At 32.2% G+C, this 115,343-nt stretch carries 117 protein-coding genes, 1 other RNA gene, 1 pseudogene and 2 riboswitches (2 of these 121 only partly in view); of the genes and pseudogenes, 104 read left to right on the forward strand and 15 right to left on the reverse strand.

Translation table 11 applies throughout. From position 1 onward, the window contains the following. The 27 genes from rpoD to gcvPB form a co-directional block, all read left to right on the forward strand. A protein-coding gene (gene rpoD / locus BTM19_RS01435) for an RNA polymerase sigma factor RpoD (RefSeq protein ID WP_017724596.1) crosses the window boundary here: on the forward strand, window positions 1-1,027 show its 3' portion. Its footprint begins 80 nt before the window's first position; only the last 1,027 of its 1,107 coding nucleotides appear in the window; the start codon falls outside the window, past its left edge; it ends in the stop codon at window positions 1,025-1,027. A gap of 201 nt (window positions 1,028-1,228) precedes the next feature. Then, complete coding sequence (locus BTM19_RS01440) at window positions 1,229-1,906, forward strand: tRNA (adenine(22)-N(1))-methyltransferase (protein WP_029377176.1); 678 nt, start codon at window positions 1,229-1,231, stop codon at window positions 1,904-1,906. After that, the gene (locus BTM19_RS01445; RefSeq protein WP_029377177.1) at window positions 1,907-3,010 is read left to right on the forward strand and encodes a Nif3-like dinuclear metal center hexameric protein; all 1,104 of its coding nucleotides are present in this window, start codon (window positions 1,907-1,909) and stop codon (window positions 3,008-3,010) included. Between the two features lie 276 nt (window positions 3,011-3,286). Beyond that, window positions 3,287-4,627, forward strand: coding sequence for a DEAD/DEAH box helicase (locus BTM19_RS01450; protein WP_099265708.1), 1,341 nt, complete (start codon window positions 3,287-3,289; stop codon window positions 4,625-4,627). Between the two features lie 9 nt (window positions 4,628-4,636). Next, window positions 4,637-5,527 carry a deoxyribonuclease IV gene (locus BTM19_RS01455; protein WP_029377179.1) on the forward strand — a complete coding sequence of 297 codons (891 nt, stop codon included), beginning with the start codon at window positions 4,637-4,639 and terminating at the stop codon, window positions 5,525-5,527. A gap of 220 nt (window positions 5,528-5,747) precedes the next feature. Next, the gene (locus BTM19_RS01460) at window positions 5,748-6,521 is read left to right on the forward strand and encodes a metal ABC transporter ATP-binding protein (protein WP_029377180.1); all 774 of its coding nucleotides are present in this window, start codon (window positions 5,748-5,750) and stop codon (window positions 6,519-6,521) included. Next, entirely contained in the window at window positions 6,518-7,378 is an 861-nt protein-coding gene (locus BTM19_RS01465; RefSeq protein ID WP_099265709.1) for a metal ABC transporter permease, read from the forward strand. The genes BTM19_RS01460 and BTM19_RS01465 overlap by 4 nt, the downstream gene beginning before the upstream one ends. Then, on the forward strand, window positions 7,368-7,787 hold the full coding sequence (locus tag BTM19_RS01470; protein ID WP_029377182.1) for a Fur family transcriptional regulator: 420 nt from the start codon (window positions 7,368-7,370) through the stop codon (window positions 7,785-7,787). The genes BTM19_RS01465 and BTM19_RS01470 overlap by 11 nt, the downstream gene beginning before the upstream one ends. 252 nt (window positions 7,788-8,039) lie before the next feature. Further along, window positions 8,040-8,639 carry a superoxide dismutase gene (locus BTM19_RS01475; protein WP_017724588.1) on the forward strand — a complete coding sequence of 200 codons (600 nt, stop codon included), beginning with the start codon at window positions 8,040-8,042 and terminating at the stop codon, window positions 8,637-8,639. A gap of 122 nt (window positions 8,640-8,761) precedes the next feature. Continuing rightward, a complete protein-coding gene (locus BTM19_RS01480; RefSeq protein ID WP_029377183.1) occupies window positions 8,762-10,813 on the forward strand; it encodes a peptidoglycan D,D-transpeptidase FtsI family protein in 2,052 nt (683 codons plus the stop codon). A gap of 122 nt (window positions 10,814-10,935) precedes the next feature. After that, complete coding sequence (rpmG, locus tag BTM19_RS01485) at window positions 10,936-11,085, forward strand: 50S ribosomal protein L33 (protein ID WP_002483181.1); 150 nt, start codon at window positions 10,936-10,938, stop codon at window positions 11,083-11,085. A gap of 130 nt (window positions 11,086-11,215) precedes the next feature. Further along, window positions 11,216-11,758 carry a 5-formyltetrahydrofolate cyclo-ligase gene (locus tag BTM19_RS01490; RefSeq protein WP_029377184.1) on the forward strand — a complete coding sequence of 181 codons (543 nt, stop codon included), beginning with the start codon at window positions 11,216-11,218 and terminating at the stop codon, window positions 11,756-11,758. An 11-nt stretch (window positions 11,759-11,769) separates the two neighbouring features. Continuing rightward, entirely contained in the window at window positions 11,770-13,227 is a 1,458-nt protein-coding gene (locus tag BTM19_RS01495) for a rhomboid family intramembrane serine protease (protein WP_029377185.1), read from the forward strand. Beyond that, entirely contained in the window at window positions 13,211-13,408 is a 198-nt protein-coding gene (locus BTM19_RS01500; protein WP_029377186.1) for a YqgQ family protein, read from the forward strand. The genes BTM19_RS01495 and BTM19_RS01500 overlap by 17 nt, the downstream gene beginning before the upstream one ends. A gap of 381 nt (window positions 13,409-13,789) precedes the next feature. After that, window positions 13,790-14,776 carry a glucokinase gene (locus tag BTM19_RS01505; protein WP_029377187.1) on the forward strand — a complete coding sequence of 329 codons (987 nt, stop codon included), beginning with the start codon at window positions 13,790-13,792 and terminating at the stop codon, window positions 14,774-14,776. Continuing rightward, window positions 14,776-15,099: an MTH1187 family thiamine-binding protein gene (locus BTM19_RS01510; protein ID WP_029377188.1), complete on the forward strand. Its 324-nt coding sequence runs from the start codon at window positions 14,776-14,778 to the stop codon at window positions 15,097-15,099. Before BTM19_RS01505 ends, BTM19_RS01510 begins: the two co-directional genes overlap by 1 nt. A 1-nt stretch (window position 15,100) precedes the next feature. Then, the gene (locus BTM19_RS01515; RefSeq protein ID WP_029377189.1) at window positions 15,101-15,724 is read left to right on the forward strand and encodes an MBL fold metallo-hydrolase; all 624 of its coding nucleotides are present in this window, start codon (window positions 15,101-15,103) and stop codon (window positions 15,722-15,724) included. Between the two features lie 98 nt (window positions 15,725-15,822). Next, complete coding sequence (gene comGA, locus BTM19_RS01520; RefSeq protein ID WP_038678556.1) at window positions 15,823-16,797, forward strand: competence type IV pilus ATPase ComGA; 975 nt, start codon at window positions 15,823-15,825, stop codon at window positions 16,795-16,797. Next, complete coding sequence (comGB, locus tag BTM19_RS01525) at window positions 16,769-17,836, forward strand: competence type IV pilus assembly protein ComGB (RefSeq protein WP_051664335.1); 1,068 nt, start codon at window positions 16,769-16,771, stop codon at window positions 17,834-17,836. Before comGA ends, comGB begins: the two co-directional genes overlap by 29 nt. 19 nt (window positions 17,837-17,855) lie before the next feature. Continuing rightward, window positions 17,856-18,173, forward strand: a complete 318-nt coding sequence (gene comGC, locus BTM19_RS01530) for a competence type IV pilus major pilin ComGC (RefSeq protein ID WP_029377192.1) — start codon at window positions 17,856-17,858, stop codon at window positions 18,171-18,173. Further along, entirely contained in the window at window positions 18,154-18,597 is a 444-nt protein-coding gene (gene comGD, locus BTM19_RS01535; protein WP_231495828.1) for a competence type IV pilus minor pilin ComGD, read from the forward strand. Before comGC ends, comGD begins: the two co-directional genes overlap by 20 nt. Continuing rightward, on the forward strand, window positions 18,584-18,883 hold the full coding sequence (locus tag BTM19_RS01540; RefSeq protein WP_029377194.1) for a hypothetical protein: 300 nt from the start codon (window positions 18,584-18,586) through the stop codon (window positions 18,881-18,883). The genes comGD and BTM19_RS01540 overlap by 14 nt, the downstream gene beginning before the upstream one ends. Next, window positions 18,855-19,298 carry a competence type IV pilus minor pilin ComGF gene (comGF, locus tag BTM19_RS01545; protein WP_038678554.1) on the forward strand — a complete coding sequence of 148 codons (444 nt, stop codon included), beginning with the start codon at window positions 18,855-18,857 and terminating at the stop codon, window positions 19,296-19,298. Before BTM19_RS01540 ends, comGF begins: the two co-directional genes overlap by 29 nt. Before the next feature lie 179 nt (window positions 19,299-19,477). After that, the gene (locus BTM19_RS01555) at window positions 19,478-19,978 is read left to right on the forward strand and encodes a shikimate kinase (RefSeq protein WP_037557022.1); all 501 of its coding nucleotides are present in this window, start codon (window positions 19,478-19,480) and stop codon (window positions 19,976-19,978) included. Then, window positions 19,975-20,081, forward strand: a riboswitch (glycine riboswitch). It overlaps the preceding gene by 4 nt. An 84-nt stretch (window positions 20,082-20,165) precedes the next feature. Beyond that, entirely contained in the window at window positions 20,166-21,257 is a 1,092-nt protein-coding gene (gene gcvT, locus BTM19_RS01560; RefSeq protein ID WP_058625684.1) for a glycine cleavage system aminomethyltransferase GcvT, read from the forward strand. Between the two features lie 17 nt (window positions 21,258-21,274). Then, window positions 21,275-22,627 carry an aminomethyl-transferring glycine dehydrogenase subunit GcvPA gene (gene gcvPA, locus BTM19_RS01565; protein WP_058625683.1) on the forward strand — a complete coding sequence of 451 codons (1,353 nt, stop codon included), beginning with the start codon at window positions 21,275-21,277 and terminating at the stop codon, window positions 22,625-22,627. Next, on the forward strand, window positions 22,614-24,092 hold the full coding sequence (gene gcvPB, locus BTM19_RS01570) for an aminomethyl-transferring glycine dehydrogenase subunit GcvPB (RefSeq protein WP_029377200.1): 1,479 nt from the start codon (window positions 22,614-22,616) through the stop codon (window positions 24,090-24,092). The genes gcvPA and gcvPB overlap by 14 nt, the downstream gene beginning before the upstream one ends. A 172-nt stretch (window positions 24,093-24,264) precedes the next feature. On the opposite strand, the gene BTM19_RS01575 is transcribed toward gcvPB, so the two are convergent. Continuing rightward, window positions 24,265-24,651 (reverse strand): rhodanese-like domain-containing protein, encoded by a 387-nt coding sequence (locus BTM19_RS01575; RefSeq protein WP_029377201.1) that lies wholly within the window; start codon window positions 24,649-24,651, stop codon window positions 24,265-24,267. Window positions 24,652-24,823: 172 nt separating this feature from the next. Here BTM19_RS01575 and BTM19_RS01580 point away from each other — a divergent pair, with 172 nt between their 5' ends. Continuing rightward, complete coding sequence (locus tag BTM19_RS01580) at window positions 24,824-25,654, forward strand: lipoate--protein ligase family protein (protein WP_038678546.1); 831 nt, start codon at window positions 24,824-24,826, stop codon at window positions 25,652-25,654. Window positions 25,655-25,799: 145 nt separating this feature from the next. On the opposite strand, the gene BTM19_RS01585 is transcribed toward BTM19_RS01580, so the two are convergent. Together BTM19_RS01585 and BTM19_RS01590 are read right to left on the reverse strand one after the other, a co-directional pair. After that, on the reverse strand, window positions 25,800-26,021 hold the full coding sequence (locus BTM19_RS01585; protein WP_058625682.1) for an SA1362 family protein: 222 nt from the start codon (window positions 26,019-26,021) through the stop codon (window positions 25,800-25,802). Window positions 26,022-26,043: 22 nt separating this feature from the next. Then, window positions 26,044-26,631: a hypothetical protein gene (locus tag BTM19_RS01590; RefSeq protein ID WP_029377204.1), complete on the reverse strand. Its 588-nt coding sequence runs from the start codon at window positions 26,629-26,631 to the stop codon at window positions 26,044-26,046. 103 nt (window positions 26,632-26,734) lie between these two features. Here BTM19_RS01590 and BTM19_RS01595 point away from each other — a divergent pair, with 103 nt between their 5' ends. The 19 genes from BTM19_RS01595 (at window position 26,735) to BTM19_RS01685 (ending at window position 45,392) form a co-directional block, all read left to right on the forward strand. Next, window positions 26,735-27,793, forward strand: a complete 1,059-nt coding sequence (locus tag BTM19_RS01595) for a M24 family metallopeptidase (RefSeq protein ID WP_029377205.1) — start codon at window positions 26,735-26,737, stop codon at window positions 27,791-27,793. A gap of 28 nt (window positions 27,794-27,821) precedes the next feature. Continuing rightward, window positions 27,822-28,379 carry an elongation factor P gene (gene efp / locus BTM19_RS01600; protein ID WP_029377206.1) on the forward strand — a complete coding sequence of 186 codons (558 nt, stop codon included), beginning with the start codon at window positions 27,822-27,824 and terminating at the stop codon, window positions 28,377-28,379. A 495-nt stretch (window positions 28,380-28,874) separates the two neighbouring features. Continuing rightward, the gene (gene accB, locus BTM19_RS01605) at window positions 28,875-29,354 is read left to right on the forward strand and encodes an acetyl-CoA carboxylase biotin carboxyl carrier protein (protein WP_029377207.1); all 480 of its coding nucleotides are present in this window, start codon (window positions 28,875-28,877) and stop codon (window positions 29,352-29,354) included. After that, complete coding sequence (gene accC, locus BTM19_RS01610) at window positions 29,354-30,712, forward strand: acetyl-CoA carboxylase biotin carboxylase subunit (protein WP_029377208.1); 1,359 nt, start codon at window positions 29,354-29,356, stop codon at window positions 30,710-30,712. Before accB ends, accC begins: the two co-directional genes overlap by 1 nt. A 12-nt stretch (window positions 30,713-30,724) precedes the next feature. Beyond that, the gene (locus BTM19_RS01615) at window positions 30,725-31,087 is read left to right on the forward strand and encodes an Asp23/Gls24 family envelope stress response protein (protein WP_029377209.1); all 363 of its coding nucleotides are present in this window, start codon (window positions 30,725-30,727) and stop codon (window positions 31,085-31,087) included. Window positions 31,088-31,217: 130 nt separating this feature from the next. Beyond that, window positions 31,218-31,604, forward strand: a complete 387-nt coding sequence (gene nusB / locus BTM19_RS01620) for a transcription antitermination factor NusB (protein ID WP_017724560.1) — start codon at window positions 31,218-31,220, stop codon at window positions 31,602-31,604. 14 nt (window positions 31,605-31,618) lie between these two features. Next, window positions 31,619-32,956 (forward strand): exodeoxyribonuclease VII large subunit, encoded by a 1,338-nt coding sequence (gene xseA, locus BTM19_RS01625; RefSeq protein ID WP_058625681.1) that lies wholly within the window; start codon window positions 31,619-31,621, stop codon window positions 32,954-32,956. Next, window positions 32,949-33,194, forward strand: a complete 246-nt coding sequence (locus BTM19_RS01630; protein WP_058625685.1) for an exodeoxyribonuclease VII small subunit — start codon at window positions 32,949-32,951, stop codon at window positions 33,192-33,194. Before xseA ends, BTM19_RS01630 begins: the two co-directional genes overlap by 8 nt. Next, entirely contained in the window at window positions 33,187-34,071 is an 885-nt protein-coding gene (locus BTM19_RS01635; protein WP_058625680.1) for a polyprenyl synthetase family protein, read from the forward strand. Before BTM19_RS01630 ends, BTM19_RS01635 begins: the two co-directional genes overlap by 8 nt. Window positions 34,072-34,435: 364 nt before the next feature. Continuing rightward, window positions 34,436-34,888: a transcriptional regulator AhrC/ArgR gene (gene ahrC, locus BTM19_RS01640; RefSeq protein ID WP_017724556.1), complete on the forward strand. Its 453-nt coding sequence runs from the start codon at window positions 34,436-34,438 to the stop codon at window positions 34,886-34,888. 22 nt (window positions 34,889-34,910) lie between these two features. Continuing rightward, the gene (recN, locus tag BTM19_RS01645; RefSeq protein WP_029377213.1) at window positions 34,911-36,587 is read left to right on the forward strand and encodes a DNA repair protein RecN; all 1,677 of its coding nucleotides are present in this window, start codon (window positions 34,911-34,913) and stop codon (window positions 36,585-36,587) included. Window positions 36,588-36,666: 79 nt separating this feature from the next. Beyond that, complete coding sequence (locus BTM19_RS01650; RefSeq protein WP_029377214.1) at window positions 36,667-37,563, forward strand: phosphate acyltransferase; 897 nt, start codon at window positions 36,667-36,669, stop codon at window positions 37,561-37,563. Between the two features lie 236 nt (window positions 37,564-37,799). Continuing rightward, window positions 37,800-38,861, forward strand: a complete 1,062-nt coding sequence (gene buk / locus BTM19_RS01655) for a butyrate kinase (RefSeq protein ID WP_029377215.1) — start codon at window positions 37,800-37,802, stop codon at window positions 38,859-38,861. Between the two features lie 10 nt (window positions 38,862-38,871). Then, window positions 38,872-40,293, forward strand: a complete 1,422-nt coding sequence (gene lpdA / locus BTM19_RS01660; protein WP_029377216.1) for a dihydrolipoyl dehydrogenase — start codon at window positions 38,872-38,874, stop codon at window positions 40,291-40,293. A gap of 16 nt (window positions 40,294-40,309) precedes the next feature. After that, complete coding sequence (locus BTM19_RS01665) at window positions 40,310-41,308, forward strand: thiamine pyrophosphate-dependent dehydrogenase E1 component subunit alpha (protein ID WP_029377217.1); 999 nt, start codon at window positions 40,310-40,312, stop codon at window positions 41,306-41,308. Next, window positions 41,301-42,284, forward strand: a complete 984-nt coding sequence (locus tag BTM19_RS01670) for an alpha-ketoacid dehydrogenase subunit beta (protein WP_029377218.1) — start codon at window positions 41,301-41,303, stop codon at window positions 42,282-42,284. Before BTM19_RS01665 ends, BTM19_RS01670 begins: the two co-directional genes overlap by 8 nt. A 12-nt stretch (window positions 42,285-42,296) precedes the next feature. Continuing rightward, complete coding sequence (locus BTM19_RS01675) at window positions 42,297-43,580, forward strand: dihydrolipoamide acetyltransferase family protein (protein WP_029377219.1); 1,284 nt, start codon at window positions 42,297-42,299, stop codon at window positions 43,578-43,580. A 369-nt stretch (window positions 43,581-43,949) separates the two neighbouring features. Next, window positions 43,950-44,387, forward strand: coding sequence for a bacilliredoxin BrxB (gene brxB / locus BTM19_RS01680; protein ID WP_058625677.1), 438 nt, complete (start codon window positions 43,950-43,952; stop codon window positions 44,385-44,387). A 12-nt stretch (window positions 44,388-44,399) separates the two neighbouring features. Then, a complete protein-coding gene (locus BTM19_RS01685) occupies window positions 44,400-45,392 on the forward strand; it encodes an aromatic acid exporter family protein (protein WP_029377221.1) in 993 nt (330 codons plus the stop codon). Window positions 45,393-45,513: 121 nt separating this feature from the next. Here the strand turns inward: BTM19_RS01685 and prli42 are convergent, their stop codons facing one another. Beyond that, the gene (prli42, locus tag BTM19_RS13025) at window positions 45,514-45,612 is read right to left on the reverse strand and encodes a stressosome-associated protein Prli42 (protein WP_017724546.1); all 99 of its coding nucleotides are present in this window, start codon (window positions 45,610-45,612) and stop codon (window positions 45,514-45,516) included. 207 nt (window positions 45,613-45,819) lie between these two features. Between prli42 and BTM19_RS01690 the strand changes: the two genes are divergently transcribed. The 4 genes from BTM19_RS01690 (at window position 45,820) to BTM19_RS01705 (ending at window position 51,321) form a co-directional block, all read left to right on the forward strand. Then, complete coding sequence (locus tag BTM19_RS01690; RefSeq protein ID WP_058625676.1) at window positions 45,820-46,956, forward strand: M20/M25/M40 family metallo-hydrolase; 1,137 nt, start codon at window positions 45,820-45,822, stop codon at window positions 46,954-46,956. A 68-nt stretch (window positions 46,957-47,024) separates the two neighbouring features. Then, window positions 47,025-48,434 carry an NADP-dependent phosphogluconate dehydrogenase gene (gene gndA / locus BTM19_RS01695; protein ID WP_029377223.1) on the forward strand — a complete coding sequence of 470 codons (1,410 nt, stop codon included), beginning with the start codon at window positions 47,025-47,027 and terminating at the stop codon, window positions 48,432-48,434. A 222-nt stretch (window positions 48,435-48,656) separates the two neighbouring features. After that, complete coding sequence (locus tag BTM19_RS01700; protein ID WP_029377224.1) at window positions 48,657-49,670, forward strand: LacI family DNA-binding transcriptional regulator; 1,014 nt, start codon at window positions 48,657-48,659, stop codon at window positions 49,668-49,670. A 1-nt stretch (window position 49,671) separates the two neighbouring features. Beyond that, window positions 49,672-51,321: a glycoside hydrolase family 13 protein gene (locus tag BTM19_RS01705; protein ID WP_029377225.1), complete on the forward strand. Its 1,650-nt coding sequence runs from the start codon at window positions 49,672-49,674 to the stop codon at window positions 51,319-51,321. A gap of 263 nt (window positions 51,322-51,584) precedes the next feature. Here the strand turns inward: BTM19_RS01705 and BTM19_RS01710 are convergent, their stop codons facing one another. Together BTM19_RS01710 and zwf are read right to left on the reverse strand one after the other, a co-directional pair. Beyond that, window positions 51,585-52,457: an AraC family transcriptional regulator gene (locus BTM19_RS01710; RefSeq protein WP_029377226.1), complete on the reverse strand. Its 873-nt coding sequence runs from the start codon at window positions 52,455-52,457 to the stop codon at window positions 51,585-51,587. A 414-nt stretch (window positions 52,458-52,871) separates the two neighbouring features. Beyond that, window positions 52,872-54,356 (reverse strand): glucose-6-phosphate dehydrogenase, encoded by a 1,485-nt coding sequence (gene zwf, locus BTM19_RS01715; protein WP_029377227.1) that lies wholly within the window; start codon window positions 54,354-54,356, stop codon window positions 52,872-52,874. A gap of 150 nt (window positions 54,357-54,506) precedes the next feature. Here zwf and rnz point away from each other — a divergent pair, with 150 nt between their 5' ends. After that, on the forward strand, window positions 54,507-55,427 hold the full coding sequence (gene rnz, locus BTM19_RS01720) for a ribonuclease Z (protein WP_029377228.1): 921 nt from the start codon (window positions 54,507-54,509) through the stop codon (window positions 55,425-55,427). 100 nt (window positions 55,428-55,527) lie between these two features. Here the strand turns inward: rnz and proC are convergent, their stop codons facing one another. Beyond that, window positions 55,528-56,343 (reverse strand): pyrroline-5-carboxylate reductase, encoded by an 816-nt coding sequence (proC, locus tag BTM19_RS01725; RefSeq protein WP_058625674.1) that lies wholly within the window; start codon window positions 56,341-56,343, stop codon window positions 55,528-55,530. A gap of 136 nt (window positions 56,344-56,479) precedes the next feature. On the opposite strand from proC, the gene BTM19_RS01730 reads away from it, so the two are divergent. Beyond that, a complete protein-coding gene (locus tag BTM19_RS01730; RefSeq protein WP_029377230.1) occupies window positions 56,480-57,229 on the forward strand; it encodes an SDR family NAD(P)-dependent oxidoreductase in 750 nt (249 codons plus the stop codon). 219 nt (window positions 57,230-57,448) lie between these two features. On the opposite strand, the gene BTM19_RS01735 is transcribed toward BTM19_RS01730, so the two are convergent. Next, complete coding sequence (locus BTM19_RS01735; RefSeq protein ID WP_058625673.1) at window positions 57,449-58,363, reverse strand: aldo/keto reductase; 915 nt, start codon at window positions 58,361-58,363, stop codon at window positions 57,449-57,451. A 159-nt stretch (window positions 58,364-58,522) separates the two neighbouring features. Here BTM19_RS01735 and BTM19_RS01740 point away from each other — a divergent pair, with 159 nt between their 5' ends. From BTM19_RS01740 to xerD, 3 genes are all read left to right on the forward strand, one after another. After that, the gene (locus tag BTM19_RS01740) at window positions 58,523-59,065 is read left to right on the forward strand and encodes an NUDIX hydrolase (protein ID WP_029377232.1); all 543 of its coding nucleotides are present in this window, start codon (window positions 58,523-58,525) and stop codon (window positions 59,063-59,065) included. Window positions 59,066-59,168: 103 nt separating this feature from the next. Continuing rightward, a complete protein-coding gene (fur, locus tag BTM19_RS01745) occupies window positions 59,169-59,615 on the forward strand; it encodes a ferric iron uptake transcriptional regulator (protein ID WP_029377233.1) in 447 nt (148 codons plus the stop codon). A 42-nt stretch (window positions 59,616-59,657) separates the two neighbouring features. Further along, a complete protein-coding gene (gene xerD / locus BTM19_RS01750; RefSeq protein ID WP_029377234.1) occupies window positions 59,658-60,545 on the forward strand; it encodes a site-specific tyrosine recombinase XerD in 888 nt (295 codons plus the stop codon). Between the two features lie 75 nt (window positions 60,546-60,620). On the opposite strand, the gene BTM19_RS01755 is transcribed toward xerD, so the two are convergent. Further along, window positions 60,621-61,127 (reverse strand): DUF309 domain-containing protein, encoded by a 507-nt coding sequence (locus BTM19_RS01755; RefSeq protein ID WP_058625672.1) that lies wholly within the window; start codon window positions 61,125-61,127, stop codon window positions 60,621-60,623. 92 nt (window positions 61,128-61,219) lie between these two features. Here BTM19_RS01755 and BTM19_RS01760 point away from each other — a divergent pair, with 92 nt between their 5' ends. The 6 genes from BTM19_RS01760 to BTM19_RS01785 all read left to right on the forward strand — a co-directional run bounded on the left by BTM19_RS01760 (window position 61,220) and on the right by BTM19_RS01785 (window position 66,842). Further along, the gene (locus BTM19_RS01760; RefSeq protein ID WP_029377236.1) at window positions 61,220-61,954 is read left to right on the forward strand and encodes a segregation and condensation protein A; all 735 of its coding nucleotides are present in this window, start codon (window positions 61,220-61,222) and stop codon (window positions 61,952-61,954) included. Next, on the forward strand, window positions 61,944-62,486 hold the full coding sequence (gene scpB / locus BTM19_RS01765) for an SMC-Scp complex subunit ScpB (RefSeq protein WP_029377237.1): 543 nt from the start codon (window positions 61,944-61,946) through the stop codon (window positions 62,484-62,486). The genes BTM19_RS01760 and scpB overlap by 11 nt, the downstream gene beginning before the upstream one ends. Next, on the forward strand, window positions 62,479-63,216 hold the full coding sequence (locus BTM19_RS01770) for a pseudouridine synthase (protein ID WP_029377238.1): 738 nt from the start codon (window positions 62,479-62,481) through the stop codon (window positions 63,214-63,216). Before scpB ends, BTM19_RS01770 begins: the two co-directional genes overlap by 8 nt. A gap of 129 nt (window positions 63,217-63,345) precedes the next feature. Continuing rightward, complete coding sequence (locus BTM19_RS01775) at window positions 63,346-64,068, forward strand: response regulator (protein ID WP_029377239.1); 723 nt, start codon at window positions 63,346-63,348, stop codon at window positions 64,066-64,068. Beyond that, the gene (locus tag BTM19_RS01780; protein ID WP_172606470.1) at window positions 64,055-65,830 is read left to right on the forward strand and encodes an ATP-binding protein; all 1,776 of its coding nucleotides are present in this window, start codon (window positions 64,055-64,057) and stop codon (window positions 65,828-65,830) included. The genes BTM19_RS01775 and BTM19_RS01780 overlap by 14 nt, the downstream gene beginning before the upstream one ends. A gap of 263 nt (window positions 65,831-66,093) precedes the next feature. Further along, window positions 66,094-66,230, forward strand: a riboswitch (FMN riboswitch). Window positions 66,231-66,296: 66 nt separating this feature from the next. Beyond that, a complete protein-coding gene (locus BTM19_RS01785) occupies window positions 66,297-66,842 on the forward strand; it encodes an ECF transporter S component (protein ID WP_029377241.1) in 546 nt (181 codons plus the stop codon). 273 nt (window positions 66,843-67,115) lie between these two features. Here the strand turns inward: BTM19_RS01785 and BTM19_RS01790 are convergent, their stop codons facing one another. Then, entirely contained in the window at window positions 67,116-67,364 is a 249-nt protein-coding gene (locus BTM19_RS01790) for a ferredoxin (RefSeq protein WP_026113585.1), read from the reverse strand. 110 nt (window positions 67,365-67,474) lie between these two features. Between BTM19_RS01790 and BTM19_RS01795 the strand changes: the two genes are divergently transcribed. The 4 genes from BTM19_RS01795 to ypdA all read left to right on the forward strand — a co-directional run bounded on the left by BTM19_RS01795 (window position 67,475) and on the right by ypdA (window position 72,798). Beyond that, on the forward strand, window positions 67,475-68,440 hold the full coding sequence (locus BTM19_RS01795) for a helix-turn-helix domain-containing protein (RefSeq protein WP_058625670.1): 966 nt from the start codon (window positions 67,475-67,477) through the stop codon (window positions 68,438-68,440). Further along, on the forward strand, window positions 68,427-69,809 hold the full coding sequence (locus BTM19_RS01800) for a RecQ family ATP-dependent DNA helicase (protein ID WP_029377243.1): 1,383 nt from the start codon (window positions 68,427-68,429) through the stop codon (window positions 69,807-69,809). Before BTM19_RS01795 ends, BTM19_RS01800 begins: the two co-directional genes overlap by 14 nt. Window positions 69,810-69,950: 141 nt before the next feature. Further along, the gene (gene ebpS, locus BTM19_RS01805) at window positions 69,951-71,588 is read left to right on the forward strand and encodes an elastin-binding protein EbpS (RefSeq protein ID WP_058625668.1); all 1,638 of its coding nucleotides are present in this window, start codon (window positions 69,951-69,953) and stop codon (window positions 71,586-71,588) included. Between the two features lie 223 nt (window positions 71,589-71,811). Beyond that, entirely contained in the window at window positions 71,812-72,798 is a 987-nt protein-coding gene (gene ypdA, locus BTM19_RS01810) for a bacillithiol disulfide reductase YpdA (RefSeq protein ID WP_029377245.1), read from the forward strand. Window positions 72,799-72,913: 115 nt separating this feature from the next. Here the strand turns inward: ypdA and BTM19_RS01815 are convergent, their stop codons facing one another. Then, the gene (locus BTM19_RS01815; RefSeq protein WP_029377246.1) at window positions 72,914-73,888 is read right to left on the reverse strand and encodes an asparaginase; all 975 of its coding nucleotides are present in this window, start codon (window positions 73,886-73,888) and stop codon (window positions 72,914-72,916) included. Between the two features lie 78 nt (window positions 73,889-73,966). Here BTM19_RS01815 and cmk point away from each other — a divergent pair, with 78 nt between their 5' ends. From cmk to BTM19_RS01940, 25 genes and pseudogenes are all read left to right on the forward strand, one after another. Next, window positions 73,967-74,626, forward strand: coding sequence for a (d)CMP kinase (cmk, locus tag BTM19_RS01820; protein ID WP_029377247.1), 660 nt, complete (start codon window positions 73,967-73,969; stop codon window positions 74,624-74,626). 292 nt (window positions 74,627-74,918) lie between these two features. Further along, on the forward strand, window positions 74,919-76,100 hold the full coding sequence (gene rpsA, locus BTM19_RS01825; RefSeq protein WP_029377248.1) for a 30S ribosomal protein S1: 1,182 nt from the start codon (window positions 74,919-74,921) through the stop codon (window positions 76,098-76,100). A 180-nt stretch (window positions 76,101-76,280) separates the two neighbouring features. Beyond that, entirely contained in the window at window positions 76,281-77,591 is a 1,311-nt protein-coding gene (gene der, locus BTM19_RS01830) for a ribosome biogenesis GTPase Der (protein WP_029377249.1), read from the forward strand. Between the two features lie 16 nt (window positions 77,592-77,607). Next, window positions 77,608-78,606 (forward strand): NAD(P)H-dependent glycerol-3-phosphate dehydrogenase, encoded by a 999-nt coding sequence (locus tag BTM19_RS01835; RefSeq protein WP_029377250.1) that lies wholly within the window; start codon window positions 77,608-77,610, stop codon window positions 78,604-78,606. Between the two features lie 169 nt (window positions 78,607-78,775). Continuing rightward, complete coding sequence (locus tag BTM19_RS01840; protein ID WP_002483248.1) at window positions 78,776-79,048, forward strand: HU family DNA-binding protein; 273 nt, start codon at window positions 78,776-78,778, stop codon at window positions 79,046-79,048. 322 nt (window positions 79,049-79,370) lie between these two features. Continuing rightward, entirely contained in the window at window positions 79,371-79,943 is a 573-nt protein-coding gene (locus tag BTM19_RS01845; RefSeq protein ID WP_029377251.1) for a heptaprenyl pyrophosphate synthase subunit A, read from the forward strand. Window position 79,944: 1 nt separating this feature from the next. Further along, window positions 79,945-80,646 (forward strand): demethylmenaquinone methyltransferase, encoded by a 702-nt coding sequence (locus tag BTM19_RS01850; RefSeq protein WP_029377252.1) that lies wholly within the window; start codon window positions 79,945-79,947, stop codon window positions 80,644-80,646. Window positions 80,647-80,671: 25 nt separating this feature from the next. Further along, window positions 80,672-81,625 (forward strand): polyprenyl synthetase family protein, encoded by a 954-nt coding sequence (locus tag BTM19_RS01855; protein ID WP_172606477.1) that lies wholly within the window; start codon window positions 80,672-80,674, stop codon window positions 81,623-81,625. 149 nt (window positions 81,626-81,774) lie between these two features. Beyond that, window positions 81,775-82,224, forward strand: coding sequence for a nucleoside-diphosphate kinase (gene ndk / locus BTM19_RS01860; RefSeq protein WP_029377254.1), 450 nt, complete (start codon window positions 81,775-81,777; stop codon window positions 82,222-82,224). A 323-nt stretch (window positions 82,225-82,547) separates the two neighbouring features. Beyond that, window positions 82,548-83,714 carry a chorismate synthase gene (aroC, locus tag BTM19_RS01865; RefSeq protein WP_029377255.1) on the forward strand — a complete coding sequence of 389 codons (1,167 nt, stop codon included), beginning with the start codon at window positions 82,548-82,550 and terminating at the stop codon, window positions 83,712-83,714. 38 nt (window positions 83,715-83,752) lie between these two features. After that, window positions 83,753-84,820, forward strand: a complete 1,068-nt coding sequence (gene aroB / locus BTM19_RS01870) for a 3-dehydroquinate synthase (protein ID WP_029377256.1) — start codon at window positions 83,753-83,755, stop codon at window positions 84,818-84,820. Window positions 84,821-84,829: 9 nt separating this feature from the next. Beyond that, entirely contained in the window at window positions 84,830-86,128 is a 1,299-nt protein-coding gene (gene aroA / locus BTM19_RS01875) for a 3-phosphoshikimate 1-carboxyvinyltransferase (protein ID WP_099265710.1), read from the forward strand. Between the two features lie 4 nt (window positions 86,129-86,132). Further along, on the forward strand, window positions 86,133-87,380 hold the full coding sequence (locus BTM19_RS01880) for a tetratricopeptide repeat protein (RefSeq protein WP_038678513.1): 1,248 nt from the start codon (window positions 86,133-86,135) through the stop codon (window positions 87,378-87,380). An 18-nt stretch (window positions 87,381-87,398) separates the two neighbouring features. Next, window positions 87,399-87,958, forward strand: a pseudogene (locus BTM19_RS01885) (YpiB family protein). 4 nt (window positions 87,959-87,962) lie between these two features. Beyond that, window positions 87,963-88,565 carry a DUF1405 domain-containing protein gene (locus BTM19_RS01890; protein ID WP_029377260.1) on the forward strand — a complete coding sequence of 201 codons (603 nt, stop codon included), beginning with the start codon at window positions 87,963-87,965 and terminating at the stop codon, window positions 88,563-88,565. A gap of 36 nt (window positions 88,566-88,601) precedes the next feature. Continuing rightward, window positions 88,602-89,297 carry a zinc metallopeptidase gene (locus BTM19_RS01895; RefSeq protein WP_029377261.1) on the forward strand — a complete coding sequence of 232 codons (696 nt, stop codon included), beginning with the start codon at window positions 88,602-88,604 and terminating at the stop codon, window positions 89,295-89,297. A gap of 300 nt (window positions 89,298-89,597) precedes the next feature. Further along, on the forward strand, window positions 89,598-89,915 hold the full coding sequence (locus tag BTM19_RS01900; protein WP_017724504.1) for a nucleotide pyrophosphohydrolase: 318 nt from the start codon (window positions 89,598-89,600) through the stop codon (window positions 89,913-89,915). Between the two features lie 31 nt (window positions 89,916-89,946). Further along, complete coding sequence (bshA, locus tag BTM19_RS01905) at window positions 89,947-91,095, forward strand: N-acetyl-alpha-D-glucosaminyl L-malate synthase BshA (RefSeq protein ID WP_029377262.1); 1,149 nt, start codon at window positions 89,947-89,949, stop codon at window positions 91,093-91,095. Further along, window positions 91,088-92,287 (forward strand): CCA tRNA nucleotidyltransferase, encoded by a 1,200-nt coding sequence (locus BTM19_RS01910; RefSeq protein ID WP_029377263.1) that lies wholly within the window; start codon window positions 91,088-91,090, stop codon window positions 92,285-92,287. Before bshA ends, BTM19_RS01910 begins: the two co-directional genes overlap by 8 nt. Then, window positions 92,280-93,251: a biotin--[acetyl-CoA-carboxylase] ligase gene (locus tag BTM19_RS01915; RefSeq protein ID WP_038678511.1), complete on the forward strand. Its 972-nt coding sequence runs from the start codon at window positions 92,280-92,282 to the stop codon at window positions 93,249-93,251. Before BTM19_RS01910 ends, BTM19_RS01915 begins: the two co-directional genes overlap by 8 nt. Window positions 93,252-93,280: 29 nt before the next feature. Continuing rightward, on the forward strand, window positions 93,281-95,980 hold the full coding sequence (locus BTM19_RS01920) for a helicase C-terminal domain-containing protein (protein WP_038678509.1): 2,700 nt from the start codon (window positions 93,281-93,283) through the stop codon (window positions 95,978-95,980). 92 nt (window positions 95,981-96,072) lie between these two features. After that, on the forward strand, window positions 96,073-97,365 hold the full coding sequence (gene asnS / locus BTM19_RS01925; RefSeq protein WP_029377266.1) for an asparagine--tRNA ligase: 1,293 nt from the start codon (window positions 96,073-96,075) through the stop codon (window positions 97,363-97,365). Window positions 97,366-97,450: 85 nt separating this feature from the next. Continuing rightward, window positions 97,451-98,137 carry a DnaD domain-containing protein gene (locus tag BTM19_RS01930; protein WP_029377267.1) on the forward strand — a complete coding sequence of 229 codons (687 nt, stop codon included), beginning with the start codon at window positions 97,451-97,453 and terminating at the stop codon, window positions 98,135-98,137. Continuing rightward, window positions 98,127-98,786, forward strand: a complete 660-nt coding sequence (gene nth / locus BTM19_RS01935) for an endonuclease III (protein WP_029377268.1) — start codon at window positions 98,127-98,129, stop codon at window positions 98,784-98,786. The genes BTM19_RS01930 and nth overlap by 11 nt, the downstream gene beginning before the upstream one ends. A 5-nt stretch (window positions 98,787-98,791) precedes the next feature. Next, a complete protein-coding gene (locus BTM19_RS01940; protein WP_029377269.1) occupies window positions 98,792-99,121 on the forward strand; it encodes a YpoC family protein in 330 nt (109 codons plus the stop codon). A gap of 222 nt (window positions 99,122-99,343) precedes the next feature. Here BTM19_RS01940 and BTM19_RS01945 read toward each other — a convergent pair whose 3' ends face one another. Further along, entirely contained in the window at window positions 99,344-101,521 is a 2,178-nt protein-coding gene (locus BTM19_RS01945) for a transglycosylase domain-containing protein (RefSeq protein ID WP_029377270.1), read from the reverse strand. After that, on the reverse strand, window positions 101,518-102,144 hold the full coding sequence (recU, locus tag BTM19_RS01950) for a Holliday junction resolvase RecU (protein WP_029377271.1): 627 nt from the start codon (window positions 102,142-102,144) through the stop codon (window positions 101,518-101,520). Before recU ends, BTM19_RS01945 begins: the two co-directional genes overlap by 4 nt. A 251-nt stretch (window positions 102,145-102,395) precedes the next feature. Here recU and BTM19_RS01955 point away from each other — a divergent pair, with 251 nt between their 5' ends. The 9 genes from BTM19_RS01955 (at window position 102,396) to BTM19_RS01995 (ending at window position 112,034) form a co-directional block, all read left to right on the forward strand. Beyond that, on the forward strand, window positions 102,396-102,734 hold the full coding sequence (locus tag BTM19_RS01955) for a DUF1798 family protein (protein WP_029377272.1): 339 nt from the start codon (window positions 102,396-102,398) through the stop codon (window positions 102,732-102,734). Next, window positions 102,731-103,297 carry an SLOG family protein gene (locus BTM19_RS01960; protein WP_029377273.1) on the forward strand — a complete coding sequence of 189 codons (567 nt, stop codon included), beginning with the start codon at window positions 102,731-102,733 and terminating at the stop codon, window positions 103,295-103,297. The genes BTM19_RS01955 and BTM19_RS01960 overlap by 4 nt, the downstream gene beginning before the upstream one ends. Window positions 103,298-103,307: 10 nt before the next feature. Then, complete coding sequence (gene gpsB, locus BTM19_RS01965; protein WP_029377274.1) at window positions 103,308-103,667, forward strand: cell division regulator GpsB; 360 nt, start codon at window positions 103,308-103,310, stop codon at window positions 103,665-103,667. 139 nt (window positions 103,668-103,806) lie between these two features. Beyond that, window positions 103,807-104,181: RNase P RNA component class B (gene rnpB, locus BTM19_RS01970), an RNA gene on the forward strand. Window positions 104,182-104,348: 167 nt separating this feature from the next. Continuing rightward, window positions 104,349-105,482, forward strand: a complete 1,134-nt coding sequence (locus tag BTM19_RS01975; RefSeq protein WP_029377275.1) for a THUMP domain-containing class I SAM-dependent RNA methyltransferase — start codon at window positions 104,349-104,351, stop codon at window positions 105,480-105,482. A gap of 40 nt (window positions 105,483-105,522) precedes the next feature. Continuing rightward, entirely contained in the window at window positions 105,523-106,428 is a 906-nt protein-coding gene (gene rarD, locus BTM19_RS01980; RefSeq protein WP_029377276.1) for an EamA family transporter RarD, read from the forward strand. A 280-nt stretch (window positions 106,429-106,708) separates the two neighbouring features. After that, on the forward strand, window positions 106,709-107,344 hold the full coding sequence (locus BTM19_RS01985) for an SDR family oxidoreductase (RefSeq protein ID WP_029377277.1): 636 nt from the start codon (window positions 106,709-106,711) through the stop codon (window positions 107,342-107,344). Window positions 107,345-107,691: 347 nt separating this feature from the next. Beyond that, window positions 107,692-111,132: a dynamin family protein gene (locus tag BTM19_RS01990; protein WP_029377278.1), complete on the forward strand. Its 3,441-nt coding sequence runs from the start codon at window positions 107,692-107,694 to the stop codon at window positions 111,130-111,132. Between the two features lie 20 nt (window positions 111,133-111,152). Next, window positions 111,153-112,034: a 5'-3' exonuclease gene (locus BTM19_RS01995; protein WP_029377279.1), complete on the forward strand. Its 882-nt coding sequence runs from the start codon at window positions 111,153-111,155 to the stop codon at window positions 112,032-112,034. A gap of 120 nt (window positions 112,035-112,154) precedes the next feature. Here the strand turns inward: BTM19_RS01995 and BTM19_RS02000 are convergent, their stop codons facing one another. Further along, a complete protein-coding gene (locus tag BTM19_RS02000) occupies window positions 112,155-112,559 on the reverse strand; it encodes a ribonuclease HI family protein (RefSeq protein ID WP_029377280.1) in 405 nt (134 codons plus the stop codon). Between the two features lie 166 nt (window positions 112,560-112,725). Between BTM19_RS02000 and BTM19_RS02005 the strand changes: the two genes are divergently transcribed. Beyond that, a complete protein-coding gene (locus BTM19_RS02005) occupies window positions 112,726-113,298 on the forward strand; it encodes an RBBP9/YdeN family alpha/beta hydrolase (protein WP_306810317.1) in 573 nt (190 codons plus the stop codon). A 16-nt stretch (window positions 113,299-113,314) separates the two neighbouring features. On the opposite strand, the gene BTM19_RS02010 is transcribed toward BTM19_RS02005, so the two are convergent. Beyond that, window positions 113,315-114,019 carry a queuosine precursor transporter gene (locus BTM19_RS02010; RefSeq protein ID WP_029377282.1) on the reverse strand — a complete coding sequence of 235 codons (705 nt, stop codon included), beginning with the start codon at window positions 114,017-114,019 and terminating at the stop codon, window positions 113,315-113,317. 251 nt (window positions 114,020-114,270) lie between these two features. On the opposite strand from BTM19_RS02010, the gene BTM19_RS02015 reads away from it, so the two are divergent. The 3 genes in view from BTM19_RS02015 to BTM19_RS02025 are tightly spaced (at most 16 nt apart) and all read left to right on the forward strand, a layout consistent with a single transcriptional unit that may run on beyond the window. After that, the gene (locus BTM19_RS02015; protein WP_029377283.1) at window positions 114,271-114,465 is read left to right on the forward strand and encodes a zinc-finger domain-containing protein; all 195 of its coding nucleotides are present in this window, start codon (window positions 114,271-114,273) and stop codon (window positions 114,463-114,465) included. A 16-nt stretch (window positions 114,466-114,481) separates the two neighbouring features. Beyond that, on the forward strand, window positions 114,482-114,739 hold the full coding sequence (locus BTM19_RS02020) for a NifU N-terminal domain-containing protein (protein WP_029377284.1): 258 nt from the start codon (window positions 114,482-114,484) through the stop codon (window positions 114,737-114,739). A 16-nt stretch (window positions 114,740-114,755) separates the two neighbouring features. Then, window positions 114,756-115,343: the 5' portion of a conserved virulence factor C family protein gene (locus tag BTM19_RS02025; RefSeq protein ID WP_029377285.1), read on the forward strand. Its footprint extends 531 nt past the window's final position; 588 of the gene's 1,119 nt are visible here — the first part of the coding sequence; the start codon lies at window positions 114,756-114,758; its stop codon lies off the right edge, out of view.

A 115,343-nucleotide genomic window follows, 5' to 3' on the forward strand; every position in this document is an offset into this window, starting at 1 on the left:
TGAAAAAGGTAAAAAAGAAGGGCACCTAAGTCATGAAGAAGTTGCTGAAAAATTACAAAACTTCGAAATGGATTCTGACCAAATGGATGAACTATTTGATCAGTTAACAGATAACGACATTAGTTTAGTTAATGAAAAAGATAGTTCTGATAAAGATTCTAAATTGAATTTAAATGATTTAAGTGCACCTCCAGGCGTAAAAATAAATGATCCAGTTCGTATGTACTTAAAAGAAATTGGACGAGTAGATTTATTAAACGCTCAAGAAGAAATTGAATTGGCTAAAAAAATTGAGCAAGGCGACGAAGTTGCAAAATCTCGTTTAGCCGAAGCCAACTTACGTCTCGTTGTTAGTATTGCGAAGAGATACGTAGGACGCGGCATGCTATTCTTAGACCTTATTCAAGAAGGTAATATGGGATTAATAAAAGCTGTTGAAAAATTCGATTTTAATAAAGGATTTAAATTTTCAACATATGCAACGTGGTGGATTCGTCAAGCGATTACACGTGCCATTGCAGACCAAGCCCGTACAATTCGTATCCCTGTTCATATGGTTGAAACAATCAACAAGTTAATCCGTGTTCAGAGACAATTATTACAAGACTTAGGCCGTGATCCTGCTCCTGAAGAAATCGGAGAAGAAATGGACTTACCTCCTGAGAAAGTAAGAGAAATACTGAAGATCGCTCAGGAACCTGTGTCATTAGAAACGCCAATTGGTGAGGAAGATGATAGTCATTTAGGTGATTTCATTGAAGACCAAGAAGCGCAAAGTCCTTCTGATCATGCAGCTTATGAACTGTTAAAAGAACAATTAGAAGATGTATTAGACACATTAACTGATCGTGAAGAAAATGTATTACGCTTACGTTTTGGATTAGATGATGGTAGAACACGTACACTAGAAGAAGTAGGTAAAGTATTTGGTGTTACGAGAGAACGTATTCGTCAAATAGAAGCAAAAGCACTCAGAAAATTAAGACATCCAAGTAGAAGTAAACGTCTAAAAGATTTTATGGACTAATTTTTAGTGCTTGAGACACCAAATATCCCTTAAATAAGCGGTGATGTGTCTCTATGTACAATTGCTGACGAAAGTGTACGATATGCTATTTAATAGCTTTAAAAACAAGTGAGTGATACAGGGAGCGGGAATGCGAGATCAAATTGAAAATTTTGATTTCTCTTCCGCTCTTTTTTTACATATTGAAAGAGGAGCACTTTTATGATTCCATTAAATCAAAGATTAAAGAGAGTAAGTAATTATATTAAAGGAGATTATTTAGCAGATATTGGTTCAGATCATGCTTATCTGCCTATTTTTGCTATAGAAAACAAATTAACAAAAAAAGCAATTGCAGGCGAGGTCATTAAAGGACCTTTTGATGCTTCTAAACGAAATGTGAGTGAACATCAACTCAGTCAGCATATCGATGTACGACTAGGCGATGGGTTAACTGTTATACAAGATGGAGATGCTATAACATCAATTACAGTATGTGGTATGGGGGGACCTCTCATAGCTAAAATTATTAGTGATGGTGCCAATAAATTGTTTAATAAACCAAGATTGGTGTTACAAAGTAATATACAGTCAAGTGCCATTAGAATTAAGCTTACAGAATTAAATTATTGCATAATAGCTGAAGAAATCATGGAAGAAAAGGGACATATCTATGAAATTATTGTTGCTGAGTACTGCGAAAAAAAATCATCCATGTCTCAAATAGAATTGAAATTTGGCCCTGAATTAGTTAAAGATAAAAATGATTTATTTAACAAGAAATGGCAACGCGAAAAAGAAGCATTATTAAAGATAAAAAATAATTTAAACCCTAAAACACATGCTAAACGTTTAGATGAAATTAATCATGAGTTGGATCTAATTAACGAGGTGTTATAAATGACTATAGATGAACTATTAAAAACTATTAATACACACGTACCTTTCAATACAGCGGAATCATGGGATAACGTAGGTTTATTAATTGGTGATAAAGCTAACAAAGTAACAGGAATATTGACAGCACTCGATTGTACTGAAGAGGTCGTTGATGAAGCATTAAATAAAGGCTATAATACAATTATTTGTCATCATCCTCTCATTTTTAAAGGGATAAAAAATATTACTCAACAAGAAGGATACGGGCTAATCATACGTAAACTAATCAAGCATGATGTTAACCTTATTGCATTACACACTAATTTGGATGTATATCCAAAAGGTGTGAACTCGATGCTGTCCGATAAACTAGGTTTAGAGAAGCAACAGATTTTAAACCCTGAAATTATACCTTATTACAAAGTGCAAGTATTTATTCCAGAAGAAAACTTAAACGATTTTAAAGATGTATTAAGCGAAGCAGGCGTTGCTCAAGAGGGAGATTATCGATACTGCTTTTTCGAAAGCCCAGGCATAGGCCAATTTAAACCGGTAGATAATGCAGATCCACATATTGGTGAAAAAGGTCAAATTTCTCACGTGCAAGAATATAAATTAGAATTTATGATCGACCATACGCAAAAAACTTTAACGCAAGACTTAATAATACAACATCATCCATACGAAACACCGGTTTATGATTTTATAGAATTAACAAAACAAGCAAATTATGGTTTAGGCATGATAGGCAAACTTAATGAAGTTATGACAGTGGAAAAATTTGTGAGCCATGTTAAAGAACGATTAAAAATGCCAAGCGTACGTTTCTCTGGCGATTTCAATGCAAACATTGAAACAGTAGCTATTGTCGGTGGGTCAGGTATTGGATTTGAGTATACAGCTAGTCACAAAGGTGCCGACATCTTTGTGACTGGGGATATTAAACACCATGACGCATTAGACGCTAAAATCGCAGGTGTTAATTTATTAGATATTAACCACTACAGTGAATATGTAATGAGAGAAGGATTGTGCCAACTTTTAGAAGATTGGCTGAATGAAGATGACAAAATATTTAATATTGAAGCATCTGAGATAAACACAGACCCATTTGAATACTTGTAACAACATTTTGTGGCTGAGGCATAAACAATGCTTCAGCCGTTAATATGAAATATTGCATAACAATTAAGATACAATTAACCTTTGACAATCAGAATATATTATAGTTAACATTCTCAGAGTGAGTCATTAAAATACTGCTATAAGTTTATATTGACACTGTTAAGCACAAATATTTTATAGCAATAATTACCTATTTAACTTGATATAATAATTTAGTTCAAAATTGTACAGTAATGCTTTATAATAGATAAGATGAAGATTTAAGGAGGCCAAGACATGGCAAATCACCCATTTGAGAAATTTAATTTAGAACCAAGTCTGATTGATGCTGTGAAAGATTTGAATTTTGATCAACCGACTGAAATTCAAAGCCGAGTAATACCAAAAATAATAAAACAAGTAAACTTAATCGGCCAATCACAAACAGGGACAGGTAAATCCCACGCATTTTTATTACCGTTAATCAATTCAATAGATACAGAGTATAAAGAACCACAAGCAATTGTTGTAGCTCCTACAAGAGAACTAGCACAACAACTTTTTGATGTTGCTAGCCATATAACAAAATTTAAAGAAGACGTGTCAGTCAAATTATTCATAGGTGGCACAGATATTGAAAAAGATCGTAGTCGTGCAAAGAATCAACCACAACTTGTCATAGGTACACCTACACGTATTAATGATTTAGCTAAACACGGGGATTTACATGTACACTTAGCATCCTATTTAGTCATTGATGAAGCAGACTTAATGATAGATTTAGGACTAATGGATGAAGTAGATTACATTGCTACAAGATTAGATGAGAAAGCGCATATTGCAGTGTTCAGTGCTACAATACCTAAATCTTTACATCCATTTTTAAATAAATATCTTGAAAACCCTGATTTTGTAGAAATTGAAAATACAGAAAAGAACAAAAAGAATATTGAATTCTATTTAATTCCAACAAAAGGCGAAGCTAAAATAGAAAAGACCTTAAAATTAATGGATATACTAAACCCTTATTTATGTATCATTTTCTGTAATAGCAGAGACAGTGCTGATGAATTAGCTAACCAACTTAATGCTGCTGGTTTGAAAGTAGGCATGATACATGGTGGTCTTTCACCTAGAGAACGTAAGCAACAAATGAAACGTATTAGAAATTTAGAATTTCAATACGTAATAGCTAGTGATTTAGCATCACGTGGTATCGATATCGATGGCGTAAGTCATGTGATTAACTTTGATGTACCAAATGATATTGATTTCTTTACACACCGCGTAGGACGTACTGGTAGAGGACAATATAAAGGCGTTGCAATAACTTTATATAGCCCTGATGAAGAAAATAATGTTGCATTAATTGAACAACGTGGCTATCATTTTGAAAACGTAGATATTAAAGACGATGAGTTAAAGGCCATTAAAGCTCATAATTTACGTCAATCACGTAAAAATAAAGATGATCATTTAACAAATCAACTAAAATATAAAGTTAAAAGCAATAAGAAAAAAGTCAAACCTGGTTATAAGAAAAAATTCAAACGTGATTTGGATGATTTAAAACGTAAAGAGCGTAAACAATTCAGCAAACAACAGAGTAGACAGGAAAGAAAAAATAGAAAAGGATAGGTGAATTTTATGTTATTAGGGTCTCATGTATCGATGAATGGTAAAAAAATGTTAGAAGGCTCAGCTGAAGAAGCACAAAAATTTGGTGAGTCTACATTTATGATTTATACAGGTGCACCACAAAACACTAGAAGAAAGCCTATCGAAGAATTAAATATTGAAAAAGGTCATGAAGTAATGAAAGCTCATGGTCTTTCAAATATTGTCGTACATGCACCATACATTATAAATATTGCTAATACTGTTAAACCACATGTCTTTGAGTTGGGTGTGGAGTTCTTACAAAGTGAAATAGAACGTACACAAGCACTAGGCGCAAAAGATATAGTTTTACACCCAGGTGCTCATGTTGGCGAAGGTACAGATGCAGGTATTAAAAAGATAATTGAAGGTCTTAACGAAGTTTTAACGAATGATAACGATGTTAGGATAGCATTAGAAACAATGGCTGGTAAAGGTTCTGAAATTGGCAGAAACTTTGAAGAAATAGCTAGAATTATTGATGGCGTAGAAAATAATGAAAGATTATCAGTCTGTTTTGATACATGTCATACACATGATGCTGGTTATAACGTAAAAGAAGATTTCGATGGTGTTTTAAATGAATTTGATAAAATTATAGGTGTCGATAGAATTAAAGTCGTACATGTAAATGACAGTAAAAATGATATTGGTGCACATAAAGATAGACATGAAAATATCGGATTTGGTTATATTGGATTTGATGCGCTTAACTATATTGTGCATCACGATACTTTTAAAGAAATTCCCAAAATTTTAGAAACACCTTATGTTGGTGAAGATAAAAAGAACAAAAAACCTCCATATAAATTAGAAATTGAAATGTTAAAACAACAACAATTTGATCCTGATTTGAAGAATAAAATTTTAAATCAATAATAATGTTTCTGAATAAACGATTATTTCTAAAGGGAGTTATTAATCCTTTTAAACAATATAAAAAATTGTTAGGAGTTTATTCGGTAGGAACGGTAAAGAGTAATATGTGAATTCTAATGATCTACTTAGAATTTGCACGTTGCTCTTTTTTTGTTAATTCGTAAACATTACTATTTACATAATTAATATCTCATTGTATAGTATAGAACGAGGTGAAAACATGTCTACGCCAGTATTCGAATTAAAAAATATAGATTATTATTTTGACAACAAACAAGTACTTGAAAATATAAACATTAAAATTAATCGAGGAGAATTTGTTGCAATTGTAGGACCAAATGGTGCCGGGAAGTCAACTTTACTAAAAATCATACTGGGCTTATTACCAATTCAAAAAGGCCAAATTTATGTTGATGGCAAAGACTATAATGGAAATCAGTCTTTACTAAAAATTAGTTATGTTTCCCAAAAAGCACAAGCGTTCAAAGCAGGGTTTCCTGCTAGCGTCAAAGAAGTCGTTATCAGCGGGCTTACTAAGCGGAAGAAACTATTTCAATGGTTTAATAGAAATGATGAAGAAAGTGTGAAAACTGTTTTGTCACGACTTAACATTGAACATTTAATCGACAAAAACATAGCCGAATTATCCGGTGGACAACAACAACGAGTGTTAATTGCACGTGCGTTAATCAGTGAACCGTCTGTACTCATTCTTGATGAACCAACTAGTGGTATTGATGCAAAGCATGTGAGTGAGTTTTATGAGACTTTGGAGACACTAAAGCAAGAAGGTGTTACCATCATACTTGTTACACATGATATTGGGGTCGTTGCAGATACGGCAACTGAAGTTGCGTGCTTGAACAAGCATTTACATTTTCATGGTACAACTGAAGATTTTAAATCATTAGACGAAGTTGAAATATCAAAAATTTATGGACATCCTATCCAATTTGTTGATCATCAACATAGTAGGGAGTGTTGTTCATCATGATTGAAGCCTTGCTAAATTTTGATTTTATGAGATATTCACTTGCAAGTGGCCTGCTCATCGGTTTAATCGCACCATTAATCGGTGCTTTTATTGTTGTTAGGAGACTATCATTGATTGCAGATGCGTTAAGCCATGTCACACTTGGGGGAATTTCTTTTGGAATGTTTGTTGTGACGGTAATACCTACATTGGCATTTATTAATCCAATGTGGTTTGGTATTTTATATGCTGTAATCGGTGCATTGCTTATTGAAAAGTTAAGAACTTCTTACAGTAATTATCAAGAAATTGCTATTCCAATTATTATGAGTGCTGGTATTGCGTTAAGTGCAATATTTATTTCTTTGGCAGATGGCTTCAACCAAGAAATTGTAGGGTTATTGTTCGGTTCTATCAGTGCAGTAACTTTCAGCGACCTAATTACAATTATTGTAATTGTCATCATTGTTCTTGTATTTATACTTTTTTTTTACAAAGAATTATTTATATTATCTTTTGATGAAGAATATAGTAAAGTAATAGGAATACCTAAATGGATTCAATTTATATTTATTATTATTGTAGCAATGGTTATATCTGCATCTATGCGTGTAGTAGGTATCTTATTAGTGAGTGCATTAATCACGTTACCTGTTGCGATTTCAATGCGACTCACAAAAGGTTTTAAACAGTTAATCATTTTAAGTGTTGTTATTGGAGAAATTTCAGTTATTGGAGGACTCGTATTAGCGTTTTATATGAATATATCACCTGGTGGTGTAATTGTAGTATTACTTGTACTCATACTCGCTATTGCGATGATGTATCAGAAATTTAAAATACGAACAATAAAAGGAGATGCTAACGATGAAAACTGAAGAGGCTATTAGTATCATTAAAGATCACGGTCATAAATATACAAATAAAAGACGTGAAATGCTTGATATATTTGTCTCTGAAGATAAATATATCAATGCTAAATTAATCCAACAGGAGATGGATAAAAATTTCCCTGGTATATCGTTCGATACAATTTATCGTAATTTGCATTTATTTAAAGATTTAGGTATTGTTGAAGGTACAGAATTAGATGGAGAAATGAAATTTAGAATTGCTTGCACAGATCATCATCATCATCATTTTATATGCGAATCATGTGGCGATACAAAAGTAATCGATTTTTGTCCTATTGAACAAATTAAAGCGTTCCTTCCTAAAGTTGATATTCATAAACATAAATTAGAGGTTTATGGTGTGTGTGAAACTTGTCAGCAAGCTAGAATGTAATATGTACAAAAAATATTCAAAATACAATTTATTTGCCATAAATCATAGGTCATTCGTATGATTTAAATTGAATTTTTAAAATTGTTGCTTAAACATGTTTAAATAAGCTCAATTTGAGATATACTAGTAGAGTAACTAAAGATGACAAATATTATTCAATAACTTTTCAATTAAACTTTAAGCAGATTAATTGTTGTTATAATAATTAATTGTTATGCTTTATTTAAAGATTAATTAGGAGGATGATTATTTATGGCTTTTGAATTACCAAACTTACCTTATGGTTTTGATGCATTGGAACCACACATTGATCAACAAACAATGGAAATTCACCATGGCAAACACCATAACACTTATGTAACTAAATTAAACGCAGCAGTAGAAGGAACTGATTTAGAATCTAAATCAATTGAAGAAATTGTTGCAAATCTAGACAGTGTTCCAGAAAATATTCAAACAGCTGTTCGCAATAATGGCGGTGGACATTTAAACCACTCATTATTCTGGGAATTATTAACTCCAAACTCAGAAGAAAAAGGTACTGTTGTTGATAAAATTAAAGAACAATGGGGTTCTTTAGATGCATTTAAAGAAGAATTTGCAGACAAAGCAGCAGCACGTTTCGGTTCAGGTTGGGCCTGGTTAGTAGTTAATAACGGTAACTTAGAAATCGTTACTACACCTAACCAAGACAATCCAATTACTGAAGGTAAAACACCTATCTTAGGATTAGATGTTTGGGAACACGCTTATTATCTTAAATACCAAAACAAACGTCCAGACTATATTAGTGCATTCTGGAACGTAGTAAATTGGGAAAAAGTTGACGAATTATATAACGCTGCTAAATAATTGAGCTAGCGAATATGACGGCCTTTTACTAGGTCGTCATTTTTTTTAACTAAAATAATAGAAATATTCGCTAATTTCATATATCATTTATAGTGAGAACTTTTGAATTGAGGTATGCTGTTTTGTTAAAAAGATTAAAAGAAAAGTCAAATGATGAAAAAATTAGAAATACAATGAATAAAAGAATTAGTTTTATATTTGGTGTGATTGTATTTATTTTTGCAGTAGTTGTCTTAAGGTTAGGTTATTTACAAATTGCACAAGGTTCTCATTATAAACAACTGATAAAAAATAGCGAAAATTTAACAGTTAATGAAGCCGTACCGAGAGGGCGTATATTAGATAGAAATGGCAAAGTTCTTGTTGATAACGCTTCTAAAAAAGCGATTACATATGCGCGTGGTAGAAAAACTTCGCAAACAGAAGTTTTAAAGATTGCAAAAGATCTATCTGAATTAATTAAAATGGATACTGATAAAATAACAGATCGAGATAAACAAGACTATTGGCTTCAATTACATCCTAATAAAGCGAGAACATTAATGCAAAGTGAACAAGCATTGCTAGATGACGGAAGTATTTCACAAGATGACTATGACGAAGCTCTATATAAAAAAATCGGCAAAAAGCAAATAAACACATTAAGTGATAAAGATTTGCAAGTGTTAGCGATTTATAGAGAAATGATGTCTGGTTCAGCGCTTGATCCACAAATGATTAAAAATGAAGATGTGACTGACGAAGAATACGCTGCGGTATCACAAAAATTATCTGATCTGCCAGGTGTAAATACGACAATGGATTGGGATAGAAAATATCCTAATGGTGATACATTAAGAGGTATCTTTGGAGATGTATCTACGACTGAAGAAGGTATTCCTAAAGAACTAACTGAGCAATACTTGGCTAAAGGATATTCTCGTAATGATCGTGTCGGAAAATCATATCTGGAATATCAATATGATGACATTTTAAAAGGTAAAAAGAAAGAAATGAAATATACTACTGATAAATCAGGTGAAGTCATTGATTCCAAAGTGGTTAATCCAGGTTCTCGCGGAGACGATTTAGTATTAAGCATTGACATCGATTTACAGAAGAAAACCGAAGAATACTTAGAGAAACAAATATCTAAACTGCGTAGTGAAGGCGCTAAAGATATGGATAATGCATTAATTGTTGTTCAAAATCCAAATAACGGCGATATTTTAGCTATGGCTGGTAAGCAAATAGACAAGAACGGTGATTTAACAGATTATGATATAGGTACATTTACATCACAATTTGCTGTTGGCTCATCTGTAAAAGGCGGTACTTTATTAGCGGGGTATCAAAATAATGCAATTAATGTTGGTGATCAAATGGTCGATGAACCACTAAAATTTGCTGGCGGTCTAACAAAACGCTCTTACTTTAACCAAGATGGTAGAAAAACGATAAACGATAAAGAAGCACTCATGCACTCATCTAACGTTTATATGTTCAAGACAGCCTTGAAGATGGCTGGATCTCCATATTCAGCAAATATGACATTACCAAATGATATTTCAGAGGCAGGTCAAAAGTTACGTAAAGGATTGAATCAAGTAGGACTTGGCGTTAAAACAGGTATCGATTTACCAAATGAAACAAATGGACAAATTGAACCATTAACTGATAATCCAGGTAATTTCCTTGATTTAGCAATCGGGCAATATGATACGTATACGCCTCTACAATTGTCACAATACGTTTCTACGATTGGTAATAATGGTTATAGAGTTCAACCACATATTGGCTTAGAAATTAGACAGGCAACAAATAAAGATACTTTAGGTCCTGTCAAAGAGAAGGTTAAGGGTAAAGTGCTTAACAGAGTGAATAACTCAGGAGAGCAAATTAAACAAATTCAAGATGGGTTTAAGATGGCATTTAATGAAAAACCTGGTACAGGCTATCAAAGTTTTAATGATACCGAAGTTCCATCAGCAGGTAAAACAGGTACGGCCGAGGTTTTCCAAAACGGTGAATCAAGAGTAAATTCAACATATGTTGGATATGCACCAATTAAGGATCCTAAACTTGCATTCTCAATAGTGTATACAAATCAACCAGTTCCAGAACCGTGGTTAAATGGTGGAGATTTAGGTAGAGATGTTATAAACTATTACTTTAAAGAACGAGCTGAAAAATAAAAGAAGCGATTTTGTTATAAATACTGATATAGTCGTCTTTATTGAAAAATAATACTTTTCAATTTTATAACTAAATGGTATGATTAATAGGTCGTATTTTGAAAAGGTAAGGAGGAATTAGCATGCGCGTAAACGTAACTCTAGCTTGTACAGAATGTGGAGAAAGAAACTACATTACTACAAAAAATAAACGTACTAATCCTGAACGTATAGAAATGAAAAAACACTGTGCTCGTGACAACAAACACACTATGCACCGTGAAACAAAATAATTAATATTTTAAACCAGATTCTTGTCTAGAATCTGGTTATTTTTTCGCATATTTTAAAAAGCAGTTGAATGACATTATAAATTTTAAACGTTATAATAATAAAAGTATGTATTACGGGAAGGTGTTCATAATGTCAAAAAGAACTTTGCGTCAAAAAACTATTAATTTAATGAAACAATTTATGAAACAAAAGAATAAGCAAGAGGCAGATCAATATCTAAGTGATCACTTTTTCAATACAGATGAATACAGACAATCACAACGGATTGGTATAGTGTTATCTATGCCACATGAAGTAAATACATATCCCATCATTCAACAAATGATAGAAGACGGAAAAACTGTTTTTGTTCCAGAAACTAATTATCAAACGAAGGAAATGACATTTAAACATGTAGATGATTTAACTCACATTGCTCCAGATGACAAAGGCATTAACCACGTAAATACAGAAACTGAAATTACCAACAATTTAGATTTAGTTGTAGTCCCTGGTGTCGTATTTAATAATATTGGTTATCGTATTGGTTATGGTGGAGGGTATTTCGATAAATTTTTAAGTAATAATAAACAAACAACTATTAGTCTGCTTTATGACTTCCAAATGAATTCGTTTGAACCAGAAACACATGATGAACCCGTCGAAAAAATAATCATAGCAACAACTAAATAATGGAGGCAAATATGATCATTGAGAAACATTATTGGAAGTGCATATATACTTGGATTAAATATCTGAATTATCATGTTGTTCATACTAATAAAGATTATGATGAAATTTGGTTAGCAAATAAAAAATCAGAAAGTATTGTGATATTTAAACATGGTGCTAATTCAACTCAAGATGTTAGATTTGATAAAACTCGAATCCAAGAAAACCAAGATAATATTATTGCATTTTTAGGGTTCAAACCCAAGAATTATGAATTATATATTTTTACAGACAAAATGTTTACAGATGAGAACTTAAATGAAACTAAGCCAGTTAAATTTAAAGTTAAAATCATTAGAGAAGCAGGGCATGTAGAAAGGATTATGCCAAACTTCTTTGTGAAAAAAGTGTATAATCGTAAAACTAAGCACACAAAATCATACTATAAACAACGTGCACTTAATAATAATCCTATTGAAAAACATATGCTTAAATTCGCTCCTGTTACATACACGTTAATAGCAATTAATATTATAATTTGGTTAGCTATGACGTTGTTTTTAAATCGTTTTTCAGATTTAAAATTATTAGATATAGGTGGACTGGTTCATTTTAATGTTGTACATGGTGAATGGTATAGATTGATAACCTCTATCTTTTTACATTATAATTTTGAGCATATTTTAATGAATATGTTAAGCCTATTTATATTTGGGAAAATTGTAGAAGCCATCGTTGGCCATTGGAGAATGGCTGTAATATATATTGTTGCTGGTTTATTCGGTAATTTTGCATCGCTGTCATTTAATACAGATACCGTCTCCGTGGGTGCAAGTGGTGCTATATTTGGGTTAATAGGAGCCATTTTTACATTTATGTATGTAGATAAACAATTTAATCGTAAATTAATTGGACAATTATTAATTGTACTTTTAATTATGATTGGACTATCACTGTTTATGCAAAACGTGAATATTGTAGCGCATATAGGCGGCTTCATTGGTGGTTTATTAATCACATTAATAGGATTTTATTTTAAAACAAATAAGAATCGTTTCTGGTTTCTAATAATATTAATACTAATCTTATTCATAGCTGCTCAAATCAGAATTTTTACAATTAAAGAAGATAATATATATAACACGATTATTAGAAATGAAATGAAACAAGGGAATTATGATGATGCAAAAGATATGGTAAAACATACTATTAATAAGAATTACGCCGATGATGAAACTTATTATTTAAATGGTCTTATTAAAGCAACGTTAGATTCGAAAGCAGAAGGCATCGCAATATGGGAAAGAGGATTAAGAGAACACCCTAACTCAGGGCTCTTAAACTATCAATTAGCCATTGCAAACAGATCCCTTGATAATAAAGATAAAGCCAAGAAGTACATAAAAGCTGCGTTAAAATCCGATCCTAGTAACAATGATTATATTAATTTAAATAAAGAATTGAGCGATGATAGTGATTCAGAAAATTAATACATTTTATGACGTGCAGCAACTCCTTAAGAAATTTGGATTTATCGTTTATTTTAAAGATAAGGCAGACATGTATGAAATGATGGAACAAGAAATAAAATCGCTATACAATATTGGTCTTATTTCAAAGGACGATTATTTAAATTGCCGATTAATTATTAATCAAAGAAAAAGTAAATAAAGTTGTAAAAGAGGTCGAGACAAAATAATGTCTCGACCTAAAATATTATATTATGACTATTTATCTTAATTTTATCTAAGCACTATGATAATAGCTTAAACTCAATGTTTTGTAACATGCAATTGCTATAAATTACAAGTATCTTGCACTGTTAGATAAGTTGTTTCATAATTATTGCAATTGAGAATTGATTAAGATTAAAATGTAAATAAGGGAATATAAATCTATATTAAGTGGTTTATAAAGTTAATATTCAAAAAGTCTTAATATCTGGAATACTTATTGGTGTAAAATCTCCAAATGCCTTGATATATAAGATTTTTTGAACTACAGTTAAAGGAAGTGCACCCTTTTAATAAATCAGAGAAGGATGAAAATTAAATGAATAAAATTATATTAGCAGCAGATATTGGTGGAACAACATGTAAACTAGGAATTTTTGATGAAAATCTTAACCGTTTATCAAAATGGTCAATCGATACAGATACTTCAGATACTACTGGATATTTATTATTAAAAAATATATATGATTCTTTTATACAGCACATAGATAAATCAGACAACACTTTTTCAGATGTTTTAGGTATTGGAATTGGTGTGCCTGGACCTGTGAATTTTGAAACGGGAGAAGTAAACGGAGCGGTTAACTTATACTGGAAAGGCACAGTAAATGTAAGGGATATTTTCAAACAATTTGTAGATTGTCCAGTTTATGTTGATAATGATGCAAACGTGGCCGCTTTAGGTGAAAAACACAAAGGCGCAGGAAATGGTGCAGACGATGTAGTCGCTATTACACTTGGTACTGGCTTAGGCGGTGGCATTATTTCAAATGGTGAAATCGTGCACGGTCATAATGGTTCTGGAGCTGAGATTGGGCACTTCAGAGTAGATCATGATCAACGCTTCAAATGCAACTGCGGAAAATCCGGTTGTATAGAAACTGTGGCATCTGCTACGGGTGTCGTAAACTTGGTTAATTTTTATTATCCTAAATTAACATTTAAATCTTCAATTTTACAATTAATCAAAGATAATAAAGTAAGTGCAAAAGCAGTTTTTGATGCTGCAAAAGCTGGTGACCAATTCTGTATTTTTATAACAGAACGAGTTGCTAATTATATCGCTTATTTATGCAGTATTGTCAGCGTTACAAGTAATCCAAAATATATTGTCTTAGGCGGCGGTATGTCTACTGCAGGGCTGATACTAATTGAAAATATTAAAACAGAATATCACAATTTAACATTTACACCTGCTCAACAAAACACTGAAATTGTTCAAGCTCAACTAGGGAACGATGCAGGTATTACGGGTGCTGCAGGGTTAATTTATACTTATATTATTGAAAAGGATGGTGTTAAATAATGGCTATCGTAGATGTAGTTGTTATACCAGTCGGGACAGAAGGACCGAGTGTGAGTAAATATATTGCTGAAATTCAAACTAAATTAAAAGAATATAAAGCACAGGGCAAAATTGATTATCAATTAACGCCAATGAATACATTAATTGAAGGTGATTTAAAGGATTTATTTGAAGTTGTGCAAGCAATTCATGAATTACCGTTTGATAAAGGGCTAAGTCGAGTATGTACTAATATTAGAATTGATGATCGCCGAGATAAGTCGCGTAATATGAACGAGAAAGTGAAGGCTGTAGAAAAATATTTAAACGACGGAGGCAACTAGAATGAAAATTTCAAGTCTATCTTTAGGTTTAGTCGAAACAAATGTCTATTTTATAGAGAATGATACAAGCGTTATTTTAGTTGATCCTGCTAATGATAGTGATTTGATTATTAAGAAGTTAAATCAAATTAATAAAAAATTAGTAGCCGTATTACTTACTCATGGTCATTTTGACCACATTGGCGCTTTAGACGACATTATTGAGAAATACGATGTGCCAGTGTTTATGCATAAATCGGAATTTGATTTCTTAACAAATGTAAATAAAAACGGTTCAGAAAAGTTCAAACAGTATGGATTACCTAATGTTATTAGCAATGCTAAACCACAGCCATTAGAAGAAGGCGATGCAAATGTTGCAGGTTTTCATTTCAATGTATTACATACTCCTGGCCATTCGCCTGGAAGTTTAACGTTTGTCTTTAATGAATTTGCTGTTGTTGGTGACACATTATTTAAACAAGGTATAGGTCGAACAGATTTATATAAAGGTGATCATGAAACATTAGTTAATTCAATATTAGATAAATTGTTCGAATTAGATGATGATCTACCTTTATTCCCAGGTCATGGACCATATACTACAGTGGAAGATGAACAAATGAATCCTTATTTATATGGGTAAATTTATTGTAAATAAAGTTCTATATCGATATTTACTATACAAATATAAAAGTAATTTTCACACCTCTTACGTGTACATATGTAGGAGGTGTTTTTTTATTGAATCTATTGTTTAATAGTATGATTGAAAAGGCAATTAGTAATGATGCATCAGATATTCATTTTATCCCCGCTGATAAAGAAGTAATGATTAAATTTAGAATACGTGATGATTTGAAGTCTATAGAAACATTGCAATTAAATACGTATTTAAAATTATTAACCTATATGAAATACCAAGCTGGATTAGATGTCTCTAAACATAATGCTGCACAGAGTGGTAGATATATTTATAAATTAAAACAAATTTACTTCCTTAGAATATCAACGCTTCCTTTATCACTAGGAAATGAAAGCTGTGTTATTAGGATTATTCCGCAATATTTTCAAAAGCATAAAAATAATCAGAACATAACGCATTTATATAATCTAATGAATAAAAAACAAGGATTAATTTTATTAAGTGGACCTACTGGCTCTGGAAAAAGTACGTTAATGTATCACATGTTATCTTATGCTAAAGAGAACTTAAATTTAAATATAATTACAATTGAAGAACCCGTTGAACAATTAATAAATGGCATAACTCAAATATCTTTAAATGAAAAGGCAGGGATAAATTATGAAACTTCTTTTAAAGCTATTTTACGCTGCGATCCAGATATTATCTTGATCGGAGAAATAAGAGATGCAAACGTAGCTAAACATGTCATACAAGCCAGTTTAAGTGGTCATTTAGTACTTTCGACAATTCATGCTAGTAATTGCAAAGGAGTTATTTTAAGACTGCTAGAAATGGGGATAACGGTTCAACAACTCATACAATCAATCACTAGCATATTAAATCAAAGGCTTATTACTAACGTAAAAGGTGAAAGAGAGCTTGTATATGAACAGATAACTAAAGAAGATGTTTATCACTTCTTTAAAAATAGCTATACATTACCCAAAGAATTTCATAACTTATCTTATAAACTAAATAAAATGTCAAAAGAGGGGATGATATGTGAAACATCAATGGAACGTTATCTCTAAATTTTATTCTTATGCAGTATTAAGCGAAAAGGACAAAATTAGGTTACTATCAAAGCTAAAAGACTTACTAGAACATGGTTTTACTTTAAGTGATTCATTTGATTTCTTACTTCAGCATACTAAGATTAGGTCGCTAGAAACCAAATTATTGATTAAAGCAGAATTACAACATGGTGCATATTGTTCTCAAATTCTTAAATTACTAAAGTATCCAAAATCAATTATTATGTTAATATATTTTGCCGAGATGTTTGGTGATTTAACAGACACTTTACCTCATGCTCAAGAATATTTATTACGTAATTATAAGATTAAGAAGCGTTTATTTAAAACAATACAATATCCTTTACTTTTACTTTCTATATTTATCATTATGCTAATTATTATTAATCATACTATCATCCCAGAGTTTCAAAATTTATATCATAATATGGGAGTAGAAATATCCTCAGTCCAGCGAGACTTATCTTTTATAATATTAAATCTGCCTTCTTTCATATGGTATTTGCTTCTTGTTATTCTATTAACCTTAGTACTATTCTGGTTATTGTATATAAAGCTCCCGATACATTATAAACTTAAGTTAATGTTATCAATGCCTATTGTGTCAAAGTTCTTTAAGCTTTATAAAACTTTTCGCTTATCTTCTGAGTTCTCGTTATTTTATAAAAATGGCATTAGCCTTCAAAAAATAGTCGACATTTATTCTGAGCAAAAAGATGACAGTTATTTAAATTATTTAGCAAATGCACTCTCAAGTGGTACACAAAAAGGTTTGAAATTGAGTGAAATTTTAACAAAATTATCATGTTTTGAAAGGGAATTAGTTATTTTTATAGAAGAAGGTGAGAAAAAAGGACGGCTTGAAGTTGAATTAAAATTATATAGTGAAATTATTATTGATAAAATTCAACAATCAATGCAATTCATTATCAAATTTATACAGCCATGTATATTTTTAGTAATAGCTATTATGATTGTGTCACTATATTTAGTTATCATGTTACCAATGTTTGATTTAATGCAAACAATAAAATGAAATGAGGGTTTAATAATATATGAATAATTTTAAAAATAAGTTTAACAAAAAGGCATTTACACTCATTGAAATGCTATTGGTTTTATTAATAATAAGTTTGTTATTAATACTAATAATACCTAATATAGCTAAACAATCCTCACACATACAAACAACTAGTTGTGAAGCGCAACTCAAAATGGTAGATAGTCAAATTGAAGCTTATAGTTTGAAGTTCAATAAGAAGCCAACTACTATGGACGAACTCGTCAACGAAGGTTATATCAAAGAGAACCAAAAACAATGTAAGTCAGGCGCCTTAATATCGATAAATGATGGTGAAGCAGTTGCAAATTAGTAAAGCATTTACTTATGTTGAAATGCTATTTGTATTGAGTATAATAAGTTCGCTTATTTTTTTACAAATGCAAAGATTTTCTTATATCAAAAATGACTTAACGTCACCACATTCAAAGATAAGTAACTTAATAATGCAATTTAATTACTTAAAATCAAAAGCAATCAAAGACCAACAATCTATTACATTAATATTCAATGATTATTCTAAACAGGTCCATGTTAAAGAACAATATATGCAGAATTCTACTTTTGATTTACCACAAAACACCTATATACATCCTCGCACAAATTTAAACTATATAAATTTCAATAAAAATGGTGATGTAAACAAATTTGGTTCGTTATATCTAAGTGTTGATCAAACTTTATATAGAATAATATTTCATATAGAAAAAGGACGCTTAAGATATGAGAAAGTATAATTTGTACGGCTCATTATTTTTAGATGCACTTTTATCTTTTTCAACAATAACTTCAATATGTATTATATTTATCCCTCTGATGTTACAACTTTCAAAAGAAATAGAAAATAAAACAATCGAAATAGAGATGAAAAGGGTTATATTAAACTCATTATGCCATTATGATAAACCAGCTCTGAAAAACGGATTAGATTTAGATATTTATCATTTGCAACTAAGCAATCAAAAACTTTGCATAAAAAGAAAAGGAACTAAATATGAAAAATGCTATGGTAAAAAGATTTAAAGCATTTACGTATATCGAAGTATTATTTGCACTATTTATTACTATATTAATCTTTACAATATTGCCTGCATTATTTAAAACAACCCACTTTATCGAAACGCGTTTAGCAACTCAATCCAATCTAGACCTAGAATTTTTTGCTGTTGATTTAACACGTGATTTATTAGAAAAAAATTCTCGAATTATAGAAAATGGCATACGCAAGAATAAAATAGTAATAAAAAATAATGATAAAGATATTGTTTATGAATACAAAAACAACAAGATAATCAAAAGTGTTAACGGTAATGGAAATATAACTATATTAAATAATGTGAAGTCTGTAGAATTTAATATTATAAATTATGAAACGTTGAAAGTTAATTTAAACATAATTGAAAAAGGGAACTACTATGAAAGACAATTATATATTTAACAGAAAAGCATACATCTATCCTTTTGTGTTGGTGGTATTTATGCTATATTTATCTATAATTACAATTTATGTAATTCAAATTGGTATACAATTAAAAACTTTAGATAACATAGAGAAATATTATGAAAATCAAATTAATTTATTTTTAAAAAAGGAAGATATTTTTGAATAACATTAAAATGGAGCCATTGATATTAATCGGATTTATGGGAACTGGTAAGACAACATTAGGTAAATATCTTTCAAAGCATAATCAGCTATCATACGTTGACTTAGATGCGTACATTGTTGAACAAGAAAATCAATCTATCCCAGATATATTTGAACAAATAGGTGAAACGGGCTTTAGAGAATTAGAATATAAGTATCTAAAAGAATGTATAAACTATTATCATATTATTTCGACCGGTGGAGGTATCATTGAAAGCGATCAAACGTTAGACTTTTTAAAACTACAAAGGAGAGTCATATGGTTAGATTGCGACTTAAATATTGTTTACAATAGAATTAAAAATGATAGCAATAGACCTAATGCAAACAATAAATCTCTTTTTGAATTAAAAAGCTTGTATTCCTCAAGGGTTTCAAGATATAATGAAATCGCATTCATAAAATTAAATAGCAGTAAATCTCTTCACTCATTACAAAGTGAGATTATGGAAGAGATTGTTTGCGAATGATCAGTATTGGAGAGAATGGTTGGTTATATTATATATAACTTTAGTCCATCGCCGAAGGTGCAAGTTTAACGAAACTCTCAGGCAAAAGGATAATACTGTGACGCATTCCTGGAGAATTTAAACAGGGTAGCTTAGTCTACTCTGTTTTTTTTAATATATTTTTACTTAAATAATAGGAGGTTTATTCATGTCCAATGAACTGAAAAAAACACCGCTTTATCAAACTTTTGTAGATAGTGGTGCTAAAATCGTAGAATTTGGTGGATGGGCTATGCCAGTCCAATTTTCAAGTATTAAAGAAGAACATAATGCTGTTAGAACAGAAATCGGTTTGTTTGATGTAAGCCATATGGGTGAAATTCTGATAAAAGGTAGTGAAGCTGCACAGCTAGTACAATATCTACTTTCTAACGATACTGAAAATTTGACTACAAATAAAGCTCAATATACTGCACTGTGTAATGAAAATGGCGGTATTATTGATGATTTAATCACATATAAATTAGATGAAAATCAATATTTATTAGTAGTAAATGCTGGCAATACAGATAAAGACTTTGCTTGGATGAAAGAAAAAGCCGAAAACTTCGATGCAGAAGTAATTAATGTTTCGAATGATTATGGTCAATTAGCAATTCAAGGGCCAAATGCGCGTAACCTAGTTCAACAACATGTTGATGTAGATGTATCTTCAATGAAACCTTTCGAATTTAAGCAAAATGTAGCGTTTTTTGGGAAAAACGTAATTTTATCACAATCAGGATATACTGGTGAAGATGGCTTTGAAATATACTGCGACGCGGATGATGCTCCTTATTTATGGAAGAAAATACTAGAGTATAACGTTGTTCCATGTGGCTTAGGAGCAAGAGATACATTGAGATTGGAAGCTGGTTTACCTCTACATGGTCAAGATTTAAGCGAAGAAATTACACCATATGAAGCTGGTATCGCATTTGCAGTCAAGCCATTAATCGAAGCCGATTTCATTGGCAAAAGTGTTCTTAAAGAACAAAAAGAACATGGTTCAAAACGTAGAACAGTTGGTTTAGAAATGATTGATAAAGGTATTCCTAGAACTGGTTATGAAGTATTGGATTTAGATGGTAATCAAATTGGAGAGATTACTTCGGGTACTCAATCACCATTAACTGGTAAATCAATTGGTTTAGCTCTAATAAATCGGGAAGCTTTTGAAATGGGCAAAGAAGTGTTAGTACAAGTAAGGAAGAGACAAGTTAAAGCAAAAATTGTTAAGAAAAATCAAATAAGCAAATAATACAAAGGGGTGTTACTGTGAGTCATCGTTATATTCCATTAACAGAGCAAGATAAGCAGGAAATGTTAGATACTATTGGTGCAGATTCAATTGCAGAATTATTTGGGGATGTACCCAATGACATATTATTAAATAGAGAGTTAGCTATTCCAGACGCAGAAGCTGAAACTACATTAACAAAGCGCTTAAGTAGAGTTGCTAGTAAAAATATCACTAAAGAAACGCACACTTCATTTTTAGGTGCAGGCGTATACGACCATTACGCACCAGCTGTAGTAGATGCAATGATTTCACGTTCAGAATTCTATACTGCATACACACCTTATCAACCAGAAATTTCACAAGGTGAACTACAAGCAATTTTTGAATTCCAAACGTTAATTTGTGAATTAACTGACATGGATATTGCAAATTCATCTATGTATGATGGTATTACAAGTTTTGCTGAAGCATGTATTTTAGCTTTTAATCAAACGCGAAAAAATAAAATTGTAGTTTCTAAAGGATTACATTATCAAGCATTACAAGTTCTCAACACATATGTAAAAACACGTGAAGAATTTGAAGTCGTAGAAGTTGATTTAGATGGTACTATTACAGATTTAGAAAAATTAGAAGCAGCTGTAGATGACGATACAGCTGCGGTAGCCGTGCAATATCCTAACTTCTATGGTTCAATTGAAGACTTAGAGAAAATCCAATCATTTATTGAAGGTAAGAAGGCTTTATTTATTGTTTATACAAATCCACTTGCATTAGGTTTACTAACACCTCCAGGTAGTTTTGGTGCGGATATTGTAGTTGGAGATACACAACCATTTGGCATACCTGCACAATTTGGAGGGCCTCATTGTGGTTTCTTTGCTACAACTAAAAAATTAATGCGTAAAACACCTGGTCGTTTAGTAGGGCAAACTGAAGATGCAGATGGGCATCGTGGCTTTGTTCTAACCTTACAAGCTCGTGAACAACATATACGTCGCGATAAAGCTACTTCAAATATTTGTTCAAACCAAGCATTAAATGCATTAGCTTCTTCGATCTGTATGTCAGCATTAGGAAAACAAGGTATTTATGATATTTCAGTACAAAATTTTGAAAATGCAAATTATGCAAAAGAACAATTTAAGCAAGTTGGTTTAGAAGTGTCAAATGGAACATCGTTTAATGAATTTGTAGTGAAATTCGATAAACCTGTTAAAGATATTAATGATGCTCTTATACAAGAAGGAATTATAGGAGGTTTCGATTTAAGCGAAGTATCAGAATCATTTGAAAACCATATGCTTGTTGCTGTAACGGAATTGAGAACAAAAGATGAAATTGACACATTTGTTAAGAAAGCAGGTGAATTAAATGGTAGTAAGTAAATCAAGTCCACTAATTTTTGAGCGTTCTAAAAAAGGTCGTTATGCGTATTCGTTACCAAAAAAAGAAATAGATAATGGTGCTGTTGAAAAATTATTAGACGAAAAATATATTAGAAAAAATAAAGCAGAACTACCAGAAGTTGCTGAATTAGATTTAGTGAGACATTACACAGAGCTTTCAAATAAAAACTTTGGTGTGGATTCAGGATTTTATCCATTAGGTTCTTGTACTATGAAATATAATCCGAAAATAAATGAAAAGATTGCTAGAATACCGGGATTTGCGGAATCACATCCATTACAAGATGAATCGCAAGTTCAAGGATCTTTGGAGATTATTCATAGTTTGCAAGAAGAGTTGAAAGAAATCACAGGTATGGATGAGGTAACATTACAACCTGCTGCTGGTGCTCATGGTGAGTGGACAGCTTTAATGATTTTTAAAGCATACCACCAAAAAAATGGAGAAGGTCATCGTGACGAAGTTATCGTTCCTGACTCTGCACACGGAACTAACCCAGCTTCAGCTGCATTTGCAGGCTTTAAGGCTGTAACAGTTAAATCAAATGAACGCGGAGAAGTAGATATTGATGATTTGAAGCGTTTAGTTAATGATAAAACAGCTGCTATCATGTTAACAAATCCAAATACTTTAGGAATTTTCGAGAAAAATATTATGGATATTCGTAATATCGTTCATGAAGCTGGAGGATTATTATATTATGATGGTGCAAATTTAAATGCCATTATGGACAAAGTTAGACCAGGCGATATGGGATTTGATGCAGTTCACTTAAACTTACACAAAACATTTACGGGACCACACGGCGGTGGTGGACCAGGTTCTGGACCAGTAGGCGTTAAAAAAGAACTTGCGAGCTTTTTACCTAAACCGATGGTTGTTAAAGAAAACGATATTTATAAATATGATAATAATATAGAAAATTCTATAGGACGTGTTAAACCTTTCTATGGTAACTTTGGCATCTACTTAAGAGCGTATACTTACATTCGTAGTATGGGTAACAAAGGTCTTGAAGAGGTTTCTGAAGCTGCTGTGTTAAATGCCAATTATATTAAAGCAAGACTGAAAGAACATTTCGATATTCCTTACAGTCAATATTGTAAACACGAGTTTGTTTTAAGTGGATCTAAACAAAAAGAACAAGGTGTTCGTACATTAGATATGGCTAAACGTCTATTAGATTTTGGCGTGCATCCACCGACTATTTATTTCCCACTTAATGTCGAAGAAGGTATGATGATTGAACCAACTGAAACCGAGTCAAAAGAAACTCTAGACCACTTCTGTGATACGATGATTCAAATTGCAAATGAAGCTAAAGAGAACCCAGATATTGTATTAGAAGCGCCACATACAACTATCATTGATAGGTTAGACGAAACCAAAGCAGCAAGAAATCCAGTATTAAAATTTGAAAACTTACGTTCAGAAAAAGAATAGTTAGTTTACTTGGTTATAGTGATAGTAACTTAAATATACAAACAAAAGATCGGACTGGTATAAAACCAGTTCGATCTTTTTGTGCAAAATAAAATGCGTAGTCAACTTTAAATGTTAACTACGCTTTTTATTTTAAACATTCACTTTATATCAATAATTTTAAGATATGAAGTTATTTTTTAGATTTAATTTTACCAGTCCATTTTTTATATCCACCTTTTAACATGTAGATATCCGTGTAGCCGTTTTTCTTTAATATTTTTGCTGCACGATAACTGGCAATGCCATTCGCATCACAAAGATAGATAGGTTGGTCTGTTCGTAAACCTTGGTATCTTTGTTTAAACATAGTAATTGGAATATTACGTGCACCGTTGATGTGACCGTAATCGTAATCCACTTTTTCTCTTACATCAATAACTTGAGCTTTGCGCAAACCATCATGGAACTCATTTTGGTTTAATTCTGTGACTGCTCTTTTATTAAGAAGATAATTGATTAGCATATAAGCGATGATAATTATTAATACTGCTAAAGGTATAAACCAAAAGTTACTCATCTTGCATCCTCCCTAATTAACCGATATTATATATTATAAGACTGTTAGCGCAATTTATCAAAATATTTTTCTCACGATAAATAGTTATTGCTGACAAACTTGAACAATTATTGAAAACGATAACACAAAATTGCTGTTATCACAATTTAATTTAGCGATAGGAGTTTTGAAAGTGACAGAAACATGGAATTTTATAAATACTGGTAGCAAAGACCCATATTATAATATGGCAATGGATGAAGCTTTACTTAATTTTGTATCTAGAGGAGAGATAGATCCAGTAATTAGGTTTTATACATGGGACCCTGCGACTTTATCAGTTGGTTATTTTCAAAGGCTAACTAAGGAAATAGATATTGAAAAGGTGAATGCTAAAGGATACGGACTTGTACGCCGTCAAACTGGTGGCAGAGGGGTATTACATGATAAAGAACTGACATACAGTGTCATCGTTCCAGAATCACATCCTGAGATGCCTTCAACAGTGACTGAAGCTTATAGAGTTATTTCAGAAGGATTGTTAGAAGGTTTTAAATATTTAGGTTTTGATGCTTCATTTGCTATTCCAAAATCAAAAGAGGAAAGAGCAAATTTAAAACAACCAAGAAGTGCAGTTTGTTTTGATGCACCTAGCTGGTATGAATTAGTAGTAGAAGGGCGTAAAATTGCTGGCAGTGCTCAAGTTCGTCAAAAAGGAGTTATCTTACAACACGGTTCTTTGCTACAAGATGTAGACGTAGATGATTTGTTTGATATGTTTGTTTTTAAAAATGATCGCCTCAAAGATAAAATGAAGCAAGCATTTGTAGAAAAAGCTGTGGCAATAAACGATATTTCAGATCGTCATATTAGTATCGAAGAGATGGAAGAAGCATTTGAAATAGGCTTTAAAAAAGGATTGAATATTGACTTTATGCCATTAGAACTTAATGAAAAACAACAGAATGAAATAAATGAGTTGATTGAGAAATACAAATCTGACGAGTGGAATTATCGTAAATAGCTTAGTTTTAAATTGTTTGCTCTATAATTTAAAAATAGTGACACATATCAAAATATTTTAAATAAGTATAAATTATAAAATAACCCCGAAAAAGATATCTGTTTAAGATAATCTATCTGGGGTTATTTATATATCCGAGTATTTGTTATTTTTTCTTTCTATTTTGTCTTTTATACTTACGTTGCGCACGTTTGTATTTACGCTGATCCTCAGTTAAGAAGAAGAAATAGTAAATTGCATATATAATACCACCAAAAATGGCTAAGCTAACGACCATTCTTACAAAACTGAAGATAAAGGCATCAAGATTGAGTACTAATCCCACGATTGCAATTGCGATAACGATATAAAATATTGCTTGTTTCACCTAAAACACTCCTATGTGATTGTTAACTTTGACTATCTTTAATACTGATGGTTGATAAAGCTGCTTGACCTTTTTGAATCTTCTTCTTATCTTTAGCATCGTAACCATCTTTAATGTCACTAAATGCTGAATTTAAGTCTTTATCCAATTTAGTTATGTTTTTATTTTTGGATTTATCTTCGCTATCCATTTTATCTTTATCCACATCATTTTTATATGTCGTAAATGCGGTATCCATCTTATTTTTGAGTTCTGCAAGTTTATCTTGTACTTTCTTATCACCCTTGTTTTTTGAAACATCACTTTCGATGGCGTTGTATTGGTCAATTAATTTAGCAATATCTTGATAATATGTAGAAGATGCTTTTAAATTAGCTACTTTCTTTTTATTACTTTTTGCTTTACTAATATCTTTCTTATCTTTCTCTAAAGCCGCAATTTTATTTTGCTCTTTGCTAATTTCTTGTTTTAATTCTTGAATGTTCCCCTTTAACTTATGGTTTTCATCGCGAAGTTTGGTCGTCTTTTCTTCTAATGGACCAAGGTTTTGACTTCCGCAACCAGCAAGTATACATGAAGCACATAAAATAGCCACTATTTTTTTCTTCATAACTCTCTCCTAATTCAAAAACTATAAATTTTTACTATAATTATGCTATCATTTTAATGTATAAAAAGAAAATGTACAAACTTATTGTATAGGAGGATGACAAATGACAAGAATTGATAAATTAAATACCGCTATAGAAGCCAAACATTTAGAAGCAGTGGTAGTCCTTTCTGACTTTAACAGACGTTATTTATCCGGTTTTACTGGTACAAGTGGTGCGTTAATCATTACGAAAGATCACAACTTGTTGCTAACTGATTTTAGGTACATTGAACAAGCGACTGCTCAAGCCCCAGAATTTGAAATCATCAAACAAGAAGGTAGTTTAATTGATGAAGTCAAAAAGCAACTTGAAAAGTTAGACGTACAAAATGTTGGATTTGAAGGTGACTTAGTCAGCTATGATACATATCTTCAATTAAGCAAATCATACATTAGTTTAATTAGTATTTCAGGTATGATTGAAAAAATACGTGAAGTAAAAGATGAAGCAGAGATTAAGTTGATTCAAAAAGCTGCAAATATTGTTGATGAAGCATATGAATATATATTAACTGTAGCAAAAGCTGGTATGACTGAACAGCAACTAAAAGCAAAATTAGAAAGCAAAATGTTAGAACTAGGTTCTGAAGGAACTTCATTTGAAACGATTGTTGCTTCTGGAGAACGTGGTGCGCTCCCTCATGGTGTTGCTAGTGACAAAGTTATAAATTCAGGAGAATTAATTACATTAGATTTTGGTGCATATTACAAAGGTTATTCATCAGACATCACTCGTACATTTGCAATAGGTGAGCCTGATCCAAAACTTAAAGAAATTTATAATATAGTTCTAGAGGCGAATCAAAAAGGTATTGATGCTGCTAAAAAAGGTATTACTGGTAAGGCGTTAGATGCTATTGCAAGAGATTATATCGCTGAAAAAGGTTATGGCGAAGCGTTTGGACATTCACTTGGTCATGGTATTGGATTAGACGTTCACGAAGGTCCTAATCTTTCTAGAAAATCTGATGTGTCATTAGATATAAATAATTGTGTTACAATTGAACCTGGTATATATATAGATGGATTGGGTGGCGTTCGTATTGAAGATGACATTTTAATTAAAGAAAATGGCTGTGAATGCTTTACTAAATCTCCGAAAAACCTTATTATTTTATAGAAGACCTTACAATTGAGGAGGAAACTGAATGATTTCGGTTAATGATTTTAAAACAGGCTTAACAATAGCAGTAGATAATGGTATTTGGAAAGTTTTAGATTTCCAACATGTTAAACCAGGAAAAGGTTCTGCGTTTGTACGTTCTAAGCTACGTAATTTAAGAACTGGTTCGATCCAAGAAAAAACATTCAGAGGTGGCGAAAAAGTAGAAACTGCTATGATTGAAAATCGTCGTATGCAATATCTATATGCCGATGGAGATACTCATGTTTTTATGGATAATGAAACATTTGATCAAACAGAGCTACAAGAAGATTATTTACAACACGAATTAAACTTCTTAAAAGCAAACATGGAAGTTCAAATTCAAACATATGGTAATGAAACACTTGGTGTTGAATTACCAAAAACTGTTGAACTTGTAGTAACAGAAACTGAACCAGGTATTAAAGGTGATACAGCTAATGGTGCTACTAAATCTGCTACAGTAGAAACAGGATATACTTTAAATGTACCTTTATTCGTTAATGAAGGTGACACACTTGTAATTAATACAGGTGATGGTAGTTATATTTCTAGAGCCTAACATTTTATTATTTAAAAATCATATGCAATTAAAGTGATGAGTAAAAACCTTTCCGATATATATAATTGAGATTTTTATGGTTATTATGAATATAAAAGGTTATATTAGAGAATATAATGTTTATGAATACTATAAATTCTATAATTAAAATGTTAAATTATAAATGTTTAACTTTGTATGTAGCGTTTATACTAAGTGTTATTAATCGTATTACACTGTGATACATATCGAATTGAACCTGAGCGCTAAAGAAGCGAATTGAACTACTATCGGATTTTAACAATTAGTGATATCAACATTATAGTGATGTAATATATTAATTAATAAGAATTACATCATCTCACTAAAAAAATTAGATTTTAGACACTTATGGTATATAGAACACGATAAAAGTTAATCAGTTTATTATAGAAAGTATGTATATGCTTGAATTGAACATATCACTAAAGTAAAATAAACAAGGTAAATGAAAACAATCTGAAGGAGTCAGTATTTATGAATTTTAAAGAAATTAAAGAATTGATAGAAATTCTTGACCAATCTAGCTTGACTGAAATTAATATTGAGGACAAAGGTAATATTGTAAATTTAAAAAAAGAAAAAGAAACTGAAATTATAACACCTCAAATTTCACAGCAACCGATGCAACAAATGGCACCCCAACAAGGTGTGGCATCAACTCCTGCAGGAATACAAGGTGCTGATGAAGTTAACACGAATACTAATGCCACAGAAGATAACTTGCAAACAATTAATGCGCCAATGGTTGGTACGTTTTACAAATCACCATCTCCAGAAGAAAGTGCCTACGTGCAAGTTGGAGATTCTGTAACAAACGATTCAACTGTATGTATATTAGAAGCTATGAAATTATTCAATGAAATACAAGCCGAAGTCAGTGGTGAAATTGCTGAAATCTTAGTAGAAGACGGTCAAATGGTAGAGTATGGCCAACCGTTATTTAAGGTAAAATAATGAATAAAATTTTAATAGCAAATAGAGGGGAAATCGCAGTAAGAATTATTCGTGCATGTCACGATTTAGGTTTACAAACGGTGGCAATATACTCAGAAGGAGATAAAGACGCTTTACATACTCAAATTGCTGATGAAGCATACTGCGTCGGGCCAACACAATCTAAAGATTCTTATTTGAATATCCCAAACATTTTATCTATTGCAACATCAACAGGGTGTGACGGCATTCACCCTGGATATGGTTTCTTAGCAGAAAATGGTGATTTTGCTGAACTATGTGATGCATGCCAACTTAAATTCATTGGACCAAGCTTTGAATCTATTCAAAAAATGGGTATCAAAGACGTAGCTAAAGAAGAAATGAAACGCGCTGAAGTGCCAGTTGTTCCTGGTAGCGAAGGGCTTGTTTTAAATATTGAAGACGCGAAAAAGATTGCAAACAAAATAGGTTATCCAGTTATCATCAAGGCTACTGCTGGTGGCGGCGGTAAAGGTATTAGAGTTGCTCGTGATGAAAAAGAATTAGAAACTGGCTTCAAAATGACACAACAAGAAGCGGAAACTGCTTTTGGTAATAGTGGACTATATTTGGAAAAATTCATCGAGAATTTCAGACATATTGAAATACAAATTATGGGTGATAGCTATGGCAACGTGATTCATTTAGGTGAACGTGATTGTACAATTCAACGTAGAATGCAAAAACTTGTTGAAGAAGCGCCTTCTCCAATATTAACTGAAGAAAAGAGACAAGAAATGGGTAATGCGGCAGTAAGAGCTGCAAAAGCAGTTAATTACGAAAATGCTGGTACTATCGAATTTATATATGACTTAGATTCTAACGAATTTTACTTCATGGAAATGAATACACGAATACAAGTTGAACACCCAGTTACCGAAATGGTCACAGGCATAGACTTAGTTAAACTACAATTAAAAGTTGCGATGGGTGAAAAGTTACCGTTTAAACAGAAAGATATTAAAATTGAAGGACATGCAATGGAATTTAGAATTAATGCTGAAAATCCATACAAAAACTTTATGCCTTCCCCAGGTCAAATTACCCAATACTTGGCTCCAGGTGGATTTGGCGTAAGAATTGAATCTGCATGTTATACTAATTATACAATTCCTCCATATTACGATTCTATGGTTGCAAAACTCATTGTTCATGAACCAACTAGAGACGAAGCAATCATGACTGGTTTACGTGCATTAGGCGAATACCTGGTATTAGGGATAGACACAACGATACCATTCCATGTTCGTCTATTAAACAATGAAATTTTCAGAAGCGGGGAATTTAACACTAATTTCTTAGAAACATATAATATTATGGATGATGAATCTAATTAGGGGGTAAGTGAAATGGTCAAAGTATCAGAGTCCACACATTCCAATTTAGGGAAAATTGAGATTGCGCCCGAAGTTTTAACAGTTATAGCAAGTATAGCAACATCTGAAATTAAAGGTATTCAAGGTCATTTTAAAGAGTTAAAACATGCAAGTATTGAAAATATAAGCAAGAAACAATTAAGTAGAGGCATAAAAGTAGATACAAGGGAAGATGGCATTTATATAGATGTTTATTGCACATTATCCTATGGAATTAATATCTCAGAAACAGCAAAAAAAATACAACAGGCTATATATAATTCATTAACTACAATGACCACGATTGAACCAAGTCAAATTAATGTCCACATTACGCATATCGAACCAATAAATTAAAATTAAATAAAGCAAATTTACTTTATAAATACATTATGTGACAACTGAAATAATCGTTTGTTTTTTTTAACATGTCTTATTTCTATGCACAAATGATTTACAAATAAAACTATGCTTAAGGGAGTTTATAATGAGTCGTAAAGAATCGAGAACACAAGCTTTTCAAACTCTATTTCAGCTTGAAATGAAAAATAATGAATTAACTATTGATGAAGCTATAAGTTTTATTAAAGATGATAATCCTGATTTAGAATTTGATTTTATCAACTGGTTAGTAACTGGTGTGAAAGATCATGAATCGGTCTTAGATGAAAAAATCCAACCACATTTAAAAGATTGGACTTTAGATAGATTACTAAAATCTGATCGTATTATCTTAAGAATGTCTACTTATGAATTGTTAAATAGTTCAACACCACAAAAAGTAATCATCAACGAAGCTGTGGAATTAGCAAAACAATTCAGTGATGATGATCATTATAAATTTATAAATGGTGTATTGAGCAATATTGAATAAAAGAGTGATATAACATGGCAGAATATTTAAGTGTATCTACACTTACAAAATATATTAAATATAAATTTGATCAAGATCCTCACTTGCAATCTGTGTTAATTAAAGGTGAACTGTCTAATTTTAAAAAACATAGTAGTGGTCATCTATACTTTAACATCAAAGATAATAATAGCGTTATAAGTGCGATGATGTTTAAAGGCAATGCCTCGAAAATTGATTTTGCACCTAAGGAAGGTGACGAGGTACTTGTAGAAGCACGCGTGTCAGTATATGAACGCCGTGGGAACTATCAAATTTATGTCAATAAGATGCATTTAGATGGCGTCGGGAATCTATATCAAAGATTAGAACAGCTGAAGAAGAAACTTACTAAAGATGGCTATTTTGATCAAAATAACAAAAAACCTATACCTAAGTTCCCTAAGAAGATTGCAGTGTTAACGGCAGGTACAGGTGCAGCCATTAGAGATATTCATACTACAATCAACAGTAGATATCCTTTAGCAGAACAAATACAAATCAATACACTAGTACAAGGTGAACAAGCTAAAAACGATATTATTAAAAATATACAACGCGCAGATGAAATGGGTGTAGATACGATAATTATCGGACGAGGCGGAGGTTCTATTGAAGACTTATGGAACTTTAATGAAGAGGATGTAGTCAAAGCCATACACGCCTGTACTACACCTATTATTTCGGCAGTTGGTCATGAGACGGATTTTACGCTCAGTGATTTCGTTGCAGATGTTCGTGCAGCTACACCGACACAAGCTGCAGTTATGGCAACACCAGATCAATTTGAATTACGTCAATATTTGCAACAAACCAATTTGTCGCTTACTCGTTTTATAAAACAACATTTACATCATCAAAGAAAACATTTAGAACATGTATCATCGTATTATAAATTTCAAACGCCAACATTATTGTACGATCAACAGATTCAAAAACGAGATGATTTAGAAAAGCAACTTAACCTTTCGATGAATTTAGCAATCAAAAATCATCAACAGCAATTACAATTATTGTTGAATAAGTTTAATCTTAAAGGTTTTAAACAAGATATAAATAGAGAACAAATAACAAATGCTCAAAAGCGTGATGATTTGAATAAAGTTATGAATAATTTTATTCATAATCAAAAAAATAACCTAGCTAGAAAATTAGAAAGTCTTAATAATTTAAGTCCTACAAATACGATGTTGCGTGGTTATACAATCGTTAATAAGGATGACAATGTTATTACGAGTACTAGTGATTTAGCTGAGAACGACAACATAGTATTAACAATGAAAGATGGCGTTGTTGATGCTCAAGTTAAGAAGGTAAGGTGTAATGATGAGTAATAGTAATACACAAAGTTTCGAGGAAATGATGAAAGAGTTAGAAAATATAGTGCATAAACTTGATAACGAAAATGTATCATTAGAAGAATCTCTGAACTTGTATCAACGCGGTATGAAATTGTCAGCAACTTGCGATGAAACGTTAAAAAACGCTGAAAAGAAAGTCAACGAATTAATGGCAGATGAACATACTGATAATAATGACGATGTCGTGAAGGAAGATAATGAAAATGAATAAAAAGATGGAAAACTTAACAGCGGAAGTTAACCAACTATTATCCGAGACAATCCCGGATTCAGATTTAAATACAAATTTAGAAGAAAGTATGCGTTACTCATTAGAAGCTGGTGGTAAGCGAATTAGACCAGTGTTATTACTATTAACTTTAGAGATGTTATCTAGTGAGTATAAAGCCGGGCTTTCTTCTGCACTTGGCTTAGAAATGATTCATACTTATTCTTTAATACACGATGATTTGCCACCAATGGATAACGATGATTATCGCAGAGGCAAACTTACAAATCATAAAGTGTTTGGTGAATGGAAAGCGATTTTAGCTGGCGACGCACTCCTAACCAAAGCATTTGATATTATCGTTAATGATGAAGCAGTTGATGATACTGCTAAAATCAAGTTAATTAAACGTTTAGCTTTTGCTAGTGGCCATTTGGGTATGGTTGGAGGTCAAACTCTTGATATGCAAAGTGAAGGCGAAGGTGCCAAAGTGAATATCGATACACTCGAACAAATTCACAACGCCAAAACAGGCGCGTTACTTAAATTTGCAGTGATGGCTGCAGTAGATATTGCAAAACCAGAACAAAGTGTTGCGAATGCATTAGAATCATTTAGCGAACATTTAGGTTTAATGTTTCAAATCAAAGATGATTTGTTAGATGTATATGGTGACGAAGCAAAATTAGGTAAAGCTGTAGGTAGCGATATTGATAATGATAAAAGTACATATGTATCACTATTAGGACAACAAGGTGCCGAAGATAAAATGACATATCATACACAACAAGCTTATGATTGTCTAAGTCGATTACCAGATCAATACAATACAGAAAACTTAACTTATATTATTGAATTGTTTAATAATCGCGAATCTTAAAGCGTTCTTGTAGAGAGCGAGAATACGAAATCATTTTTTCATTTTGATTTCTGTTTCCGCTCTCTTTTTTATTTTTATTAAAGTTTAATATAAGCTACATACAGTAAGCGATTGAAATTTATTTTTGAAAACAAGGACGATTGTTATTTATTAGAAATCACATACTATTCAATAATTATTCATCACATTCATAATTTTCAGCGTGATTTAGCAGTTGTTTAAATATACTTTAAGTTGTGATTTTACCTTTGATATGCAGAGTTATCGTTTTCACATAAGTAAAATTCCAACTATCTTTAGTAGTAGTATTTATATGCATGTGTTAAAATAAATGTATAAATATTCGTTCATAGAGGTGCTGTATATGGCTAAAAAATCAGTAAGACATATTAAAATTAGAGAAATAATTTCAAACGAAAAAATTGAAACACAAGATGAATTAGTGAAAAGATTAAATGAGTACGAATTAAATGTTACTCAAGCTACAGTTTCCAGAGACATCAAAGAATTACAGTTGATAAAAGTCCCCACACCAACAGGACAGTACGTTTATAGTTTACCAAATGATAGAAAATATCATCCTCTAGAAAAACTAGGCCGTTATTTAATGGATTCATTTGTAAATATAGATGGTACTGGCAACTTATTAGTTCTAAAGACATTGCCCGGAAACGCTCAATCAATCGGTGCAATCTTAGATCAAATTGATTGGGAAGAAGTTTTAGGTACTATTTGTGGTGATGATACTTGCTTAATTATCTGTAGAGATGAGTTAGCAAGTGAAAAAATCAAAACGCGCATCTTTAATTTATTATAAGTATAAGGAAGTGTTTAGAAGGATGCTACAGACTTTATCTATCAAACAATTCGCAATCATTGATGAACTAGAAGTTCACTTTAGTGATGGATTAACAGTGTTAAGTGGTGAAACTGGCGCAGGTAAATCAATTATTATCGACGCTATCGGACAACTGATTGGTATGCGTGCATCATCAAATTATGTGAGACATGGTGAGAAGAAAGCTATTATAGAAGGTATATTTGATATTGATGAAAGTAAAGAAGCTATTTCAATACTTGAAGCTTTAGACATCGATATAGATGAAGATTTTTTATTAGTTAAAAGAGAAATTTTTAGTACAGGTAAAAGTATTTGTAGAGTTAACAATCAAATAGTTACTTTGCAAGATTTACGTAAAATCATGCAAGAATTATTAGATATCCATGGCCAACATGAAACACAATCTTTATTAAAGCAAAAATATCATCTACAATTACTAGATAACTATGCTGATGATCAATACAAAACCATACTTGAACAATACGTTGCCACTTATGATCAATATAAAGCTAAAAAGAAAGAACTGGAAGATTTAGAATCTGCAGACCAAGCGTTATTGCAACGCCTAGATTTACTTAAATTCCAGTTTGAAGAAATACAAGAAGCAAACTTGGTTGACGGTGAAGTTTCACAACTCGAATCAGACATTAAGCGTATACAAAATTCAGAAAATCTAAGTTTAGCTTTGAATAATGCTCACCTCACTTTAACAGATGAGCATGCGATAACAGATCGATTATATGAATTGAGCAATCAATTGCAATTAATAAGCGATATTCTACCTGAAAAATATGACGTACTTAAAGAAGACGTAGATCAATTTTACTATACTTTAGAAGATGCTAAACATCAGTTGTATGATGAATTGACGAATACTGAATTTGATGAGCACTACTTAAATGAACTTGAAGCTAGAATGAATGTCCTGAATGATTTGAAAAGAAAATATGGTAAAGATATTAGTGAATTAATTAAATACCAAGATAAATTAGAGAATGAAATTAATAAAATCGAAAACTACGAAGAAAGCACTTCACAGCTAAGACAAGAAATTGAAGAATTATATGAAGATATAATTAAATTAGGTACAGAATTATCACGTGAACGTCGAATTGTGGCACAAACTCTGCGCGACCACATCGTGAATGAAATTCAAAATTTACAAATGAAAGATGCTAACTTAGAAATTTCATTTAAACCTTTAGATGTACCAAATCGAGAGGGTATTGAATTTGTAGAGTTTTTAATCAGCCCTAATAAAGGTGAACCACTTAAAAGTTTAAATAAAATTGCATCTGGTGGGGAACTATCACGTATTATGCTTGCGCTTAAAACTATTTTTGTAAAAACACGAGGACAAACTGCAATATTATTTGATGAGGTGGATTCTGGTGTTTCTGGACAAGCAGCACAAAAAATGGCTGAAAAAATGAAAGGGTTAGCAAAACATATTCAAGTGATTTGTATCTCGCATCTACCACAAGTAGCATCAATGAGCGATCATCATCTATTTATCAGTAAAGATTCAGCTGATGACCGTACTACAACACACGTACAAGAGCTTTCAGGTTCAGAACGTATAGATGAAATAGCAAGAATGATTTCAGGCGCTAGTGTAACTGATATCACACGTCAAAATGCTAAAGAAATGATAGAGCAAAATCAACATGCCTAACGACGTACATTTTTAAATAATTATTTATAGTGATATCAAATATAATCACTTTTATAAAATAAGAAAGGTGTTGATTGTTATGCAATATCAACATTTAATTGATCCTTCATATAATTTAAAAGGTAATGTTGCTATTTTATATGCAAATGATGAAAAAATGTTATCCGTTATCATGAAAGCACTCGTTTTGACAGAGATTGAAGTATATTTATACGACACACAAGATCCAACAGAGATAATTCGCTCTTTCGACATGCATCCACAATTACTCAATAGAATTCATATTCTTACTTTTAGTAACGACAATGAACTTTTTAAGCAATGTGCTGATGATTTGTCTGCTGGTAAAGTATCAGTATTAGTCAAAGGTAATTTGATGTCATCGACATTATTATCCTTTGTACTTAGTAATAAAAGCTTTATTGCTAAGCATGGATTCTTAAATCATGTTGCCTGTTTTAACGTGCCGACTTATCATAAAACATTAATGTTAAGTGATGTAGCATTAAACATTAATCCATCAGTTGAAGAAAAGAAACAAATCATTAATAATTTAACTGAATTTTCTAAAGCGCTTGGCTATGACCAGTTTAAAGTTGGTATTCTTTCATCCGTTGAAAAACCTACCAAGAAAATCTTGTCATCCACGGATGCTGAAAAGCTCAAGAACATATTTAGTAGAACAACATCTGACTATCTATTTGTCGATGGCCCATTAGCTTTTGATAATGCAATTAGTATGGAAAGTGTTATTGAAAAGAATATCAAGTCGCATGTAGCAGGTGATGTAGATGCATTATTGGTATCAAATATAGATGTTGGCAACGCACTTTACAAATCCTTCACTTATTTTGCTAATGCTCGTGTAGCTAGTTTAGTTTTAGGAGCAAAATTCCCGATTGTATTGACCTCAAGGGCAGATACGAAACAAAATAAACTAGACTCATTGTTATTAGCATTAAAAATATTAAATTAATATAAGAGCTTTAATTCAACAAATTTTCCTACATTTCCGACTACTAGCTCAATTTCGGAAATAGGTTATTAATTTTATAATGTAAGAACTTGATGTAATATATAAGTAGATAATATAATTTATATATACAATGAATCAGTTAATGGTACATATTATCTAACTATATATCATAATTAAATTTTAGTATTTAGACTAACATACAAAAGGTATGTCAGTTTCAAGAAGAAGGTGCTACAATGTCTCAAATTCTTGTTTTAAATTTAGGTAGTACATCATCGAAAGTTGCAGTATATGAAGCTCATCAGTGTATGTGGCATGATACAATTCGACATGATATACAACTTACTTCTGAATCATTATGTAAACAAAAGCAATCAAGACTTAAAGAAATTATACTATCATTAAATCATACATCTGATTATACATTGAAAAGCTTTGATGCTATTGCCTGTAGAGGTGGATTACTAAAACCAATGCAAGGTGGCGTTTATCAAATTAACAAAGAAATGTATGATGACCTTAGAACATGTAAATATGGTATACATGCATCAAACCTGAGTGGTATGATTGGTTATGAATTAGGAATAGATATGAACATTCCCGCTTTTACAATTGACCCAGTCGTTGTTGATGAATTACTCGATATTACAAAAATCACAGGAATAAAGCATATAAAACGCCGTAGTATTTTTCACGCATTAAATCAAAAAGCTGTTGCTAGATTATATGCAACCTCTATTCACCAAGCATACGAAGATGTAAATGTTATCGTTGCACACATGGGTGGAGGCATAACGATTGGCGCACATAAAAATGGACAAGTAGTAGATGTAAACGAAGGATTGTTAGGTGAAGGTCCTTTTAGTCCAGAGCGTGCCGGTTCGTTACCCAATGATCAACTCTATGAATTTGGGTACAAGCATAATTTCACACCACAAGAGATGAATCACTTTTTAAGTAAAAAAGGTGGTTTCATTAGTATGTTCAAAACAAATGATTTAAAATTATTATCGGATAAATATGATTCAAACTCCGAAATCAAATTAGCGTTTGATGCATTAGCATATCAAGTTTCTAATGCTATTGGAGCTAGGTCAATTATTTTCCGTGGACAGGTAGATCAAATTATTTTAACAGGTGGTTTAAGTTACAATAAGTTATTAGTTCAAAAAATAAAATCATTCGTTGATTGGATTGCACCTGTAACAATTTATCCAGGAGAAAAAGAAATGGATACATTGGCATTACGTACATTAGATGTACTAGACGGGAAAGAAAAGGTTAAAGCTTATAGTTAGGAGTATTAATATGTCAGAAGAAAAATATGATTTAGTCATTCTTGGCGGGGGTACTGCGGGTTATGTATCTGCGATAAGAGCTTCACAATTAGGAAAGAAAGTTGCATTAGTAGAAAAATCATTACTAGGTGGAACTTGTTTACATAAAGGATGCATTCCGACAAAGGCGTTGTTAAAATCTGCAGAAGTTATGCGTACTGTTACAAACGCAACTGATTTTGGTGTGGACGTTGATGGATTTAAAATAAATTTTGGGCGCATACAAGAACGAAAAAACGAAGTGATAAGCCAAATGTTTAGTGGTGTTAACCATTTGATGGAACATAACAGTATAGATATATTTAATGGGACAGGTAGGATATTAGGTCCTTCTATATTCTCTCCACAAAGTGGCACAATTTCTGTAGAGTACGAGGATGGTGAATCTGAATTAATTCCTAATAATAACGTTCTTATAACTACAGGGTCACAACCTATGTCATTACCGTTTCTATCATTTGATCATAAAGTTGTGCTTTCAAGTGATGATATCTTACAATTGGAACAATTGCCAAATAATCTAGCTATTATTGGTGGAGGTGTTATCGGCTTAGAATTTGCTTCGCTGATGACTGATTTTGGTGTCGATGTAACTGTAATTGAGGCTGGCGCACGTATTTTACCTACTGAAAGTAAAGCAATTGCCAAGACTTTAAGAAAGGAACTAACTGATAGAGGTGTCGCATTTTACGAAAATACACAACTATCTGAATCAGATATAACAGTCGACAAAGATCATATTAATATCAAATTAAATGACGAAATTGTACAATTTGAAAAGGCATTAATTTCTATTGGCAGGCTACCTAATACTGATGATATTGGCTTAAATAATACAAAGATTCAATTAACAGACAAAAAGCATATTGTTGTTAATGAATACCAACAAACCGACGATAAACATATCTATGCAGCGGGTGATTGTATCGGTAATTTACAACTTGCGCATGTTGGCTCTAAAGAAGGCATTATCGCAATTGAACATATGTTTGATCAGTCACCACTTCCAATTGACTATAATAAAATGCCCAAATGCGTTTATACTCAACCTGAAGTGGCAAGTATTGGACTAAATATAGACCAAGCTAAATCTGAAAACATTAAAGCAAAAGCAGTTAAAGTCCCATTCAAAGCTATCGGTAAAGCAGTTATAGAAAATACGACTAATCAAAGTGGTTTTTGTGAAGTTATAATCGATCAAGAACAAGATACTGTGTTAGGACTTAATATGATAGGTCCTCATGTCACAGAATTAATTAACGAAGTGTCACTATTCCAATTTATGAATGGTTCAACTTTAGAACTTGGCCTAACAACACATGCACACCCATCACTATCAGAAGTTTTGATGGAATTAGGATTGAAGGTTGAGAACAGATCGATTCATGTTTAATTTAGGAGGAAATAAGATGTTTGATTATAAATCAGTTGGACTAGAAGAGTCTGATTTAAAAGCAATGTATAAATGGATGGATTTAGGGCGTAAAATAGATGAACGTATGTGGCTATTAAACCGTGCAGGTAAAATACCATTTGTTATAAGTTGTCAAGGACAGGAAGCAACTCAAATAGGTATGGCATATGCTATGCGAGAAGGAGATATTTCTTCACCTTATTATAGAGATTTGGCATTTGTTACCTATATGGGCATGACAGCTTTAGACTCAATGTTAGCAGCGTTTGGTAAACGTGATGATATTAGTTCAGGTGGAAAGCAAATGCCATCTCATTTTAGTAAACGTGAAAAAGGCATTTTATCCCAAAGTTCACCAGTAGGTACACAAATCGTACATGGTGTTGGGGCAGCATTAGCGTTGAAAATGGATAATAAACCAAATATTGCTATGGCTACAGTTGGTGAAGGTAGTTCTAACCAAGGTGATTTTCACGAAGGATTAAACTTTGCAGGCGTACATAAACTACCATTTGTTTGTGTAATTGAAAATAATAAATATGCTATTTCTGTTCCAGATTCGCTACAATATGGTGCCGAAAAATTGTCAGACCGTGCTATTGGTTACGGTATGCATGGTGAACATGTAGACGGTAACGATCCAATTGCAATGTATAAAGTTATGAAAGAGGCTAGAGAACGGGCATTAAATGGTGGCGGTTCTACATTAATTGAAGCTATGTGTACAAGGTTGACAGCCCATTCTTCAGATGATGATGATAAATACCGTACTAAAGAAGAACGGGAAGAATTAAAATCATTAGACTGTAATCTTAAATTTAAAACATTTCTTCTTGAAGAAGGTATTATAAATGAACAATGGTTAGAACAAGTTGAAAGTGAGCATAAAGAAATTGTAAACCAAGCAACTAAAGAAGCCGAAAAAGCACCTTATCCGTCTCCAGAAGAAACATATACACATGTTTATGAAGAAGGGAGTTTAGACAATGCCTAAATTAAGTTACTTAGAAGCAATCCAACAAGGACTAGACCAAGCAATGGAAAAGGACGACGACGTATTTGTATTAGGTGAAGATGTCGGTAAAAAAGGTGGCGTATTTGGCGTTACTTTAGGTTTACAACAAAAATATGGCGAAGCACGTGTTTTAGATACTCCGCTAGCTGAGTCAAATATCGTAGGTACAAGTATTGGTGCGGCAATGTTAGGCAAACGTCCTGTAGCAGAAATACAATTTGCCGAATATATTCTACCTGCTACAAACCAAATTATGAGTGAAGCTGCTAAAATGAGATATCGTTCAAATAATGATTTTTATTGTCCTATTACAATTCGTTCTCCATTTGGAGGGGGGATTCACGGTGCACTTTATCACTCTCAAAGCGTAGAATCTATATTTGCCAACACGCCAGGACTTACAATTGTTATTCCGTCCACGCCATATGATGCAAAAGGTTTATTATTAGCTTCAATCGAATCAAATGACCCAGTATTATATTTCGAACATAAAAAAGCTTATCGCTTACTTAAAGAAGAAGTGCCGGAATCGTATTATACAGTGCCAATTGGTAAAGCTGATGTTAAACGTGAAGGCGATGATATCACTGTATTTACTTATGGACTGTGTGTAAATTATTGTATTCAAGCAGCCGATATGCTCTCAGAAGATGGCGTTAATGTAGAAGTTGTTGATTTACGTACAGTATATCCATTAGATAAACAAACAATTATCGAAAGAGCACAACTAACAGGTAAAGTTTTATTAGTTACCGAAGATAATTTAGAAGGTAGTGTTATGTCTGAAGTAGCTGCTATAATTGCAGAAAACTGTCTGTTCGACTTAGATGCCCCAATAATGAGACTCGCAGGTCCTGATGTTCCAGCGATGCCATTTGCACCGACACTCGAAGACGAGTTTATGATTAATCCAGATAAAATAAAAATTAAAATGCGTGAACTCGCAGAATTCTAAGGAGGCACAAACATGGAAATAAAAATGCCTAAACTCGGTGAAAGTGTTCATGAAGGAACTATAGAACAGTGGCTTGTCTCAGTGGGAGATAAAGTTGAAGAATATGAGCCATTATGTGAAGTAATTACAGATAAAGTCACTGCAGAAGTACCTTCTTCTTATGCAGGTACAATTACAGAGATAAAAGTTGAAGAAGGCGATACTGTAGCTGTAGATGAAATTATTTGTCTATTAGATACTGGTGACGAACAAAATGAAACTGAACAAGAACAATCAACTAATAACCAAGCTGAAGATGTTAAAGAAGAGCTGCAAAACAAGCAGACGACAGGTAATGATAACATCCAAAATGATTCAGTTTCAGCTAATGCAGATGGACCTAAAAATAATGGACGGTATTCACCAGTCGTCTTCAAATTAGCATCTGAAAATCAAATCGACTTAAACCAAGTTGTAGGAACAGGATTTGAAGGTCGTGTAACTAAAAAAGATATAGAGAAAGTTATTAAAGAAGGAACAAGCAAAACATCTTCTACTATTGTAGCGCCAAAAGATTCTCCTAAGGTATCACAACAATCAGCGTATAATGAACCATCACCAGGTTCATCAATACCAGTTAATGGCGTACGTAAACAAATAGCTCAAAATATGGTGAATAGCGTTAACGAAATCCCACATGCATGGATGATGGTAGAAGCAGATGCTACTAACTTAGTTAAAACACGTAATTATCATAAGAATGGTTTTAAAGAAAGTGAAGGCTATAACCTTACGTTCTTTGCATTTTTCGTTAAAGCAGTTGCTGAAGGATTAAAAGCTTATCCATTGTTAAATAGTAGTTGGCAAGATTCTGAGATAGTTATGCATAAAGATGTTAATATCTCTATAGCTGTAGCAGACGAAGATAAATTATATGTGCCTGTGATTAAAAACGCTGATGAAAAGTCAATTAAAGGGATTGCTAGAGAAATTAACGAATTAGCTCAAAAAGCACGTAACAAGAAATTACGCTCAGAAGATATGCAAGGTGGCACATTTACTGTAAATAATACAGGTACGTTCGGTTCGGTATCTTCTATGGGAATTATTAATCATCCTCAAGCTGCAATACTACAGATTGAATCTGTGATTAAAAAACCAGTGGTTATTGATGATATGATTGCGATACGCAACATGGTGAACTTATGTATTTCTATTGATCACCGTATTTTAGATGGTTTGCAGGCGGGTAGATTTATGAACTTCGTGAAAACACGTATTGAACAATACTCAATTGAACATACAAGCATCTACTAATTAACATACAATTGAATAAAGTTGATAATATTTTAGGCTGAGACACAAAATATATGTCTCAGCCTAAAATATTATATTATTAATGGATATCTGTTATTACGTTATTTAATAAATTTTTATATGGGAGGGATTACATCGATGATGCTTAAAAGCATATATATGATTTATACAATTGAAGGAAAATTTAAATATAAATTTTGAGCAAGAAGAAATAACTTATAATTAAATAACTTTCATTTTTACGATTTTATCTATGTCTGAAAGGCAAATATTCTTGAAAGTTTATTGAATCATGTGTACACATGTTGAACAATTGAATATATATTAGTAGAATGAAGATATCAATTTGAAATGAAAGGTGAATTTATTATGGACTTAAACTTTGATTTATATATGACAGATGTCGTTAATCAAGCACGTAATGAAATTGAAGATGCAGGTTACGAACAATTAACATCTGCGGAAGAAGTAGATAATGTTTTAAAACAAGAGGGTACAACATTAGTAATGGTCAATTCTGTTTGTGGCTGTGCAGGTGGTATTGCGAGACCAGCAGCAGCGCATGCATTACACTATGATAAATTACCAAATCGTCTTGTTACTGTTTTTGCTGGTCAAGATAAAGAAGCTACACAGCAAGCTAGAGACTATTTTGAAGGCTTTGCTCCATCAAGTCCATCGTTCTCCTTAGTCAAAGATGGTAAAGTCACAGAAATGATTGAAAGGCACCAAATCGAAGGCCATGATGTGATGGATGTGATTAATCAATTACAAAACTTATTCGACACTTATTGTGACGAAAAATAGAGGTCTTATTAAATGATGAGTTTAAATCCATATCGAATCGGATTTAGAACAATTAAGACTGCAGTTGGAATGGCGCTAGGAATCATAATTGCTAAATTAATGGGTTTAGATAATTTTGCTTCCAGTGCCATTTTAGTTGTTTTATGTATCAAACATACTAAAGTACATTCACTACAAGCAATTGTTTCTCGTTTTGTATCATGTCTTATGGTTCTAATTCTAGGTTCTGTTGCATTTAGTATGTTAGGGCAAAGTGCGATTGTTTTAGGTCTAATTGTTCTGTTTTTTATACCGTTAACAGTGGTATTTAAAGTACAAGAGGGTGTTGTAACCAGTTGCGTCATCTTATTACACGTATTCAATGCGTCAGTCATTGATTTGCAATTGTTTTACAATGAGATTCTGCTTTTAATCGTTGGTTTGGGAATTGCATTCTTAATGAACGTTATTATGCCTAGTTTGGATAGTAATTTAAAACATTACAAACAAGAAATCGAACAACAATTCACTTATATTTTTGAGCAATTTAGTAATACATGTAAAAAGCCAAACAATAATGTAAATATAGCTTTTGATGAATTGAAATATACGATTCGGAAGGCAAAATCTATCGCTTTTAGAGATGTTAAAAATCATTTTGTTAGAAATGAAAACTCTTATTATCATTATTTTGATATGCGAGAGGAACAATTAGAGCTTTTACGCCGTATGTCTACAATTATTGAAAATATTGAATCCAAAGATTGTTTATTGTCCAAAATATCTAATTTATTTGCAGAAGTAGCTACTAATGTAAATAGCAATGATTACACAGTATTACGTCTACATTCCTTATATGAAATAAGGTTAGAATTAAATAAATTAGAATTACCAACCACTCATGAAGGATTTAGAACGCGTGCAAATCTATTACAATTATTAAATGAATTAGAAGCATATTTAGTTGTTAAATCACAATTTGGTTCACTACGTCTTCACAGTGATCAAAAGCCTGCAGCATCATAAAAAGCTCACATATAGTATGAGAGCGGTTTGAGTTTATATACTCAGTCGTTTACTCATGCTATATGTGAGCTTTGTTTATTTTAGGAGATGGATATACAACATTCATATACTTAATTAATGATTAATTCACTAGTGGAACGACACTTGTTAATATCAATGCAAGTACAACAGCTACTAACATTACTACGATAATAACTCTCAATACTTTATTATTGTTCAACTTATATTCCTCCAAATCATTGAAAATAGGATTAATCTGTACATTTTCATGCATAAAAATCAACCAACTATATTCAAATTTAAATTTGTTTTATATTGTTATTATAGCATATGATCAGTCTGAACACAGAGTCATATTAGTTTTACTACTACATATATTTCGTTAAACTGAACTAGTAGATATAAATATAAGAATGGGGAATTATAAATGATAAATAAACAACGACTTATAGATACTTTTTTAGAATTAGTGCAAATTAATTCTGAAAGTGGTAAGGAACAAGCCATACAACAATTCCTTAAATCTAAATTTGAAACTTTAGGTGTTACTGTAGAAGAAGATAACGCAAGTATTAATAAATGTTTGGGTGCTAATAATTTAGTGTGTACATTATTAGCAACTGAAAATATGGATAATGTTGATAAAGTGTATTTTACAAGTCACATGGACACTGTAACTCCAGGTGTCGACATTAAACCGCAAATTAAAGATGATGGATACATATATTCCGATGGCACAACTATTTTAGGTGCTGACGACAAAGCTGGATTGGCAGCTATTTTAGAACTTGTACAAACAATTAAGGACCAAGAATTGTCACATGGTCAAATACAATTTGTTATAACAGCGGGGGAAGAAATAGGATTAGAAGGAGCAAAGGCTTTAGATTATACATTATTAGATGCTGATTATGGTTATGCAATCGATGCAAGTGTTGATGTTGGTAAAACAGTTACCCACGCTCCTACACAAATGAAAGTCAATGCAACAATATATGGAAAAACAGCACATGCAAGCACTCCTAATAAAGGAATAAGTGCAATTAATATTGCAGCGAAAGCTGTTAGTGAAATGAATTTAGGACAAATAGATGAGTTTACGACTGCAAATATCGGTCGTTTTGAAGGAGGTTCTGCTACAAATATCATTGCAGATAAAGTTACGCTTAAAGCTGAAGCACGTTCACATTCAGAGTCAAGTATACAAGCTCAAGTTGAACATATGAAGTCTGTTTTTGAAGAAACAGCTCAAAGATATGACTGTACGGCCGATGTTGAAATAATTAAAAGTTATCCAGGATTTGAAATTGCAAATGATGCGCTAGTTACCAAAGTAGCTAAGTCAAGTGCTGTCGCTTTAGGATTAGCTCCTGAGGCAGTGATTGCTAGCGGTGGATCGGATGGCAACATCATTAATCAAATAGGTATACCAACTGTAATATTAGGTGTAGGGTATGAAAATATTCATACTACTGATGAACGTATGCCTATTAGTTCATTAAACCTGTTAACAGAACAATTAATTAAGATCGTTGAAATAATTAGTCAGAAATCTTTAAACTGATTAAGTGAATATTCTTACGTCTTTATGATACAATATACTAGAAAACTTTAATAAGAGAGGTTAGTAATATGACACAACAAATTGGTGTAGTAGGTTTAGCCGTAATGGGTAAAAATCTTGCTTGGAATATTGAATCACGTGGATATAGCGTTTCTGTTTTTAATCGCTCATCTGCAAAAACGGATGAAATGGTTACAGAATCTGAAGGTAAAAACATACATCCAACATACTCTATAGAGGATTTTGTTAATTCTTTAGAAAAACCCCGCAAAATTTTATTAATGGTTAAAGCTGGACCAGCAACAGATGCAACAATCGATAGCTTATTACCATTATTAGATAACGATGATATCTTAATTGATGGTGGTAATACGAACTATCAAGATACTATTAGACGTAACAAAGCACTTGCTGAGAGCGGTGTTAACTTTATCGGAATGGGTGTATCCGGTGGTGAAGTTGGTGCGTTAACAGGTCCTTCATTAATGCCAGGCGGTCAAAAAGACGCATTCGATAAAGTAAGTCATATTTTAGAATCAATCTCAGCTAAAGCTGATGATGGTGCTTCTTGTGTCGCTTATATCGGTCCAAATGGTGCAGGTCACTATGTAAAAATGGTGCACAACGGTATTGAATACGCAGATATGCAATTAATTGCAGAAAGTTATGCAATGATGAAAGATTTATTAGGCATGTCTCACGAAGAAATTTCAAATACTTTTAAAGACTGGAATGCTGGTGAATTATCAAGTTATTTAATTGAAATTACTGGTGATATCTTTACTAAATTAGATGAAGGTAAAGACGAAGCTCTAGTTGAACAAATTTTAGATACTGCTGGCCAAAAAGGCACAGGTAAATGGACATCAATCAACGCTTTAGAATTAGGAATTCCATTAACAATTATTACAGAGTCAGTATTTGCTCGTTTTATTTCTTCAATAAAAGAAGAACGTGTTAATGCTTCTAAACAATTAAATGGTCCACGTTCTAAATTTGAAGGAAATAAAGATGAGTTCCTTGAAAAAATTCGTAAAGCACTATATATGAGTAAAATTTGTTCATATGCACAAGGTTTCGCTCAAATGAGAAAAGCTAGTGAAGATAACGAATGGAATTTAAAACTAGGTGAATTAGCTATGATTTGGCGTGAAGGTTGTATTATTCGTGCACAATTCTTACAAAAAATTAAAGAAGCATATGATAATGATAATGAATTACAGAACTTATTATTAGATCCATACTTCAAAGATATTGTAACGAATTATCAAGATGCATTACGTGATGTAGTTGCAACTGGTGTTCAAAATGGTGTACCAACACCTGGTTTCTCTGCAAGTATTAACTATTATGATAGTTATCGCTCAGAAAACTTACCAGCTAACTTAATCCAAGCTCAACGTGATTATTTCGGCGCACATACTTATGAGCGTAAAGATCGCGATGGAGTATTCCATACACAATGGATTGAAGATTAAGATTAACTGTTGATTTAATTTTATAAAAAATAAACTACCCGTAACCAAAGACATGTGTCTTTAGTTGCGGGTAGTTTTTGTATCTTATAACTTTTTCTAAATTTTTAAAAATGATTTTGTGCAAACGCTTGCACAAATTCTTTGACATGCTGAATAGCTTTAATTATTATAAGAGTTAGTTACATAAGGTTTCGTATAGAAACTAAACAAAGGAAGGCGTTTATGGTCACAATTAAAGACATTGCCCAAGCAGCTAATGTTTCAACTTCAACTGTTTCAAGAGTTATCAGTGGCAACCCAAGAATTAGTATACAAACACGAGAAAAAGTAAAGGCAGCTATGAAATCTTTCAATTATCAACCAAACCGAGCAGCGAGAACGTTAGCAACAAAACAATCAAATACAATTGGTATTATACAAAAGTCTGCTTCTATTGAAGATAGTCAAAATCCATTTGTTTTAGATGTACTTTCTGGTATTTTTAGCAAATGTAAAAATCATGGGTATGCCACAATTTCAACTACAAAATGTCAGAGGATTGAGATAGAACTAGAAGTCCAAGAAATGATTCATTATCATTCTGTTGATGGCTTTATAGTACTTTATTCTAAAAAGAATGATCCTATAGTTGATATATTAAAATCACACGCCATGCCATATGTGATTATTGGTAAGCCTTTAACAGATGATGGCATCATTCATATAGATAATGACAATGTAAGTGCATCGCAATCATTAACACGGTATTTAATTGATAAAGGACATAATAAATTTTTATTTGTAGCAGAAACAGGTAACTATGAAGTTTTAAAAGATAGGATAGCAGGCCATTTAAATGCTATAGAACAGACCGATTCAGTAACCGATATTGTGTATTTTGCTAAAAATCGCCACTATATTAGATCATTTTTTCAAGATCTTATTGAACATTGTACATTACCGACTGTCGTCATTACTTCCGACACACTACTGAATCACCTAATATTAAGTATTTTTTATGAATTAAAGTTGCATATACCTACAGATATTCAAACGGCAACATTTAATGATTCTTATTTAAATGCATTTGCATCTCCACCACAAACAACTGTGGATATTTATCCGAAACTACTCGGAGAAACAGCAGCTGAATCAGCTATAAATATTATACAAGGTCACAATATCTTAGATTTTTATAAATTAATACCAACAACAATTATTGAACGTGAATCAACCACAACAATTCAGGAGGTATAGTATGAACAAACAATGGTGGAAAGAAGCAGTAGCATATCAAATTTATCCAAGAAGTTTTAATGATTCTAATAATGATGGTATCGGTGATTTACCTGGAGTTATTGAAAAGTTAGATTACTTAAATGAATTAGGCATTGATGTGATATGGTTAAGCCCTATGTATAAATCTCCTAATGATGATAACGGCTATGACATTAGTGATTATACTGATATTATGGATGAATTTGGAACAATGGACGATTTTAATTTATTGTTAGAAAGTGTTCATCAACGTGGCATGAAATTAATTCTTGATCTAGTTGTTAATCATACTTCTGATGAGCATCCATGGTTTATAGAATCTAAATCCAGCAAAGATAACCCTAAACGTGATTGGTATATATGGCAAGAACCTAAAACCGATGGCTCAGAACCTAATAATTGGGAAAGTATATTTAATGGTTCTACATGGGAATATGATGACACTACAGGTGAATATTACTTCCACTTATTTAGCAAAAAGCAGCCAGACTTAAATTGGGACAATAAAGAAGTTCGTCATGCTATTTTCGAAATGATGAATTGGTGGTTTGAAAAAGGAATCGATGGTTTTAGAGTAGATGCAATCACTCATATTAAGAAATCGTTTGAAGCAGGAGATTTACCTGTTCCAGAAGGAAAAACTTATGCCCCTGCATTTGATGTAGATATGAATCAACCTGGAATTCAAAGTTGGTTACAAGAAATGAAAGAAAAATCATTAAATCAGTACGATATTATGACAGTCGGTGAAGCAAATGGTGTAAACCCAGAAAATGCAGTGGAATGGGTAGGGGAAAATGAAGGAAAGTTTAATATGATATTCCAATTTGAGCATTTAGGTTTATGGAATACTGGTGATTCTAAATTTGACGTTAAAGCTTATAAAGACGTTCTTAATAGATGGCAGAAACAATTAGAGAATGTAGGATGGAACGCACTGTTTATAGAGAACCATGACCAACCTCGTCGCGTCTCAACATGGGGAGACGACCAAAATTATTGGTATGAATCAGCTACAAGCCATGCTATTGTCTATTTCTTACAACAAGGTACACCTTTTATTTATCAAGGACAAGAAATCGGAATGACAAACTATCCTTTTGAAAGTGTTGAAACATTTAATGATGTTGCAGTAGTTAACGAATATAATATTGTTAAATCACAAAATGGAGATGTTTCAGCATTATTGGAAAAACATAAAATGGAGAACAGAGATAATTCAAGGACACCAATGCAATGGAACAATCAAACAAATAGTGGCTTTTCAGAACATAGTCCTTGGTTCCCAGTAAATCCAAATTATAAAGCGATTAATGTTGCTGAACAGCAGCAAGATCCAAATTCAATATTAAACTTTTATAAATCATTAATTACCTTAAAAAAATCAGATGATATATACACATACGGTACATTTGATTTAGTAGATAAGAATAATGAGCAAGTATTTGCTTATACGAGAACACTAAACAACAAAAAAGTACTAATTGTAGCTAACTTAACAAATCAGACTGCTACGTTCAAATATGATAATTCAATAAATCAGGATAATATTTTACTTCATAATTATAAAAATGAAGGAATAGATATTAATGCTCTCAAGCCTTTTGAAGCGTTTGTTTTATCGACGTAATAATTAATGTTTAAGAAAAATCATAGACTAGCTATTGAAAGTTTTCATATAAAAAAGCATAGGTAAACGATATCTAAATTTCTATTAAGATATCGTCAGCCTATACTCACAATGATATTTTATTATATTAAATATAGCTTTTATATGTGTTTTTAATCTTACTGCCAGCAAAGCATCTTTTTTTGTTGGCAGTATTTAATTTCGTACTTTAAAATTTGTGTTTTTCACATAAACATACTTTCAAATGTTAGTAATGACACTACTTAAAAATCGTCAGTTAAATATTGTTCCTGGTCAACAGGCATCCATAATTGAACTTTAGTGAATGGGTCGTCAAATGAAATATCGAAAGGGTAAATTTCTACATAAAGACTATTGTGTTCGTACGGTAAAGTCATTTGTAGGCTAGTTTCAATATAATACCAAGCTTCATTTACTACGTAATCGAGTTCTCCTTGCAAATTAAATTTTGCATATTGTCTTTCTGGCAAAAATCGGCTTTCTAAATGAGCAGGGTATCTTTCACTTGGAACACCAACAAATATTTCCATACCTTCATCTAGGGGACAATTAACGACAAACAATTCATGCGGACCAATATCATTATAGCGTTGAAGCTCAGTTATTTTGTCTTCATTAAGTAAATCATCTAAAAAGTCAGGAACCTTAAATGGATTTTCTAAATGATTTGAATCAACAAATCGAGCATATCCCACTAATGAAATACCTTCTGTATCTTCTAAACGGTAAGTATTCGGCGGCTTTTCTGTTGTTGTAAGTTTGATATAAAGCCTAGCTTGCATCTTTAATTCATCACGCTTTGTATTTACTTGTATAGGTGAGACACCATGAAAATCGCTAAAGTCATTTGCAAATTCATTTGTATTAGCATAATTGTACTTTTTTGCAACATCTACTAACCGACTTGAACCACTGATAATTTCTTTTGCTGCCAAAGTCATTCTACGAGCTCTAGCATATTCAGTGGGGGATTGACCAACTATCATTTTAAACGATTGATCAAGATGATAAGGTGAAAGACCAACGTAATCACTGAGTGATTGCAAATGAAAAGGCTCTAGCAAATGATCCTCAATATAAACAATTGCCTGTTGTATTTGCTTGATAACGTCCAAAACTTTCACTCCTAATTTTCATTTAACTACTTTTCACTTTTAACCTATTTAATACTATATCCATATGCTTGGCATATTTACTAATTAAGTATATTCTACATCATTTCTGTTTCACTTACATCTAAAAAATAATTAATAGGGTAAAATGTAAATAACAGATTTAATCTACTGTTTACTTCAATAAATTAAATAATAACACAAAAAAGATATAAGAAAAAAGATATAAGAAAAAGAGAGCGCGACCGAAATCAAATATTTACAATTGATTTCACGCCATGCTCTCTTGACTTAAATTTGTTAATAATCAAAAATTATAGTAGTTCATAAATATCGCTATATAAATGCTTTATAACGTCATAGTTACGATGTTATAAAGCAACATTATATTAAAACCTCATAATTTTTACTTAGCGGTTAATGGATATCGTCCCACCAATGGAAACCATCTCTACTTAATAGCAAATCACTTTCCAATGGACCATTTGAACCTGATTCGTAGTTAGGGAATTCTGGCTCGTTTTGATTCCATTCTTCTTGTATAGCATCTACAAATTTCCAAGTAGATTTTAATTCTTCCCAATGCGTAAAGTTTGTGGCATCTCCATTTAAACAATCAAAGAGTAAGTTTTCATATGCATCCACTGTATTCATCTTATCTTGTGCACTCATAGCATATGATAATTGGACAGGTTCAGTCTCAATACCTTGGACATTTTTCTTCGCATTTAAATGTAATGATACACCTTCATTAGGCTGGATATTAATAACGAGTAAATTAGAATCTAATTTTTTATCTGTTTCATAATATAAATTCATAGGAACTTCTTTAAATTCAACGACTACTTGAATCGTTTTGCTCTTCATTCGTTTACCAGTTCTAATATAAAATGGGACACCAGCCCATCTGAAATTATCGATAGTTAATTTACCAGAGACAAATGTAGGAGTCGTAGAGTCTTCAGCTACTCTATCTTCATCTCTATATTTAGGAACTTTTTTACCATCAATTGTACCTTCATCGTATTGTCCACGAACAAAGTTATGGCGTACTTCTTCTGTTTCTAGTTTACGTAATGACTTTAATGCCTTAACTTTTTCTGCTCTGATGTCTTCACTGTTTAAGCTGATCGGCGCTTCCATCGCAAGTAGAGCAACCATTTGTAACATATGGTTTTGTACCATATCTTTTAAGGCACCGCTAGATTCGTAATAGCCTCCTCTATCTTCGACGCCAAGCACTTCTGAAGACGTAACTTGAATATTAGAAATATATTTATTGTTCCACAGAGGTTCAAACATCGCGTTGGCAAAACGTAAAACTTCAATATTTTGTACCATATCTTTACCTAAGTAATGATCGATACGATAAATTTCTTCTTCTTTAAATGAACGACGCAATTGTTCATTTAATTTTTCAGCTGATGCTAAATCTGTACCAAATGGTTTTTCAATAACAAGACGCTTGAAGCCTGTTGTATCTGTTAATCCAGATGATTTCAAATAATCTGAAATTACACCAAAGAATTTAGGTGCCATCGCTAAGTAAAATAGTCTGTTTCCATTTAACTGGAATTCACTATCAAGCTTATTACTTACTTCTAGTAATGATTGATAACTTGATTCATCACTAACATCATGCTTATGATAAAAAACGTGTTCCATAAATTTATCTAAATGTTTTGTATCTTTAACATGTTCTTGTATTGATGATTTCACTTGATTACGGAAATCATCATTTGTTAAGTCTCTTCTACCAATACCAATTATAGCAACTTGCTCATTTAAATTTTCTTGTTGATATAAATGGAACAATGACGGGAATAATTTTCTATGACTCAAATCCCCAGTTGCCCCAAAAATTGTTATTAAGCATGGAATGTCTTTATTTTTAGTATTCAAGATCAAAACCTCAATTCTTTTTATAAATCTGTATTTATTATAGAACAATAATAAGACATGTTCCTACCATTTTGCTTAAAAGAATTTATTTTTAATATATTTTTTATTCTTTTCTGTGATAAAATGTGAACAAGAAGAGGAGGCACATGCATGGAAATCACATTTTTTGGTACGAGTGCTGGTCTACCAACAAAAGAACGTAACACGCAAGCTATCGCTTTAAATTTAGAACCATATTCTAATAGTATCTGGTTATTTGATGTAGGTGAAGCTACCCAACACCAGATTTTGCACCATTCCATAAAACTAGGTAAAGTTGATCATATTTTTATCACGCATATGCATGGCGATCACATTTTTGGATTGCCTGGTTTACTAACAAGCAGATCTTTTCAAGGTGGCGAAGGAAAAGGTTTAACTGTCGTTGGGCCAAAGGGGATAAAAGCATTTATAGAAACAACTTTACAGTTATCTGAATCGAAATTAAATTATCCAATTACTTACATAGAAATAGAAGATCATTTATCATATCAAAATAATGGTTTTAATGTAGAAGCGCATATGTTAAAACATGGTATACCGTCGTTTGGTTATCGCATAGAGGCACCTTATACATCTGGTAAAATTGATGTAGCTGCCCTTAAAAGAATAGGTCTTGAACCTGGGCCTAAATACCAAGAAGTTAAAAATAATGAAACTTTTGAATATAATGGTCAAATCTATACTTCGAAAGACTTTAAAGGAGAAGCAACTAAGGGGCCTGTTATTGCAATTTTTGGTGATACTATGCCATGTAATAATGAAGCAATTATTGCAGATAAGGCCAATGTTATGGTCCACGAAAGTACATATATTGAAGGTGATAAATCATTAGCAAACAATTATCATCACAGTCATATCGAAGACGTGTTTAACTTAATAGAAACAGCGCAAGTGGAGTATAGTTTAATCACGCATTTAAGTAATCGATATACTTTGAGTGAAATAGAAGATATTAGCTTATCACTTAAATCAAAACCTTCCACACCGCCATTCACTTTCGTTAAAGATTTTGATTCTTGGACATTTTAATTACTTGTTTAAAATAAAAAATGTGGTTGAGACATAATGAATGTCCTAACCACATTTTTTTATAAATTTATTAACAAACGTCAATTAAGCTAAAATTGATTTATTCATCATCTTGATTTGATAATTCAACGCTTCGATTGACTGCCGCTCTTAAACAATCTTCAAACACACTTTCTAAGTCATGTTGACTTAATGCATTTAAGCCAGCCTGTGTTGTACCACCTTTAGAAGTGATGTTCTTTCTCAACTGTTCCATACTTAATTCTGAGCGTTCAATCATTTTACTTGTTCCAATAATTAAATTACGTATAGATTCTTCGACTTGAGCTTTTTCAAGACCTAGCCTAGTTCCAGCAGTTACATACTGTTCAAAAACATGATATAAAAATGCTGGTCCGCTCCCAGTAATAGCAGTCACTTGATGTAAATTATCTTCAGAGACTTCTATCGCTGAACCGAATGCATTGATTAAACTATCAACTTCTTCTTTTGATTTTGCCCCAAAGTTACTAGAAAAACTAATGCCTGTTACAGAATGACCGACGTGTGCATTCGTATTTGGCATAATACGAGCAATTGGACTGTTAAAATCCAATTTTTCACGAATATAACTAATTGGTAAACCGGCCATTATTGATATAAATTTATTATTTTCAACAATATATGGTTTGATTCTTTCTGCTAAATTATCAAAATCATATGGTTTCGTTCCCAAGAATACATAATCTGCATCTTTTAATAAAGCTTCATCATCATAGCTGTAATTGACGCCTAAGTCATCAGCATATTCTTTTAAAGCAACTTCATTTGAACGATTTGTTAAATATATATCGTTAGAATCAATAACATTTGAATTAACGATACCTGTAAAAATTGCATGTGCCATATTTCCAGCACCATAAAATACTAGTTTCATGTGAACATTTCACTTCCTCTAAGTTTTTATGTATCCATACTAACATAGTTTTAACATATGGCTAATATTAATAGATGACATATATAAATCTTTTCGTTTATACTGGAATTAAATTAACAAAGGCAGGGGTGTCTATATGATTGGGAAACATTATGTGTTGACTGGAGGCACAAGTGGATTAGGTCAATCTTTATTAGAAATATTATTAAGCAAACAGGTACACGTAACTGTACTTGCACGTAATCCACAAAAAATTAAAAAAAAGTATGACAGTTCATTATTAACAGTCATAAAATGTGATTTACAATCTCACAAACAAATTTTAAATCTCAAGAACGAATTTAACAAGAAACTAATTGATGGTATTATCTATAGTTCAGGATTAGGTTATTTCAAATCTATAGAACAACATTCAACAGAAGAAATGCTTGAAACTTATAACTTAAATGTAGTTAATTTCAATACATTGTTAACTACGTTACAACCGTTTTTCAGTCAATTTCCTACAATCGTTGGTATTGGTAGCCAATCTGCATTTTTAACACAAGCATACGCAGCACATTACGGAGCCAGTAAAGCTGCATTTAATCAAGTGTTAAACGCCTTACGTATTGAAAAAACTAATTATCATGTATTAACAGTTAATACAGGGCCAATTGCCACGCCATTTCACGAAAAAGCAGATCCATCATTATCCTTTGCCCAAAAATATAAAAGTATTATGCTTGATCCTGATGAATTAGCTCATAAGATCATAAAAGGGATGCTCAGTAAAAAACAAGAAATCAATGAACCTAAATGGATGCATTTATTTTTAAGAATATATCAAATAGCGCCACGATTCGTAGAAAAACATTTCACATTCCTGTTTAAAAACAAAATATAAAGTCCCACTACTTAAAGAGCCACTTCTTGTAAGAATTAGTGGCTCTTACGCCTGAGTAAGTACTCAGGTGTTCCACTTTTTAAGAGTTAGTGGGACTTATGTATTATGCATGAGCGTTAGCTCAGATAATCATTGAAAACCACTTTCTTAGATAATCAACCTATAAAAAAGATCACTAATTTAATAAATTAGTGACCTTAGTACACGAGCTTTAGCTCATTATTTCAAATGTTGCGTATACTCTAAATTTTTAACTCTTTCACGGGCAGCCTTTAATTGTTCTAAACTGATATCTTTTGAATGCTCATAATTCTTCACATTCTCATCTAATTGATCAACACTACTTGCGCCAACTATAATTGAGCCTAAGGCATCATGCGAAGTAAGATAATTAAATGTCAAACCTGTTAAATTACTTTCTATCTCTTTAATAGAAGCAATCGTTTCTCCTAATTCTTGATAACTATAATCAAAAATACCTTCAGCAAACTTGTCATCTAAAGCTTTATTACTATTAGAAGTTAATAACCCTTTAAATACGGGTCCGCGTGCAAGTACTTTAACCCTTTGAGCATGAATATCATCCAATAACGTTTCTGGTCTATTATCAATTAAGTTAAATTGTGACATTAACGTTTCAATATCACTATGTTTCAAATAATAATCAATTACATTTGGACGTATGGATGAAATTCCATACGCACGAACTAAACCTTCTTGTTTTAACTCATCAAATGCACTAATCGTTTCATCTAATGGGTCATCAATAGTACCGCCGTGCAATTGATATAAATCTAAATGATCTAATCCTAAACGCTTTAGTGAGTCTTTCACAGCTTTTTTAATATAAGTTTTTGATGGGTCCCAGAATGTAGAACCATCTTCTGCTAAATGATTACCAACTTTTGTACCTATAACGATATCATCTCTATCTTGGTATTTTTTTAATGCTTTACCCACGATATCCTCATTAATACCTTTGTCATAAATATCTGCTGTATCAAAATAAGTGATGCCATGTTCTATCGCACGTTCAATAATAGGTTCTGCTTTATTATAATCAGTACCTAAACTCATACAACCCAAACCTAATTCCGAAACCTCGATACCACTTCTCAATACATTTTTTTGCATGTCGTTTCTCCTTTCGATACACTTAATTCATAGGGCGTAAAAATAATATACGCAATATTACTTAACTGGATATTTATATTAACTGTAATAGTTACTCCCTACATACTACCGTATATATCTTAACAATAACTTAAACCAAATAAAAGGAACGTGATTAAAATGAACCTATATGAAAAGACAATACATAAAACATCCATTTATCAAGGATCTATTATTGACTTAGAAGTACACGATGTTGAATTACCCGATGGTAAAACGTCTAAACGTGAACTTGTTTATCACAATGGCGCGGTAGCAGTCTGTGCATTAACTCCTGAGAATAAAGTATTACTCGTTAAACAATTTCGTAAACCAGCTGAAAAACCATTATTAGAAATCCCAGCAGGCAAACTAGAAATAGATGAAGTGCGTACAGAAGCGGCTAAACGTGAGCTAGAAGAAGAAACTGGCTATATTGCTGATGAGTTAGAATTAATAACTGAGATGTATGGGTCTCCTGGTTTTTCAAATGAAAAAATATCAATTTATTTAGCTAAAGACTTAAAAACAGGTCAAATGAATTTAGATGATGATGAATTTATTGAATTAGAACAGTATTCTTTATTAGAAGTCGAAGATATGCTGAAAAATAAAGAACTTGAGGATGCTAAAACCATTATTGCGATACAACACTTACTACTTAATTATAATGATTATAAATAAGAAACGAGTTTACTTGCGTATTTTATCAATTACTGGTATTTTATATATAAATCATTATACAAATTAAAATGATTATAATTATTAGTAGGGGAGTGAGGCTTCCGTGGAAGAACGTCTAAATCGCGTGAAGCAACAATTACAACAATCTTCATATAAATTAACGCCACAACGTGAAGCGACGTTACGTGTATTAATTGAAAATGAGAAAGATCATTTAAGTGCTGAAGATGTATATTTAAAAGTAAAAGACAAAGCACCTGAAATAGGTCTAGCTACTGTGTATCGTACACTTGAGTTATTATCAGAACTTAAAGTAGTTGATAAAATTAATTTTGGAGATGGTGTTGCTCGATTTGATTTGCGTAAAGAAGGAGCTAAACATTTCCACCATCATCTTGTATGTATGGAATGTGGTAAAGTTGAAGAAATTGAAGAAGATTTATTGCCTCAAGTAGAAGAACGTGTTGAACAAGATTTTGATTTTAGAATCTTAGACCACCGTTTAACCTTTCATGGTGTATGTTCAAATTGCCAAGCTAAGGGTAAATAATCATGTACGAACAAAAACCTTTTATGAATAGAGGTGTTAGGCTTGGATGACATAATTGAAGAATACTTGAAATTTATACAATTAGAAAAAGGTTTGAGCACTAATACAATTGGTGCATATCGTAGAGATTTAAAAAAATACAAGGATTTTATAGAACTTCAAAAAATTAGCCACATTGACTTTGTAGATAGACAAGCTGTGCAACTATGTCTTGGTCACTTACATGATGATGGGGCATCTGCAAAATCATTAGCACGTTTTATTTCAACGGTTAGAAGTTTTCACCAATTTGCTTTAAGAGAAAAATACGCAGCAAAAGATCCAACTGTACTAATTGAAACACCTAGGTATGATCGTAAATTACCTGATGTATTAGAAATCAATGAAGTCTTGGCATTATTAGAAACACCAGACCTATCAAAAAATAATGGTTACAGAGACCGTACAATGTTAGAACTTCTATATGCTACAGGTATGCGTGTTTCTGAATTAATTCATATTGAGCTTGAAGATATCAATTTAATTATGGGCTTTGTTAAAGTTTTCGGTAAAGGAAACAAGGAGCGAATAATTCCATTGGGAGATGCTGTTATCGATTATTTAACTAAATACATAGATACAGTGAGGCCACAATTATTAAAAAAAACCGTAACTGACGTATTATTTTTAAATATGCACGGTAAACCTTTGTCTAGACAGGCGATATGGAAAATGATCAAATTAAATGGTGTCAAAGCAAATATTAACAAATCTTTAACACCACATACCTTAAGGCATTCATTCGCAACACATTTACTAGAAAATGGCGCAGACTTGCGAGCAGTTCAAGAGATGTTAGGACATTCCGACATTTCTACAACTCAACTATACACGCACGTATCAAAATCACAAATTCGTAAAATGTATAATGAATTCCATCCACGTGCATAAACACAGACCAGTTTATTCGTAGAATAACTAGCCTGTGTTTTTATATGTCTAATATTCAAAATAGTCATTGCATTATTACATTTTGGCATTTCTTCTTTCGTGAAGTGCTTGTAAACGCGCAGCAGTCACTTCGGAACGATCTCTTTCTAAATGATGATTTACTATATAACTGTCCTTAATAGTATAATCGGTCATTGTATAGTTAGGATAAGCCTTTAATATAGCTTGGTGCATAGTTGGTGTTAACGGTAACTGAATCGGTACAAATTCATTGTTATTTTTAGTTGCTTCTATCAATTCTAAAAGTAATGTTTTATAAGATTCTAATTCAATGCCTAATTCTGTATCATTAGTATAAGCTTGGATTACATTTAATGCTTTACTAAATGATTTCATAGCACCTTTATGATTAGCTCGACGAAAATGATAACACCCTGTTGCTAACAGGATTAAACTTACAACAGCATCATCTTTGCGAAAGGGTTCGTTGTCTTTCCATGCTTCTTCTAATATATCATGACATAAAAAGTAGTGCTGTTTAGTGTGAAAGTGAAAATAAAAATCTTTTAATGCTTTTTTCATATTAAAACCGCTCCAAATTTAAATGTTTACTATAAACATGCTATAATATTTTAGTGAATTACGCACTTAACTTGCGATACGAGGTAGATAAAATGTATGAAGTAAAGTTAGATGCCTTTAATGGTCCATTAGACTTATTATTGCATCTTATTCAAAAAATTGAAATTGATATTTATGATATTCCAATGAAGGAATTAACTGAGCAATATATGCAATATATTCATGCGATGAATCAGTTAGAAATAAATATTGCAAGTGAATATTTAGTAATGGCTTCTGAATTACTTGTGATTAAGAGTAAGTTGCTATTACCACAAACAGATGAAGAAGAAACTTTAGATGACGACCCACGTGATGACTTAGTCGGTCGTTTAATAGAATATCAAAATTATAAAGCTTACACGGAAATACTAAATGAAAAGAAATCAGAGCGCGCTTACTATTTTTCAAAGCACCCAACCGATTTATCACATTTAGAATCAACAGAAACATGGGATTCAGAAAATACAATTGATTTAACAGAATTAATCATTGCCTATCAGAAAGTGAAGAATAGGGTAGAATTTAATACACCTAAAACTGTTGATATACGCAAAGAAACATTTACTATTCAACAGGCAACGACTCAAGTTTCTGAACGTTTAAAGCAACATGATTCATTTAATTTCTTTAGTTTATTTAATTTTACTGAACCTGTAGAAATGGTTGTAACACATTTTCTAGCAATACTTGAAATGTCCAAATCTGGTATTGTTAACATTGAACAACCCAAAAGTTTTGAGGATATCAATATTTTAAGAGGGGTAAATTATGGCATTGAACGTTAAAGGGATTTTAGAATCACTACTATATACAGCTGGTGATGAAGGATTAGACAAAAAACAAATACTTGAAATACTAGAAATAGATGAGACTACATTAACAGAACTTGTAAATACATATCAATCCGATGGACTAATGATACAACAATTTGGACAAACTTATGTATTAACAACTAAAAAAGAAGCTTCAGAATATATTGAAAAATTAATTGAACAAAAATCAAAAATGAAGTTATCACAAGCAGCAATGGAATCTTTATCTATCATTGCCTATAATCAACCTTTATCTCGAAGTGATATAGAAATGATTAGAGGTATTAATTCTGATGGTGCTGTAAAAACTTTAATCGCTAGAGGACTCGTAGAAGCAAAAGAGCAAGCTGATTCAAGAAGCCAACAACTCTATACTACCGAATTGTTTCTAAATGTATTTGGTATTGAGCATTTGGACGATTTACCTACGACAGATGAAGAAGATGAAGAAATAGAAGCTTTCTTCAGTAATTTAGTGAATCAAAAAGGAGAAAATAATGAATAAAGAGACAGAAAGATTACAAAAACGTATAGCTAATAGTGGTTACACATCCCGCCGTAAAGCAGAAACGCTTATTACAGAAGGTAAGGTTAAAGTCAATGGTTCAGTTGTTACTGAATTAGGAACTAAAGTAAAAAATTCAGATAGTATAGAGGTTGAAGGTATTAAACTAGAACAAGAAGATAAGTTATACATTTTATTTTATAAACCAGCACAAGTGATAACAAGTGTATCTGACGATAGAGGCAGAAAAGTAGTAACTGACTATTTCAAAGAAATTAAAACTAGAATCTATCCTGTTGGACGTTTAGACTATGATACTTCCGGATTACTGTTATTAACAAATGATGGAGAATTTACAAATCTAATGACCCATCCTAGTTATAAAATAAAGAAAAAGTATGTTGTTAAATTAAAAGGATATCTGATGAGAGAAGAAGTTAAAGCATTGGAACAAGGTATTAAATTAGAAGATGGTGTCACACAACCTGCAATTGTTAAAGTGAAAAATCAAGATAAAGATAAAAATAATACGCTTGTTGAAATTACCATTACTGAGGGACGTAACCGTCAAGTTCGTCGAATGTTTGAACATTTTGGCCATCAAGTAACTAAACTCCAACGTATTGAATTCGGCCCACTAAATTTAAAAGGCTTGAATGCAGGTGAAGGCAGAGTTTTAACGCCACATGAAGTTAAAACAATTCGTCACCTTGCAGAGCACGGTAAATAGATATTAATTTCGCCACTTCTATGCTTATGAGAATTTTTTCACAAACTTTAATGCATAGTCACTTTTAAAGACGAACCTATGATATAATATTGTTAAATTTGAAAGTAGCAGTGTGGGAGGTATATATGCATGTCAAACGAAATACTTATCGTAGACGATGAAGATAGAATCAGAAGATTATTAAAGTTATATCTTGAAAGAGAATCTTTTGAAATACACGAAGCAAGTGATGGAAATGAAGCATATAAAATGGCTGTAGAACATGATTATGCTTGTATCTTATTAGATTTAATGCTACCAGAAATGGATGGAATCACCGTTGCATCTAGACTAAGAGAACACAAAGAAACACCAATTATTATGTTAACTGCTAAAGGTGAAGAAACAAATAGAGTAGAAGGTTTTGAATCTGGTGCTGATGATTATATCGTTAAACCATTTTCACCACGCGAAGTTGTGTTACGTGTCAAAGCGTTATTAAGACGCACGCAAGTTGCGTCAGCTGAACAAAGTGAGCCTCACGCAAGAGATTTAATCGAATTTGATCACTTAGTTATTGATAATGATGCACACAGAGTGTTAGCTGATGGTAATCAAGTGAACTTGACACCTAAAGAATATGAGCTATTGATCTTCTTAGCTAAAACACCGAATAAAGTATTCGATAGAGAACAATTATTAAAAGAAGTCTGGCATTATGAGTTCTATGGCGACTTGCGCACAGTAGACACGCACGTTAAACGTTTAAGAGAAAAGTTAAATCGAGTATCAGAAGAGGCTGCTCATATGATACAAACAGTATGGGGTGTAGGATATAAATTTGAAATCAAATCAAATAATGAACCTACTTAATAGTGTAGTTGTAAAACTGTGGTTGACTATAATATTTATAGTAACTACAGTTTTAATTCTATTAAGTGCAGCTCTTATAACGTTTATACAGTCTTATTTTACTCAAGAAACAGAAGATTCTTTATTGAAAGACGCCAAAAGGATAAGCCAACTAGTTGAAAGTTCTGACGATAGAGCTACTGCTATCGAACATAGTCGTAAGTTAATTGAAGGCCCTGTTGGATTAATCATAACGAACGATAAGCATAAAGATAACAACGACAATGACATTACTAAAAATGAAATGTTCAAAGAGATTAAAAATAATAAAGATTATGACCGCGTCTTTGATGACGGTAAACAAATTTCAGAACATGTAACGGTTAATTTTAATGATAAACAACGTACATATGTATTAATTGGTTATCCAACAAAAAATATTGAAACAACAAATACTCCAAATGGAAAATATAGTGGCGTGTTTATCTATCAAGACTTAAAGACAATAGAAGAAACCAATAATGTTATTACTGTAATTATCTTAATCATTGCTATTATCTTTTTAGCGATAACAACAGTATTTGCATTTTTCCTATCTTCACGCATAACTAAACCATTACGCAATTTAAGAACACAAGCTCAAAAAGTTTCTAAAGGTGATTACGCTCAAGTTGTACCAGTCAACTCTAAAGATGAAATTGGTGAATTATCACGTACATTTAATACAATGAGTTCTGAAATTCAGCAGCATATTGATGCATTATCATCCTCTAAAAATATTCGGGATAGCTTAATTAACTCAATGATTGAAGGCGTTCTAGGATTTAATGATAAAAAAGAAATTATTATCTCTAATAAATTAGCCAATACAATTTTAGAGATGTTAGATGAATATGCATTAGAGAAACTAGATAAACAAAACGAGCTTACTTTTAGTAGTAAAAAAACGCAATTTGAAGTTTATGAAATCAACACACGTTATTTTGTAATTATTACAAGTTATATAGAGCAAATACAACCTGATGGTAGAAGCGGTATCGTGGCTATTATTCGTGATATGACAAACGAGCATAATATGGATCAAATGAAAAAAGATTTCATTGCCAATGTATCTCACGAATTACGTACGCCAATATCCTTATTGCAAGGATACACTGAATCTATTGTAGATGGTATTGTAACTGAGCCAGATGAAATCCACGAGTCATTATCTATCGTTTTAGATGAAACTAAAAGGTTAAACAGGTTAGTAAACGAATTATTAAATGTAGCGCGAATGGATGCTGAAGGTTTAACTGTGGATAAAGTTATACAGCCAATTGATCCATTACTCAACAAGATGCAACAAAAATATCAAAAACACGCCAAAGATTTAGAATTAAATATGAGTTTAAATCCAGATACACATCAACGCTTATGGTATTTTGATTCGGATAGAATTGAACAAGTATTAACTAATTTAATAGATAATGCATCTAGATATACTGAACCTGGAGATGCGATTAACATAGAGATAAGCGAAACTAATTCAGAACAAATACTTTATATAACTGATACTGGTTCTGGTATCGCACCTGAACATTTACAACAAGTGTTTGATCGCTTTTACAAGGTAGATACTGCACGTAAGCGTGGTAAACAAGGGACTGGATTAGGATTGTTTATCTGTCGTATGATAATTGATTCTCACGGTGGTACCATTGACGTAAAAAGCAAACTGGGTAAAGGGACTACTTTTATTATTTCTTTACCTAAACCAGAAACTGAAGACGACAATGTTTAAGTATCGTTTCTAGATGAATGAATTGATGAAGAACTAATAATGACTACATATAAGAACAATAAATTGAAATAGCATTTATAAAGCATATTCTTATATGAAATTCATTTATGTATAGAACTTAAAAACTGCCGGCAAAGTTAAACGCTTTGACGGCAGTTTTTATACCAGTTTCATCCTTTTTATTTATGTCGTTAATATATTTTAAGCAAGTATATTGTTTTTACCAGAGTAATAAGCTATGATAAATTTATAAAATTTAAGAAATTCATCTTCGGGGTAGGGTGCAATTCCCAACCGGCAGTAAAATAAGCCTGCGACCCATTAATCTATTAAATAGATTAATGGCTGATCTAGTGTGAATCTGGAGCCGACAGTATAGTCTGGATGGGAGAAGATGGAGGGTTTATTTGTTGTGCAATTATATCCTCCTATTCTGAGAAAGATGAATGGAAGGAGATAATTTAATATGCAACAACAAACAAAACGCCTCATTACTATTAGTATGCTGAGTGCAATCGCATTTATTTTAATGTTTATAAAGTTCCCAATACCATTTTTACCACCATATTTAACTTTAGATTTTGGTGACGTACCAGCTTTGTTAGCAACATTCACACTTGGTCCTGTTGCGGGGCTTATTGTAGAATTCATTAAAAATTTGCTCAATTTTCTATTCAACGTAGGTGATCCAGTAGGTCCTGTAGCTAACTTTTTAGCTGCATCAAGCTTTTTATTAACAGCTTATTTCGTCACTAAACATAAAGGCGTTCTAAAATCTCAAATTATAGGGCTTAGTATGGCAACGCTAGTTATGACAATTGTTCTAAGCATATTAAACTATTTTGTGTTATTACCTTTATACGGTATGATCATGAACCTGTCTGACGTAGTAGAAAATGTTAAGATAGTCATTGTATCGGGTGTTATACCTTTTAATATTATTAAAGGTGTTGTTATCTCAATCGTATTTATTCTTTTATATAATCGATTAAAAAACGTTTTACCACGTTAGAAATATAGCAGAACTTACCATCAAAAAAATAATAAACGCCTTTCAAAGTAACACTTTACAAGTGAGAAATGAAGGGCGTTTTTATTTCAAATATAAATATTAATTTTGGAAAAGTTAATGTTGAAGTAATGCAACCTATAAGAATAACTGGGTGCAAAAAATCCGAGACAATTATTTATGTCTCGGATTTAACTCTAACTATGTCTAAGTCATTAAATGAGGTTATTGCTATAGTAGGTAAGCAATTGTTTAAACTTAAATATAATCTAACTTCTATTCAAATTTTAACGCGTCACCATCAAATGGTTCTTCCTCAATTTTAATAGAATCAGTAGGGCATCCGTCTATTGCATCTTCCATATCTTCATATAATTCTTCTGGTACCTCCGCAGTACCTTGGTTATCATCTAGTATTACATAAGCGATACCTTCATCATCATAGTCGTATATATCAGGGGCAGCGGCACCGCAAGCGCCACATGCTATGCATGTGTCCATATCAACAATTGTATATTTAGCCAATTTCTTCGCCTCCTTCGACAAAAATGCTACAATAATTACACAAATATTATTGTAATCACTGTTTATCATTTTTTCAAATGTTTTCGATTTATAAAAGTGAGGGAGCATCCATGTATAATTTAATTCATTTTGCATACACGAAGTCACATAATTACAAAACCGAAAAAAGTATATTTAATATTATCACAGGTAAAAAATCGCATCAAACCTTTTTTGATGCCTGTAGTCAACAACTCTTATCATTGTATCATAGTATGCCTAAACTAAAATATTCTTTATTCGAACAATATTCTAATAATTTTAACATCGAAGAACAACAATTTCAAAATATCATTAGCCATCCACGTCATACATATGACAGCTTATCAAATACTTTCAATGCAATACAATTGTTGACTCAAACATTGTCTAATGTCCAACATAATAATTATCAATTTGTGCCTATTACACAACATAGAGCAGTTCATCAGAAAGTTAAACACTTATATAAAAAAATTTCTGACCATCATTTAGAAAACTTATTTATAGACGAACTTACATTACTTTTTCAATCTTTAACTAACCAAAACAGTGACCTATATATTCATTATTATTTACAAGGTTTTGAAGAAAGTATGTATACAAGACAACAAATTAGTTTAATAGAAGCGATATCACAAGAAATGCTTTTTGAATTAGAAATCAGAGATTTAGTTACTTTAATGTATGAAATAGAGAATGAGCAAAAGTATCCATTATTACATAGCTTAATTATTCTTCCAACATTATTAAACAAAACCGAAAAAACTTATATAGGAATACAAAATGGGTTAAACTTCAAACAGCTGGTAGCACAACAAAATGTTAAACCCAATACAATAGATGATCATATTTTAGAATTATTTATCAAGGGATACATAACCGATTACGATAATTATTTAAATCATATAGATTATACACCATTTATGACGTATTATATTTCTAATCGTAGCGAAAGACTGCGTAACTACAAGGACTCTTTCTCTGAACTCAGTTACTTTGAAATTAAATTAGTTATTGTTGGTGTCGAAAGAGGTGAATTAAATGTTACACGATGATTTAAAAAGATGGTTTGGATTTGAATCATTTAAGCCGGGGCAAGAAGAAATTATTAATAATGTCCTTAATAATATTGACACTTTAGGTATTTTACCTACTGGTAGTGGCAAAAGCTTATGTTACCAATTGCCAACCTACATAAAACAAAAGCCAACATTAGTTATTTCACCGTTAATTTCACTGATGGATGACCAAGTTATGCAACTCAAGGTACAAGGAGAAAAAGATGTATGTTGCATACATTCAGGCATGGATGAAAATGAAAAACAACAAAATATAAATCACTTAAAGATGAGTAAATTTATATTTTTAAGTCCAGAGTTTATATTACAAAAACACAATTTCAAATTAATTAAAAATTTAAATATCGGTATGATCGTATTAGATGAAGCACACTGTTTATCAGAATGGGGATATGATTTTAGACCACACTATGCGCTTGTAGGAGAAATTACAAACCATTTCAATGAAGCTACCGTATTAGCATTAACTGCAACGGCACCTTCTTATTTAACTTTTGATTTAGAGCAAATATTAGGTAAGTCATTTTCAGTTATAAAAAATAGTATGAACAGAGATAACATTTCTCTAACACATAAAAATTTTGCTGATGATGATGAAAAATTAAACTGGCTTTTACCTACATTAGAGCAATCAGGACCGACTATTATTTACGTATCATCTAAAAAAATGTGTCTATCATTAGCTCAAAGTATTTATAATTATGGTTTTTTAACTGGTATTTACCACGGTGATTTATCATACCAAGAAAGGCATACAGTACAACATCAGTTTATTAATAACGAAATCCCCATTATCGTTGCTACAAGTGCCTTTGGCATGGGAATTAATAAAAAAGATATTAGAACAATTATTCATTTCCATTTATCTACAAGTCCATCTAGTTATATGCAAGAAATAGGTAGAGCAGGGCGTGATGGTAATCAAAGCCAAGCAATAAGCCTTTATCAACCTGATGACAGCTTTCTGTTAGAAACTTTATTATTTACAGACATAATTAATATAGAAGATATAAATGCGTATGAATTATCTCAGTTTCTACCACCCGAAAAGACAGACATACTCGATGTACTCAGTACACAGTATACTTTTGGACAATTACGTAATATCTTTGATTTGGCTTATAAACGTAAAAAATTAGGTTATATACGTATGCTAGGTTATAAAAACCTTGATCAGTGCAGAAGATCTTATTTAGTTGAATTTTTTGATGAAATTTTGGTAGAAAAGCCTAAACAATGTTGCGATAATGATTGTGAATTAAATTTATTAAATATAATAAATAGAAAAAAAGTAAAAAGAAAAATGGATTTTAATGAAAAATTACAAAATATGTTTAAAACATAGACAATTACTTTACTTCATATTTTCAATCAAGCTATAATACGATATATACACTTATTTAACAGTATTTTTTCTTAACAAATTATACATATTTACGTTCTGTTAGGGTAAAACAGTATATACTTAAATAAAAAAGGAAGGATGATGAATTTGTCTAAAAACAATTTTAAAGATGATTTTGAAAAAAATCGTCAATCCATTGATCCAAAAGAACAACAAGACAATGCTAAGGATTCAGTTAGCAATTCGGTTGACAATGCGAAAGAGGAAGTTTCTGATAAAACAGACGAACAATTCCCTCCAAGAAATGCTCAACGTAGACAACGTAGAAGAGATACTGCTACAAATCAACGTGAAGACGAAGAGACTAATCAAACAGGTCAACAAGGACATAGTGAGGATGGCGAATTTGATAGCCAACAGTATAACGAAGACAATTCAACATCTGAACACAATACTGATGACCCTTCACAAAATAACAATTTAAGTCATGAACCTACTAATGATAAAACGAATGCTAATGATCATAAGTATAGCGATGACAGCGATGCTCCAGAGAACGATAACAGTTCTAAGAAAAAAGGAGCTGCCGTAGCAGGTGGGGCTGCAGCTACTGGTGCCGGTGCCGGCGCTTATGCTGCTAACAAACATCAAGATAAAGACAATCGTAATTCAAATGTTGATGAGTCACAAAATGACAATCAAAACCAAAATGAATCACAACAAGGTGATTCTAAAAATGGTTCTAAGAAAAAAGGTGCTGTTGTAGCAGGTGGAGCCGCGGCTGCTGGTGCAGGTGCATATGCAGCTGGCAAACATAAAGGTAAAAATGATAAAAATGATAAAAATGATAAAAATGCTAGTCATGATGATGGGAAATCAAAAAATGACCAAAACGACAACAAAGATCAACAAAATGATGAGAAAAGTGGTAACAAGAAAAAAGGTGCCGCTGTAGCTGGCGGAGCCGCAGCTGCCGGAACTGGAGCTGCCGTTGCTAGCCATTCAAAATCAAGTGGTGGAAATGGTAACGGTAATGGCGGAAATGGAAATGGTGGTAACAACAATAATGACGATGATAACAACAAGAAGAAAAAAGGTGGCTTATTAGGTAAATTACTACCAATTCTTGCTGCTATTTTAATCTTAGCTGCTATTGCTATCTTCGCTGGCATGGCTCTAACTGGTAATAACGATGATAGCAAAAACAATGATGATAAAAAAGTCGCTGATAATAAAGATAAAGATTCTAATAAAGATTCTGACAAAGATAAAAAATCAAACGACGATAAAGCTAACAAAGATGATGACAAAAATGGTTCATCTGATTCTGATGGCAACAGCACTTCTTCAGATGATGCTAATAGCGATTCTGACCAATCAAATTCTAACTCTCAAGACCAAGCAAATAGCGATCAAAATCAAAGTGATCAAGACCAAGCAAATAGCGATCAAAATCAAAGCGATCAAGATCAAGCTAATCAAAGCGATCAATCACAACAAAATCAACAAGGTAGTCAATCACAACAAAATAATCAAGCCAATACACAAAATGGTTCGACTGAACAATCACAAGGTTCAACAAGTGATAATCAACAGAACCAAGGTGCAAATAGCAATTCTGGACAACAAACGCATACTGTAAATGGCCAAAACCTTTATAGAATTGCAATACAATACTACGGTGACGGCTCACCAGAAAATGTAGAAAAAATTAGAGAAGCGAATAACATACAAGGTAATGAAATCCATAATGGTCAACGTTTAGTTATTCCTCAATAAAGAAGATAAATATCTCTTTCTATAGTTCGAAACGGATATTAGAAACAATCCAATCATATTAAAAGATCTCACTATTTATTAATTTTTATAGTGAGATCTTTTTTATTTTCTTAATATATTCATAGAGACAAACAATTTTGTAATAAAATTTACAATTTCTTTCATTTGGTTTTTTAAAAACTATTGGTATAATATATGGGTGGTAAAGGAGGACGAAGAAAGAATGCAAACAGTCGAAAGTATAATTATAGGCGGCGGTCCTTGTGGACTTAGTGCTGCTATTGAACAAAAAAGAAGAGGGATAGATACATTAGTTATAGAAAAAGGGAACGTTGTAGATGCAATTTATAATTATCCAACACATCAAACGTTCTTTTCTTCAAGTGATAAATTAAGTATTGGGGACGTTCCATTTATAGTGGAAGAAAGCAAACCACATCGTAATCAAGCGTTGGTTTACTATAGAGCTGTTGTAAAACATCATCAACTTCGTGTCAATGCTTTTGAAGAAGTCCTCACAGTAAAAAAGATAAATAACCGTTTTACAATAACAACTACTAAGGACGTATATCAATGTAGATTTCTTACTGTAGCTACAGGCTATTATGGACACCATAACCAACTTGAAGTTGAAGGTGCTGAACTTCCTAAAGTTATGCATTATTTTAAAGAAGCGCATCCTTATTTTGATCAAGATATAGTGATTATTGGTGGTAAAAATTCTGCTGTTGATGCGGCATTAGAATTAGAAAAAGCAGGTGCAAATGTTACAGTTATTTATCGAGGTAGCGATTATCCTAAAGCGATTAAACCATGGATATTACCGAATTTTGAATCTCTCGTCCGTCACGAAAAAATCAATATGGCGTTTGATTCAAATGTGACTAAAATCACTGAAGATAGTGTTATTTATGAACAAAATGGACAAACATTTGAAATAGCTAATGATTATGTTTTCGCGATGATAGGATATCACCCAGACTATGAATTCTTACAATCCATAGGTATTGATATAAACGAGAATGAATATGGTACTGCACCTATTTATAATAAAGAAACATATGAAACAAATGTAGAAAATTGTTATATCGCAGGGGTTATTGCTGCCGGTAATGATGCAAACACAATATTTATCGAAAATGGTAAATACCATGGCGGTATTATAACTCAAAGTATCTTATCTAAAAAGCAAACACCACTTGAATCATAAAAATGGTAATATCATAATCATAGCTTAGCTATGCATTTATTATTATTTAATAAAACAAGCACAACCATTTATAATAGTTTATAAATGGTTGTGCTTTTTATTTACCTATATTTCATTATAATTGAGATTCAAAATATTGTTTCAATTGTTCAGATGACAATTGGTTACTTAGTCCTACAAGAAGTTTTAAACGTGCTTTAGGACCGTTTAAACCATTTGAAAAAATAACGCCTTTCTCAGCTAGAGTTGCGCCGCCGCCTTCATAAGCGTATATAGGCCCGACAATGCCATTGAATGATCTAGAAACTAGAACTATTGGTATGTTTTTACGTAAACAATGATCCAAGCCTTCCAAACTAGTTGGTGGTAAATTACCTTGCCCAAGTCCTTCAATAATAATGCCATCTACATTGTTTTGGCTATAAAAAGTCAAAACATCACTGTTCATACCCATATAAGCCTTAACTAAAGGAATATTTAAATTGTGATGTATTTCATCAAGGATTAGATGTTCAAAAGGTTTATGATGAAATTGAACACTATTTTTTGTTACCACACCTAAAGGACCATGGTTAGGACTTTGAAATGTATTTGTATTTGAGGTATGTGTTTTTGTCACATTGCGAGCAGTATGTATCTCATCATTAAAAACAACCATAACGCCCATATCTGTAGCTTCGTCACTTGTCGCAACTCTAATAGCTGATATAAAATTATACAAACCATCAGAACCAATTTCATTTGAGGAACGCATTGCACCTGTAATTGCTATAGGTTTAGAAATTGCGATTGTTAAATCTAGCAAGTATGCAGTTTCTTCTAATGTATCTGTACCATGTGTAATAACAAATGCATCATAGCTTTCATTCTGAGCAGCATCTTCAATTAATTCTTTTAATTTTTCAACATATTTAATGTCCATATGTGGTGACGGAACATTAAATGGTGTAATTTCAGTTACATCAGCATACCTTTCTATTACATCCTTGTGATTAGATATAGGGTTATCTGTATTTGTAACTACTTTATTAGCTTCATCTTGTGACATGCTAATGGTGCCACCAGTATGAATAACAAGAACTTTTTTCATGCGGGCATTCCTCCTATTTATAAAGTACATATTTATGATAAAATATTATTGATAAAACAACAAGGAAGGGTTACTAAAATGAAATTATTAAATATCGCACTTGATGGGCCTGCAGCAGCAGGTAAAAGTACAATTGCTAAGCTTGTTGCTGGCGAATTATCTATGATCTATGTAGATACTGGCGCAATGTATCGTGCAATTACTTATAAATATTTACAACAAAATAAAAATGAAGACTTCAATCAATTAATCGATACCACAGAATTATCACTCACATATGATGAAATTAAAGGTCAAAGAGTCATTTTAGATAATCAAGATGTTACTGACTACTTAAGAGAAAATAATGTAACTAGTCATGTATCATATGTGGCTTCAAAAGAACCTGTTCGTACATTCGCAGTAAAAAAACAACAAGAATTAGCTGCCAAAAAAGGTATTGTTATGGACGGTAGAGATATCGGAACTGTAGTATTACCAAATGCTGATTTAAAAGTCTATATGATAGCTTCAGTTGAAGAACGTGCATTACGCAGACAGAAAGATAATGAAGAAAGAGGTATTGAATCAAATATAGAGCAATTAAAAAAGGAGATTGCAGACAGAGACCATTATGATATGAACCGTGAAATTTCTCCTTTAATGAAGGCTGACGATGCGATCACTGTGGACACAACTGGTAAAAGCATTGAAACTGTAACAGCAGAAATATTAACTTTAATAAGATCATTAGATTAACCATTGCCGCCTCAGATTCCACGCAAATATTATTCATATAGTGTAAAAATGTTATATTATATGAAAAGTGGGTATATAATACACGTGTATTATTATACTAATCAGAATTACTATACTATATAAAATGTAAATTATAGGATAATTTTTTGTAGTTTTTATTAGGTCAAAAAAACCTATTTTACAAAATATTAACAATTTAAAATCGATTTTCTCGAATAAAGGGGAATTTCTTGACAATTCTGTCAGTTTATAAGATGTTATAATTATGTAGTGTAATAAGGAGGCAGACAAGATGACTGAAGAGTTCAACGAATCAATGATTAACGAGATTAAAGAAGGGGATAAGGTTACTGGTGAAGTTCAAGAAATTGAAGAAAAACAAGTAATCGTCCATGTCAATGGCGGTAAATTTAATGGTATAATCCCTATTAGCCAACTTTCAACGCATCATATTGACAACCCAAGTGATGCAGTAAAAGTAGGTGATGAAATCGGCGCATATGTTACGAAAGTAGAATATGATGAAGAAAATGAAACGGGCGCATACATCCTTTCAAAACGCCAACTCGAAACTGAAAAATCATATGAATTTTTACAAGAACAGTTAGATAATAACCAAACTATCGAAGCTAAAGTGACAGAAGTAGTTAAAGGCGGCTTAGTTGTAGATGTTGGCCAAAGAGGATTTGTACCGGCCTCATTAATTTCTACAGATTTCATTGAAGATTTCTCTGGTTTTGAAGGACAAATTTTAAAACTTAAAGTTGAAGAATTAGATCCTGCAAATAATCGTGTCATTCTTAGTCGAAAAGCAGTAGAGGCACTAGAAAACGCAGAGAAAAAAGATGAATTACTAGAGTCACTTAACGAAGGTGACGTTATCGAAGGTAAAGTAGCGCGTTTAACTAACTTTGGTGCTTTTGTTGATATTGGAGGCGTGGACGGTCTTGTACACGTTTCAGAATTATCACATGAACATGTTAAATCACCTGAAGATGTTGTAGCTATTGGAGATAGTGTGAAAGTTAAAATCAAATCAGTAGACAAAGATTCTGAACGTATTTCATTGTCTATCAAAGATACATTGCCTAGTCCTTTTGAAGCAATCAAAGGCGAAATCAATGAAGGTGAAGTTATAGAAGGAACTGTTGTTAGATTAACTAACTTTGGTGCTTTCGTAGAGATTCAACCAGGCGTACAAGGATTGGTTCATATTTCAGAAATTAGCCATTCACACATCGGCACACCTGGCGAGGTACTACAACCAGGCGAAAAAGTGAGTGTAAAAATATTAAGTGTAGATCCTGAAAACGAGCGTATTTCATTATCAATAAAAGCCACATTACCAGATGAAAATATTATTGAAAGCGATAGCGAAACTACGCAATCTTATTTAAATGATAATTCAGAAGATGAAGATAACCCAACGCTTGGTGATGTATTTGGAGATAAATTAAAAGACTTCAAATTTTAATAACTTAAGTAATAGCAACTTTAAATCTTGTCCTAGTGTATGTTAGGACAGGATTTCTTTTTTTGTTATTCAAAATTCACATGATAATTCTATATCAAAAATATTGATTTAATATTTCTTTTGATTTAATTACCCCTTATGATAGAATTATAGAGATTAAAAAAGAGAGGAAGTTAGTTTATGACTAAACCTATAGTAGCAATTGTAGGCAGGCCAAATGTAGGCAAATCTACAATTTTTAACAGAGTCGTAGGTGAACGCGTTTCAATCGTAGAAGATACACCAGGTGTAACTCGCGATAGAATTTATTCATCAGGTGAATGGTTGACTCACGATTTTAACATTATTGATACTGGTGGTATCGAGATTGGAGATGCCCCATTCCAAACTCAAATTAGAGCACAAGCTGAAGTTGCAATCGATGAAGCCGATGTAATTATTTTTATGGTAAACGTAAGAGAAGGCCTAACTCAAAGTGACGAAATGGTTGCTCAAATGTTATATAAATCAAAAAAACCGATAGTACTAGCAGTTAATAAAGTTGATAATCCAGAAATGAGAAATGAAATTTATGATTTCTACTCACTTGGTTTCGGGGATCCTTATCCAATTTCCGGTTCCCATGGATTAGGATTGGGAGATTTATTAGACGAAGTTGTTAAACATTTTAAAGAAGAAGAACCAGACCCGTATGACGATGATACAATTCGTTTATCAATCATTGGACGTCCGAACGTTGGTAAATCAAGTTTAGTAAATGCAATACTAGGCGAAGACCGCGTAATCGTATCAAACGTAGCTGGCACAACTAGAGATGCTGTTGATACTGAATATAGCTTTGATGGTCAAGATTATGTATTGATAGACACTGCTGGGATGCGTAAAAAAGGTAAAGTCTATGAAAATACAGAAAAATATTCGGTACTACGTGCGTTAAAAGCTATTGAACGTTCTAATGTAATTTTAATCGTAATTGATGCAGAGCAAGGTATAATCGAACAAGATAAACGTGTTGCTGGCTATGCACACGAAGAAGGTAAAGCTATTGTAATAGTCGTGAACAAATGGGATACAGTAGATAAAGAAACGAATACTATGAAAAAATTCAAAGATGAAGTTCGTAAAGAATTCCAATTTTTAGATTATGCAGAAGTTGCATTTGTTTCTGCAAGAGAAAAGCAACGTCTCAGAACATTATTCCCATATATTAAAGAAGCTAGTGAGAATCATAAAAAACGTGTTCAAAGTTCAACATTAAATGAAGTGATTACGGATGCAATTTCTATGAACCCTACGCCGACAGATAAAGGTCGTCGTTTAAACGTATTCTACGCTACACAAGTTGCTATTGAACCACCAACATTTATCGTGTTTGTAAATGATGTAGAGCTATTGCATTTTTCATACAAACGTTATTTAGAGAATCAAATAAGAGCAGCATTCGGCTTTGAAGGTACACCAGTACACATTATAGCAAGAAAAAGAAATTAATTACCGGGGGGATTCCATGTCTAAAGTAACTGTCTTTGGTACGGGAAGTTTTGGTACGGCATTGGCGAATGTCTTAGCAGAAAATGGACACCAAGTTTTAATGTGGGGAAAAAATGAGCAAACAATCAATGAGATTAATTCACAACACATTAATAGCAAATACTTAAAAAACGCACAACTTAATGACTCAATCGTAGCAACATTAGATATCAATAGCGCTGTATCATTCTCAGAAGTCTATTTAATGGCGTTACCGACAAAAGCAATGAGAGAGGTAGCGAAGTCAATTGATTCACTATTAACTTCTAAAAAGACCTTTATTCACGTAGCTAAAGGCATCGAAAACGAAACATATAAACGCGTTTCTGAAATGATAGAGGATTCAATTTCACCAGAGCATAATGCAGGTATTGGTGTACTTTCTGGACCAAGCCACGCTGAAGAAGTTGTAATTAAACAACCAACTACAGTAGCAGCTTCATCTAAAACACCAGAAGTTAGTAAATTAACACAAGATCTTTTCATGAATGATTATTTGCGTGTGTATACAAATGATGATTTAGTAGGCGTTGAACTAGGCGGTGCATTAAAAAATATTATCGCAGTAGCTAGTGGTGTTATATCAGGAATGGGATTCGGTGATAACGCTAAAGCAGCGCTAATGACTAGAGGTTTAGCTGAAATTAGTCGTTTAGGTGAAAAACTAGGCGCAGATCCAATTACTTTCTTAGGTTTAGGAGGCATTGGGGACTTAATTGTAACTTGTACCTCAACCCATTCTAGAAACTATACACTAGGTTATAAATTAGGTGAAGGTAAATCACTAGATAAAGCATTAGACGAAATGAACATGGTTGTTGAAGGTATATACACAACAAAATCTGTTTACCACTTAGCAAAAGAGGTCGATGTAGATATGCCAATTACTGCCGCACTTTATAGTGTATTGTTTGAAAATAGACCAGTCGATGAAAGCGTTAAAGACTTGATGGGCCGTGGAAAGAAAGCAGAATAACGAGGTATTATTACACTTTTTAGTTAATTTATATCAATTAACTGTCAAAATCCTATTATTTCAACGTTTTTTGCGCATAAATCATTGCAGTAGCAGTAATCGTTGTGTTAAAGTCATAGCATAATGATATTAAGTTATCATTATTAACCCTAGGGGAGGTGAATTCATAATGAACAAGACAGATTTAATCAATGCTGTTGCAGAACAAGCTGACTTAACTAAAAAAGAAGCTGGCTTAGCTGTAGACGCAGTATTCGAATCAATTCAATCATCACTTTCTAAAGGTGAAAAAGTACAATTAATTGGATTCGGTAACTTCGAAGTACGCGAACGCGCTGCTCGTAAAGGCCGTAACCCTCAAACTGGTAAAGAAATTGATATCCCTGCAAGCAAAGTTCCAGCATTCAAAGCTGGTAAAGCTTTAAAAGACGCAGTAAAATAATTCTTTACTTAAAGTAAAGCCCTTTTATAGGGGCTTTTTCTTTTTTTATAGAGAATTTTTTATAAAGCTTTAAATCATATATCTTTTAACTTTATAATTGTGATATCATTCGAAGTAGCGATTTTAAATAATTGTGGAAATACAACTACTGAAAATTTATGAGTTTATCGAACAACTTTACATATAACAATTACTCTATTACACAAATAAATGAGTATTTTAAATATATATTACATAAATATCCTTTACTTTGATTTACGTTGATTTTATTTTTCTCTATATAATGTTAATATGTATATGGATAATAACGTGAGGTGTGAACATGGAAACAACATTCAGCATATTAGAAACTCAAATTGCACAGCGACTCAGCAGTGTAAATCATTATGAACCAATCTATATCAATCAAGCATTAGCAGAAATACTTGATTCTTATGATATACCTCAAGAAGCTAAATTAGCTTGCCTCACAATAGATACCGCGATGCGTCACCTAGACGAAGTTTCGACTACATTATCGTCTAAGAAATCTATTTTAATTGGCGACTTATTAAGCGCTCATTTTTATACATTATTAGCAAAACTCAATGACCCAATTTATCAAAAAGAAATTAGCACAGCAATTGTTGAAGTAAATGAAATGAAATCTACTATTCATCATACCGCAATTGATAACAATGACATCAGTGACTATATTTTAAAAGTAGAAAATACTTTTCCGTTTATTACGATTAAAAGATATGTCCCCGACGTTAATATTAATTTTATCAATGACAAAATGATAGCGAGTTTAGCTGAACATCATCCTTCTTACTTAAGCGAATTTTCTAAAGAAAAACTAGATGGTTTTATAGATAAATTAAAAGCTGAAATACATTCAAAAAGAGGTAATTAACATGGCAGATAATAAAGCAAAAAAAGAACAAGTACACAATGTTTTTCAAAATATTTCTGGTAAGTATGATCGACTCAACAATATCATTAGCTTTGAACAGCATAAGACATGGAGAAAACGTGTTATGAAAGAAATGAATGTCAAACCTGGTAGCAAAGCACTAGATGTGTGTTGTGGTACTGCTGATTGGACTATCTCATTAAGCAAAGCAGTAGGGCCAACTGGCGAAGTGATTGGCGTTGATTTTAGCGAAAATATGCTTGAAGTAGGTAAGAGCAAGACATCAGACATGCATAATCTAAAACTTGTACATGGCGACGCGATGAATTTACCATTTGAAGACAACGAGTTTGATTACGTGACTATTGGATTTGGTTTAAGAAACGTTCCTGATTATTTAGCAACTTTAAAAGAATTAAACCGCGTTTTAAAACCTGGCGGCATGGTGGTTTGTTTAGAAACTAGTCAACCAACGACACCAGTTTTCAAACAATGCTATAAACTTTATTTTAAATTTGTAATGCCTATATTTGGTAAAATATTTGCTAAGTCCAAAGACGAATACGAATGGTTACAACAATCTACATTCGATTTCCCAGATAAAGAAAAATTGAAACGCTTGTTTACACAAGCTGGTTTCAGCAACATAAAAGTCCGTAGCTTTACAGGTGGCGTTGCAGCAATGCACCTTGGCTATAAATAAAATGAATCAACCAAAGGTGATTAGCGTGGCAAAGTTAAACATGAATAGTGAAATAAAAAAAATTGAAAAGCAATTAGAACAATCTATAAAAAGTAACGACCAAATTCTTGAATCAGCGTCATATCACTTGTTTGCATCGGGAGGTAAACGTGTTAGACCAGCCTTTGTAATCTTAAGTAGCCAATTTGGCAAAGAAAGAAACGAAGAAGTCTATCGTGTTGCGGTAGCACTTGAACTTATTCATATGGCAACGCTGGTACATGATGATGTTATAGATAAAAGTGATAAACGAAGAGGTAGCTTAACTATAGCTAAAAAATGGGATCAGAATACAGCTATACTTACAGGTAACTTCTTATTAGCTCGCGGACTTGAGCACATATCTAACATCGAAGATACTCGTGTACATAACGTCATATCAAGTGCAATTGTAGAAGTTTGTATGGGCGAGTTATATCAATTCCAGGACCAATTCAATGGCAATCAAACAATTATTAACTACTTGCGAAGAATTAATCGTAAAACAGCATTGCTTATTCAATTATCTACAGAAGTAGGTGCGATTGCTTCGGGAGCAGATGCTAAAACAATTCGCAATTTAAAATTGATAGGGCACTATATTGGTATGAGTTTTCAAATTGTCGATGATATCTTAGATTTCACGAGCACTGAAAAAAAATTGGGTAAACCAGTTGGTAGTGATTTAATGAACGGCCACCTTACACTTCCAGTACTGCTTGAGATGAGAAATAACGAGGAATTCAAAGTAATTATACAGCAATTAAATGCGAATAGTAGTCAAGAAACGTTTGACTATTGTATTAACCATGTGAAGAATTCTGATGTCATACAACAGTCCCAGGCAATCAGCGACAAGTATTTGGATAAGGCACTTAACTTAATTGATCAATTGGAAAATAAAGATTCAAAACCATTATTTAAGAAACTAATTAAAAAAGTTGGAAAAAGAAATGTGTAACTTGTGTGAAAAGCATTGAAAGCGCTTTAATTACCTGTTAATATATTAATGTGCTTCAAAACATACTTTTATTTTGATACATATATAAAAATATATTGTTCAAAAACCAAAGTGCATTGATACATAACAAACAGGGGGATAAACACACAATGGAAAGAACATTTTTAATGATTAAACCAGATGCAGTGCAAAGAAATCTAGTAGGAGAAATTATTTCTCGTATAGAAAGAAAAGGGCTAAAACTTGTAGGTGGTAAGTTTATGACTGTACCACAAGCACTTGCTGAGGAACATTATGCAGAACATACAGATAAACCTTTTTATAAACATTTAATTAGCTTCATTACATCAGCACCAGTATTTGCAATGGTTGTCGAAGGGGAAGATGCTGTGAATGTTGCTCGTCACATCATCGGCAAAACAAACCCGTCAGAAGCAACTCCAGGTACAATTCGTGGAGACTTAGGTTTAACTGTAGGCAGAAACATCATTCATGGTTCAGACTCAGTAGAATCAGCTAACAAAGAAATTAATCTTTGGTTTAAATCAGACGAATTAAGTGATTATACTGCGTCACGTGAAACATGGTTATATGAATAATTAAATTACTAATAAAACAAAATTCAAGATTAGATTGTCTTAAACTATAGATAGACGATGATGTATACCGATATAGGGTAAACATCATCGTTTTTTGTATTTTAACATGTCGAATTAATTAAAATTATGGTATCAAAACTAAAAAAAGCAAAATTCAATATTAATAAAAATGTTTAAATGTTACACTAAAAAATAACATTCTAACCGTAAAAATTTAAGAAGATTCTTCATTTGTAAATTTTTCTGTTAATTTGAACAATTGAATATGATAAGATATAGAACATATAACAATTTAAAGTACTAAAGAACGGAGTGGGTAAAGTATGAGATATTTAACTTCTGGTGAGTCACACGGACCACAGTTAACTGTAATTATTGAAGGTGTTCCAGCAAATTTAGAAATCAATGTTGCTGACATCAATGAAGAAATGTTTAAGAGACAAGGCGGTTACGGCCGTGGAAGACGTATGCAAATTGAAAAAGATGCTGTTGAAATCGTATCTGGTGTAAGAAATGGCTATACTTTAGGAAGCCCTATTACGCTTATAGTAACTAATGATGACTTTACACATTGGAAAAAAATTATGGGTGCAGATCCAATCAGTGAAGAAGACCAAGACAATATGAAACGTGTAATTACTAAACCTCGTCCTGGACACGCAGATTTAATCGGTGGTATGAAATATAATCACAGAGATTTAAGAAATGTCTTAGAACGTTCTTCAGCAAGAGAAACAGCTGCTCGAGTTGCTGTTGGTGCAGTTTCTAAAATATTACTCAAACAACTAGATATTAATTTTTATAGCAGAGTAGTAGAAATCGGTGGCATTAAAGATGACATAGAATATGATATCGATACAATTAAATCTAATATTGATAAAAATGATGTGCGCGTTGTTAATGATAAAATTGCACAAGCTATGCGCGACAAAATTGATGCAGCTAAAAAAGCTGGCGACACAATTGGCGGGGTAGTTCAAACTATTATAGAAGGTGTACCTGTTGGGATAGGTAGTTATGTACATTACGATCGCAAACTTGATGGTAGAATTGCTCAAGGCGTAGTAAGTATCAACGCTTTCAAAGGTGTAAGTTTTGGCGAAGGTTTCAAAGCCGCAGAGAAGCCAGGTAGCGAAATACAAGACGAAATATTATATGATACAACAAATGGTTATTATAGAGGTTCAAATCACTTAGGTGGTTTTGAAGGTGGTATGTCTAATGGTATGCCTATCGTAGTCAACGGTGTAATGAAACCTATTCCTACGCTTTACAAACCTTTAAACTCAGTAGATATTAATACTAAAGAATCATTCAAAGCGTCTATTGAGCGTTCTGACAGCTGTGCTGTACCTGCTGCAAGTGTCGTTGTTGAAAACGTAGTCGCTTTTGAATTAGCAAAAGCATTACTCGAAGAGTTCCAATGTAATCACATTGAACAATTACAATCACAAATCAAGGAACGTCGCTTATTAAATATTGAATACTAATCAATAAATTAAAATTTATGAAATAATTAGGTGATTATATGAAATTAGAAACCACTTATAAATCTAATAACTATCCAATTATCATTGAACATCATGCCCTCGATCAATTACATGAATATATTAAAAATTATCAAGATGTTGTCCTTGTTATTGATCAAAAAGTTGAAAATGAATGGAGTCATATCACTGACTTCATCGCCAGTGAACATGAAGCACATAAACTTATCATACCTTCTGGTGAAACAACGAAGACGCTATCGTTTTATGAAGAAACGATTGAATCGTTGTTGAGTAAACAACTAACTAGAAACACTTGTTTAATAGCTATTGGAGGTGGCGCTACTGGTGACTTTACTGGGTTCCTTGCCGCAACTTTATTAAGAGGTGTCGATTTTATTCAAGTACCAACTACCATCCTAGCTCATGATTCGAGTGTGGGTGGTAAGGTTGGAATCAATTCTAAACATGGCAAAAATCTTATTGGTGCTTTTTATAGACCTAAAGCAGTCATTTATGATTTGAATTTTTTAAGTACATTACCCTATTCAGAAATTTTAAGTGGTTATGCAGAAGTATATAAACACGCTTTATTAAATGATATTGAATCGGTAAATCATATTGAGGCGCAGTACTCGGATGAACAAGCACTTAAATCACTTGATGAAATCGAATATTATTTATACAAAGGCGTTCAAACAAAATTGAACATCATTGTAGAAGATGAAAAAGAATCAAACGTCCGCAAATTTCTTAACTTGGGACATACATTTGGCCATGCCGTTGAATATAAATTTAAAATTCCACATGGTCATGCTGTTATGATAGGTATTGTTTTTCAATTTATAGTTGCGAATTTAGCACTAAACAAATCATTTAATATTGCACATTATGTGAATTATTTAAGTGATTTAAACTATCCATTAGATATCGTTAACGATTTAGAATTTGATTCTTTATATCAATTAATGCTAAATGACAAGAAAAATGATGAACAAGGTGTGCAAATGGTACTACTCAATGATATTGGAGATCCAATTGTGAAACACGTTGATTACACGACTCTTTCTAAAGCTTTTGCAACATTTAAAACATATTTTAATAAGTAGGTGACTGATTTGGCAAACAGTAAGACGATAGACATTAACGGACCGTTAGTCGGTGAAATCGAAGTACCTGGGGATAAATCCATGACTCATAGAGCAATTATGCTCGGTTCTTTAGCCTCAGGAAAATCAACAATATATAAACCACTACTTGGTGAAGATTGTTTACGTACTGTTGAAATATTTAAGTTATTAGGTGCTGATATTAAAGTATCCGAAGATAAAATAGATATTAATTCACCAGGATTTAAGCATTTTAAAACACCTCATCAAGTTTTATATACAGGTAATTCTGGTACAACCACACGTTTGGTTGCTGGTTTATTAAGCGGTCTCGGCATAGAAACTGTGCTATCTGGTGATGAATCAATAGGCAAACGACCAATGGACAGAATTATGAAGCCTTTAAAATTAATGCAAGCCAATATTACAGGCATCGATAACAACTATACGCCTTTAATTATCAAACCTGCTAAAATCAAAGGTATTGCATACGAAATGGAAGTTGCTAGCGCACAAGTTAAAAGTGCAATACTATTTGCAAGTTTATTCGCTGAAGAGCCAACAACTATTAAAGAATTTGATACTTCTAGAAATCATACAGAAACGATGTTCCAACAATATCAAATCCCTGTTTCTACAAAAGACAAATTGATAAGTATGCCTGCACGTGGCATTGACCATATCAAACCTGCAGATTTTCATGTTCCAGGTGATATATCTTCAGCAGCATATTTTATTGTTGCTGGCTTGATAACACCTGGAAGTGATATTACAATACACAATGTTGGCATTAACCCAACTCGTTCAGGTATTATTGATATCGTGACACAAATGGAAGGGAATATTACCTTATTTAATCAAACTGATGGACCAGAACCAACTGCATCCATACGAGTTCAATACTCTCCAGACATGAAGCCTATTCATATCGATGGTGACTTAGTACCTAGAGCAATCGATGAAATTCCTATCATTGCTTTGCTTTGTACACAAGCTAATGGTACGAGTGTAGTTAAAGAAGCTGAAGAATTAAAAGTAAAAGAAACTAATAGAATTGATACAACCGCTAATATGTTGAATTTACTTGGTTTTATGTTACAACCTACTAATGATGGCATGATTATTCATCCATCTGCTTTAGAACAATCTGCAACTGTAGATAGCTTTACAGACCATCGAATAGGTATGATGTTAGCAGTTGCATCACTTTTAACCGATGAGACAATTACAATTAATCAATTTGATGCAGTTAATGTTTCTTTCCCAGGATTCTTACCAAAGTTAAAACAATTAGAAAAAGAGGGATAAAAGCATGGAAGATATCTATAAATTAATAGATGATATCAACTTACAAAAATTAGAGAACCTAGATACACGTGTTAATGATGCATTAAGTTCCCCAAAGGACGATGCTTTATTTATTCTAGGTGAAACATTATATAATTATGGATTGATGCCACAAGGTCTAGAAGTATTCCGTACCCTTTACCATAAATATCCTGATGAAAGTGAATTACTAATATACTTTATCGAAGGATTAATGGCTGAAAATCATACAGATGAAGCTTTAGAATATTTAAGTGAAGTTGAAATATCAACAGAACGCTTAATGCTTGAAGCAGACTTATATCAACAATTAAATATGCTTGAAGTTGCAATTAGTAAGATTGATGAAGCGATTGATATTGAGCCAAATGATCCAATCATACATTACGCACTTGCTGAGATATTATACTTTGACGGACAATATTTACGTGCAACTTCAGAATATGAAACCGTGCTTGAAACGGGTGAATATGAAGTGAATGGTGTAAATCTATTTTCTCGTTTAGCCGATTGCAGCTTGCAAAGTGGTAACTATAGTGACGCAATTAAAATGTTTGATGAAATTAGCGAAGATGAAATGGATTCAGAAGATTATTTCAAAAAAGCTATCGCTTACGAAAAAAATGATCTCTCACAAGAAGCTATTAAATTAGTTCAAACATTATTATCTAAAGATCCTGATTTTCTGCAAGCATATTTCTATTTACAACAGTTATATGAAAACGAGCATAATCACGCCGACGCGATTGAAATTGGTAAAGAAGGATTAAGATTAACACAATTCTATAAAGAATTAATGGTATCAACTGGTAGCATCCAAATAGAACATGGCGACGCTAATGAAGGTGTTCAATTACTAATTCAAGCACTCGAAGTTGATAACGCGTACCAGGAACCATTATTGATATTAAGTGATTTATATAGACAAGAAGAAGATTATGAGTCACTTATTGGATTATTGAAATATGTAGATGAAGAAGACTTAGATCCAGTATTTATGTGGCATCTTGCATATGCATTAGGGCAAGAAGAACGTGATAAAGAAGCACAGCATTTCTTTGAATTAGCATACGACACGTTACAAACACAATCTGCATTTTTAAGCGACTATTATTTTTATGTAATAGAAATCGGTCAAATTGAGTTAGCTAAAAAGCTATTAGACCAATTAGTTGAATTAGAACCATCTAATGAAACATGGCATGATGAAGCAGAAAGACTGGCGTCTTTCTAGTATAGGAAGGTGAGTTAAATGTTTGATACCCTACAGCAATCAAAAGCAACTTTCATAGAGTATTTACTCTTTCAATATGAATTCAAGTCTAGGATTAGTGTATGGGTATTGAACTTGCTTAAATCTTCTCCAGAATTACTACAAAATGTACATTTGTAGATGAACGTATCGATGCACATAATACGCTTGAAATTTCTATGATACACACTGAGCAATATGGTATTAAATTTAATTATAAAAACCAAGAATTGATTAATAGTAATGAGATTTTCGAGCATATCGCTCTCAATCAATTATCCTTTGATATTAAACTGAATTTTAATGTTAAACAAGATAGGGAAGCGAGATTAGATGACTTACTCATTAAACAATTATTACATTCACCATATTATGCTTTATATATTCAAGACATCTATCAAATTCCGCTTTCAAAACAAAGTGAATCTTCTATTATCACACATTTACAGGATAATATTGATTTAAGCTTACAATTACATGATAGCGATTTGTTTTATCAATTATCACAAATCCTTAATACTTTTAAGTTAAGAAATGTAAATATAACAACGAAGGATTGACAGTATGAATATAAAATCACTTTGGGAATTAATGTTGTATCACAAAGGCATACTATACTTTTTACTTTTGTGTAACTTGTTAGGCACAATTTATGGTTATATTTGGTACGGTGAGCAATTAAGTATTACTGAAACTCAATTTAAAATATTTGTACCAGATAGTCCGACCGCGTCACTATTTTTATGTTTCGTACTTGTTACTTTCATATTAGGTAAGAACATCCCAGTGTTTGAAGCTCTTGCTTTCGTCTCACTTATTAAATACGGAGTTTGGGCAGTTATAATGAATATAATCATGTTTATTCAATATGACACAGTTACAATCACAGGATGTATGCTCATACTCTCACATGGTATTATGGCTATCGAAGCATTTATATTTTATCCGAGATTTAAAATTTCAATGATGAGTTTTATTATTGCTATGATATGGGTGTTTCATAATGACATTATAGATTATGTATTTATGCAATATCCTTATTATGATTTTATTGCAAGTCATTTAGAAGCTGTTGCTTACCTCGCGTTTTGGTTAAGCGTAATTCCATTAATACTTTATTTATATTTAACTCGATTTAAAAAAGATAAAATATTTGACCGTCATTGATGTTCACAGTAAAATGTTTATAAAGGAGTGAGGTTTTTGTCTTTTATCTATATGATTATATACTTTGTTATTTTAATGGTGCTGCCTCTATGGGCACAGCATAAAGTTAAATCTAATTACGAAAAATATTCACAAGTTAGATCAACAAGTGGAAAGACTGGTCAAGAAGTTGCTTTAGAAATTTTGCATGCAAATGGTATCTATGATGTTGATGTGGTAGAAGGAAAAGGTTTCTTAACTGACCACTACGACCCAAGAAAAAAGATACTTGTACTATCGCCAGCCAACTTTAGTAGACCTTCTGTTGCTGGTACAGCTATTGCTGCTCATGAAGTTGGCCATGCAATCCAACATGCGCAAGGTTATTTCTTCCTAAGATTTAGAACATCGTTAGTACCACTGGCAAATCTTGGTAGCTCAATTGGTTATTTAGCCGTTTTTGCAGGTATTATTTTAACAAGTTTACAAAGCACGTTAGGTTCAACTGCACTTTGGATAGGAATTGCATTCATGTCATTTGCTGTTCTTTTCTCTATTGTTACACTGCCGGTTGAATTCAATGCAAGTAGTAGAGCTATGAAACAAATTCAAAGCTTAAACATTGTTAATGAAAAGGAATATCGTCATGCCAAAAAAGTGCTGACAGCTGCAGCAATGACTTATGTTGCATCAACTGCAGTAGCTTTAGCGGAACTTGCAAGATTTATCCTTATCGCTAGATCTAGTGAATAATAATATGAATAAAGTAATAGAATCTAATATTTGAGGCTAGGACATTATAAAAATGTTTTAGCCTCCTTTTTTATGCTAAATTTGATAGGTTACTTTGTTTAACTCAAGTTCAGTATGTCATAACATCTTTGACACCATATAAAATATCAAGAAACACTTTTGAAATCCCACAAATTATACTAGCTAATTAATTTATTTAAATGTGTATGTCATAAGCCTTAAGTGTTGCAGGAATAATGCATGAAACATAAAATTAGTCTATACTATATAAGAAACCTAAAGGAATGTGAGGCGTTTAAAATGAAATCTATGAAAGATATGCAAACAGAAGTTGATGACTATATTGGTCAATTCAAAACTGGATACTTTTCTCCTTTGGCAAACCTTGCGCGTCTAACTGAAGAAGTAGGTGAATTGTCGAGAGAAATTAACCATTATTATGGTGAAAAAAAGAAAAAATCGTCAGAAGCTGAAAATACAATTAAAGCAGAACTAGGTGACAATCTATTCGTATTAATGTGTATTGCGAATTCTTTAGATATAGATTTAACTGAAAGCTTTGATGAAACAATGGAAAAATTTAATACTCGAGATAAAAATAGATTTGAACGTAAATAATATAAACAATTAAGAAAGGATGTTCCGCCTTATGAAAATAGGCATCACTTGTTATCCATCTATGGGTGGTTCAGGCATTATAGCTACAGAATTAGGCATAAAACTTGCTGAACGTGGACATGATATTCATTTCATCACTTCCAATATTCCTTTTAGAATACGTAAACCATTACCAAATATTACATTTCACCAAGTAGAAGTGAATCAATATGCAGTTTTTCAATACCCACCGTATGATATTACACTAAGTACTAAGATAGCAGAAGTGATTAATGAATATGATTTAGATTTATTACATATGCACTATGCAGTTCCTCACGCAGTATGTGGTATTTTAGCAAAACATATGTCTAATAAAGATATAAAAATTATGACTACACTTCACGGTACAGATATCACCGTTTTAGGCTATGATCATTCATTAAAAAATGCTATTAAATTCGGCATAGAAGGTAGTGATATCGTTACAAGTGTAAGTCAATCACTTGCAGAGCAAACATACGATATCATTGAAACAGATAAACGCATTGTTCCAATATATAATTTCGTTAGAGAGAAAGAGTTTCCTGTTAAACCAGATCAAGCAACAGAGGAGGGTGAACGTTTGAAAGCTTGTTATGGTATAAAGCCAGGTGAAAAGGTATTAATACATGTATCTAACTTTAGAGCAGTTAAAAGAATTGATACAATTATAGATACTTTTGCAAAAGTTCATCAAGCGATACCTTCAAAGTTAATCTTATTAGGTGATGGTCCAGAATTAATGGATATGAAGCAGAAAGCACGTGATCTAGATATTGAAGACGCAGTTTTATTTTTAGGAAAACAAAATTGGGTAAGTGAGTTCTATCAAATATCAGATTTGGTATTACTTTTAAGCGAAAAGGAAAGTTTCGGGCTGACTTTACTAGAAGCTATGAAATCTGGCGTGGTTCCTATTGGTTCTACAGCAGGAGGTATAAAAGAAGTCATTAAACATGATGAAACTGGCTTTATAGTGGATGTTGGAGATAGTAAACTAGCGAGTGAATACGCAATTAAATTATTAACAGATGCAAAACTTTATAAATGCATTCAAGAAAATATGTTGAAAGATGTATCAGCTCGTTTCTCATCTGATTTAATTGCAGATCAATATGAATATTACTACAAAAAAATGTTAGAGGGTAACAATGACTAATACTTTATTTGAAAAAGCTAAACCCATTTTAGAAAGTCTACAATCACACAATTTCCAAGCATACTTTGTAGGTGGGTCTGTTAGAGACTATATCATGAATAAGTCAATTCACGACATTGACATCACAACAAGTGCTACTCCAGATGAAATCGAGTCGGTATTTGAAAAAACTATTCCCATAGGTAGGGAACATGGCACGATTAATGTTGTTTACCAGGGTGAACAATACGAAGTGACAACTTTTCGTGCTGAAGGTGAATACATCGATCACCGCCGACCCAACGAGGTCTATTTTGTAAGGAATTTATTTGAAGATGTGAAGCGCAGAGATTTCACGATGAATGCGATTGCTATGGATATGCAGTATCAAATACATGATTACTTTCATGGACAACAAGACATTGCTAATAAAATAATCAGAACCGTGGGTGATCCGTCAGAGCGCTTTAATGAAGATGCACTTCGTATCATTAGAGGACTACGTTTTCAATCTCAATTAGGTTTTGAATTAGATATTGATACTTATAACGCAATGGAACAACATATTTCAGATATTTGTCATTTATCAATTGAACGAATCGTTGTTGAACTTAAGAAGTTAATGCTTGGCAATGCTATTAAACAAAGTTTTAACAACCTAAGGCAATTCCAAGCATTTTCTTACATGCCATTTTTTAAACATTTTGATTTATCGAAAGTTACCATTGAACAACCAATGCCAATTACAGTATTTATTGCATTATTAAAAGTTCAACAACCTGACATGACTTCAAATATTTCAGATTTGAAAATGAGCAACCAAGAGAAGAAATATATTGATAAAGTCGTTCAAATAATAGAAAATATGCCTAAAGTACAAACAAAAGTACAACTTAAATTATTTGTTTATGATTATGGTAAAGAAGATATATTAGAAGTATTGAGTTATGCTGATACTTTTAGAGAAAATCAGATAGCAACAAACTCTCCATTTATCATAAATAGCAGAGCAATTGTAGGAATGGCGCAAGTACTGCCAATACACTCGAGAAAAGAAATGGATATCAACGGCAAAGATATTTTAGCATTAGTTGATAAACCCAGTGGACCGTGGCTCAAATCAACATTACGAGAAATTGAGTGTGCCATTATAACAGGTGAAGTGAACAATTATAAACCTGAACTAATAAAGTGGGTGAAAACACATGTCTAAATATAGTAAAGATGTGATACACATGTTGTATCAATATCAACCTGAATATATTTCAGGTCAATTTATCGCTGAACAGTTATCAATTTCCAGAACTGCTGTAAAAAAAGTTATAGATCAACTAAAATTAGAAGGTTGTCAAATCGAATCAATAAATCATAAAGGTCATCGGTTAATACAACTACCAGATAAATGGTATAGTGGAATTGTTATACCTAGTATAAAAACACAGCAGCTATTTAAGCATGTTGAAGTATTTGAAAATGTAGATTCCACACAGTTATTAGCAAAACAAAAATTAGTAGGAAATACTGATACATTTTTAATACTTAGTGACGAGCAGACCAAAGGCAAAGGCCGTTTTAATAGGCCATGGTTATCCACACGAGGAAAAGGTTTATGGATGTCAATTGTATTACGTCCAAATGTTCCGTTTGATATGATTACAAAGTTTAATTTATTTATGGCTTTGGGAATTCGTGATGCTATACAAGCTTTTAGTGAAGCTCCAGTTTCTGTTAAATGGCCGAATGATATTTATATTAATAATAAAAAAGTTTGTGGTTTTTTAACAGAAATGGTAGCCAACAGTGATGGTATAGAAGCGGTTATTTGTGGTATTGGTATCAATATGAACCAAACACAGACAGATTTTGAGGGTGAATTGTCACAAAAAGCGACGAGTATGCGTATACAAGGAAATGAAAAAGTAAATCGCTACGAATTTTTAAAATTACTTATACAACAAATAGAATATCGTTACACACAATTTTTAAAAGAGCCGTTTGCCACAATTCGTCAAGAATATATAGAAGTATCCAACATTTGGGATAAGCAATTAAAATTCACTGAAAACGATAATCAGTTCCAAGGTGAAGCAATAGATATTGACAAAAACGGCTATTTAATTGTTAATGATGAACATAACCAACGACATCAATTAATGAGTGCAGATATCGAAATATAAACAAAATAATGATGAAAGGAGGAATCGATATGACAAAAACGTGTTATGCTGTTGTCGACTTAGAAACAACAGGTAATCAATTAGATTATGATGAAATTATTCAAATAGGTATTACATTTGTGCGGGAAAATAAAATTATTGGCACTTATCATTCAATGATAAAAACAGATTTAGAAATTCCTCCTTTTATTCAAGCTTTAACGTCAATAGAAGAAGACATGTTAAATCAAGCGCCATATTTCCATGAGGTTGCAGAAGATATATACAAGCAAATAGAAGATTGTATATTTGTTGCACATAATGTCGCTTTTGATTTGAATTTTATAAAAAAATCGTTTAAAAATTGCAATATTAAATACCGCCCCAAAAAAGTTATGGATACCTTGGAACTATTTAAAGTTGCCTTTCCAACAGACAAAAGCTATCAATTAAGTGAATTAGCAGAGTCTCACGGCATTGTTCTAACAAATGCACATAGGGCAGATGAAGATGCTGCAACAACAGCAAAATTAATGGTGATGGCCTTTGACAAATTCGAATCACTCCCTTTAGATACACTTAAACAACTTTACTATCTCAGCAAAAATTTAAAATATGATTTACATGATATTTTATTCGAAATGGTACGAAATCATAGCGTTCAATCTCTAGATAAACAATATGAGCAATTCGAACAAATTATATATAAAAAGCAAATCGACTTTAAAGCACCGACTGTTAATTTTAGTGGGACATTAAAAGAACTATACACACACATAACTAAAGAGTTAGGTTTAACATATCGACCACAACAGTTATATCTGTCTGAAATTATTTTAGAACAACTCATGAACAGTGAAAAAGCAATGATTGAGGCTCCTTTAGGAAGCGGAAAATCATTTGCCTATTTGCTAGCTTCTCTCATGTATAATATAGAAACTGGCAAACATGTAATGATTTCTACGAATACCAAATTATTACAAAATCAGTTGTTAGAAAAAGATATTCCAGCGTTAAAACGAGCGCTAGATTTCAAAATTAACGCAACTTTAATTAAAAGTAAGCGAGACTATATTTCATTAGGCTTGATTAGTCAAATATTAAAAGAAGATTCTAGCAACTATGAAGTTAGTATTTTAAAAATGCAATTGCTTATATGGATAACAGAAACAGCTACAGGTGATATACAAGAATTAGATTTAAAAGGCGGACAGAAGATGTATTTCGAACAAAAATTAGAAACATATGTACCTGTCCGCAATGACATTAATTATTTCAATTTCATTAAGCGCAATGCACAAAATATACAAATAGGTATTACAAATCATGCACATTTAATACATGCTGCACATGATAATTCAATTTATCAATTATTTGATGACTGCATTATAGATGAAGCACACAGATTACCAGATTACGCTCTAAATCAAGTTACAAACGAACTCAGTTATTCAGATATTAAGTACCAACTAGGCTTAATAGGTAAGACAGAAAATGAAAAACTTCTTAGATCTATTGATAATTTAGAACAACAAAGAATATTAGAGAAATTAGATATACCACCAATAGATGTATTTGGTTTAAAAACTACAGTCAATGAAATTCACGACTTGAATGAAAAACTATTCTCAACAATGTATGATATCATTCAAGCTTCAGAAATTCAGGATGACGAAGTTCATAAACTACATTTCGTTTATCACTTTGATGTCACACCAATATTAAATGATTTACATGCTATTATTCATAAATTAAATATGACATTGGAATTTTTCAATGGAATGAGTCATAAATCAATTAAATCTGTGCGCAAGCAATTTTTATATATTAATGACCGTTTTAAAGAAATTGAGCAAAGTCTCAAAAACAACCATACAAGTTACCTTTCAATCAAAAACTTAAATCAAAAATCAACGATTAAATTAAATGTGAAAGATTATGGGGTGAAAGAAATACTAACAAAACAAGTGTTAGATAAATTTAATTCACTCACTTTCATTTCAGGTACATTAACTTTTAACCATACGTTTGATAATTTCAAACATTGGTTTAATAAAGATATAAACTTTAATACTTATGAAATAGACTCTACTGTAATGTCTCAAAATCAAACTACAGTATTCATACCAAATGATGTAACGTCTTATAATTATAAAAATATTAATGATTACGTAAGTTCAATCGTCAATTATGTGATTGAATACGTAAATATCATCGAATCTAAATGTTTGATACTTTTTACAAGTTATAAAATGATGCACATGGTACAAGAATTATTAAATGAATTACCTGAATTTGAGGATTATGTCATATTGACACAACAACAAAATCAAAATTATAAAATAGTTCAGCAATTTAATAGTTTTAATAAAGCAATATTACTGGGCACGGGAACTTTTTTCGAAGGTTTTGATTTTGAATCAAACGGAATTAAATGTGTCATGATTGCTAAATTGCCATTTATGAATCAAAACAATACTAAATATTGGCTTATGGAATCAGAGTTTACATCAACTTTTAAAGAATATGTTTTACCGGACGCTGTCACACGTTTCAGACAAGGACTGGGTAGATTGATACGTAATGAAAATGATAAAGGAATTATTGTATCTTTTGATGATCGGTTAATTAGAAGTAACTACAAACAATTTTTCGAGCAATCTTTAGAAAGTTATCGACAAAATAAAGGAGATATCAAACAATTTTCGAGCATCCTTAAAAAATTAAAAAAAGATGAGAATAACCGATAAACATTGCGTTCACAACTAGAACTTATATATGGATTTTGTTAAAATATATAAGGATAAAGCATAGAAAATTACAATATAATAGGAGACTGGTTATGAATATAACGATAAAACAAGCAAAAGAATATATCGACCAAGAAGTTACAATAGGCGCTTGGTTAACAAACAAACGTTCAAGTGGTAAAATCGCATTCTTGCAATTAAGAGATGGGACTGGATTTATGCAAGGTGTTGTTGCGAAAGCTGCAGTTGATGAAGATACTTTCCAAAAAGCTAAAGAGATTACTCAAGAAAGCTCACTTTATATCACAGGTGTCATCAGTGAAGATAATCGTTCAGATATCGGTTATGAAATGCAAGTTACATCTATTGAAGTCATTTCAGAAGCTCATGATTATCCAATCACTCCAAAAAACCATGGCACAGAATTCTTGATGGATCACCGTCATTTATGGTTGCGTTCGAAAAAACAACACGCAGTTATGAAAATAAGAAATGAAATTATTCGTTCAACTTACGAATTCTTTAATGATAATGGTTTTACAAAAATTGATCCACCAATCTTAACGGCAAGTGCACCTGAGGGTACAAGCGAATTGTTCCATACAAAATATTTTGATCAAGATGCCTTTTTATCTCAAAGCGGTCAACTTTATATGGAAGCCGCAGCTATGGCACACGGTAGAGTATTTTCATTCGGACCAACATTCCGTGCTGAAAAATCAAAAACACGTCGCCATCTTATTGAATTTTGGATGATTGAGCCAGAAATGGCATTTTGCGAACATTTCCAAAGCTTAGAAATTCAAGAACAATACGTTACACACGTTGTTAAATCTGTTTTAAATAACTGTAAATTAGAATTAAACGCATTAGAACGTGATACTTCAAAATTAGAAAAAGTATCAACGCCGTTTCCACGTATCACATATGATGATGCTGTTGTATTCTTAAAAGAACAAGGCTTTGATGATATTGAATGGGGCGAAGATTTTGGGGCGCCGCATGAAACTGCAATTGCCAACCATTATGATTTACCTGTATTCATCACAAATTACCCAACAAAGATTAAACCATTCTACATGCAACCAAATCCTGAAAATGAAGACACTGTCTTATGTGCTGATTTAATCGCACCAGAAGGTTATGGTGAAATCATCGGAGGATCAGAACGTATTAACGATCTCGAACTACTTGAACAACGCTTAAGTGAATTTGAATTAGATGCTGAAAGTTATAGCTATTATTTAGATTTACGTCGTTACGGTAGTGTGCCTCATAGTGGATTTGGTTTAGGCTTAGAAAGAACTGTAGCTTGGTTATCAGGAGTAGATCATGTTCGTGAAACTGCTCCATTCCCACGTTTATTAAATCGTTTATATCCATAAGCATTATATATTTCAACATTCGTCCAGTCTAATATTTATGGCTGGACGTTTTTATAACGGAATTAATAAAAAGGAGGGCGCATATTTGAATAAAGAACAACTTAAAGTTAGACCGGTGATTATTAGACACGAACTACTAAATAACTATGATCAATTAGGTATAAATGAAACTGAATTAGTAATTTTAATTAAACTCATTTATGCCTCAGAAACATCTAACAAACAGCCTTCCATCGAATTATTGCAACAAGGTACATCTCTAGATTCCAGAGCAATTACTTCTGTCATTCAAAGTTTAATTCAAAGTGATTTGCTAGAACTTAAAGTAAATAAAGATGAAGAAGGAAAATTCACAGAATACATGAATCTGGATCCATTTTATAATAAATTAAGTGAAATCATGGAAAAAATGGAAGTTCAAAACGATGAAGAAAAATCTGAAGTAGATTTTAATACATTATTTCAACAAATTGAACAAGCTTTTGCACGGCCATTATCTCCGTTTGAAATGGAAACTTTAAATCAATGGTTAGATGTTGATAAACATGATTTAAGTGTGATTCAAGCAGCACTTGATGAAGCAACAAGTCAAAACAAATTAAGCTTTAAATACATGGATCGCATTCTACTCAATTGGAAGAAGAATAATGTCAAAACGATAGAAGACTCGAAAAAAATTAGTCGTCAATTTAATCAACCTAAAATGAAGCACACCGTAACAAAAGTACCCAAATTTGATTGGTTGAATGGAGAGAATCCAAATGATAAGTAACAAAAAAGCATTAAAAATGGTAAACGTTATTGCTGAGATGTTTCCAAATGCTGAATGTGAACTGAAGCATGATAATCCTTTCGAATTAACTATTGCAGTATTATTATCTGCTCAAACTACAGATATTTCTGTAAATAAATTAACAGATAAACTTTTCGAAAAGTACAAAACACCTGAGGATTATTTAAATGTAGATATTTCAGAATTAGAAAATGATATTCGCACAATTGGTTTATATAGAAACAAAGCTAAAAATATACAAAAATTATGTAAATCGCTTTTAGACAAATTTGATGGCGAAATTCCACAAACACATGGCGAACTAGAAAGTTTAGCAGGTGTCGGAAGAAAAACAGCAAATGTTGTCATGAGTGTTGCTTTTGGCGAGCCATCTCTAGCTGTTGATACTCATGTTGAACGTATTTCTAAACGCTTAGGTATTTGCAGATGGAAAGACAACGTTAGGCAAGTAGAAGATAAATTATGTAACGTAGTTCCCAGGGAGCGTTGGAATAAAACACATCATCAACTCATCTTTTTTGGACGTTATCATTGTCTAGCAAGAAGTCCTAAATGTGATGTCTGTCCTTTATTTGAAGAATGTAGAGAAGGGCAAAAGCGTTATAAAGCTAGTGTGAAAGAGGAGTAAATATAATGATTACAAAAGAGGATTTTACAAATTTAGAAGATCAACTTGATCATTTTGCAAAAGTAAAGCAACTAAAATCTAATGAAGCGAAAGCCTTACTAGATGATTACTTTGATTTAATCGAACAATATTTTAAACAAATAAATAATATTGATAAGCTTCAATTTCAAGACCTAGATCAATATCCTGTTGTTCCGATGAATTTTGAAGAGCGCTACAATTATATGATTGCTAGAAAATATCACTTTATGGGTTATAGTCAAATGAAAACCTTAAAGTCAGAACTCATTAAAATGAATGCATCTTATCAAATTCGTCGTAAAAATAAAAAATAGTTAATCTGCACGGTGTTCATTGGAAATGTTTAATTCCTTTGATAATACCGTGCCTTTTTTTATCTCAGCTAAGACAATAGTTAATCCATAACCAAGATAAAAAAACACACTCAACGCTATACTTAGCTTTGAGTGTGTTTAAAAGCTTAGACACGGGGGACGTAATATTGTTAAATAATATTGTTCCACCTTTGTCCTAAACTAATGATATTTAATTAAGTACTATCTTGCGGCACTTTGACCGTTTGTACTATTTGATGAACTACTAGTACTACTTGAACTATCACTGCTATTTGAACTTGATGAAGAACTGCTACCTCCACCTTGTCCTTGAGGTTTATTCGATGTTGTATTGTCATCTGGGCTACCCTTAACAGATAATGAGTCTTTCGAATCTCCACTTACTGAATCAGGTTTATTGAAGTCTTTACCATCTCTCGGTGAAATGTTATCCATAACATCTTCTAACAGATATTGTGGGTACTCTTGTTCTTCATGGCCAACAAAGGAGTTTGTACCACCTTGTTTAACTTCACTGAATCCCATCCATACAGACATACTGTATTTCGGTGTAAATCCGTTAATCCAAACATCTTTAGCGGCATTATCTGGTAAATTGTATTGTTGATAAGTTTCAGCACCATAAGTACCTGTACCAGTTTTTGCAGCTATGTTAACACCAGAAATATTATGTCCATAAGCTGAACCATAGGCTTCAAATGTACCTTTTAATACTTCTGCTAACATGTAAGAAGTTGAATCTTTCATTGCTTTTTTACTTGTGTGATCATATTCAATAGTTTCGCCATTTTGTTTTTCAACTTTTTTAATTGAATGGGCGTTATTGTATTCACCACCATTTGCAATTGCTGCAAAGGCAGAAGCTAATTGAGTAGGTGAGAATTCAGATGCCGAACCACCTAGTACTTCAGATGGGCCAATCTCTCCTTCATAATCAAGACCTACATTTTTAGCAAAGTCTTTAGGTGCATCGTTACCAGCATTTTCTTTAGTTGACTGCCATGCTTTAAGTGCTGGAATGTTGAAACTTTGACGAAGTGCATCATAAAGTTTAACTTTACCATGGCTTTCCGTATCATAGTTTCTGAAAGTAACACCATCTACTTGATATGATTCCTCATCTTGAATTGCATGGTTAGTTGCCCAAGACATGTTCTCAATTGCTGGACCATATGCTAAGAATGGTTTAAGTGATGAACCAGTTGGGTGTGCGTCAGTCGCTAAGTTTCTATCTACGATATCTTTATAATTTCTACCGCCTGATATAGCAACTAGGCTACCATTTTCACTATCTACAATAGAAGATCCTACTTGTTGATCATCATTTTTGTAATAACTACCGTTGTTAATACGGTCTTGTAATGTTTGTTGAACATTTTTATCCATATTAGTATAAATCTTAATACCACTATTTAATACAGATCCTAAATCTTGATCTTTAAATGCTTTGTTGTTCATAAGTTCAGATTTCACAAAGTTAATATATGAATCATATTCTGGGTTTGAGTTATCTTCACTTACCTCACGATCCTCAGAAGAACGTTGAACTAGATTGTCTTCAACAGAAGTATTTTGAGCTTTTTCTTTCTGTTCTTTTGTAATTCTATTATGGTATTCCATTAAATAAAGAACAGTGTTTTTACGTGATTCTGCTTCTTTTGGATGGTCGTAGATGTTATAAGTATTTGGCACCTGTGGTAAACCAGCGAGATAAGCAGATTCAGCTAGATTTAAATCTTTCAAATCTTTGTCGAAATAATATTTAGCAGCTGCTTTAACGCCATACACACCGTCAGAATAGTAGATTTTGTTTAAGTACATTTCGAATATTTCATCTTTACTGTACTCTTGTTCTAGTCTATAAGACAAGTATGCTTCTTGCGCTTTACGTGCAATTGATTTTTGATCAGTTAAAAATGAACGTTTAACAACTTGTTGTGTCAGTGTCGAAGCACCTTCGGCTCCAAAACCACCAGTTACGTTTTTAGCAACTGCACCAAACAAACGTTTATAGTCTAGTGCACCGTGATCATAGAAACGATTATCTTCGGTAGCTAATACCGCTTCTTTCATCGTTTTCGGTACTTCGTCTAAATTAACGTGTTCTCGTCGTTGTCCATTATCTAACGACTTAACCAAATCGCCATCTTTATCATAAATCTTTGCTGGAATAGGGTCTTGTAATTTTGATTCCGTAAATGCTGGTGCTTTCCAAGCATAATACGCAAATAACAAGATACCAATTAACGCTAAAACGATAAATGCAATAATTAGAAACCCAAATATCTTAATTATCGTTCGTTTTATATTCCTATTCTGTTTTTGTTCAGACTTTCCATTCTTACTGTTAGATTGGGAAGTCTTTTTTTTCTCCGTCATACGCGGTCCTCACTTTCATCTAATATCAACTTATCAACTGTTTTGAGATAATTCAATCGTGGTTGATACTGATAAGGAATATAGTAACCATTTTTTCTTATTTCTTCAACCGTTATCGACTTTTTAATTTCGTTAATGTGTCTTTCCCAAAACATTTTGAAATTAGAGTATGGAAGCAAATAAACTTCATCGAGCGATTTAAAGCGAATTAATAAAAAGACAATTCCATTTTGGTTATAACAGGCATCCATATGTTTTACTTGATGATCATGCATATTATTTAAAGGAAAAGAGGTTTTATTTTTCGTTTCTTTCGCTTCAAAGTCTAGATATCGGCCATTATAAATACCGTTATAGTCGGTAGTCGACGGCGTTCTGAAATAAGCCTCATTAATAACAGCTTTACTTCTCATTGGATAGTGAACATTTACTATTTGAACTGGCGTAGGTTTCTTATGTATTACAGCCATACCATGATTCAAATAATACGTATTCGACAACTCTATATCGTTTTCTAGCGACATACCTCTGCCACCATAGTCAATTTTACTAGTTTGCCCCCGATGAGTTCGTCCGTCTTGAGACTTATTTCCATTAAATGGCTTTCCATTTGGGTAATTCATTTATTTTTCACCACTTTAGTTTGGAAATAAAAAACTTGCTTCATTATACATGAGTAAAGCAATTTTTCCCAACTATGAAATTTGAACCAATGTATTTACAAATACATCACATACATTTTAACGTGCTTTGCCCAATTAAACAATATTTGAAACAAAATATTATAATATTATAAGGTAAATGTGAGACGACTCTTTAAAAAATGACTGAAAATCAATTTTATGGTAAATTTGAAGTGTAGGGGGAAGTCTCAATGCAACAAATTGTTACACAACTATTAAATGATGTTTTGTTAATGCAAAAAAGGTATGAGTCCGTGAAAGCATCAGGAGAAGACTACGATTTTTATTCAACGGTTGTACCGTTCACCACTGAGATAGACCAACGCTTAAATACACTTTTAAACCGAGAATCACAAATCCTTCAATTACAGTATATGAACAAAAAAAAGTTTGATCTTTTAATTTCAAATATAGAGTCACTTTCAGTTGAATGCCATTTTAAACGTACAAGCCGTAAATTATTCACAGAAAAATTAAAAGCTGTACAATACGATTTAAGTTATATTCAAAGAAATGAGTTTTGTTTATGATAAAAACGATTTATGTTACTGGTTACAAATCCTTTGAACTCAACATATTCAAAGATGATGCACCAGAGGTTAACTATTTAAAAAAATTTATCGAACATAAATTAAATCAGTTGATTGAAGAAGGGTTAGAATGGGTATTAATACAAGGACAGATGGGTATAGAATTATGGACAGCAGAAGTGGTTCTTGAATTAAAGTCGAACCATCCTGATTTGAAATTAGGTGTGATAACACCATTTTATGGACATAGTGAAAGGTGGAACGAACAGAATCAAGCTAAGTATAATAACATTACGCAAAAAGCAGATTACGTTGATAGCGTGTTCCACGCTCCATATGAAGGCCCACATCAGTTTAAACAAACGGATCAGTTCATGCTAGACCATACTGATTTGACACTTTTAATTTACGATGAAGAGCAAGAAGCTAGTCCTAAGTTCTTTAAGCGCATGTTAGTTGATTTTATGGAAAAAACAAATTATACTTGTGATATTGTGACGTTCGATGAATTGACTGAGTTCATTAACGACTTACAGTGGTCTCAAGAACAAAGTTTTGAATGAGGTGGAAAAAATGTCAGATGTTTCATTAAAATTATCAGCAAAAGATATTTATGAAAAAGATTTTGAAAAAACTATGACTCGTGGCTATAGAAGAGAAGAAGTAGATGCCTTCTTAGACGATATTATAGCGGATTATCAAAAAATGGCAGATTTAGATAATGAAGTTGTTAAACTTTCAGAAGAAAACAATAAACTAAAAAAAGAATTAGAAGAGTTACGTTTACGTGTTGCTACATCGAGACCACAAGAAAATAAAAATTTCTCTTCAAACAGTAATGCAACTACTAAAAGCAATACTAATAACAACAATAACAATGTTGATATTTTAAAACGAATATCTAACCTTGAAAAAGCAGTTTTCGGAAAATAACATATACGCGCATTGAGCTGATGAAATGTTATTAGCGTAGATTTCATATCATCTACATAGAGATAAGTTTTGATTTTTTCAAAACTTATCTTATTTTATTTGTTTAACAACCAAAATAATGATATACTTCTTGGGATGGTGTTTCGGGTAATCGCTATAGCGATATAGAGGAAAGTCCATGCTCACACAATCTGAGATGATTGTAGTGTTCGTGCTTGATGAAACAATAAGTCAAGGCATTAAGTTGACGGCAATGAAATAACCTAAGTCTTTGGATACGGTTAGAATAGTTTGAAAGTGCCACAGTGACGTAGCTTTTATAGAAATATAAAAGGTGGAACGCGGTAAACCCCTCGAGTGAGCAATCCAAATTAGGTAGGAGCACTTATTTAGCGGAATTCAACGTATATTTAAGGCATACTTTTGATAGTATGCAGACAGATGGTTACCACCAGCGTACGAGTGTTTCTAGTACACGCTAGCAGTACAACGGTACAAAACATGGCTTACAGAAATATCATCACTAGACCCAAGCTCTCCCAATATAGGAGAGCTTTTTTAATTGATTAAAATGAATTGAAATAATCATCGATTCACTTTAGAACTTGATGAAATGTCATATCTATTTAAAATAACTTTTGATAAAATAAAATAAAATCTTTAATAAGAAGGAGCAAAACAATGTATCAATTATTAGCTGTATGTCCAATGGGATTAGAAGCAGTTGTAGCCAAAGAAATTCAAGAATTGGGTTATGAAACAACTGTCGAAAATGGCAAAATCTTCTTTGAAGGTGATGAAACCGCAATTGTTAAATGTAACTTATGGTTACGCACTGCCGACAGAATCAAAATAGTAGTTGGACAATTTAAAGCTACAACTTTTGATGAACTATTTGAAAAAACAAAAGCATTACCTTGGGAAACCTTGATTGAACAAAGTGGAAACTTCCCTGTACAAGGCCGTAGTGTTAAATCAACATTATATAGTGTGCCTGACTGTCAAGCCATCGTTAAGAAAGCAATTGTAGAGCGCTTAAAACACGCTTATCAAGAACGTGGGTGGTTAAGTGAAAATGGAGCAAAGTATCCAGTTGAAGTTGCTATTTTAAAAGATATTGCGCTATTAACGATTGATACTTCTGGTTCAGGTTTAAATAAACGTGGTTATCGTTTAGCACAAGGTGAAGCTCCAATTAAAGAAACGCTTGCAGCAAGTTTAATTCGTCTAGCTAACTGGACTGGCGACACGCCTTTAATCGATCCATTTTGTGGGTCTGGAACAATTGCAATTGAAGCTTGTTTAATTGCTCAAAACATCGCACCTGGTTTCAACCGTGATTTTGTATCAGAAAAATGGGATATTATGCCAGATAATTTATATGACGAAATGAGAGACGAAGCCGATCAACAAGCAAATTATGATCGGGAACTGGAAATATATGCCTATGATATAGATCCAGAAATGATTGAAATTGCGCGTAGAAACGCTGAAGAAGTTGGTCTCGCTGATATTATTCAATTTAATGTTAAAGACGTTAACACCTTAAATTTAGATAATGAAAAACCATACGCTTTAATTGGTAATCCACCATACGGTGAACGTATAGGGGATAGAGATAAAGTAGAAGAAATGTATCGTTATATTGGATCACTTATGGAAAGACATCCACAAATATCAACTTACGTTCTTACAAGCAATACTGAATTCGAGTTTTTAGTTAATAAGAAAGCAACAAAACGTAGAAAATTATTTAATGGTTATATTGAATGTACTTATTATCAATACTGGGGAGACAAAAAACCTCGCAAGTAAATTCTTCTCGTGTCTTGACCATTAGAAAGAGGTGTTACAATTGAATACAGAATTTAAAAAAGGAATTTTCTTTGCATTTGGAGCATATTTCTTATGGGGTATACTACCCATTTATTGGGGATTAATTAACGATATAGGGGCATTTGAAATATTATCATTTCGAATTGTACTTTCAATGATTTTCATGTTATTTATCGTTATTCTCACCAAAAATACCGAGCCGTTCAAACGAGATATTCAACGACTATTCACGAACCCAATACAACTTATTGCGATTATTGCAGCCGGATATGTGATAACTATTAATTGGGGAACATTCATTTGGGCCGTTACAAACGGACACGTACTACAATCCAGTTTAGGTTACTACATAAATCCTCTTGTAAGTATTTTACTTGCATTAATATTTTTAAAAGAGCGATTTAACAAACTAGAATGGATTGCCATAGGGCTTGCCGTTGTAGGTGTGTTATACATGACATTGAAAATAGGGGTCTTTCCTGGTATTTCTTTATTATTAGCAGGTTCATTTGGAATCTATGGATTAATTAAAAAGCTTATTCCAATAGATGCTATAAGTAGTATAACTATCGAGTGTATTGTAACAGCGCCTGCTGGATTTATCTATTTATGGTATATATGGCACCACGGTGGTCTTACATTTGGTATGAACGTTTCTTCTTTTTGGTTGCTATTCTCAGGAGCTGTTACAGCGGTTCCACTTATATTGTTCTCAGCCGGTGCAAGACGCATACCATTATCTTTAACTGGCTTCATACAATATATCGGCCCAACTTTAATGTTCTTGATTGGCATCTTCCTATTCAAAGAACCCTTTGATTTAGATCAACTCATTACATTTATTTTTATTTGGATCGGTATTATAATTTATAGCATTTCACAATATGTAAAAATCAAAAAAGATAAAAACCCAGTGATCAATTAAACAGACTATAATAATGTCTCTAGCGCAAGGACAACATATTACATTTATGTGTGTAAACCGTCCTTGAACTAGGGTTTTTATTTTATCCAAATTATAATTCAAAAATTTGATTATCTTATTTTCACGTTTATTTAACAAAAAATAGGATAACTATAATATTGTGAGTGTAAACATAAGAAGTGAATTATTTTGTCCAATTAATTATACTATACATACCACTATAAAATAATAAGAGAAAATAAGGTCTCGTTTAATAACTAAATTGAATAGGAGTGATTAGATGACAAGAGTATTGATACTAGGAGCTAATGGTGCGATTTCTAAAGCAGCTATCAACTCATTTTTAGAAAATACAACATATACCTTAAGATTATTTTTAAGAGACGCAAATAGATTACCGGATTTCGCCTCAGACCGTATACGAGTCCGTGAAGGTGACGCCACAAATTTAGATGATGTTACTAATGCAATGGAAGATGTTGATATCGTTTTCGCCTCATTATCAGGGGATTTAGATAAAGAGGCGAAAACAATTGTCGACGCCATGAAAGCAAATAAAGTGAAACGACTTGTATTTGTTACATCACTCGGTATATACAATGAAATTCCAGGTGAATTTGGCACATGGGTAAAAACTCAAATTAGTGATTCATTACCAGTCTACAAAAAGGCCGCAGACATAATTGAACAATCCGACCTTGATTATACAATTTTGAGACCAGCTTGGTTAACTGATATAAACGAAATTGATTATGAGATCACTAAAAAAGATCAACCATTTAAAGGTACTGAAGTATCTAGAAAAAGTGTAGCTGCAGTAGCAGTGCAAATTGCCAAAAATCCAGAGCTTTATTTAAATGAAAATATTGGCATAAATAAGCCAAATACAAATTTTGATAAACCTAGATGGAAATAATTGATTTAAAATCAGCATTTTAAAAGCCAGTCCGAGACGTAAATAGTCGTCTCGGACTGGCTTTTGTAAATATAGAGTAATTGGATCATTGGCTAAAACAAATCAATTACAAAGAATGGCTAAATATGGAAGAGACAGTTTAACGAAAATTATTTCTGGTGTGCACTATCATTAAGCTTTAAACTTTGAATTTTGTAAAAAAATATTAAAGAGCTATAACAACTTTAATTAAATGATAGTATTTTCAATTTTATAGCAACTTATTTTAAAATACTTACTTTAGACAAGTAACGATTTGTTATACAATAAGTAGTAATTACATATAAGTAATAAAGGGGATACGAAACATGTCTAATACTGAGCAACTCGATATTTTATATAAATTAAAAAAAGAAGTAGAAAAATCTAAAAACGGTAGATTAGTCCACATTATCAATCAAGTAATTAAGAAAGTGTTTTTGCAACAATACACTGCTACTTTTGTAGGGCATTTTTCAGCAGGAAAATCTACATTAATCAATTTACTACTAGAAGAAACAATATTACCAAGTTCTCCCGTTCCTACAACTAGTAATACCGCAATTGTCTCTGTCGCAGATCAACCAGGAATTATTGCAAATCTCAGTAATAAACAATATACATTATTAAATAATTACGATGATGTAAAAAAAATGAATCGCGAAAATTTCGATGTGGAATCTGTAGAAATTAAATTTCCGTCTGATAAATTCCGCAAAGGATTCACATTACAAGATACACCTGGAGTCGACTCCAATGTATCTAGCCACCAATCTAGTACAGAAGAGTTTATGTATACGAGCAATGTACTCTTCTATACAGTAGATTATAATCACGTTCAATCTGCTTTAAATTTTCAATTTATGAAACAACTGAATCAAGCAGGTGTGCCAGTAGTGTTTGTAATTAACCAAATTGATAAGCATAATGAAGACGAAATTAGTTTCGACACATTTAAATCGCGTGTTGAAAAGTCTATAGCAGAATGGGAAATCGATTTAGATAAAACTTTTTATGTATCTAAATTTAGTCATACACATAATGAAATTGAAGCACTTTCAAAATATCTCGTAGAAAAAGATAAAAATCGTGAAACAATTGAGGATTATGTTAACCGAATCGTAAAATTCATCACAGAAGAACAGTTATCATATATTAATTATGAAATCCAAGACCTTTTAGATAAACTAGATATTTTCGAGGCGGATTTTGAACAAGCTTATATCAATTTCAAGCAACATCAGCAGGTTAGCGAAGAAGCAAAGCTATTAAATAACCCCAATGAGTTGTATGAATTTTTAAAACAAAAAAGAAAAGCAATCATTGATAATGCTTATATAATGACTCATGACACAAGAGAAACGATTCGAATATATTTAGAAAGCCGTACTAAAGACTTTACAGTTGGTGGACTGTTTAATAAAAAGAAAAAAACACAAGAGGCACAACAACGTAGATTAAATCAGGCACTCGCGCAATTACAAGAAAAAGCTAACCAAGAGATCAGACAACCACTTAGAGAAGATATGTCATTTTTAACTCGTTTTATAAATGATTCTGAAATAAATGAAGCTATATTAAATCAGCATTATGAAATTCCAGAATCGTTAATAACTGATTTATATCAAACACAGATTACTATTAGTAATCAGTATGTATTAACATTTTGTGATGATTTGATGAAGTCACTTAAACAGTATATTGGCAAAACATCAGACCCATTGTTCAAAAAAGCTATCAATCATGCAGAAGCAAATGATATTGGGATAGAGCAAGAAGATGACTATAATGATTATGAAAAATTTATGGAAATGCGTAATCTAAGAGAATCACTTCAGACACAAAATTACTTACATTATTACATCCATATCGATGACTCACTCGATAAACTTATAGATCGAAAGGAAATCACATATACACCGAAAGAAAATAAAGTAAAAGCTGTTAATCATTCAAAATCAGAAACATCTGCAGAACCAAACCAAGAGGACAAGACACAAAATATTAAACATGCGCTTGAAATCATTCAGGATGTCCCGTTGTTCGAGCAGAGCAAACAAAACATAGATGACACACTTGCACGACTAGATAACAAAATAGTCAAAATAGGTGTATTCGGAACATTTAGTGCAGGTAAAAGTAGTTTAATTAATGCTTTGTTAGGCGATAATTATTTAGTGAGTTCGCCGAATCCTACAACGGCCGCTATGACAGAATTAACATACGGGCACGATAGCCAAATTACTTTAAAATCAGCCGCACAACTTTTAGAAGAAATAAACCAAGTTTTTGAAGTGGAAAATATAACATTTGATAGTATCGAGGCGCTTTTAAATAAAAATACAAATAAATTAAAAGCATCATTAGAAAAAAATAAGTTAGCTTTCGTAAACGCTGTAGAAAAACACTATGACATGTATCAAGACATGTTAAAAGAAGGTTTAATACACACAATAGACCAAGATGAAATTAAAAAATGGAGCGCAGAAGACGAGTATGCTACATTTGTTAATACTGTTCATTTAAAATTACCTGTAGATTGGTTGAAAGATAAAATTATAGTAGATTCACTTGGACTCCATTCTAATAATCAGCGTCATACTAATGAAACTGAAAAAGTATTAACATCAGCTGATTTAATTTTGTATGTAAGTTATTTTAACCATTCATTTACAGATAACGATAAACGCTTTATTGAACATATGAAAGCAATGAACCAATTAAACGAAAATCAAGCATTTAAAATGATAATTAATGCAACAGATTTAGCAGAAACAGAGGAAGATTTAAATGCAGTTATTGAATACGTAGGGGATGCTTTAACCCAAGTTAATATGGATTCAGATATCTTCGCTGTTTCAAGTAGAGAAGCATTAAAAACAAACGACATAGGTATCGATAGACTTAAAAAGAGTATTGAACATTTTGTTCAAGTTGAATCCAAAAACATTCTGCAAAAACAAATGTTGGGTCAACTTAACCATATTTCTGAAGCATATGAACAAATGATTGAAGCATTTCATAATGATAAAGCAGAAATCACCCAACGCAATCAGAAGTTAAAAAGTTATGCTAAAGCAACAATTTTCAAAAACAATCTTCTTCAAATCGCTGAACAACGCACATCAAACGAAGTAGATGACCAGATTTATCATTTAAATGAACGATTAAAATTACAATTATTAGATGAAGTAAAATCAATCTATAACGGGCAAATGACTAAAAACTCGAATTTCAATGAGGAAAAACGTCAATCAACAAAATTATACTTAGATCAAATTCATCAACGATTATATCTGGAGCAATCATTGCTTGTACAACGTATTAAAAAATATTTCCATGAACAATTACACACTGAAATCGCACCATTAAAACAAAAGTTACAGCAGTTGCACGTGTTTATTGAACCTGAATTTGATAAAAATGAAATTGAGTTAGATAATCCTTACTTAAAAATCGATTTAACGCATATGATTGACGCGTTACCAAAATCACTTTCCAAAAAGAATATTTTACAACCTAAAACACAAAGTACAATTCAAGAACAAATCACACAAGAAACAATTAATTTATTAGCACCTTGTATTGCTAATTTAAGAAAAGCAGTTAACGAAACAGTTGTACAAATGCAAAGTAATGCCGAAGATAAATTTAACCAATTTGAAAATGATGCACATAGTCAAATTAAGGAACTTTTATCTTTTGAAGTAGACGATGCATTTATTCAACAACTACAAGAAACAAATGAAAATTTAAAACCATATATGTAATTAGAGGAAGAGGTACTTTTATGTCCAAAAAAATATTATTAATTGATGGCATGGCTTTACTATTTCGCCATTTCTTTGCCACAAGTCTTCATAAACAATTTATGAGAAACTCTTCAGGAACACCAACAAATGGTGTTCAAGGGTTTGTACGCCATGTCTTCACTGCAATAAATGAAATTCAACCAACACATGTAGCTGTATGCTGGGATATGGGTAAATCTACTTTTAGAAACGATATGTTTGATGGTTACAAACAAAATCGCCCTGCACCACCTGATGAACTGATACCACAATTCGATTACGTTAAAGAAGTCTCTAACCAATTTGGTTTTGTTAATATTGGAGTCCAAAATTTTGAAGCAGATGATGTCATTGGTACACTAGCAGAAGCCTATTCTGAACAAAACCAAATCTATATCGTGACAGGGGATAGAGATATTTTACAATGTATTAATCCAAATGTTGAGATTTGGCTAACTAAAAAGGGGTTTAATATATACAATCGCTACACATTAAATAGATTCCAAAGTGAATATGGTTTGAACCCATCGCAACTTGTAGACGTGAAAGCATTTATGGGGGACACTGCGGACGGATATTCTGGCGTGAAAGGTATCGGAGAAAAAACAGCAATCAAATTAATTCAAAACCATGGCTCAGTTGAATCTGTTATTGCTGCTTTAGACCAGTTAACCCCTGGTCAACGTAATAAAATAGAAGCCGATATGGACAATCTTAAACTTTCAAAAAACTTGGCTAAAATCCATACTGAAGTTCCCTTAAACACGAGTGACTTATTGGATGATATGGCATTTGGTACTGAAATAACAAAAGTATTAAATATATGTAAGGAACATGAATTATATGTATCTGGTAAATATCTAGCTACTCATTTTAGCTAACTCAAATACATGAAACTAAGACTAATAAACAATAAATAGAGCGGGCACATGAAATCAAAGTGAAAACTTTAAACTCATATGTCCGCTCTTTTCATTTTTAATAATTTACTAGTAGAGAACTTACTTTTTATTTTGCTTTGTTATTTTATAAAGTTCATTTTTAGCATGATGATTCGCTTCTTTGTTTTGGTTTCTAGGTACCCATCTTACAAAAAATAATTCGAAATGCTGTTCTAACTCTAACATCTTATCGTAATAAAGTTTGAATTTTTCATTTTTAACACTACCTTTATGAATACTATCTTCGATAAGTTTCGAATCTGTATACACTAAAGCTGTAGATATATCATGTTTAACAGCACATTCCAAAGCAAATATTAAAGATGCCCATTCAGCACTATGATTATCCATAACACCTAAATCTTTTGTATAGTGAAAACGTTCATTATCAATTGCTAACACGACCGCACATGCGCTTATGCCAGGATTACCAGCTGTAGCAGCATCAAAGTAAATTTTCGCCATAATTTCCACCTTTATCTATCAATATATGTTTATTTTATCAAACCAAGGACATATATACTATTTACTCGGCATTTAAATATTTGTGAAATTAAATGATATAGCTTATACTTTTAATTATTCCTACTAATAGAGTCGGATTTGAAAGGCGTTGATATATTTGAAAAATATGTTTATTATACACGGTTATCAAGCTACTACTGAAAGTCATTGGTTTGAGTGGTTAACTACCGAAATGAAGCGTTTTGGTTACTCTACGGAAATCGTATATTTACCGAATACAAACCATCCCGTTTTAGATGAATGGATCACAGCTATACAAAATAGTTTAGAAAATAAGCTAAATTCAGAAAGCATCATCGTTGCACATAGTTTAGGTGTCATAACTATACTTGATTATCTATCTAACCTAAAACACACTCCGAATATTAAAGGTCTATTTCTTATTTCTGGGTTTAATGAGCAATTAATAAATTTACCAGAACTTGATTGCTATATATCACAAACCCAGATTGATTATCGTAAGATTAATGCACAACACATCGTAACGATTGCCGGTAGCCATGACCCTATTGTTAATATTGAAGCAACCGACAGATTATCTCACGAATTGAACACAGAAACATTACGTGTATCACATAAAGGGCATTTCCTTGATAGCGATGGATATAAAACATTTGAGTTTCTAAAAAATCAAATCACTCATTCATTAAATAATAAAAACTCTAGAATTGGTAGTTAACCAATCCTAGAGTTTTTTAGTAACCTTCATCTAGTTTATTTATTTTACCCTTACGGTACATTGATTTAGCCCAATAACCAAAAGGAACGTTAAATATTGTTGATATTACTTTCAATAGGTAAGTAGTTATAAAAATCTCGAAAACTGCGGCATTTGGCATAGAACCAATAAATGCAATTGATACAAATAATGCAGTATCAATAATATTACTGATAATTGTACTACCATATGCTCTAATAATAAACGTTTTATCTGAACTAAAAAGTTTTTTTATTAAAGTAAATAGTAATACGTCTAAATGTTGGCCGATAATGTAAGCAATCACAGACCCCAATGCGATTCTAGGAACAAGGTTAAAGATACTTTCTAATGCTTGTTGTGAACTATCAATTGGCGATGGTGTGAAATGTAAAGACAATTGCATAACAATAATCATAACCAATGTAGAACTAAAACCTATCCAAACTGCACGTTTTGCAACTTTCCTACCATAAATATCATTTAATATGTCTGTCGCAAGATAGATAGAAGCGAACATGACATTACCCAAAGTTGCAGAAATCGTAAATATATCTACAGTTTTAATCACTTGAATATTTGCAATAATGGTACCTATTGCTATCCAAGCAATCAGACCATGTTTACCAAATAATCTATACATGGCTACTAATAAAAGAAACGTTACTAAAAATGTTACTACTCCAAATATTTCATTAAACAATTTATTTGCCTCCTAAATTTTGTTGATGCGGGTGTTTAGAAACCGCATATTAAACAACTAAATAATTCTATCAAATAAGACAAAAAATACAAGTACCTCAGATAAAATCATTGGTATAAGCTGATAAAAATTATGCATAAATTTTAAGATTAAACAAACATTGTTACAAATGATATAATGACTCTAAGTGTCAAAACCTTGTAAATTAAATGTATTTATTAGGGACATTTTATTTATAGAATAACAGGAGAGTGACGAGTATTCTAACTTATTCTGAAAAAGAAGCAATTGAAGCAATAGATCATCTAATGAATACGTATTGCAATAAATGCTTACTTAAACATCACATTAATAAAACCCAAGGAAAAACACATGCCCACCATTTTTGCATATCAGAATGTTCGGTAGGGAAAGAAATTAAACAATTAGGCAATGAGCTGCAATAATTAGGAGGAATTTTAAATGGAAATCGTAGAGGTATCACAAACACCAAACCCAAACACAATGAAAATCGTTTTACAATTATCAGGTGAAGACTATAAACCTAACACTTATACTTCTGTAAAAGATGGTCAACCTGATTTTATCAACGCAATACTTGAATTAGAAGGCATTAAGTCTATTTTTCAGGCCATGAATTTCATATCTGTAGATAAGAATTCCGATTCCAATTGGGACGACTTATTACCAAGAGTAACCGAAACATTGGAACATATTTAATAAGGAGGTTCTAAAAATGGAAATCGTACGTGTTGAACCAACGCCAAGTCCTAATACGATGAAAATTGTATTAAATGATAAGAGAAAAGATAACAAATCAAATACGTATAATACTATCCAAGATGACCAACCTAATTTTATCAATGACGTATTAGCCATAGAAGGTATTAAATCTATATTTTATGTTATGGATTTTCTTGCAATAGATAAAAAGCCAAAATACGACTGGGAGTCATTATTACCTAAAGTCACAGCTACATTAAATAATGATGTTGTAGAAATAGAAGACCCTATGCCAGATGAGCATTTTGGAGAAGTTAAGGCTGAAGTTTTAAAATTTAAAGGTATACCTTATCAAGTAAAACTAACAAATAATTCAGAAGAAAAACGCAAGCAATTACCAGAAATTTATATAGATAGCATGCTTGCAGCACAGAAAGACGACGATAATATCGTTTTTCAACGCAAATGGGAAGATTTAGGAGTTCGTTACGGTGAACTTGATGAAATTATGTCAGAAGTTTTCGAAGAGATATTAGCAGTTTATCCCCATGACAAATTAGAAACACTCGTACAAGATGCATTAAACACAGATGTAGTAATT

This window comes from Staphylococcus xylosus (genome assembly GCF_002732165.1).
Taxonomy (GTDB): domain Bacteria; phylum Bacillota; class Bacilli; order Staphylococcales; family Staphylococcaceae; genus Staphylococcus; species Staphylococcus xylosus.

Coding starts and splice junctions, on each gene's coding strand:
- ypdA (WP_029377245.1), top strand. CDS start 71,812: ATGCAAACAGTCGAAAGTATAATTATAGGCGGCGGTCCTTGTGGACTT.
- BTM19_RS01460 (WP_029377180.1), top strand. CDS start 5,748: ATGTCTACGCCAGTATTCGAATTAAAAAATATAGATTATTATTTTGAC.
- BTM19_RS01675 (WP_029377219.1), top strand. CDS start 42,297: ATGGAAATAAAAATGCCTAAACTCGGTGAAAGTGTTCATGAAGGAACT.
- BTM19_RS01595 (WP_029377205.1), top strand. CDS start 26,735: ATGACAAGAATTGATAAATTAAATACCGCTATAGAAGCCAAACATTTA.
- BTM19_RS01995 (WP_029377279.1), top strand. CDS start 111,153: ATGTCCAAAAAAATATTATTAATTGATGGCATGGCTTTACTATTTCGC.
- recN (WP_029377213.1), top strand. CDS start 34,911: ATGCTACAGACTTTATCTATCAAACAATTCGCAATCATTGATGAACTA.
- BTM19_RS01515 (WP_029377189.1), top strand. CDS start 15,101: ATGAAAATTTCAAGTCTATCTTTAGGTTTAGTCGAAACAAATGTCTAT.
- BTM19_RS01945 (WP_029377270.1), bottom strand. CDS start 101,521: ATGACGGAGAAAAAAAAGACTTCCCAATCTAACAGTAAGAATGGAAAG.
- BTM19_RS01780 (WP_172606470.1), top strand. CDS start 64,055: ATGAACCTACTTAATAGTGTAGTTGTAAAACTGTGGTTGACTATAATA.
- ndk (WP_029377254.1), top strand. CDS start 81,775: ATGGAAAGAACATTTTTAATGATTAAACCAGATGCAGTGCAAAGAAAT.
- BTM19_RS01540 (WP_029377194.1), top strand. CDS start 18,584: ATGAGAAAGTATAATTTGTACGGCTCATTATTTTTAGATGCACTTTTA.
- BTM19_RS01775 (WP_029377239.1), top strand. CDS start 63,346: ATGTCAAACGAAATACTTATCGTAGACGATGAAGATAGAATCAGAAGA.
- BTM19_RS01635 (WP_058625680.1), top strand. CDS start 33,187: ATGAATAAAAAGATGGAAAACTTAACAGCGGAAGTTAACCAACTATTA.
- BTM19_RS01650 (WP_029377214.1), top strand. CDS start 36,667: ATGCAATATCAACATTTAATTGATCCTTCATATAATTTAAAAGGTAAT.
- proC (WP_058625674.1), bottom strand. CDS start 56,343: ATGAAACTAGTATTTTATGGTGCTGGAAATATGGCACATGCAATTTTT.
- BTM19_RS01880 (WP_038678513.1), top strand. CDS start 86,133: ATGGAAGATATCTATAAATTAATAGATGATATCAACTTACAAAAATTA.
- accB (WP_029377207.1), top strand. CDS start 28,875: ATGAATTTTAAAGAAATTAAAGAATTGATAGAAATTCTTGACCAATCT.
- accC (WP_029377208.1), top strand. CDS start 29,354: ATGAATAAAATTTTAATAGCAAATAGAGGGGAAATCGCAGTAAGAATT.
- BTM19_RS01445 (WP_029377177.1), top strand. CDS start 1,907: ATGACTATAGATGAACTATTAAAAACTATTAATACACACGTACCTTTC.
- rpsA (WP_029377248.1), top strand. CDS start 74,919: ATGACTGAAGAGTTCAACGAATCAATGATTAACGAGATTAAAGAAGGG.
- rpmG (WP_002483181.1), top strand. CDS start 10,936: ATGCGCGTAAACGTAACTCTAGCTTGTACAGAATGTGGAGAAAGAAAC.
- BTM19_RS01755 (WP_058625672.1), bottom strand. CDS start 61,127: ATGAAAAAAGCATTAAAAGATTTTTATTTTCACTTTCACACTAAACAG.
- BTM19_RS01740 (WP_029377232.1), top strand. CDS start 58,523: ATGAACCTATATGAAAAGACAATACATAAAACATCCATTTATCAAGGA.
- BTM19_RS01665 (WP_029377217.1), top strand. CDS start 40,310: ATGTTTGATTATAAATCAGTTGGACTAGAAGAGTCTGATTTAAAAGCA.
- BTM19_RS01845 (WP_029377251.1), top strand. CDS start 79,371: ATGGAAACAACATTCAGCATATTAGAAACTCAAATTGCACAGCGACTC.
- cmk (WP_029377247.1), top strand. CDS start 73,967: ATGAAATTATTAAATATCGCACTTGATGGGCCTGCAGCAGCAGGTAAA.
- BTM19_RS01455 (WP_029377179.1), top strand. CDS start 4,637: ATGTTATTAGGGTCTCATGTATCGATGAATGGTAAAAAAATGTTAGAA.
- comGF (WP_038678554.1), top strand. CDS start 18,855: ATGAAAAATGCTATGGTAAAAAGATTTAAAGCATTTACGTATATCGAA.
- asnS (WP_029377266.1), top strand. CDS start 96,073: ATGAATATAACGATAAAACAAGCAAAAGAATATATCGACCAAGAAGTT.
- BTM19_RS01940 (WP_029377269.1), top strand. CDS start 98,792: ATGATTACAAAAGAGGATTTTACAAATTTAGAAGATCAACTTGATCAT.
- BTM19_RS01955 (WP_029377272.1), top strand. CDS start 102,396: ATGCAACAAATTGTTACACAACTATTAAATGATGTTTTGTTAATGCAA.
- ahrC (WP_017724556.1), top strand. CDS start 34,436: ATGGCTAAAAAATCAGTAAGACATATTAAAATTAGAGAAATAATTTCA.
- BTM19_RS01890 (WP_029377260.1), top strand. CDS start 87,963: ATGAATATAAAATCACTTTGGGAATTAATGTTGTATCACAAAGGCATA.
- aroC (WP_029377255.1), top strand. CDS start 82,548: ATGAGATATTTAACTTCTGGTGAGTCACACGGACCACAGTTAACTGTA.
- BTM19_RS01900 (WP_017724504.1), top strand. CDS start 89,598: ATGAAATCTATGAAAGATATGCAAACAGAAGTTGATGACTATATTGGT.
- BTM19_RS01440 (WP_029377176.1), top strand. CDS start 1,229: ATGATTCCATTAAATCAAAGATTAAAGAGAGTAAGTAATTATATTAAA.
- ebpS (WP_058625668.1), top strand. CDS start 69,951: ATGAATTTGTCTAAAAACAATTTTAAAGATGATTTTGAAAAAAATCGT.
- BTM19_RS01735 (WP_058625673.1), bottom strand. CDS start 58,363: ATGCAAAAAAATGTATTGAGAAGTGGTATCGAGGTTTCGGAATTAGGT.
- BTM19_RS01505 (WP_029377187.1), top strand. CDS start 13,790: ATGAATAAAATTATATTAGCAGCAGATATTGGTGGAACAACATGTAAA.
- BTM19_RS01690 (WP_058625676.1), top strand. CDS start 45,820: ATGATAAATAAACAACGACTTATAGATACTTTTTTAGAATTAGTGCAA.
- xseA (WP_058625681.1), top strand. CDS start 31,619: ATGGCAGAATATTTAAGTGTATCTACACTTACAAAATATATTAAATAT.
- der (WP_029377249.1), top strand. CDS start 76,281: ATGACTAAACCTATAGTAGCAATTGTAGGCAGGCCAAATGTAGGCAAA.
- nth (WP_029377268.1), top strand. CDS start 98,127: ATGATAAGTAACAAAAAAGCATTAAAAATGGTAAACGTTATTGCTGAG.
- BTM19_RS01705 (WP_029377225.1), top strand. CDS start 49,672: ATGAACAAACAATGGTGGAAAGAAGCAGTAGCATATCAAATTTATCCA.
- efp (WP_029377206.1), top strand. CDS start 27,822: ATGATTTCGGTTAATGATTTTAAAACAGGCTTAACAATAGCAGTAGAT.
- gcvT (WP_058625684.1), top strand. CDS start 20,166: ATGTCCAATGAACTGAAAAAAACACCGCTTTATCAAACTTTTGTAGAT.
- BTM19_RS01575 (WP_029377201.1), bottom strand. CDS start 24,651: ATGAGTAACTTTTGGTTTATACCTTTAGCAGTATTAATAATTATCATC.
- BTM19_RS01510 (WP_029377188.1), top strand. CDS start 14,776: ATGGCTATCGTAGATGTAGTTGTTATACCAGTCGGGACAGAAGGACCG.
- BTM19_RS01960 (WP_029377273.1), top strand. CDS start 102,731: ATGATAAAAACGATTTATGTTACTGGTTACAAATCCTTTGAACTCAAC.
- BTM19_RS01840 (WP_002483248.1), top strand. CDS start 78,776: ATGAACAAGACAGATTTAATCAATGCTGTTGCAGAACAAGCTGACTTA.
- comGC (WP_029377192.1), top strand. CDS start 17,856: ATGAATAATTTTAAAAATAAGTTTAACAAAAAGGCATTTACACTCATT.
- BTM19_RS01915 (WP_038678511.1), top strand. CDS start 92,280: ATGTCTAAATATAGTAAAGATGTGATACACATGTTGTATCAATATCAA.
- BTM19_RS01975 (WP_029377275.1), top strand. CDS start 104,349: ATGTATCAATTATTAGCTGTATGTCCAATGGGATTAGAAGCAGTTGTA.
- BTM19_RS01785 (WP_029377241.1), top strand. CDS start 66,297: ATGCAACAACAAACAAAACGCCTCATTACTATTAGTATGCTGAGTGCA.
- lpdA (WP_029377216.1), top strand. CDS start 38,872: ATGTCAGAAGAAAAATATGATTTAGTCATTCTTGGCGGGGGTACTGCG.
- BTM19_RS01670 (WP_029377218.1), top strand. CDS start 41,301: ATGCCTAAATTAAGTTACTTAGAAGCAATCCAACAAGGACTAGACCAA.
- BTM19_RS01920 (WP_038678509.1), top strand. CDS start 93,281: ATGACAAAAACGTGTTATGCTGTTGTCGACTTAGAAACAACAGGTAAT.
- BTM19_RS01730 (WP_029377230.1), top strand. CDS start 56,480: ATGATTGGGAAACATTATGTGTTGACTGGAGGCACAAGTGGATTAGGT.
- gpsB (WP_029377274.1), top strand. CDS start 103,308: ATGTCAGATGTTTCATTAAAATTATCAGCAAAAGATATTTATGAAAAA.
- BTM19_RS01630 (WP_058625685.1), top strand. CDS start 32,949: ATGAGTAATAGTAATACACAAAGTTTCGAGGAAATGATGAAAGAGTTA.
- BTM19_RS01495 (WP_029377185.1), top strand. CDS start 11,770: ATGATCATTGAGAAACATTATTGGAAGTGCATATATACTTGGATTAAA.
- BTM19_RS01990 (WP_029377278.1), top strand. CDS start 107,692: ATGTCTAATACTGAGCAACTCGATATTTTATATAAATTAAAAAAAGAA.
- BTM19_RS01985 (WP_029377277.1), top strand. CDS start 106,709: ATGACAAGAGTATTGATACTAGGAGCTAATGGTGCGATTTCTAAAGCA.
- BTM19_RS01465 (WP_099265709.1), top strand. CDS start 6,518: ATGATTGAAGCCTTGCTAAATTTTGATTTTATGAGATATTCACTTGCA.
- nusB (WP_017724560.1), top strand. CDS start 31,218: ATGAGTCGTAAAGAATCGAGAACACAAGCTTTTCAAACTCTATTTCAG.
- gcvPB (WP_029377200.1), top strand. CDS start 22,614: ATGGTAGTAAGTAAATCAAGTCCACTAATTTTTGAGCGTTCTAAAAAA.
- BTM19_RS01470 (WP_029377182.1), top strand. CDS start 7,368: ATGAAAACTGAAGAGGCTATTAGTATCATTAAAGATCACGGTCATAAA.
- BTM19_RS01700 (WP_029377224.1), top strand. CDS start 48,657: ATGGTCACAATTAAAGACATTGCCCAAGCAGCTAATGTTTCAACTTCA.
- recU (WP_029377271.1), bottom strand. CDS start 102,144: ATGAATTACCCAAATGGAAAGCCATTTAATGGAAATAAGTCTCAAGAC.
- BTM19_RS01450 (WP_099265708.1), top strand. CDS start 3,287: ATGGCAAATCACCCATTTGAGAAATTTAATTTAGAACCAAGTCTGATT.
- BTM19_RS01795 (WP_058625670.1), top strand. CDS start 67,475: ATGTATAATTTAATTCATTTTGCATACACGAAGTCACATAATTACAAA.
- BTM19_RS01760 (WP_029377236.1), top strand. CDS start 61,220: ATGTATGAAGTAAAGTTAGATGCCTTTAATGGTCCATTAGACTTATTA.
- BTM19_RS01800 (WP_029377243.1), top strand. CDS start 68,427: ATGTTACACGATGATTTAAAAAGATGGTTTGGATTTGAATCATTTAAG.
- BTM19_RS01475 (WP_017724588.1), top strand. CDS start 8,040: ATGGCTTTTGAATTACCAAACTTACCTTATGGTTTTGATGCATTGGAA.
- BTM19_RS01490 (WP_029377184.1), top strand. CDS start 11,216: ATGTCAAAAAGAACTTTGCGTCAAAAAACTATTAATTTAATGAAACAA.
- BTM19_RS01835 (WP_029377250.1), top strand. CDS start 77,608: ATGTCTAAAGTAACTGTCTTTGGTACGGGAAGTTTTGGTACGGCATTG.
- aroB (WP_029377256.1), top strand. CDS start 83,753: ATGAAATTAGAAACCACTTATAAATCTAATAACTATCCAATTATCATT.
- BTM19_RS01685 (WP_029377221.1), top strand. CDS start 44,400: ATGATGAGTTTAAATCCATATCGAATCGGATTTAGAACAATTAAGACT.
- BTM19_RS01850 (WP_029377252.1), top strand. CDS start 79,945: ATGGCAGATAATAAAGCAAAAAAAGAACAAGTACACAATGTTTTTCAA.
- rnz (WP_029377228.1), top strand. CDS start 54,507: ATGGAAATCACATTTTTTGGTACGAGTGCTGGTCTACCAACAAAAGAA.
- bshA (WP_029377262.1), top strand. CDS start 89,947: ATGAAAATAGGCATCACTTGTTATCCATCTATGGGTGGTTCAGGCATT.
- BTM19_RS01555 (WP_037557022.1), top strand. CDS start 19,478: ATGGAGCCATTGATATTAATCGGATTTATGGGAACTGGTAAGACAACA.
- BTM19_RS02000 (WP_029377280.1), bottom strand. CDS start 112,559: ATGGCGAAAATTTACTTTGATGCTGCTACAGCTGGTAATCCTGGCATA.
- BTM19_RS01770 (WP_029377238.1), top strand. CDS start 62,479: ATGAATAAAGAGACAGAAAGATTACAAAAACGTATAGCTAATAGTGGT.
- gndA (WP_029377223.1), top strand. CDS start 47,025: ATGACACAACAAATTGGTGTAGTAGGTTTAGCCGTAATGGGTAAAAAT.
- BTM19_RS01910 (WP_029377263.1), top strand. CDS start 91,088: ATGACTAATACTTTATTTGAAAAAGCTAAACCCATTTTAGAAAGTCTA.
- BTM19_RS01815 (WP_029377246.1), bottom strand. CDS start 73,888: ATGAAAAAAGTTCTTGTTATTCATACTGGTGGCACCATTAGCATGTCA.
- BTM19_RS01590 (WP_029377204.1), bottom strand. CDS start 26,631: ATGAAGAAAAAAATAGTGGCTATTTTATGTGCTTCATGTATACTTGCT.
- buk (WP_029377215.1), top strand. CDS start 37,800: ATGTCTCAAATTCTTGTTTTAAATTTAGGTAGTACATCATCGAAAGTT.
- BTM19_RS02005 (WP_306810317.1), top strand. CDS start 112,726: ATGTTTATTATACACGGTTATCAAGCTACTACTGAAAGTCATTGGTTT.
- BTM19_RS02020 (WP_029377284.1), top strand. CDS start 114,482: ATGGAAATCGTAGAGGTATCACAAACACCAAACCCAAACACAATGAAA.
- brxB (WP_058625677.1), top strand. CDS start 43,950: ATGGACTTAAACTTTGATTTATATATGACAGATGTCGTTAATCAAGCA.
- BTM19_RS01615 (WP_029377209.1), top strand. CDS start 30,725: ATGGTCAAAGTATCAGAGTCCACACATTCCAATTTAGGGAAAATTGAG.